Source organism: Photorhabdus tasmaniensis, assembly GCF_011189505.1.
In the GTDB taxonomy this organism is placed as follows: Bacteria; Pseudomonadota; Gammaproteobacteria; order Enterobacterales; family Enterobacteriaceae; genus Photorhabdus; species Photorhabdus tasmaniensis.
Genome location: NZ_PUJU01000014.1, coordinates 1 through 115,343, shown reverse-complemented (window position 1 = coordinate 115,343; position 115,343 = coordinate 1). Strand labels below are relative to the sequence as shown.

Annotated in this window: 103 protein-coding genes, 5 tRNA genes, 2 pseudogenes and 1 CRISPR repeat array; of the genes and pseudogenes, 51 read left to right on the top strand and 59 right to left on the bottom strand. The window is 42.8% G+C overall.

Annotated elements, in window-relative coordinates; all coding sequences use genetic code 11:
- The first annotated feature begins 56 nt into the window (after positions 1–56).
- From C5471_RS08965 to C5471_RS08960, 3 genes are all read left to right on the top strand, one after another.
- Positions 57–302, top strand: a complete 246-nt coding sequence (locus C5471_RS08965; RefSeq protein ID WP_133815849.1) for a hypothetical protein — start codon at positions 57–59, stop codon at positions 300–302.
- 219 nt (positions 303–521) lie between these two features.
- Positions 522–869: a helix-turn-helix domain-containing protein gene (locus C5471_RS25060; protein ID WP_133815850.1), complete on the top strand. Its 348-nt coding sequence runs from the start codon at positions 522–524 to the stop codon at positions 867–869.
- Positions 752–1,909 (top strand): tyrosine-type recombinase/integrase, encoded by a 1,158-nt coding sequence (locus C5471_RS08960; protein WP_339959275.1) that lies wholly within the window; start codon positions 752–754, stop codon positions 1,907–1,909. Before C5471_RS25060 ends, C5471_RS08960 begins: the two co-directional genes overlap by 118 nt.
- A gap of 14 nt (positions 1,910–1,923) precedes the next feature.
- Here C5471_RS08960 and C5471_RS08955 read toward each other — a convergent pair.
- Positions 1,924–1,999, bottom strand: a tRNA-Lys gene (locus tag C5471_RS08955).
- A 250-nt stretch (positions 2,000–2,249) separates the two neighbouring features.
- Here C5471_RS08955 and cycA point away from each other — a divergent pair.
- A complete protein-coding gene (gene cycA / locus C5471_RS08950; RefSeq protein ID WP_133815852.1) occupies positions 2,250–3,656 on the top strand; it encodes a D-serine/D-alanine/glycine transporter in 1,407 nt (468 codons plus the stop codon).
- Positions 3,657–3,895: 239 nt separating this feature from the next.
- On the opposite strand, the gene putP is transcribed toward cycA, so the two are convergent.
- Complete coding sequence (gene putP, locus C5471_RS08945; RefSeq protein ID WP_133815853.1) at positions 3,896–5,380, bottom strand: sodium/proline symporter PutP; 1,485 nt, start codon at positions 5,378–5,380, stop codon at positions 3,896–3,898.
- A gap of 486 nt (positions 5,381–5,866) precedes the next feature.
- Here putP and putA point away from each other — a divergent pair, with 486 nt between their 5' ends.
- Complete coding sequence (gene putA / locus C5471_RS08940) at positions 5,867–9,847, top strand: trifunctional transcriptional regulator/proline dehydrogenase/L-glutamate gamma-semialdehyde dehydrogenase (RefSeq protein WP_133815854.1); 3,981 nt, start codon at positions 5,867–5,869, stop codon at positions 9,845–9,847.
- 80 nt (positions 9,848–9,927) lie between these two features.
- Here the strand turns inward: putA and fliZ are convergent, their stop codons facing one another.
- The 3 genes from fliZ to C5471_RS08925 all read right to left on the bottom strand — a co-directional run bounded on the left by fliZ (position 9,928) and on the right by C5471_RS08925 (position 12,530).
- Positions 9,928–10,440 (bottom strand): flagella biosynthesis regulatory protein FliZ, encoded by a 513-nt coding sequence (gene fliZ, locus C5471_RS08935; protein WP_133815855.1) that lies wholly within the window; start codon positions 10,438–10,440, stop codon positions 9,928–9,930.
- Between the two features lie 53 nt (positions 10,441–10,493).
- Positions 10,494–11,216 (bottom strand): RNA polymerase sigma factor FliA, encoded by a 723-nt coding sequence (locus tag C5471_RS08930; protein WP_133815856.1) that lies wholly within the window; start codon positions 11,214–11,216, stop codon positions 10,494–10,496.
- A 246-nt stretch (positions 11,217–11,462) separates the two neighbouring features.
- Complete coding sequence (locus C5471_RS08925) at positions 11,463–12,530, bottom strand: FliC/FljB family flagellin (RefSeq protein ID WP_133815857.1); 1,068 nt, start codon at positions 12,528–12,530, stop codon at positions 11,463–11,465.
- 271 nt (positions 12,531–12,801) lie between these two features.
- Between C5471_RS08925 and fliD the strand changes: the two genes are divergently transcribed.
- The 3 genes from fliD to fliT are packed head-to-tail and all read left to right on the top strand — an operon-like array spanning position 12,802 to position 15,044.
- Positions 12,802–14,247, top strand: coding sequence for a flagellar filament capping protein FliD (gene fliD, locus C5471_RS08920; RefSeq protein ID WP_133815858.1), 1,446 nt, complete (start codon positions 12,802–12,804; stop codon positions 14,245–14,247).
- Positions 14,248–14,259: 12 nt separating this feature from the next.
- Positions 14,260–14,670, top strand: a complete 411-nt coding sequence (gene fliS, locus C5471_RS08915; protein WP_133815859.1) for a flagellar export chaperone FliS — start codon at positions 14,260–14,262, stop codon at positions 14,668–14,670.
- Positions 14,670–15,044 carry a flagella biosynthesis regulatory protein FliT gene (fliT, locus tag C5471_RS08910; RefSeq protein WP_133815860.1) on the top strand — a complete coding sequence of 125 codons (375 nt, stop codon included), beginning with the start codon at positions 14,670–14,672 and terminating at the stop codon, positions 15,042–15,044. Before fliS ends, fliT begins: the two co-directional genes overlap by 1 nt.
- Positions 15,045–15,434: 390 nt before the next feature.
- On the opposite strand, the gene C5471_RS08905 is transcribed toward fliT, so the two are convergent.
- Positions 15,435–16,253 carry a DUF2829 domain-containing protein gene (locus tag C5471_RS08905; protein ID WP_133815861.1) on the bottom strand — a complete coding sequence of 273 codons (819 nt, stop codon included), beginning with the start codon at positions 16,251–16,253 and terminating at the stop codon, positions 15,435–15,437.
- Between the two features lie 647 nt (positions 16,254–16,900).
- On the opposite strand from C5471_RS08905, the gene C5471_RS08895 reads away from it, so the two are divergent.
- Entirely contained in the window at positions 16,901–17,182 is a 282-nt protein-coding gene (locus C5471_RS08895) for a HigA family addiction module antitoxin (protein WP_133815862.1), read from the top strand.
- A gap of 89 nt (positions 17,183–17,271) precedes the next feature.
- Here C5471_RS08895 and fliE read toward each other — a convergent pair whose 3' ends face one another.
- Positions 17,272–17,583, bottom strand: coding sequence for a flagellar hook-basal body complex protein FliE (gene fliE, locus C5471_RS08890; protein ID WP_133815863.1), 312 nt, complete (start codon positions 17,581–17,583; stop codon positions 17,272–17,274).
- Positions 17,584–17,867: 284 nt separating this feature from the next.
- On the opposite strand from fliE, the gene fliF reads away from it, so the two are divergent.
- The 15 genes from fliF to C5471_RS08815 all read left to right on the top strand — a co-directional run bounded on the left by fliF (position 17,868) and on the right by C5471_RS08815 (position 31,197).
- Positions 17,868–19,571, top strand: coding sequence for a flagellar basal-body MS-ring/collar protein FliF (gene fliF, locus C5471_RS08885; RefSeq protein WP_133815864.1), 1,704 nt, complete (start codon positions 17,868–17,870; stop codon positions 19,569–19,571).
- On the top strand, positions 19,568–20,560 hold the full coding sequence (gene fliG, locus C5471_RS08880) for a flagellar motor switch protein FliG (protein ID WP_133815865.1): 993 nt from the start codon (positions 19,568–19,570) through the stop codon (positions 20,558–20,560). The genes fliF and fliG overlap by 4 nt, the downstream gene beginning before the upstream one ends.
- A complete protein-coding gene (fliH, locus tag C5471_RS08875) occupies positions 20,553–21,257 on the top strand; it encodes a flagellar assembly protein FliH (RefSeq protein WP_133815866.1) in 705 nt (234 codons plus the stop codon). Before fliG ends, fliH begins: the two co-directional genes overlap by 8 nt.
- Positions 21,257–22,621: a flagellar protein export ATPase FliI gene (gene fliI / locus C5471_RS08870; protein ID WP_133815867.1), complete on the top strand. Its 1,365-nt coding sequence runs from the start codon at positions 21,257–21,259 to the stop codon at positions 22,619–22,621. Before fliH ends, fliI begins: the two co-directional genes overlap by 1 nt.
- 44 nt (positions 22,622–22,665) lie before the next feature.
- Complete coding sequence (gene fliJ, locus C5471_RS08865; protein ID WP_133815868.1) at positions 22,666–23,109, top strand: flagellar export protein FliJ; 444 nt, start codon at positions 22,666–22,668, stop codon at positions 23,107–23,109.
- Positions 23,109–24,392 (top strand): flagellar hook-length control protein FliK, encoded by a 1,284-nt coding sequence (locus C5471_RS08860; RefSeq protein WP_133815869.1) that lies wholly within the window; start codon positions 23,109–23,111, stop codon positions 24,390–24,392. Before fliJ ends, C5471_RS08860 begins: the two co-directional genes overlap by 1 nt.
- Before the next feature lie 191 nt (positions 24,393–24,583).
- Positions 24,584–25,060: a flagellar basal body-associated protein FliL gene (gene fliL, locus C5471_RS08855; protein ID WP_133815993.1), complete on the top strand. Its 477-nt coding sequence runs from the start codon at positions 24,584–24,586 to the stop codon at positions 25,058–25,060.
- A 5-nt stretch (positions 25,061–25,065) separates the two neighbouring features.
- A complete protein-coding gene (fliM, locus tag C5471_RS08850; protein WP_133815870.1) occupies positions 25,066–26,070 on the top strand; it encodes a flagellar motor switch protein FliM in 1,005 nt (334 codons plus the stop codon).
- The gene (fliN, locus tag C5471_RS08845; protein WP_133815871.1) at positions 26,063–26,482 is read left to right on the top strand and encodes a flagellar motor switch protein FliN; all 420 of its coding nucleotides are present in this window, start codon (positions 26,063–26,065) and stop codon (positions 26,480–26,482) included. The genes fliM and fliN overlap by 8 nt, the downstream gene beginning before the upstream one ends.
- A 1-nt stretch (position 26,483) precedes the next feature.
- Entirely contained in the window at positions 26,484–26,936 is a 453-nt protein-coding gene (fliO, locus tag C5471_RS08840) for a flagellar biosynthetic protein FliO (protein ID WP_133815872.1), read from the top strand.
- Positions 26,937–26,985: 49 nt separating this feature from the next.
- Positions 26,986–27,702, top strand: coding sequence for a flagellar type III secretion system pore protein FliP (gene fliP / locus C5471_RS08835; protein WP_133815994.1), 717 nt, complete (start codon positions 26,986–26,988; stop codon positions 27,700–27,702).
- Positions 27,703–27,722: 20 nt separating this feature from the next.
- The gene (gene fliQ / locus C5471_RS08830; RefSeq protein ID WP_133815873.1) at positions 27,723–27,992 is read left to right on the top strand and encodes a flagellar biosynthesis protein FliQ; all 270 of its coding nucleotides are present in this window, start codon (positions 27,723–27,725) and stop codon (positions 27,990–27,992) included.
- Between the two features lie 2 nt (positions 27,993–27,994).
- Entirely contained in the window at positions 27,995–28,777 is a 783-nt protein-coding gene (gene fliR, locus C5471_RS08825) for a flagellar biosynthetic protein FliR (RefSeq protein WP_133815874.1), read from the top strand.
- Between the two features lie 318 nt (positions 28,778–29,095).
- On the top strand, positions 29,096–29,503 hold the full coding sequence (locus C5471_RS08820) for a cytidine deaminase (RefSeq protein WP_133815875.1): 408 nt from the start codon (positions 29,096–29,098) through the stop codon (positions 29,501–29,503).
- A 389-nt stretch (positions 29,504–29,892) separates the two neighbouring features.
- Complete coding sequence (locus tag C5471_RS08815; RefSeq protein ID WP_166295798.1) at positions 29,893–31,197, top strand: phage tail protein; 1,305 nt, start codon at positions 29,893–29,895, stop codon at positions 31,195–31,197.
- Between the two features lie 27 nt (positions 31,198–31,224).
- Here the strand turns inward: C5471_RS08815 and C5471_RS08810 are convergent, their stop codons facing one another.
- From C5471_RS08810 to C5471_RS08800, 3 genes are all read right to left on the bottom strand, one after another.
- Complete coding sequence (locus tag C5471_RS08810) at positions 31,225–31,950, bottom strand: phage tail fiber protein (RefSeq protein ID WP_166295795.1); 726 nt, start codon at positions 31,948–31,950, stop codon at positions 31,225–31,227.
- A 378-nt stretch (positions 31,951–32,328) separates the two neighbouring features.
- On the bottom strand, positions 32,329–32,736 hold the full coding sequence (locus C5471_RS08805; protein WP_133815879.1) for a type II toxin-antitoxin system HicB family antitoxin: 408 nt from the start codon (positions 32,734–32,736) through the stop codon (positions 32,329–32,331).
- A gap of 84 nt (positions 32,737–32,820) precedes the next feature.
- Positions 32,821–33,108: a hypothetical protein gene (locus C5471_RS08800; RefSeq protein ID WP_133815880.1), complete on the bottom strand. Its 288-nt coding sequence runs from the start codon at positions 33,106–33,108 to the stop codon at positions 32,821–32,823.
- A 128-nt stretch (positions 33,109–33,236) separates the two neighbouring features.
- Here C5471_RS08800 and C5471_RS08795 point away from each other — a divergent pair, with 128 nt between their 5' ends.
- A complete protein-coding gene (locus C5471_RS08795; protein ID WP_207627265.1) occupies positions 33,237–33,446 on the top strand; it encodes a hypothetical protein in 210 nt (69 codons plus the stop codon).
- A gap of 151 nt (positions 33,447–33,597) precedes the next feature.
- Here the strand turns inward: C5471_RS08795 and C5471_RS08790 are convergent, their stop codons facing one another.
- The 15 genes from C5471_RS08790 to flgB form a co-directional block, all read right to left on the bottom strand.
- Entirely contained in the window at positions 33,598–34,008 is a 411-nt protein-coding gene (locus C5471_RS08790) for a hypothetical protein (protein WP_133815881.1), read from the bottom strand.
- Between the two features lie 5 nt (positions 34,009–34,013).
- Positions 34,014–34,550 (bottom strand): LemA family protein, encoded by a 537-nt coding sequence (locus tag C5471_RS08785; RefSeq protein ID WP_133815882.1) that lies wholly within the window; start codon positions 34,548–34,550, stop codon positions 34,014–34,016.
- Between the two features lie 11 nt (positions 34,551–34,561).
- Positions 34,562–35,665 carry a hypothetical protein gene (locus C5471_RS08780; RefSeq protein WP_133815883.1) on the bottom strand — a complete coding sequence of 368 codons (1,104 nt, stop codon included), beginning with the start codon at positions 35,663–35,665 and terminating at the stop codon, positions 34,562–34,564.
- Entirely contained in the window at positions 35,643–36,200 is a 558-nt protein-coding gene (locus C5471_RS08775) for a LemA family protein (protein ID WP_133815884.1), read from the bottom strand. Before C5471_RS08775 ends, C5471_RS08780 begins: the two co-directional genes overlap by 23 nt.
- Before the next feature lie 275 nt (positions 36,201–36,475).
- Positions 36,476–37,441, bottom strand: a complete 966-nt coding sequence (gene flgL / locus C5471_RS08770) for a flagellar hook-associated protein FlgL (protein ID WP_133815885.1) — start codon at positions 37,439–37,441, stop codon at positions 36,476–36,478.
- Positions 37,442–37,518: 77 nt separating this feature from the next.
- On the bottom strand, positions 37,519–39,162 hold the full coding sequence (gene flgK, locus C5471_RS08765; RefSeq protein WP_133815886.1) for a flagellar hook-associated protein FlgK: 1,644 nt from the start codon (positions 39,160–39,162) through the stop codon (positions 37,519–37,521).
- A gap of 130 nt (positions 39,163–39,292) precedes the next feature.
- Positions 39,293–40,234 (bottom strand): flagellar assembly peptidoglycan hydrolase FlgJ, encoded by a 942-nt coding sequence (flgJ, locus tag C5471_RS08760; protein ID WP_133815887.1) that lies wholly within the window; start codon positions 40,232–40,234, stop codon positions 39,293–39,295.
- Positions 40,234–41,343, bottom strand: coding sequence for a flagellar basal body P-ring protein FlgI (locus C5471_RS08755; RefSeq protein WP_133815888.1), 1,110 nt, complete (start codon positions 41,341–41,343; stop codon positions 40,234–40,236). The genes flgJ and C5471_RS08755 overlap by 1 nt, the downstream gene beginning before the upstream one ends.
- 12 nt (positions 41,344–41,355) lie before the next feature.
- Positions 41,356–42,108, bottom strand: coding sequence for a flagellar basal body L-ring protein FlgH (locus C5471_RS08750; protein ID WP_133815889.1), 753 nt, complete (start codon positions 42,106–42,108; stop codon positions 41,356–41,358).
- A gap of 72 nt (positions 42,109–42,180) precedes the next feature.
- A complete protein-coding gene (gene flgG, locus C5471_RS08745) occupies positions 42,181–42,963 on the bottom strand; it encodes a flagellar basal-body rod protein FlgG (RefSeq protein ID WP_133815890.1) in 783 nt (260 codons plus the stop codon).
- 23 nt (positions 42,964–42,986) lie between these two features.
- Positions 42,987–43,742 (bottom strand): flagellar basal body rod protein FlgF, encoded by a 756-nt coding sequence (locus C5471_RS08740; protein ID WP_133815891.1) that lies wholly within the window; start codon positions 43,740–43,742, stop codon positions 42,987–42,989.
- Positions 43,743–43,760: 18 nt separating this feature from the next.
- Entirely contained in the window at positions 43,761–44,975 is a 1,215-nt protein-coding gene (gene flgE, locus C5471_RS08735) for a flagellar hook protein FlgE (RefSeq protein ID WP_133815892.1), read from the bottom strand.
- A 28-nt stretch (positions 44,976–45,003) separates the two neighbouring features.
- The gene (flgD, locus tag C5471_RS08730; RefSeq protein WP_422630917.1) at positions 45,004–45,681 is read right to left on the bottom strand and encodes a flagellar hook assembly protein FlgD; all 678 of its coding nucleotides are present in this window, start codon (positions 45,679–45,681) and stop codon (positions 45,004–45,006) included.
- Between the two features lie 30 nt (positions 45,682–45,711).
- On the bottom strand, positions 45,712–46,116 hold the full coding sequence (gene flgC, locus C5471_RS08725; RefSeq protein ID WP_133815894.1) for a flagellar basal body rod protein FlgC: 405 nt from the start codon (positions 46,114–46,116) through the stop codon (positions 45,712–45,714).
- 5 nt (positions 46,117–46,121) lie between these two features.
- A complete protein-coding gene (gene flgB, locus C5471_RS08720) occupies positions 46,122–46,535 on the bottom strand; it encodes a flagellar basal body rod protein FlgB (RefSeq protein WP_133815895.1) in 414 nt (137 codons plus the stop codon).
- 236 nt (positions 46,536–46,771) lie between these two features.
- On the opposite strand from flgB, the gene flgA reads away from it, so the two are divergent.
- From flgA to C5471_RS08700, 4 genes are all read left to right on the top strand, one after another.
- Positions 46,772–47,434: a flagellar basal body P-ring formation chaperone FlgA gene (gene flgA, locus C5471_RS08715; protein WP_242688626.1), complete on the top strand. Its 663-nt coding sequence runs from the start codon at positions 46,772–46,774 to the stop codon at positions 47,432–47,434.
- A 125-nt stretch (positions 47,435–47,559) separates the two neighbouring features.
- Complete coding sequence (flgM, locus tag C5471_RS08710; RefSeq protein ID WP_133815896.1) at positions 47,560–47,862, top strand: flagellar biosynthesis anti-sigma factor FlgM; 303 nt, start codon at positions 47,560–47,562, stop codon at positions 47,860–47,862.
- Between the two features lie 11 nt (positions 47,863–47,873).
- Complete coding sequence (locus C5471_RS08705; protein ID WP_133815897.1) at positions 47,874–48,314, top strand: flagella synthesis protein FlgN; 441 nt, start codon at positions 47,874–47,876, stop codon at positions 48,312–48,314.
- Between the two features lie 206 nt (positions 48,315–48,520).
- Complete coding sequence (locus C5471_RS08700; RefSeq protein ID WP_133815898.1) at positions 48,521–49,651, top strand: hypothetical protein; 1,131 nt, start codon at positions 48,521–48,523, stop codon at positions 49,649–49,651.
- Positions 49,652–50,069: 418 nt separating this feature from the next.
- Here the strand turns inward: C5471_RS08700 and C5471_RS08695 are convergent, their stop codons facing one another.
- The 5 genes from C5471_RS08695 to C5471_RS08675 all read right to left on the bottom strand — a co-directional run bounded on the left by C5471_RS08695 (position 50,070) and on the right by C5471_RS08675 (position 55,777).
- Complete coding sequence (locus tag C5471_RS08695) at positions 50,070–51,551, bottom strand: hypothetical protein (RefSeq protein ID WP_133815899.1); 1,482 nt, start codon at positions 51,549–51,551, stop codon at positions 50,070–50,072.
- Between the two features lie 48 nt (positions 51,552–51,599).
- Positions 51,600–53,081: a hypothetical protein gene (locus C5471_RS08690; protein WP_133815900.1), complete on the bottom strand. Its 1,482-nt coding sequence runs from the start codon at positions 53,079–53,081 to the stop codon at positions 51,600–51,602.
- 73 nt (positions 53,082–53,154) lie between these two features.
- The gene (locus C5471_RS08685) at positions 53,155–53,559 is read right to left on the bottom strand and encodes a hypothetical protein (protein ID WP_133815901.1); all 405 of its coding nucleotides are present in this window, start codon (positions 53,557–53,559) and stop codon (positions 53,155–53,157) included.
- A gap of 18 nt (positions 53,560–53,577) precedes the next feature.
- On the bottom strand, positions 53,578–55,149 hold the full coding sequence (locus C5471_RS08680) for a WD40 repeat domain-containing protein (protein WP_133815902.1): 1,572 nt from the start codon (positions 55,147–55,149) through the stop codon (positions 53,578–53,580).
- 118 nt (positions 55,150–55,267) lie between these two features.
- A complete protein-coding gene (locus tag C5471_RS08675) occupies positions 55,268–55,777 on the bottom strand; it encodes a hypothetical protein (RefSeq protein ID WP_133815903.1) in 510 nt (169 codons plus the stop codon).
- 1,041 nt (positions 55,778–56,818) lie between these two features.
- Here C5471_RS08675 and C5471_RS08670 point away from each other — a divergent pair.
- A complete protein-coding gene (locus C5471_RS08670) occupies positions 56,819–57,913 on the top strand; it encodes a Fic family protein (RefSeq protein WP_133815904.1) in 1,095 nt (364 codons plus the stop codon).
- Positions 57,914–58,072: 159 nt separating this feature from the next.
- On the opposite strand, the gene C5471_RS08665 is transcribed toward C5471_RS08670, so the two are convergent.
- The 9 genes from C5471_RS08665 to C5471_RS08625 form a co-directional block, all read right to left on the bottom strand.
- Positions 58,073–58,492 carry a hypothetical protein gene (locus tag C5471_RS08665; RefSeq protein WP_133815905.1) on the bottom strand — a complete coding sequence of 140 codons (420 nt, stop codon included), beginning with the start codon at positions 58,490–58,492 and terminating at the stop codon, positions 58,073–58,075.
- A gap of 946 nt (positions 58,493–59,438) precedes the next feature.
- Positions 59,439–61,520: a flagellar biosynthesis protein FlhA gene (gene flhA / locus C5471_RS08660; RefSeq protein ID WP_133815906.1), complete on the bottom strand. Its 2,082-nt coding sequence runs from the start codon at positions 61,518–61,520 to the stop codon at positions 59,439–59,441.
- Positions 61,513–62,664, bottom strand: a complete 1,152-nt coding sequence (gene flhB, locus C5471_RS08655; RefSeq protein WP_133815907.1) for a flagellar biosynthesis protein FlhB — start codon at positions 62,662–62,664, stop codon at positions 61,513–61,515. The genes flhA and flhB overlap by 8 nt, the downstream gene beginning before the upstream one ends.
- 252 nt (positions 62,665–62,916) lie before the next feature.
- A complete protein-coding gene (locus C5471_RS08650; protein ID WP_207627263.1) occupies positions 62,917–63,141 on the bottom strand; it encodes a hypothetical protein in 225 nt (74 codons plus the stop codon).
- Positions 63,142–63,183: 42 nt separating this feature from the next.
- A complete protein-coding gene (locus tag C5471_RS08645) occupies positions 63,184–63,336 on the bottom strand; it encodes an ATP-binding cassette domain-containing protein (protein WP_133815908.1) in 153 nt (50 codons plus the stop codon).
- 81 nt (positions 63,337–63,417) lie between these two features.
- On the bottom strand, positions 63,418–63,819 hold the full coding sequence (locus C5471_RS08640) for a DUF2599 domain-containing protein (protein WP_133815909.1): 402 nt from the start codon (positions 63,817–63,819) through the stop codon (positions 63,418–63,420).
- Between the two features lie 704 nt (positions 63,820–64,523).
- A complete protein-coding gene (locus tag C5471_RS08635; RefSeq protein ID WP_133815910.1) occupies positions 64,524–66,374 on the bottom strand; it encodes a type I polyketide synthase in 1,851 nt (616 codons plus the stop codon).
- Positions 66,367–67,881: a biotin/lipoyl-containing protein gene (locus C5471_RS08630; RefSeq protein ID WP_133815911.1), complete on the bottom strand. Its 1,515-nt coding sequence runs from the start codon at positions 67,879–67,881 to the stop codon at positions 66,367–66,369. The genes C5471_RS08635 and C5471_RS08630 overlap by 8 nt, the downstream gene beginning before the upstream one ends.
- A gap of 9 nt (positions 67,882–67,890) precedes the next feature.
- Entirely contained in the window at positions 67,891–69,888 is a 1,998-nt protein-coding gene (locus C5471_RS08625) for a thiamine pyrophosphate-dependent enzyme (protein ID WP_133815912.1), read from the bottom strand.
- A gap of 1,220 nt (positions 69,889–71,108) precedes the next feature.
- Here C5471_RS08625 and C5471_RS08620 point away from each other — a divergent pair.
- Positions 71,109–72,518 carry a carbohydrate porin gene (locus C5471_RS08620; protein ID WP_133815913.1) on the top strand — a complete coding sequence of 470 codons (1,410 nt, stop codon included), beginning with the start codon at positions 71,109–71,111 and terminating at the stop codon, positions 72,516–72,518.
- A 112-nt stretch (positions 72,519–72,630) separates the two neighbouring features.
- On the opposite strand, the gene cheZ is transcribed toward C5471_RS08620, so the two are convergent.
- From cheZ to C5471_RS08555, 13 genes are all read right to left on the bottom strand, one after another.
- Positions 72,631–73,281 (bottom strand): protein phosphatase CheZ, encoded by a 651-nt coding sequence (cheZ, locus tag C5471_RS08615; protein WP_133815914.1) that lies wholly within the window; start codon positions 73,279–73,281, stop codon positions 72,631–72,633.
- 9 nt (positions 73,282–73,290) lie between these two features.
- Entirely contained in the window at positions 73,291–73,680 is a 390-nt protein-coding gene (gene cheY / locus C5471_RS08610) for a chemotaxis response regulator CheY (protein ID WP_133815915.1), read from the bottom strand.
- A gap of 70 nt (positions 73,681–73,750) precedes the next feature.
- The gene (locus tag C5471_RS08605) at positions 73,751–74,803 is read right to left on the bottom strand and encodes a protein-glutamate methylesterase/protein-glutamine glutaminase (RefSeq protein WP_133815916.1); all 1,053 of its coding nucleotides are present in this window, start codon (positions 74,801–74,803) and stop codon (positions 73,751–73,753) included.
- Positions 74,796–75,683 carry a protein-glutamate O-methyltransferase CheR gene (cheR, locus tag C5471_RS08600; RefSeq protein WP_133815917.1) on the bottom strand — a complete coding sequence of 296 codons (888 nt, stop codon included), beginning with the start codon at positions 75,681–75,683 and terminating at the stop codon, positions 74,796–74,798. Before cheR ends, C5471_RS08605 begins: the two co-directional genes overlap by 8 nt.
- Positions 75,684–75,689: 6 nt before the next feature.
- Positions 75,690–77,324 carry a methyl-accepting chemotaxis protein gene (locus C5471_RS08595; RefSeq protein WP_133815918.1) on the bottom strand — a complete coding sequence of 545 codons (1,635 nt, stop codon included), beginning with the start codon at positions 77,322–77,324 and terminating at the stop codon, positions 75,690–75,692.
- A gap of 53 nt (positions 77,325–77,377) precedes the next feature.
- On the bottom strand, positions 77,378–79,069 hold the full coding sequence (locus C5471_RS08590) for a methyl-accepting chemotaxis protein (protein WP_133815919.1): 1,692 nt from the start codon (positions 79,067–79,069) through the stop codon (positions 77,378–77,380).
- A 195-nt stretch (positions 79,070–79,264) separates the two neighbouring features.
- Positions 79,265–79,762 (bottom strand): chemotaxis protein CheW, encoded by a 498-nt coding sequence (cheW, locus tag C5471_RS08585; RefSeq protein WP_133815920.1) that lies wholly within the window; start codon positions 79,760–79,762, stop codon positions 79,265–79,267.
- A 53-nt stretch (positions 79,763–79,815) separates the two neighbouring features.
- Positions 79,816–81,861, bottom strand: a complete 2,046-nt coding sequence (gene cheA / locus C5471_RS08580; RefSeq protein WP_133815921.1) for a chemotaxis protein CheA — start codon at positions 81,859–81,861, stop codon at positions 79,816–79,818.
- A gap of 15 nt (positions 81,862–81,876) precedes the next feature.
- Positions 81,877–82,860, bottom strand: a complete 984-nt coding sequence (gene motB / locus C5471_RS08575) for a flagellar motor protein MotB (protein WP_133815922.1) — start codon at positions 82,858–82,860, stop codon at positions 81,877–81,879.
- On the bottom strand, positions 82,857–83,744 hold the full coding sequence (gene motA, locus C5471_RS08570; protein WP_133815923.1) for a flagellar motor stator protein MotA: 888 nt from the start codon (positions 83,742–83,744) through the stop codon (positions 82,857–82,859). The genes motB and motA overlap by 4 nt, the downstream gene beginning before the upstream one ends.
- A 136-nt stretch (positions 83,745–83,880) precedes the next feature.
- Positions 83,881–84,462, bottom strand: a complete 582-nt coding sequence (gene flhC, locus C5471_RS08565) for a flagellar transcriptional regulator FlhC (RefSeq protein ID WP_133815924.1) — start codon at positions 84,460–84,462, stop codon at positions 83,881–83,883.
- A gap of 3 nt (positions 84,463–84,465) precedes the next feature.
- On the bottom strand, positions 84,466–84,816 hold the full coding sequence (flhD, locus tag C5471_RS08560) for a flagellar transcriptional regulator FlhD (RefSeq protein ID WP_133815925.1): 351 nt from the start codon (positions 84,814–84,816) through the stop codon (positions 84,466–84,468).
- A 3,381-nt stretch (positions 84,817–88,197) separates the two neighbouring features.
- The gene (locus tag C5471_RS08555) at positions 88,198–88,890 is read right to left on the bottom strand and encodes an MgtC family protein (RefSeq protein ID WP_166295792.1); all 693 of its coding nucleotides are present in this window, start codon (positions 88,888–88,890) and stop codon (positions 88,198–88,200) included.
- Positions 88,891–89,085: 195 nt separating this feature from the next.
- Here C5471_RS08555 and C5471_RS23940 point away from each other — a divergent pair, with 195 nt between their 5' ends.
- On the top strand, positions 89,086–89,355 hold the full coding sequence (locus tag C5471_RS23940) for a hypothetical protein (protein WP_207627262.1): 270 nt from the start codon (positions 89,086–89,088) through the stop codon (positions 89,353–89,355).
- Here the strand turns inward: C5471_RS23940 and cspE are convergent.
- Positions 89,348–89,560 carry a transcription antiterminator/RNA stability regulator CspE gene (gene cspE / locus C5471_RS08550; RefSeq protein ID WP_010847246.1) on the bottom strand — a complete coding sequence of 71 codons (213 nt, stop codon included), beginning with the start codon at positions 89,558–89,560 and terminating at the stop codon, positions 89,348–89,350. The two genes, C5471_RS23940 and cspE, sit on opposite strands and share 8 nt — an antisense overlap.
- Before the next feature lie 479 nt (positions 89,561–90,039).
- Here cspE and C5471_RS08545 point away from each other — a divergent pair, with 479 nt between their 5' ends.
- Together C5471_RS08545 and C5471_RS08540 are read left to right on the top strand one after the other, a co-directional pair.
- A complete protein-coding gene (locus tag C5471_RS08545) occupies positions 90,040–90,558 on the top strand; it encodes a YlaC family protein (RefSeq protein ID WP_133815926.1) in 519 nt (172 codons plus the stop codon).
- A gap of 118 nt (positions 90,559–90,676) precedes the next feature.
- Positions 90,677–90,752: transfer RNA gene (locus tag C5471_RS08540), tRNA-Asn, on the top strand.
- A 125-nt stretch (positions 90,753–90,877) separates the two neighbouring features.
- Here C5471_RS08540 and C5471_RS08535 read toward each other — a convergent pair.
- Entirely contained in the window at positions 90,878–91,951 is a 1,074-nt protein-coding gene (locus C5471_RS08535; protein ID WP_133815927.1) for a hypothetical protein, read from the bottom strand.
- A 742-nt stretch (positions 91,952–92,693) separates the two neighbouring features.
- Here C5471_RS08535 and C5471_RS08530 point away from each other — a divergent pair.
- The 6 genes from C5471_RS08530 (at position 92,694) to C5471_RS08505 (ending at position 95,940) form a co-directional block, all read left to right on the top strand.
- Positions 92,694–92,769: transfer RNA gene (locus C5471_RS08530), tRNA-Asn, on the top strand.
- A gap of 241 nt (positions 92,770–93,010) precedes the next feature.
- Positions 93,011–93,086: transfer RNA gene (locus C5471_RS08525), tRNA-Asn, on the top strand.
- Between the two features lie 246 nt (positions 93,087–93,332).
- Positions 93,333–93,408: transfer RNA gene (locus C5471_RS08520), tRNA-Asn, on the top strand.
- Positions 93,409–93,625: 217 nt separating this feature from the next.
- Positions 93,626–94,678: a dihydroorotase gene (gene pyrC, locus C5471_RS08515; RefSeq protein WP_133815928.1), complete on the top strand. Its 1,053-nt coding sequence runs from the start codon at positions 93,626–93,628 to the stop codon at positions 94,676–94,678.
- Between the two features lie 201 nt (positions 94,679–94,879).
- The gene (gene bssS / locus C5471_RS08510) at positions 94,880–95,134 is read left to right on the top strand and encodes a biofilm formation regulator BssS (protein ID WP_133815929.1); all 255 of its coding nucleotides are present in this window, start codon (positions 94,880–94,882) and stop codon (positions 95,132–95,134) included.
- 203 nt (positions 95,135–95,337) lie between these two features.
- Positions 95,338–95,940: a LuxR C-terminal-related transcriptional regulator gene (locus tag C5471_RS08505; protein WP_133815996.1), complete on the top strand. Its 603-nt coding sequence runs from the start codon at positions 95,338–95,340 to the stop codon at positions 95,938–95,940.
- A 59-nt stretch (positions 95,941–95,999) separates the two neighbouring features.
- Here C5471_RS08505 and trhO read toward each other — a convergent pair whose 3' ends face one another.
- Positions 96,000–97,058: an oxygen-dependent tRNA uridine(34) hydroxylase TrhO gene (trhO, locus tag C5471_RS08500; RefSeq protein ID WP_133815930.1), complete on the bottom strand. Its 1,059-nt coding sequence runs from the start codon at positions 97,056–97,058 to the stop codon at positions 96,000–96,002.
- A 260-nt stretch (positions 97,059–97,318) separates the two neighbouring features.
- Positions 97,319–97,555 (bottom strand): DinI-like family protein, encoded by a 237-nt coding sequence (locus C5471_RS08495; RefSeq protein ID WP_133815931.1) that lies wholly within the window; start codon positions 97,553–97,555, stop codon positions 97,319–97,321.
- A 333-nt stretch (positions 97,556–97,888) separates the two neighbouring features.
- Between C5471_RS08495 and C5471_RS08490 the strand changes: the two genes are divergently transcribed.
- Positions 97,889–98,830, top strand: a complete 942-nt coding sequence (locus C5471_RS08490; RefSeq protein WP_133815932.1) for a Kdo(2)-lipid IV(A) acyltransferase — start codon at positions 97,889–97,891, stop codon at positions 98,828–98,830.
- A gap of 564 nt (positions 98,831–99,394) precedes the next feature.
- On the top strand, positions 99,395–100,933 hold the full coding sequence (locus C5471_RS08485) for a peptide MFS transporter (RefSeq protein ID WP_133815933.1): 1,539 nt from the start codon (positions 99,395–99,397) through the stop codon (positions 100,931–100,933).
- Positions 100,934–101,050: 117 nt separating this feature from the next.
- Here the strand turns inward: C5471_RS08485 and C5471_RS08480 are convergent.
- From C5471_RS08480 to C5471_RS08470, 3 genes and pseudogenes are all read right to left on the bottom strand, one after another.
- Positions 101,051–101,173 (bottom strand): annotated as a pseudogene (locus C5471_RS08480) (type II toxin-antitoxin system RelE/ParE family toxin); the annotation flags it as partial.
- Positions 101,174–101,290: 117 nt separating this feature from the next.
- The gene (locus C5471_RS08475; RefSeq protein ID WP_133815935.1) at positions 101,291–101,683 is read right to left on the bottom strand and encodes a hypothetical protein; all 393 of its coding nucleotides are present in this window, start codon (positions 101,681–101,683) and stop codon (positions 101,291–101,293) included.
- A 224-nt stretch (positions 101,684–101,907) separates the two neighbouring features.
- Positions 101,908–102,741: a MurR/RpiR family transcriptional regulator gene (locus C5471_RS08470; protein ID WP_133815936.1), complete on the bottom strand. Its 834-nt coding sequence runs from the start codon at positions 102,739–102,741 to the stop codon at positions 101,908–101,910.
- A 304-nt stretch (positions 102,742–103,045) separates the two neighbouring features.
- Between C5471_RS08470 and C5471_RS08465 the strand changes: the two genes are divergently transcribed.
- From C5471_RS08465 to iolB, 9 genes and pseudogenes are all read left to right on the top strand, one after another.
- Entirely contained in the window at positions 103,046–104,557 is a 1,512-nt protein-coding gene (locus C5471_RS08465) for a CoA-acylating methylmalonate-semialdehyde dehydrogenase (protein ID WP_133815937.1), read from the top strand.
- A 16-nt stretch (positions 104,558–104,573) separates the two neighbouring features.
- Positions 104,574–106,508 (top strand): 3D-(3,5/4)-trihydroxycyclohexane-1,2-dione acylhydrolase (decyclizing), encoded by a 1,935-nt coding sequence (gene iolD / locus C5471_RS08460; protein WP_207627261.1) that lies wholly within the window; start codon positions 104,574–104,576, stop codon positions 106,506–106,508.
- A 356-nt stretch (positions 106,509–106,864) separates the two neighbouring features.
- Positions 106,865–107,851: an inositol 2-dehydrogenase gene (iolG, locus tag C5471_RS08455; protein WP_133815938.1), complete on the top strand. Its 987-nt coding sequence runs from the start codon at positions 106,865–106,867 to the stop codon at positions 107,849–107,851.
- 117 nt (positions 107,852–107,968) lie between these two features.
- Positions 107,969–109,639: a solute:sodium symporter family transporter gene (locus tag C5471_RS08450; RefSeq protein ID WP_133815939.1), complete on the top strand. Its 1,671-nt coding sequence runs from the start codon at positions 107,969–107,971 to the stop codon at positions 109,637–109,639.
- A 193-nt stretch (positions 109,640–109,832) separates the two neighbouring features.
- Positions 109,833–110,036 (top strand): hypothetical protein, encoded by a 204-nt coding sequence (locus C5471_RS08445; RefSeq protein WP_133815940.1) that lies wholly within the window; start codon positions 109,833–109,835, stop codon positions 110,034–110,036.
- Positions 109,952–110,167 (top strand): annotated as a pseudogene (locus C5471_RS08440) (Gfo/Idh/MocA family protein); the annotation flags it as partial. The gene C5471_RS08445 and the pseudogene C5471_RS08440, both read left to right, overlap by 85 nt.
- Positions 110,168–110,242: 75 nt before the next feature.
- Positions 110,243–112,147: a bifunctional 5-dehydro-2-deoxygluconokinase/5-dehydro-2-deoxyphosphogluconate aldolase gene (locus C5471_RS08435; RefSeq protein ID WP_133815941.1), complete on the top strand. Its 1,905-nt coding sequence runs from the start codon at positions 110,243–110,245 to the stop codon at positions 112,145–112,147.
- A gap of 39 nt (positions 112,148–112,186) precedes the next feature.
- Positions 112,187–113,077: a myo-inosose-2 dehydratase gene (gene iolE / locus C5471_RS08430; protein ID WP_133815942.1), complete on the top strand. Its 891-nt coding sequence runs from the start codon at positions 112,187–112,189 to the stop codon at positions 113,075–113,077.
- A gap of 47 nt (positions 113,078–113,124) precedes the next feature.
- The gene (iolB, locus tag C5471_RS08425) at positions 113,125–113,952 is read left to right on the top strand and encodes a 5-deoxy-glucuronate isomerase (RefSeq protein ID WP_133815943.1); all 828 of its coding nucleotides are present in this window, start codon (positions 113,125–113,127) and stop codon (positions 113,950–113,952) included.
- Between the two features lie 51 nt (positions 113,953–114,003).
- Positions 114,004–114,392: a CRISPR direct-repeat array (repeat unit 28 nt; unit sequence TTTCTAAGCTGCCTGTACGGCAGTGAAC).
- Positions 114,393–115,343 lie beyond the last annotated feature (951 nt).

Below are 115,343 nucleotides of genomic sequence, written 5' to 3'. Positions count from 1 at the left end.
GCTTTTGCTTGGAATATATTAAACATGTACAGAATTAGAAAAGGAAATAAAATTACATGAAACTTATTAAATCACTTACGACTGAAACAAAGAATGTCGATTATTTTGGCATTCAATTAACAGTTCTGCGTCTTGTAGAATATCTAGCAACAGATGAAGACGGACTTATATATGCATATCGCGAAGAGCCGAAATTAGACGACTGGGCGTGGCTTGCATCTAAATTTGATTCTTTTTGTATGCCAGTCGCTATTGTTGATTTAGAAAATGTTGACTGGAAAGATACATTAATTCAAATCTGATGTCAGAGCAAATATATGAGAACGGACGCAGACAAATAGCAAAGGAATGCTTAAGCGAACTTACTCAACTATCGAAATACGATGACAAAGCAGTTACAGCTATTCTTGATAAATATACACAGAAATTCAAATTAATTATGTCTGATCATCAGAAGAAAAAAGCCAGCCCAAAAATCTGGCTTGCTCAGTATGTGAGGAATTTGCAAAAGGAGATAAAGAATGGATAGGTATCCACTAACATTCGAAGAGGCCTGTGATTTTGTTGGTGTATCACCGCCAACATTAAGAAGCTGGATCAGAACAGGTAGGTTGATAGCAGCAAGAAAAGACCCATCAAAACAACAATCACCATATCTCATCACGAGGCAAAATTGCATTGCCGCGCTAAACAATCCGATCAACACTATAAAAGTGAGCGCGGTTGACGCTAAGGAAGGTAACAAATGTCAATATTCCGCAGAGGCAAAACTTGGTACGCCGACATCACGATCCCGGGCGGCAAGAGAATTAAGCAATCTCTTGGCACAGAGGACAAGCGGCAAGCGCAGGAATTGCATGACAAGCTAAGGGCCGACTTGTGGAGAGTCGATAAACTTGGCGATTATCCTGATGTCACATTCGAGGAAGCGTGTGTCAGATGGCTTGAAGATAAATCTGATAAAAAGTCTCTTGATACTGATAAGAGCCTGATTGGTTTCTGGCTGGAGCATTTTTCCGGATATCCCATAAAGAACATTACATCAGCAAAAATTTACGCGGCTGTGGGTAATATGCAGAATCGAAAACACATGGAAAATTGGCAATCAAAGAGCGAAGCAAATAAAAGAAAGGGTAAAGATATGCCCGCTTATGTACCAAAGCCAGCATCGAAATCCACAAAATCATCTCACTTAGCTCTGATTAAATCTATTCTCAGGGCTGCTGAAAGAGAGTGGAAGTGGCTCGATAAAGCCCCAATAATCAAAGTTAACCAACCGAAGAACAAACGCATTCGATGGCTGGAGCCACATGAGGCAATGAGATTGATATCTGAATGCCCTGAACCATTGAAATCTGTAGTTAGATTTGCACTGGCTACAGGATTACGTAGATCAAACATTATTAATCTTGAGTGGCAACAAATTGACATGCAGAGAAAGGTTGCATGGATCAATCCCGAAGACAGTAAATCGGGAAAAGCAATTGGGGTTGCTTTAAACGATACCGCTTGCAACGTACTTCGTGATCAGATTGGAAACCATCATAAATATGTGTTCGTTCATAATAAAGCGGCAATTAGAAATGATGGAACAATGACCCAGAAAATAAGAAAGATGCGTGTCGATAATAATAAAGCGTGGAATTCCGCCTTAAAAAGATCAGGAATAGAAAATTTCCGCTTTCATGATTTAAGGCATACATGGGCAAGCTGGCTAGTTCAATCCGGAGTTCCATTATCTATATTACAAGAAATGGGAGGATGGGAATCAATTGAAATGGTGAGGCGCTATGCTCATTTAGCACCCAATCATTTAACTGAGCACGCGAAACAAATAGATACTATATTTATTAATCACGTCCCATCTACGTCCCAAGCAAGACTTGATAATAAGGCAAGCAACGGATAACTAATTGATTTAACTGGTGGGTTGTCGGGGACTCGAACCCCGGACCAATTGATTAAGAGTCAACTGCTCTGCCGACTGAGCTAACAACCCAATGTCAACGATTATTCTCCGATACAAAGCTGCCGTCAATATCTTCTTACTCTTTTTTACTAAACGAATAATTCATATTCAATCTCAAGAGTACTAATAAGTTAAATTGTAACCAATTTGTTTTTAACGTGAAATCAAGCTGTTATTATTATAGTAATCTGTGTCACAATATTTTTCGCAAACATCATCACATATAAGGCCACTTAAAGAGCCCTAACAATTTACCTGAGAAAATATTGGACACTATTCTATGGCAGAAAAAATACAAACGACACTTTCCGCTAAAACTGGGGAAACGCAACTACAACGCAATCTAACCAACCGACATATACAACTTATTGCTATCGGTGGTGCCATTGGCACAGGCCTGTTTATGGGATCAGGGAAAACCATCTCTCTGGCCGGGCCATCGATCATATTTGTTTATATGATTATCGGTTTCATGCTGTTTTTCGTTATGCGCGCAATGGGTGAACTCCTGCTCTCGAACCTGCAATATAAATCATTCAGTGATTTTTCCGCAGATTTATTAGGGCCTTGGGCTGGTTTTTTTGTCGGCTGGACTTACTGGTTCTGTTGGGTCATTACCGGTATCGCCGATGTCGTCGCCATCACCTCATATATCAGCTATTGGCAACCCGATTTTCCACAATGGATCACTTCCCTGCTCTGCGTTTCACTATTGCTGGCCCTTAATCTGGCAACAGTAAAATTATTCGGTGAAATGGAATTCTGGTTCGCCATGATAAAAATAGTTGCCATTGTCGCACTCATTGTGACAGGCGCTGTTTTGATTAGTATGCATTTTCAATCTCCTGCGGGTCATACCGCCTCATTGGCCAATATATGGAATGATGGTGGATTATTTCCAACAGGGTTAAGTGGATTTTTTGCTGGGTTCCAGATAGCAATATTCGCCTTTGTAGGAATTGAATTAGTGGGTACTGCTGCCGCGGAAACTAAAGATCCCATGAAATCACTTCCCAGAGCAATTAATGCTATCCCGGTTCGTATTATCACCTTCTACGTGCTGGCACTGATAATTATCATGTCAGTCACACCATGGCGTTCAATCATTGCAGACAAAAGCCCTTTTGTTGAGCTGTTCGTTCTGATTGGTTTACCCGCTGCCGCCAGTATCGTGAACTTCGTAGTATTAACTTCTGCCGCATCCTCAGCAAACAGTGGTGTCTTCTCCACCAGCCGTATGCTGTTTGGACTGGCAAAAGAAGGTGATGCACCACAGCAATTTAGCCGCCTTTCACGCCGTTCCGTGCCCGCGTCAGGATTAATTTTTACCTGTTTATGTTTATCCTGTGGTGTGGTGCTGATTTATTTAATTCCTGATGTGATGCATGTATTTACATTGGTGACAACCGTTTCAGCCATTCTGTTTATGTTTGTCTGGAGTATGATCCTGTGTTCATATCTGGTTTACCGGAAACGTCGCCCTGCATTACATAAGGCTTCAATATATAAAATGCCGCTGGGGATTATTATGTCGTGGGTCTGTCTGGCATTTTTTGCATTTGTTCTGATATTGCTCACATTACGAGATGATACTCGCCAAGCATTAATCATCACACCTGTTTGGTTTCTAGTATTAATTATTGGTTTTCAAATTGTAAAAAAACGTAGAACTCGCTTATACGGCTAACTTATTTAAATTTCTACTATTATCTATATGACCTGTTGGAATAATACACCACAGGTCATTTTTATTACTGCAATGTGACAAATCACCACTACACTTAATTCCATTCGCATTCCCCCAATGAACATGAATGAAGAATCGCTTGCTATCAGGGCGAACATGGAGCAACGATTGCTAAAATACTTAAAGCTTAAATTTATGTGAAGGCATTTTGCCTTCACAATTTCCGGTTTGACTTTAAATCACTTAGTGTTGTATTGCGCTTCAGCATCAATAAAACGCTGTTGTGCTTCTCTGCTTGGCGCTTTACCCAACAGGCTGACAACAATTATCGCAATAGAAGCAAAGATAAAACCAGGGATAATTTCATACAACGCAAACCACTGGTACTTCATCCACACCAATACGGTTATTGCACCCACCAACATACCCGCCAGTGCGCCATTGCGTGTCATACGCTGCCAGACAACAGAGATCAGCACCACCGGACCGAACGCCGCGCCGAATCCAGCCCAGGCATTACTTACCAGTGCCAGTACTTTATTGTCAGGATTAGTTGCTATTACCATAGCGACGGCGGCCACCAATAGCACCATGAAACGCCCCACCCATACCAGCTCTTTCTGGCTGGCAGATTTGCGAATAAAGGGCTTATAAAGATCCTCAGTCAATGCACTGGCACATACTAACAACTGGCAGCTAAGAGTACTCATCACCGCAGCCAGAATCGCCGACAATAAAATGCCCGCTATCCACGGATTAAACAAAACAACAGCCAGTTCCATAAAGATACGCTCACGATTGGCAGCGACCGGACCAGCCAGGTCAGGATGCATTTCAAAATAAGCAATACCAAAGAAACCGACAGAAATCGTTCCTATCATGCATAACACCATCCAAGTCATACTGATGCGACGAGCTTTACGAACAGTGTGATGGGAATCTGCCGCCATAAAACGCGCCAAAATATGTGGCTGACCAAAATAACCTAATCCCCAACCCAATAGCGAGATAATAGCGATAAAGTTCAACCCCTTAAACATATCCAGATAAGCGGGGTTTTTCGCTGCTATCAAAGCAATAGAGGTATCAATGCCGCCGATAGAGAAAATAACGATAAGCGGAGTCAGGATAAGAGCGAAGATCATTAACGAAGCCTGGACAGTATCCGTCCAGCTGACAGCCAGGAAGCCACCGAGGAATGTATAGGCAATCGTTGCCGCAGCACCAAGCCACATAGCTTTCTGATAACTGATACCGAAAGTGCTTTCAAATAACAATCCTCCGGCAACAGCGCCAGAAGCACAATAAATAGTAAAGAAAATCAGGATAACCAGTGCGGAAATAATGCGCAGGATCTTACTGCTATCTTCAAAACGACTGGTGAAATAATCGGGTAGTGTCAGCGCATTGTTATTGACTTCCGTCTGGATCCGTAACCTGCCCGCAACTAATTTCCAGTTCAGGTAAGCGCCTAAAGAAAGGCCAATCGCTATCCAACTTTCTGAAACCCCGGCGAAATAAACTACGCCAGGCAAACCCATTAATAGCCAACCACTCATATCCGAAGCACCGGCAGACAAAGCCGTTACCACGCTACCTAATCGCCTTCCTCCCAAGATATAGTCATCAAAATTTTTGGTTGAGCGATAAGCCAAAAAGCCTATCAACAACATTCCACTAATGTAGACAATAAAGGTGATTAGCATTGGTGTATTTACTGTCATGCAGGTTCTCCATAGTGTTATCTGTGTTTTGCAAAGCCGCAGTTCTCCTGGGGACACAGAGTTTTCCCTGTCAGGTTCAGGAACGTTGCACCTGATTGCACCTAAAAATAGTTTATAATTTTAAATTGAAATAATTATTTTTGTAACAAATTAGAAAGTCACAATGAATCCTAGATTAGCACCAGGTAATTTAACAACTAATTAACGCCATTTTTTACAAGAAACGTTTGCTGAATCACATTTATTTGATTTAAAGGTTATACTTTTTAACCATTTCATGGTTACCCCACTGGTATTAGCCATAAAATGCCGAACCAATATATATCAATTAGATAAAGTTACAAAAATAAATACCCTTTCCTAATTATAATAACTGGATTAATTTCACAAAAATCAAACAAGCAATACGCATAAGGTTGCACAAAGTTGCAACATGTCAGATATTATCATGTATCTTAGACAAACCTTACCTATTGAGGAGCGAGGATGGGTAGTACAACAATGGGCGTGAAGCTTGATGAGGCAACTCGTGATCGCATTAAAGCCGCTGCACTGCGGATTGACCGCACTCCACACTGGCTGATTAAACAAGCTATTTTCAATTACCTTGAACGTCTTGAAAATGATGAGCAGATCACTGAGCTATCTGCCAGTCAGGATCTTAAAGAAGAGAAGATAACCACAGAGGAAACTATCACAGACTCTTCTCATCAACCTTTCCTCGACTTCGCAGAACATATCTTGCCTCAATCAGTAAAACGCTCCGCAATCACCGCAGGTTATCGCCTGCCGGAAACACAGGCAGTGCCAATGCTGCTGCAACAGGCGCAATTACCCGAAGATCAGGCACAAGCAACGCATAAGCTGGCCTACAGCATTGCAGAAAAATTGCGTAACCAGAAAAACAGCGTTGGACGTTCTGGTTTGGTTCAAGGGTTGTTGCAGGAGTTTTCACTGTCATCTCAGGAAGGCGTTGCCCTAATGTGCCTCGCGGAAGCCCTGCTCCGTATTCCAGATAAAGCCACCCGTGACGCGCTGATCCGCGATAAAATCAGCAATGGCAACTGGCATTCCCATCTGGGCCAAAGTTCATCCATGTTTGTCAACGCAGCAACATGGGGCCTGCTGTTTACCGGTAAACTGGTTTCTACCCACAACGAAGCCAAGCTCTCCAATTCACTGAATCGCATTATCAGTAAAAGCGGAGAACCATTAGTCCGTAAAGGCGTAGATATGGCAATGCGCCTGATGGGTGAGCAGTTTGTCACAGGTGAAACTATCGCTCAGGCATTGGCAAGCGCACGTAAGCTGGAAGAAAAAGGGTTCCGCTACTCCTATGACATGCTGGGTGAAGCCGCATTAACTGAGGAAGATGCTCAGAATTATATGGTTTCCTACCAACAAGCAATTCATGCTATCGGTAAGGCATCCAACGGCCGCGGTATCTATGAAGGGCCTGGAATTTCCATCAAGCTTTCTGCCCTGCACCCACGTTATAGCCGTGCTCAATATGAACGCGTCATGAGCGAGCTGTACCCGCGCCTGCTTTCCCTGACATTACAAGCCCGCCAATATGATATTGGCATCAATATTGATGCGGAAGAGGCGGATCGTCTGGAAATCTCCCTCGACTTGCTGGAAAAACTCTGTTTCGAACCACAATTGGCAGGCTGGAATGGTATTGGTTTCGTTATTCAGGCTTATCAAAAACGCTGTCCATTTGTTATCGATGCGATAGTTGATTTAGCACAGCGCAGCCGTCGTCGTCTAATGGTGCGACTGGTAAAAGGCGCTTATTGGGATAGTGAAATTAAACGTGCGCAAATAGATGGGCTGGAAGGCTATCCGGTTTACACCCGCAAAGTTTATACCGACGTTTCCTATCTGGCTTGTGCCCGCAAACTGTTGTCAGTACCAAACCTGATCTATCCGCAGTTCGCCACCCATAACGCGCATACTTTATCTGCTGTTTATCATATGGCCGGTCAAAACTATTATCCTGGTCAATATGAATTCCAATGCCTGCACGGCATGGGAGAGCCCCTGTATGAGCAAGTGGTCGGGAAAATTGCTGATGGAAAATTAAACCGCCCATGTCGTATTTACGCACCGGTAGGCACTCACGAAACACTATTGGCCTATCTGGTCCGTCGTCTGCTGGAGAATGGCGCTAATACATCCTTCGTCAACCGTATTGCCGATACCACGTTGCCACTGGATGAACTTGTTGCTGATCCGGTGAAAAAAGTTCAAAAGATGGCCGAAGCCGAAGGACAAATCGGTCTTTCACATCCGAAAATCCCTCTTCCTCATGACCTGTATGGCAAAGATCGCGCAAACTCAGCCGGTCTGGATCTTTCCAACGAACATCGGCTGGCTTCTCTTTCCAGTGCGCTACTGAGCTCTTCTACGGAAGAACGGTACAGTGAACCATTGCTGGGTGGCAATTATTGCCATCAAGGCGAGCAACCTGCTGCCAAGCCTGTCATTAACCCTGCCGCACCACTGGATATCGTCGGCTATGTGCGTGAAACAACTGAACAAGAAGTCGCTCATGCTCTGGATGCCGCAACAGAAGCTGGATCAATCTGGTTTGCAACTCCACCATCAGAACGCGCAGCAATTCTGGTTCGCGCCGCTGAATTGATGGAAAGCCAGATGCAGCCACTGTTGGGCATTCTGGCCCGGGAAGCTGGCAAAACCTTTAATAATGCGATTGCTGAGGTACGCGAAGCGGTAGACTTCCTCCATTACTATGCCGGACAGGTCCGCCATGATTTCGCTAATGATACCCACCGCCCACTGGGACCCGTTGTGTGTATCAGCCCATGGAACTTCCCATTAGCCATTTTTACCGGACAGATAGCGGCTGCGTTGGCTGCCGGTAACAGTGTGTTGGCAAAACCGGCGGAGCAGACTCCATTAATTGCAGCGACTGCGGTCAAAATATTGCATCAGGCAGGAATTCCCCATGATGTACTGCAATTATTACCTGGCCGGGGTGAAACCATTGGTTCGCTTCTGGTTGGTGATGAGAGAGTACGTGGCGTGATGTTTACTGGTTCCACAGAAGTGGCCGGCCTGTTACAACGTAACATTGCCGGACGGCTTGACGCACAAGGGCGCCCAACCCCGCTCATTGCAGAAACCGGTGGCCTGAACGCAATGATTGTCGACTCTTCCGCTCTCACAGAACAAGTTGTTACTGATGTGGTCGCCTCTGCTTTTGACAGTGCAGGTCAACGCTGTTCAGCCTTACGCATCCTCTGTATTCAGGATGATGTGGCAGAACGTACTATCACCATGTTGAAAGGCGCAATGTCTGAATGCCGGATGGGCAATCCTGAACGCCTTTCTACCGATATCGGCCCGGTCATTGACGCTGAAGCCAAAGCCGGTATTGATCGTCATATTCAGGCAATGCGCACCAAAGGACGCGCGATTTATCAAGCAGCACAAGACAATGTGACTGACAGTAAAGAGTGGGAGCAAGGTACTTTTGTTAAACCGACACTGATTGAACTGGAAAGTTTTGATGACTTGAAACAAGAGATCTTCGGCCCGGTTCTGCATGTTGTCCGTTTTAAACGCAATGAGTTGGATAAGTTACTTGATCAGATTAACAACTCCAACTACGGCCTGACACTGGGCGTACATACCCGTATCGATGAAACTATTGTACAAGTCACCTCTAAGGCGAAAGTAGGTAACCTGTATGTTAACCGTAATATGGTCGGCGCGGTTGTTGGTGTGCAACCGTTCGGTGGTGAAGGCTTATCCGGTACAGGTCCGAAAGCGGGCGGCCCGCTCTATCTGTATCGCCTGCTCTCTTGCCGCCCTCAGAATGCCATTAATCAGACGTTGGAACGTCAGGATATTGAGTATCCACTGGATACCAATGCCCGTTCAGTGCTTATGGCACCATTTGATGCCCTGGCAGAATGGGTTACCACTCAGCACAGCGAAGAGCTAAATCAGTTGGTGCAACAGTACAAATTGCTGGCACAAAGTGGTACCACCCGCTTGTTACCCGGGCCGACAGGTGAACGCAATACCTACACCCTGTTACCTCGTGGTCAGGTACTGTGTTTAGCGGATAATCAGCAAGATACATTGATCCAACTGGTAGCAACATTATCTGTTGGCTGTCAGTTACTGTGGCAAAATGATGAAATACATCAACAATTGTTCCGTCAATTACCGGATAGTGTCCGTAAAGCAATCACACTGATCCGGGACTGGCAAAATGAAGATACGGAATTTGAAGCTGTTATTTACCATGGCGATTCTGATCAACTCCGCCAGGTTTGTGAACACGTCGCCCAACGTAAAGGAGCCATCATCTCCGTGCAAGGTTTTGCCCGTGGAGAAACTAACCTGCTGCTAGAACGTCTGCTGCATGAACGTTCACTGAGCATTAACACTGCCGCAGCGGGAGGCAATGCCAGTCTGATGACTATTGGTTAATTCCAGATAAAACGAAGGGGAACACACTGAAAATGTGTTCCCCTGAAATTGAACATCTCTTTGCTGTTTATATTTCCAGCTTAGTGGCCGCCCTGCTGCCAGCTCAAATACTGCTCATACTTCCGCAAGGCAATGTTGTAGTTACTGAATGCGGACTGTGACAGTTTCTCACTCAGTTGTTCCTGAATTTTCTCTGTTGTGAACTCTTTTGCAGGGTAATTGCTTGAAGTGAGCAATTCATCCAAACGTCGTAAACGAACCACATACTCACGAATAGTGCTATGACTCATTTCAGTTTGTTCAAACAGATACTGTTTGAAAGACATGATGTCAAAATAATCTGTCTCGCTATTGCAATAAATCTCACTGCAAAAACGGCATAACGCGACAAATTTATCTTGCAGTTCATCCCAAGTCTTGTCATCAATCAACTCCGTCATTTCGGAGATAGACTCTTTGTTGATCACCTGGCCATTAAAAACCAAAGAGATGCGGTCAAGAGCTTTGTGACAATGCAAGCAATGAGTTTGACTATGTTTGTAGTCTTTAATGTAACGGCTGAGCGGCCGTTTCTTTTGTGTTGTAACAGACATAAGAGATAAAGCCCTGTGTGTAGTCTTAAACAAAAAAACAAATAAGCAAAAAGTTACTTTTCCGGATTTAGGCGTGCCCGCAAGCGTTTAATCGCCTGGCTGTGTAACTGACTTATACGGGACTCCCCGACTTCAAGTACTGCGCCAATCTCTTTCAGATTAAGTTCTTCCTGATAATACAGCGTCAGAACCATTTTTTCTCGCTCAGGTAACGAATCAATAGCATCAATTACCCGTTGACGAATGTCACTTTCCAGCAATTGTTGTAAGGGATTGGTTTCATACCCTTCTTCAACAACAGGTTCACAGCTTTCACCGTGCATTTCATGCCATTCGTCATACGAAAACAACTGACTGTTATTCGTATCTAACAGTATCTGCCGATATTCTACCAGATCAATCTTTAATTCTTTAGCAACTTCCTGCTCACTGGCTGGACGGCCTAAGTCTTGCTCAAGTTTACGGATGGTTTGCGTCACTTCGCGCGCATTACGTCGCACGCTACGCGGAGCCCAATCACGGCTCCTTAACTCATCCAACATTGCACCTCTGATGCGCTGTACCGCATAAGTGGTAAACGCGGTTCCTTGTAAGGAATCAAAACGTTCCACCGCATTTAGTAAGCCGATTCCCCCGGCCTGAAGCAGATCATCTAGCTCCACACACGCGGGTAACCTAACTTGTAGCCTTAACGCTTCATGGCGAACTAATGGTACATAGCGCTTCCAGAGGCTGTTTTTGTCCATCACGCCTTCGGCGGTATACAAATCGCTCACAACAACAGACACCTTTGGAATAAGAGACTAACTACCATTATCCAATCCCCTAACAAGGGCAATCGTTTGAACAATGTAGTAAAAGCACTTCTTTTTCACCTATGCGAAATTTATTGCCCGCCTAATAGTAACACAAATTTTAGGCTGTTCACGATAAACGACTAAAAAAGAAGGACCGGCGAGCCGATCCTTGATTTATTTGAATTTTTATGTGAATCAAGTTCACATATTGTCTTAGCTGAGAAATTAACGCAGCAGAGACAATACAGTCTGAGGCACTTGGTTAGCCTGAACCAGAACCGCAGTACCTGCTTGTTGCAGAATTTGACCACGGCTCATGTTAGACACTTCAGTTGCGTAGTCAGCATCTTGGATACGGCTACGAGCAGCGCTCAGGTTGTTAACGGTGTTATTCAGGTTGTTAACAGTAGATTCAAAACGGTTTTGGATAGCGCCCAAAGAGCTACGCAGTTTGTCAACTTTTGACAGAGCATTGTCTAAATCGCCTAACGGCTTAGCGTTATCGTCAATCTTGGTTGTTTCACCGATTACCTGAACGTTACCTTCGTTGTCAATAGTGGCTTTATAATATACGTCTTTACCGTCTTTTTGACCGGATACAACGTATTCGTCCTTAATTGCCTTACCATCTTTATCATTGGATGCAGAGACCTTGGGATTAGCAACACCATCAAGACCAGTTACTGGTTTTACATCAACCTTGTCGGGTTTACCTGGAACGTCAATCTTACTAACTGGATCGCCTACACGCACTCCAAATAATGAATTAACATTAAATTTGTCCAGCCCCATTGTGCCTTTGTCGATTTGTTCCAGACTAATAGTGATAGTTTCACCATCGTTAGCACCAACCTGGATGGTCAATTTGCTATCTTTACTTAGGACATTAACACCATTAAATTGAGTTTGTTCAGAGATACGATTAATCTCGTCTAAACGCTGATTCACTTCGTCCTTAATAGAGTTAATATCGCTTTCAGAGTTGCTGCCGTTTTGCGCCTGTACCGTTAATTCACGGATACGCTGCAAGTTGGTATTGATTTCGTTCAGAGCACCTTCGGTAGTCTGTGCAATAGAGATACCGTCGTTAGCGTTACGTGCTGCCTGAGACAAACCTTTAACGTTTGCAGTGAAACGGTTAGCGATCGCTTGACCAGCAGCGTCATCCTTCGCGCTGTTGATACGCAGACCAGAAGACAAACGCTCGATAGCGTTACCCAAAGCACCCTGGGATTTATTCAGGTTATTCTGAGTCAGCAGGGACAGGCTATTGGTGTTGATGACTTGTGCCATAGTAAGAGTTCCTTTTTTAAATCAAGCAGATATAAGTTTGGGCCTTTGCCCACGGTGTTCATCACCGCCAACAGTTTTATCGGCGTTCCTCAAAGAACCTTTAATTTTTCTTGAAAAAACTTTTCTTTTTTTAACATATTTCTCTTATAAGCCAAACAGCGTCCGTTCTTCACGACTATTCTTACCATCAAAAAATTATTTTTATTAGTAAACTTTTTTCGAAACTTACCGATAACCGGTTCAACAAAGATTTACTAATAAAGGAGTCAATATGGCTAGCATTTCTTCATTAGGGGCCGGGTCGGGGATGGATCTGGGTTCTATACTGGATAAACTTCAGGCAGCAGAACAAAAACGTTTAGAACCACTGACACAACAACAAACCAGTTATAAAGGTAAGCTAACAGCTTTTGGTACGTTAAAAGGCAGCCTGGAAAAGCTGGAAACTGCGTCTGAATCACTGAAAAAATTCGATAAACTCAATACAACCACCGCCAGTGAAAAACATGAGGCATTCACTGCCACGACGGACTCTAAAGCCAGCCCAGGCAACTACAGTATTGAAGTTGAACAATTGGCGCAGGCGCAGGCATTACAGACAGGAAAAGTCGATGATCTGAAAACGTATCAAGGAGAATCTCTGGGCGAAGGCAAAACCCGAACAATTACCATCACTCAGCCTGGCGAAAAAAAGCCAATGCAAATCAAGTTGACAGACGCACAAACCTCTATCCTTGAACTGCGTGACGCAATTAATAAACAGGAAGGTAATGTCAACGCCAGTATTATTAAGGCAAAAGATGGCGAAAACTATTTAGTTTTGACGGCTAAAAAAGCCGGCACTAAATCAATCATGACAATCAAGGTTGACGGTGACGACAAACTGGGCCAGTTTCTGAACTACACTCCGGGTACCGATGGCGGTAAAGGCACAGGTGGGTTAACTCAAACCGTTGAAGCTAAGAACGCACTCTTGAAAGTTAACAACATCGAAATTGAGCGTCAAACAAACCATATTACTGACGCACCAGAAGGCGTTAAACTGGATCTGAAAAAAACGACCCACGATAAGACCCACGATAAAGATAAACCGGGGGGACATAAGCCTGAAATGCTGGTGGTCTCCCGTGATATTGAGCCGACGAAAGAGGCGATTAAAAACTGGGTTGATGCTTATAATGAACTGCAAACGACGTTTGATTCTCTGACCAAATTTAAACCGGTAAAACAGGGTGAAGAACCGTCGAAAGATAATGGCGCTTTACTCGGTGACAGCACTCTGCGTGGAATACAAAACCAGTTGAGAAGCCAAGTTTTCAGCTTTCAGGCCGCTAATGATATTTCGACCCTGAATAAACTGGGTATTAAGCAAAAGCTTGATGGCAAACTGGAAATTGACAAAGAAAAACTGGAAAAAAATCTAACAGAAAAACCCGCTAATGTGAAAGCATTCTTTATGGGTGACGGTAAAGAAACCGGTTTTGCCACCCAGACACATAAACTATTAAAAGACGCTCTGGATAGCCATGAAGGTACATTAGTCACCGCAACTAACGGCATTAATAAGCGTCTGAAAACACTTGAAAAACAAGTGGACAGAACACAAATCAACATTAACGAAACGATTGAACGCTATAAACACCAATTTTCACAACTGGATAAGATGGTCTCTTCCTTAAAACAGACCAGTAACTTCCTATTACAACAGATGAGATAATTAAAGGAAATTATGTATCAACGTTCGGCAAGTCAATTATATGCCCAGATAGATGTGGAAAGCGAAATTATGAATGCTTCCCCCTATCAGTTGATTCAGATTTTGTTCAACGGGGCGCTAAGCGCCCTGCGTCGGGCAATTATTCTGATGGAGCAAGGTAATATCGCGGAAAAAGGCGCAGCTATTTCCAAAGCGATCAATATCATTGATAATGGCCTCAAACAGGGGTTAGATAACGAGAAAGGCGGAGAGCTGGCACACAATCTTGCTTCCCTTTACGACTATATGACCCAACGTTTACTCCACGCTAATTTACACAATGATGAGCCAGCCATTACCGAAGTTATAAAGTTACTCACCGAGATTTCAGAAACTTGGCGGCAAATTGGCCCTCATTACAACGCCAGTCAGGATATTGTTTAATGGATAATGAAATGGATCTTTTGTCAGCTTACCAACGGATCCTAAGTTTAAGTGAGCAGATGCTTAATTTAGCCAAAAACGAAAAATGGGATGATCTTGTTGATATGGAAATCACCTACCTCAAAGCAGTAGAAGTGATCAGCCACTCTTCAATATCATCTGCCACCTCTCTTTCGTTACAGCAGAAAATGACCAACATTTTGCAGACAATTTTAGATAATGAAAATGAGATAAAAGAACTGTTACAGGGAAGACTTGATGAACTCAGCAAACTCATCAAACAAGCGGGCCGACAGCAATTATTAAATGATAGCTACGGTCAATTCCCTGCTGAACCCTATCATACCCTTATGAGCTCTACGGAACAGAAGTAATTGAGAAATAAAGGTGATGTATTTTCATCACCATTATTTACTCATTTTGTGAGCTTGGTTTAGAACACGTCGATCTCAATTCAAATTAGAGAAAATAGATAATAAAATCTTGGTAATGAAATAATGTTCTGCTTTTCATTAATGAAAAGTATTTTACATTTCTGACTCAAATGAGGCCAAGCGTCTTTAAAACCTTGTAGTATCCCGGTCTACAAATCAGGATTGTTCTTCATATTCCCTCCCATCGTGAACAATAGGTATGAAGGAGCTGTTTGATGTAGCCCTGTGATTTAAGTTGATTGTGAAAAATAAAAAGGCCACACCGGAGTGTAGCCTTGATGTTTTAATACAATATGATAATTGAAGGATATGTTAATCTACCCATTTCAATTATTCATCAAAAAAATTCAATTCAATTTCTAGTGTCTTACCGACTGATTCAACAAATAACGCTTCTAATTCTGATGAGTCATCAGTTTTAGTATACAAAAGAGTCAATATATATTCTGTTTCAGCTACCCCTAAATCATATTCTTTACCTAAGCATTTAACAATTAATCTTTTTGAACCAAGTTGCTCCTTGATTTTACTGGAATTATCTTCTACATCAATAACAAAACAATTTGGAGGATTACTCTTTGTATGAGCTACATCGAATTCTATAATATTTTTTGGAAGCAATGTATTATTACTGATTTCTTCCCATTTCCCCATGCTATATCCAGGTGAATAATTACTCTTATTAGCGTAACCAAAATATTCAGAGTTAAGATCAGCAGGAGAGGCTTTACCAACAGTTAACCTTGCTTTCAGTTGGTACACAGGTTCAACATGCGGCTTAGGTTTAACTGGTTTTTCTCCCACAAATCCCCAATCACAAGCCATCATATCTTCTTGCGTTGGCTGCCATGGTACAAAATTGCCATGCTCGTTGCGTAGATCGATATGCGTCAAGTAATCATATTTAGTGCCAACGGCTACACCATCAACAGCATAAGCACTATCTTTCTCAACGGTTAAATCATTTACACGTGGAGTAATAGCCAAATACATACCTTTGTCACCCCAAACAGAACGAGCAACACGCTTGCGTAGTTTTAATTGAATCAAAGCCCAAGAAAAAGAACCGACCGGAGCGATAACACCGTGACATTCATATTGCTTAGGATCAAACGGGCATTCATTTTCAGGCTTGATAACTTCAGACATATTATTTCCTTATATCTATAAATAATTAAAAATTAAACTGTATGATTTAATTTTCGAACTGCTATTAAACATCCAGTAAATTTCGGTGAATTAATGGAACCGGAATAAAAACTTAGGATTCAATGATAACAGGATATACTGTTCACTCTTGTTATCATTTTTTTGTATTTGCCAATAATTTCACGTCACACGCAAAAATTAGCGCTAAAGATTATTAGGTAGCTCCATGTGGAAATTTCAATCTGTATCATTCTGTAAATATCTAACCCGGCGAAACAAGAATAACCTTACTACCCAATTTCGCATATAAAAAGCTTAATTCAACCTATATTGAACTTCAACGCGCAACATCCAAAATTCATTGTTTGCTATAACAAAAAAACCACTAATGTGAAGCCAATCTCATTTATTGGATATTTTATACCCAGCTGCTCTTCATCAGATACGGCAGGACCTTATTCGAAAAGCAGATATCAAACATAGAAAATAATGATATTTATGGCGCGTGGATGCCAGAGACTAAAAGGGGCTGATTTAAAAGGCCACTAGTCTATATCGGTCAATAGCAATTGACAATTAACATTTAAATTTGAAGGTGAAGATGTCATTCTCGTCGACTACCAAGATTATCACTGAGGAATAACAAAATGGGCAGAATGTATAACCCGGCACATCCCGGATTGGTTTTACGCGAATATCTCGGAGATATATCTGTAACCGACACAGCTAAATCATTGGGTATAACTCGCGCCGCGTTATCCCGTATATTAAACGGCAATGCCGGTATATCCGCTGATATGGCATTACGTCTAGAGGCAGCATTGGGAACCAGCGCTGAAATGTGGACTGGAATGCAGTCCCAATATGAGCTATGGATTGCATCTCAACACAAAAGACCCGAAATAAAACCGATAGTCACACATCCATAAAATTAAAAGCCACCTACAAATTCAGGTGGCTATCCCAAAACAGGAAATACAAAAGGTTTATCACAATATATATCAATAAGTTAATATACCTACACCTGCATACTCATAATTTCCTGATAAGAAGCCACCAGCTTATTTCTTACCTGAACACCCATTTGCAAAGCGATACTGGATTTTTGCATATCCACCATCACATCATTCAACTCAATACCCGGGACACCCAAGGTAAAATCCTGAGTTTGTTTTGTAGCAGCCGAGCGCGTCTGATTAATTTTACCAACAGCCGCCGTCAGTTGACTGGCAAATCCCCCCTGCAACGGCATGGGTTTTGCGATACTTGCTGCCTGTAGTGCCTGGGCCTGCATCTGTTGCAGTACCCCTTCAATTGCCTGAATTGACATAAAAACCTCGTGTTAAACCACCCTATACCCTACGCAATTCAATGCCATATTAACCCAAGGTTTATACGGCATATTTTCCGATTGCCACCCTAACATAGCCCCCTCAATCTAAAGCGGATAATTAACGTAAAAAGTCAGGGCTTATCGTGCCATTAAAAGATGAGTGAACAGCGAATAATGACAAGACTGAAAATAGGAAGAATTTTTTCGCTTGCGTATGGGGAGTCTGTTTTGTTACGCCACGCTTTTAGTATTCATGTTGAACAGCAAGGCAAGGATCGTCTATGAGTGCCGCAACAACTGACGTTGAAAATCAAGCCAAGGGTCTCAGTGCTATCATTAACCAGATAAAAGCTGATCCTAAAGTGCCATTATTAGTTGCTGGCAGCGCAGCCGTCGCTATTGTCATTGCCCTTTTCCTGTGGTTACGCAGCCCAGATTATCGGGTGCTCTACAGTAATTTGAGCGATAAAGACGGTGGCGAGATTGTCACACAACTCGCTCAATTAAACATTCCTTACCGCTTTGCCGAAAATGGCTCTGCTATCATGATCCCTGCTGAACAGGTACATGAAACCCGACTAAGACTGGCACAACAAGGGTTGCCTAAAGGCGGAGCGGCGGGATTTGAACTGCTTGATAAAGAGAAATTCGGTATCAGCCAGTTCAGTGAGCAGGTTAACTATCAAAGGGCATTGGAAGGTGAGTTATCCCGGACGATCGAATCACTGGGACCAGTGCAAAATGCGCGTGTTCACCTTGCATTACCCAAACCTTCCCTGTTTGTCCGTGAACAAAAGTCCCCTTCTGCATCGGTTACGGTTGGATTACTGCAAGGCCGCACCCTGGATGAAGGCCAGATAAATGCCATTGTCCATATGGTTTCCAGTAGTGTCGCCGGATTACCACCGGGCAATGTTACGATTGTTGATCAAACGGGACGCCTGTTGACACAAGCGGATGCCACCGGGCGCGATTTGAACACCAGTCAACTGAAATACATTCAGGAAGTGGAAAACCGTTTCCAACATCGTATTGAAGCTATCCTGACTCCGGTCGTCGGTCGCGGTAACGTTCATGCACAAGTGACGGCTCAGGTGGATTTTTCCCGCCGAGAAGAAACCGCTGAGGAATATAAACCTAATCAGCCACCGAATCAGGCGGCAGTTCGCTCAAAACAGTTAAGTGAAAGCGAACAAAGTGGTGGCTCTTCGGTTGGTGGCATTCCGGGCGCGCTGTCCAATCAACCCAGCTCACCACCAAGTGCACCGATTGATAAGCCAAATACCAAAGAGAGTAATAAAAACGACAAAAGCGATAAGAAAACATCATCCGCCGGCAACAGTAACGAGCGCATGGTAAACAATAATCTTAATAACCGCCGTGACGAAACTACAAACTATGAAGTGGACCGCACTATCCGTCATGTGCAGCAACAAGCCGGCGGTGTTGAGCGCTTGTCTGTCGCTGTGGTAGTTAATTATGTCACGGTCGAAGGTAAAAATGGCCCGGAAACTCAGGCATTAACACCAGAACAACTGGCGAAAATAGAAGCGCTGACCAGAGAAGCGATGGGCTTTTCCAAAGAGCGTGGTGACAGTTTAAATGTGGTTAATACGCCATTTACTGAAAGCAAAGAAAATATCGAAGTGATCCCGGTGTGGCAAAACCCCGCTCTGCTGGAAAAAGCCTTTGATTTTGGTCGCTACCTTCTGTTGATACTGGTGGCCTGGCTGCTGTGGCGCAAAATGGTTGTTCCTCAACTCGCCAAAAAACGGACCGCAGAAAAAGCTGCGCTTAATGCACAGAAATCTCAGAAAAGACAATCGACTGAATCCATTGCCGAAATGGATGAAAAAACTCGCCAGAAACTGACACGTCAACGGGTCAGTACTGAAATTCAAAGCCAACGTATCCGCGAACTGGCAGAAAAAGATCCTCGCGTAGTGGCACTGGTGATCCGTCAATGGATGAGTAACGAACAATGAGCCTAAACGGAACAGAAAAAAGCGCCGTCATGTTAATGACCCTGGGAGAAGATCAGGCGGCGGAGGTGTTTAGACACCTGAATTCCCGGGAAGTCCAGCAACTCAGTATCACAATGGCGGGTATGCGCCAGGTTTCCAACCAGCAATTGGTCGATGTACTGGCAGAGTTTGAAGAAGATGCCGGCCAGTACGCAACGCTCAGTATCAATGCCAGTGACTATTTGCGTTCAGTGTTGATTAAAGCGCTGGGTGAAGAGCGTGCTTCCAGCCTGCTTGAGGATATTCTCGAATCCCGTGATACCACCACCGGTATGGAGACCCTTAACTTCATGGAGCCACAAATGGCTGCCGATATGATCCGTGACGAACATCCACAGATTATCGCCACCATTCTGGTTCACTTAAGTCGTGGGCAAGCTGCCGATATTCTCGCGCTGTTTGATGATAAGTCACGCAACGACATCATGCTGCGTATCGCCACTTTCGGTGGGGTACAACCCACCGCGCTAGCTGAACTGACAGAAGTGCTCAATAACCTGTTAGATGGTCAGAACCTCAAGCGCAGCAAAATGGGCGGTATTCGTACCGCAGCTGAGATTATCAACCTGATGAAGAGTCAGCAGGAAGAGAATGTTATCGAAGCAATGCGCGCCTACGATAACGAGCTGGCACAAAAAATCATTGATGAAATGTTCCTGTTCGAAAACCTTATCGATGTGGATGATCGCAGTATCCAGCGCCTGTTGAAGGAAATCTCCACCGACTCCTTGCTTGTTGCACTGAAAGGCTGCGACCAACAGCTACGCGATCACTTCCTCAACAATATGTCTCAGCGTGCCGCAGAGATTATGCGTGATGACCTGGCAAACCGGGGCCCAGTGCGTATGTCTCAAGTGGAAAGCGAACAGAAAGCTATTCTGCTTATTGTTCGTCGTTTGGCAGAAAGCGGCGAGATTATCCTGAACGGTGGTGATGATAGCTATGTCTGATAAGTTGAACAATGCTGACTGGCAACCCTGGAAACCCAATGAACTCACACAGTGGGAAAAACTGCGTGTTAAACCAGAGCCTGCTGATGACTCACTGGAAACTTCCGAGCATGATGAAATCCTTGAACAAGCGGCAATGCTGGATAACCTGAAAGAACAGGCCCGGCAGGCAGGCCATGAACAAGGATTTACCGAAGGCCAGGCACAAGGTTATGACAACGGATACCAATCCGGCTTAGAAGCCGGATTGGAACAGGGATTAAAAGATGCAAGTCAGCAGCAGCAACTTATCACAGAGCAGTGGCAAAATATGCTGGCTGATTTCCGCCATTCACTTGAAGCGCTTGATACCATTATTGCATCTCGCTTGATGCAGTTATCGCTGACAGCCACGAAACAGATCCTCGGACAACCCGCGATCTGTGATGGAACCGCCCTGCTCAATCAGATCCGTGAATTTATCCAGCAGGAACCGATGTTCAGCGGTAAACCGCAACTTCGGGTTCACCCACAGGATATTCCATTGGTTGAACAGCAATTAGGAACCACACTCTCACTACACGGCTGGCGTTTACTGGCAGATAACAAACTGCATCCTGGTGGTTGCAAAATCAGTGCAGACGAAGGCGATTTGGATGCCAGCCTGGCAACACGTTGGCATGAATTATGCCGGCTGGCCGCACCGGGAGAATTGTAATGACGGCAAGACTCGGACGCTGGCTGGCAACACTGGATGCTTTTGAGCAAAAATTGGCGAAGGCTTCGCCGGTTCGTCGTTATGGCCGTCTGACCAGAGCGACAGGTCTGGTCATGGAGGCAACGGGCTTACATCTGCCTCTGGGAGCAACTTGCCTGATTGAACGGCAAAATGGCAGCAATATTGAAGAAGTTGAAAGTGAAGTTGTTGGTTTTAATGGCGAAAAACTTTTACTGATGCCACTTGAAGATCTGGAAGGTATTGTACCCGGTGCCCGTGTTTATGCTCGCCCGTACAGTGAAGATTGCGGCAGTGGACGCCAGCTACCTCTTGGCCCGGAACTATTAGGACGGGTTTTAGATGGTGCCGGCCGCCCTCTGGATGGCTTTCCATCACCCGACACCGGCTATCGCGCCTCACTCACCACGCCACCAATCAACCCTCTGCAACGTTCCCCGATCAGTGATGTACTGGATGTGGGCGTTCGGGCAATTAACGCCCTATTGACAGTAGGACGCGGCCAGCGTATGGGGTTATTTGCCGGTTCCGGGGTGGGTAAGAGTGTTCTTCTTGGCATGATGGCACGTTATACACAGGCGGATGTGATCGTCGTCGGTTTGATCGGTGAACGTGGCCGTGAAGTTAAAGACTTTATTGAAAATATCCTTGGTACAACCGGTTTATCCCGCTCAGTGGTTGTCGCCGCGCCTGCCGATATCTCACCTTTATTGCGTATGCAGGGTGCATCCTACGCTACCCGTATCGCCGAAGATTTTCGTGATCGGGGTAAGCATGTATTACTGATTATGGATTCATTGACCCGCTATAGTATGGCTCAACGTGAAATTGCCTTGGCTATTGGTGAACCCCCGGCGACCAAAGGTTATCCGCCTTCGGTTTTCGCCAAACTTCCTGCACTGGTGGAACGCGCAGGAAACGGAGTCAATGGCGGCGGTTCAATTACCGCGTTCTACACCGTACTGACCGAAGGTGATGATCAGCAGGACCCAATAGCTGATGCCGCCAGGGCTATTCTGGATGGTCATATCGTGCTCTCCCGTTCTCTCGCGGAATCAGGGCACTACCCGGCAATTGATATTGAAGCCTCTATTAGCCGCGCTATGACATCATTAATTGATAAACAGCACTATCGGCGGGTACAACAGTTTAAACAACTGCTCGCAAGCTATCAGCGCAATCGTGATCTGATTAATGTCGGTGCCTATGCTGCGGGTAGTAATCCGCTATTGGACAAAGCGATTGAACTTTATCCCTACATGGTACAATTTTTATTACAAGATATTGAAGAATGTAGTGAATATGAGGCTGCCTGTACTCAACTACAACAATTGTTACCTATATAACGTAACAATTTTCTGTATGTTGCCATTAAAAAGCGAGGAATAAGATGCAGCAACAATCACCGCTCATGACCTTGCGTGAACTTGCACAAAATGCAGTGGAAAAAGCGGCCATTCACCTTGCACAAGTTCGTCAGAACCATCAGCAAATGGAGCAACAACTTGCAACGCTGATGGGCTATCAGGATGAGTACCGGGTACGCTTGAACGACACGCTCAGTAGTGGTATGCCGTGTACGACCTGGCAAAACTACCAGCAATTCATGAAAACGCTGGAAAAGGCGATTGAACAGCACAAATTGCAGCTCAATCAATGGCAACAGCGGCTTGAGACCGCTTTATCACAGTGGCAGGAAAAACAACAACGTCTCAATGCCTTTGATACTTTGCAACAGCGGGCAGATAACAACCGAAGATTACAGCAGAACAGAACGGAGCAAAAACAGATGGATGAGTATGCCCAACGTAGTGCACAACGGAGAAATAGATAATGAATGTCACTCTTTTGCCTGCTGACCTAAAACCGGCAGAAAATCAGCAAACGCGCAGTGATTTATTCACTGACGCCGATCAACCCTCTGACTTTGCTCAGTTTCTTAACCTGGAAACCGAGCCGGTACAAAAAGGCATGGTCAAACCGGGAAAAGTTTCATCCAAAGAAGGAAAAGAGACCACGGATGAAATAGACAACGGGTTATTACCTTTATTATCTGTCTCAAATGAAATTCCAGCGAAATCTGTCACCTCCTCACGGATCCCGCTGAATGTAAAAGCAGAGACAAACAAACAGCCAGCACCTGTTGATGAAAAGCTCATGTCAGCAGAAGAATTGGCGACAAGCTTACCCGTACAATTGTCCCAATTAACCATCAGATCAGAAAACCAGAAAGATAATCCACAACCAGCCGAACCAATAAAACATAGTGATAAAAGCCGTCAGGTTATCGCTAAAGAATGGGTGATGACAGGATTGCCGACGAAGGAAAATCTTCTGACAAATATGCCAGAACAGCCAAAACATGAAGAAAAAACGGCAAGTTTTGACAATCTTTTCAAAACAAAACCTGAAAATGGATTAGTACAGAATTCTCAGGTAAAACCAAAGATCCCCTCTGCCGCTATTTCGCATGAAAGTGCCCCACAAAGCCACTCACGTGAACCGGCAGTGATCCAAACCACCGTTCAGGCTGAAATTCAGCCCACTTCTGTGGTAGCCGAAAATCAGCAAGCCGGACAAGTGTCCTCAGTAGCAGCATCCCCTCTGCTTTCCGCAGGACATAACCAGACAGCCCAGTTTCAATTATCCAGCGCCGCCACTCCTTTGCTAAATGCACAGTTGGGTAGTGAAGAGTGGCAACAGCAATTAAACCAGCAAATCATCTTGTTTAATCGCAATGGTTTGCAACAAGCAGAACTGCGCCTGCATCCACAAGAGCTGGGTGCATTACAAATTCGTATGTCTGTTGAAGATAATCAGGCTCAATTACATCTGGCATCGGCTCACAGTCACGTTCGGGCGGCGCTGGAAGCTGCGTTACCTGGGCTTCGTCATGCATTGGCAGAAAGTGGCATTCAACTTACCCAAAGCAATGTCAGCAGTGACAACGCCAGCTCGTGGCAACAAGAACAACGCTCTGGTTCACAAAATTCAGACAGAACTGGAAATCACAGCACCGATGCCACGCCAGAGAGCAATTCGGCTACCGAATCCACAATACGCTTAACCCCTCACCAACTGGCGTCAGTCCGGGGAGGTGTGGATATTTTCGCCTAATGATGGAAGGTATTTATCCGTAGTCCACAAGACTCACAACAAACGAATGAGTTAGTGGTTTTTTCCCCGTTTGTTCCGGCTATTGCCAGCGGAAATACGCGGGATAATTATTATCGATATTGATGGATAAGCAGGTCCGCCACGGAATGAGTGGACACTTGTCCGCAACGAAAACAGGAATTTGTCTGTCCATGTCTGACTATAGCTACGAGCATAAACGCAAAAATTCATTTTGGATGATACTGTTAGTACTGATTACCGTTATCGGTGCCGCCATCGGAGGATACAGTTGGTGGACACTTAAGCAAGCAAAAGAGAATAATGCTGCGGCATCCCGAACTATAAAAGTCCCTGTATTTATGACGCTGGAGCCTTTTACCGTCAATCTGATCGACAATGATGACCACTTTGACCGTGTACTCTACATCGGCGTGACTCTACGTTTAGCCGATGAAAAAACACGCAAGCGCTTTCATGAGTATCTGCCGGAAGTTCGTAGCCGTATGTTGTTGTTACTATCACGCCAGAAATCAGCCGATCTGGCTCATGACAGCGGCAAACTGCGTCTGATGACCGATATCAAGCAAACGCTGCGTCCAACCTTGGTACCAGGTGAGCCGGATCAGGTCATCACCGATGTGCTGTTTACCACGTTTATTCTGCGATAATCACCATGAGTGACAATATTCTTTCACAAGCAGAGATTGATGCTCTGCTCAATGGCGACAGTGCCAGTGACGACGCAGAAAACACCGCGTCCGGGGAAAACGAGGTTCGCCCTTATGATCCCAATACCCAACGCCGTGTTGTTCGGGAACGTCTGCAAGCACTGGAAATTATTAACGAACGCTTTGCCCGTCATTTCAGGATGGGGTTGTTTAACATGCTCCGCCGTAGTCCTGACATTACTGTCGGTGCAATAAAAATTCAGCCCTATCATGAATTCGCCCGTAACCTGGCAGTGCCAACCAACCTTAACCTGGTTCATCTGAAACCATTGAGAGGAACAGCACTCTTTGCATTTGCACCCAGCCTGGTTTACATCGCGGTAGATAACCTGTTTGGTGGTGATGGACGTTTCCCTACCAAAGTGGAAGGCCGTGAATTCACCCATACTGAACAACGCGTGATTAACCGGATGTTACGTATGGCGCTGGATTCCTACCGTGATGCCTGGGATCCCATTTTCAAAATCGAAGTGGAATATATACGTTCTGAAATGCAGGTGAAATTCACCAACATCACAACATCACCGAACGATATTGTGGTTACAACACCGTTTCAGGTAGAAATTGGCGCGTTGAGTGGTGAATTTAATATCTGTATTCCGTTTGCCATGATCGAACCCCTGCGGGAACGCCTGACTAATCCACCATTGGAAAACGTCCGTCAGGAGGACAGCCTGTGGCGGGAAAGCCTGGTAAAACAGGTTCAACATTCAGAGCTGGAATTGGTCGCCAACTTTGTTGATATCCCGCTGAGGCTGTCAAAAATTCTGCAACTTCAGCCGGGCGATATATTACCGATTGATAAACCCGAGCGCTTGATCGTTCATGTCGATGGTGTGCCGGTGCTCACCAGTCAATACGGAACATTAAACGGGCAATACGCCCTGCGTGTCGAACACCTTATTAACCCTGTTTTAAATGCTCTGGATGAGGAACAGCCCAATGAGTGACGTTAAACAACCCACAGATACCGCTTCAACCGGATCTGCCGAAGATATGTGGGCAGAAGCGCTGGAACAACAGGCCGCGCAACAACAAACCTCTGACAGTAGCGCGGCCATATTTGAATCTCTGGAGCCTCAGGATGCACTGGCTCATTTATCGGATATCGACCTGATTCTGGACATTCCGGTCAAATTATCCGTAGAGCTGGGACGGACAAAAATGACAATCAAACAACTGCTGAGATTATCTCAAGGCTCCGTCGTCTCGCTTGATGGCCTTGCCGGGGAACCGTTGGATATTTTAATCAACGGATACCTGATTGCGCAGGGTGAAGTGGTGGTTGTATCGGATAAATACGGCATCCGTATCACCGATATCATCACGCCTTCCGAACGTATGCGTCGCCTGAGTCGCTAATATGGCTTTCCAGCCTTCTCTTCATCATGGCGCGGCAGAACCTGTCGCGCAAACCCAGGCGGTTGCTCAGGTAGCCACCTCTGCGCCACTTCCCGCAGGTCAGACACTGATGCAGATCAGCAGTGCATTGGCGGGTGTTCTGCTATTGATTTTCGCTCTCACCTGGCTAATACGTCGTATGGGGCTGGTTTCCGGCAAAGGAAAAACCCAGCAACACCTGAGTATCAAAGCCAGTTGCTCACTTGGACAACGTGAACGTGTCGTCATCGTGGAGGTTGAAAATAACTGGTTAGTATTAGGTGTTACCGCCCAGCAAATTAATTTGTTACACCAGATGCCAACACCTGAATCCAGCGGTGATAACCTCGAAGGACAACCCATAAAACCGGCACTGTTTGGTCAGATTTTAAAAAATACCCTGATGCGACAAGGCAAGGCCGATGAAAAAAAGTAGTGCTTTCTTTATGACGAGCAGTAAATTCCCATTATCATGCCGCCTGGCAATGGCACTCACCGCGCTGATATTACCCGTGGATGTCGCGGCACAACTGCCAGGGATTATCAGCCAACCGCTGGCCAATGGTGGACAAAGCTGGTCCCTGCCGGTTCAGACTTTAGTTTTTATTACCGCGCTGGGTTTTATTCCTGCAGCTTTACTCATGATGACCAGTTTTACTCGCATTATTATTGTGTTGGGTTTACTGCGTAATGCATTAGGCACCCCATCTGCTCCGCCCAATCAGGTTTTACTGGGGCTGACGCTATTTATGACATTTTTTATTATGTCACCGGTTTTCGATAAAGTTTATCAAGATGCTTATCTGCCTTTTAGTGAAGATAAAATCAGCCTGGAAGCCGCTTTAGAAAATGGAGCCAAACCATTACGGCAATTTATGTTACGTCAGACAAGGGAAAACGATTTAGCGTTGTTTGCCCGTCTTGCTGACCAGCCCCCTTTTGAAACAGCAGACTCAGTTCCTATGCGGGTACTGATGCCAGCATTTATTACCAGTGAGCTCAAAACCGCATTCCAGATTGGTTTTACCCTGTTCATCCCATTTCTGATTATCGACCTGGTTGTCGCCAGCGTTTTGATGGCGCTGGGGATGATGATGGTGCCACCCGCGACAATCTCATTGCCCTTTAAACTTATGTTGTTTGTATTGGTTGATGGTTGGCAATTACTCCTAGGCTCTCTGGCACAGAGTTTCTATGGTTGACCTGAAAAGAGACAAGAATTATGACACCTGAATCGGTAATGGCATTGGGCACAGAAGCAATGAAAGTCGCACTGGCGCTGGCTGCACCGCTGCTTTTATCTGCTTTATTATGCGGTTTAATTGTCAGCTTATTACAAGCCGCGACACAGGTTAACGAAATGACGCTGTCATTTATCCCCAAAATTCTGGCGGTATTTGTCACTACAGTTATCGCCGGTCCCTGGATGCTCAATCTATTTCTGGACTACATGCGTCAACTCTACAGCAGCATACCCGTGATAATCGGCTGACTATGATCTCTTTTGACAGTGAAATGCTGATTCAGTTTATCAGTGAATTTTTCTGGCCACTGGTCCGGGTGCTTGCGCTGTTCAGTACAGCGCCATTATTCAGTGAAAAACAGGCCCCAAAAAAAGTTCGGATCGGGTTGGCGGTGATGGTAACGCTGCTCTTAATGCCAAACCTACAACCCGCGCAAGTGCCTATTTTCTCTGTTGCCGGATTTTGGGTGATGATCCAGCAAATCCTGATTGGCACATCACTCGGCCTTACCATGCAAATTGCCTTTGCTGCGGTACGTCATGCTGGTGAAATCATTGGTTTACAGATGGGGCTTTCATTCGCGACCTTTTTTGATCCCTCCGGCGGCCCCAATATGCCCATTCTGGCGCGGATCTTTAACCTTCTGACTTTACTGCTATTTCTGGCTTTTGACGGTCATCTGTGGCTATTATCCGTTCTGGCAGATACATTCCAGGTTATACCAATACAACCATTGCAGCTTAGTGCTCAAGGGTTTTGGCTCCTAGCACAAAGCGCCAGCATGATATTTATCAACGGTCTGATGTTGGCTCTGCCATTAATCACCCTGCTATTAACGCTGAATTTCTCATTGGGGATCTTAAACCGCATGACACCACAACTCTCCATCTTTGTGGTCGGTTTTCCACTAACGCTTACTACCGGTATCTTGGTACTAACGCTTTTAATCCCGATGCTGGCACCATTTTCTGAACGTATGTTCAGTGAATTGTTTAATCGACTGGCGGTAATTATTAGTGGGATGGTTATTTAAAGTTATTTTCAAACTAAAATCGAACTGAAAAACCCATAAGTATTATATACTATATAAATCATACTGTTTAATGTTATAAAATTTTATCTCTAAATAAGAGAAAAGCGCATTTTAGCATTTTAGCATTTTAGCATTTTAGCATTTTAGCATTTTAGCATTTTAGCATTTTAGCATTTTAGCATTTTAGCATTTTAGCATTTTAGCATTTTAGCATTTTAGCAATATAAAATATTTTTAATAACAGCTAAAATCTTATTTCCAAAGATATTATTAACATAGAAAAATAAAATAGGCTAATAGTGCAGGAGCAGTAAGTTAATGAATATAGAACAAGAGTTATATAACGCCGCAGTTAACTTAATTGAAAAACGATACCCCAAAGGATGGGGTGGTGCAGCCGCAGTACGGACAGAATCAGGCAAGATTTTAACCAGCATTGCACCTGATACCAAAAATGACGCATTATCTCTTTGTATGGAAGTGGGTGCCTATTTGGAAGCACATAAGCTGAATGAAGCGGTAACACACTCTTTATGTCTCTGCCGTGAAGATACAGGTTGTGAATATACCATTTTGACACCGTGCGGAATATGCCAAGAATATCTGGTTCATTGGGGTGGTTCAGTAAAGGCAGCGGTAACTAATGAGAAAAATGAGTTGTTATTTAAAACAATTCGTGAATTGCAACCTTATCATTGGTCAACAGTTAATGGAGAAACGCTCTAATCTTTGTGATTTATGTTAGTTCAGTTATTTTCTTTTATTTCTAAATATTCCTGATAGTTAATACTCAGTACCACAGCTGTATTTTCTTTTTTCAACAAAATAGACACTCATCTAAAAGCTTAATTAATTCGGACTCTAAGCGTTTTAACTATCAAAAAAAGTGTAGATTTCGCTATAGCACTAAATATCTTGGGTATATTTTGATTGCAAAATATCAGGTTATTTATTACCACTAATTACACAAAAATAGTTAACCATCTGAGTTATAAGAATATTTCATTATTCCTTTTGTGAACTAAACTATGATTTAAGCGAATTATGATAAATCATCTGTACAATAATTCAATATGTTGCTTATGAAATAATATTATCTAATTTAAGGAAAAAACATGAGTCTCAAGCCCCAGAATGATTTTAAAGCCTTTTCTATCAGTAATAATGCAAATGTAGTGAGTCAAGAAAGATATGAAGAAAGTCGGAATTTAAAAACTGGGTTTCCACCAGATAATGTCACTACTCATGAATTAAATAAGGTGTTACGTCAGTCGTCCACGATATCCTCTGTTGTAGCTAATTTTATCGCAACACACTCCGGAGGAGATGACGTTCTGGATGATGGCGATATAGCTAAACTCACCGCCCAATTAAATAGAGCGTTAGAGAAAAAAATCACAACAGAAATTCCCAGTACCTCATTAACACAAAAAGGAATTGTTCAACTCACTGACCAGACAGGCAATAGTGACACACTCGCGGTAACGCAGAAGTTGGCTTCCGATATAAATGATAATGCTAATAATAAACTGGCAAAAGACCGAAACGGCGCAGATATTCCTGATAAAAATGAGTTTGTGAAAAACCTCGGTTTAGTGGAAACGGTGACTAAGGCTAAGAATGCCGTGTCAACTAATGACTTTAATTCATTGAAAACAGTGGTTGATGGGAAAGCAAACGGGGTAGACTTAACAAGAAAAATGGATGTCGGGGCCTTTGGGCTGGGAGGAGCACCGATTGAGTTAGCTCCAGCCCAAGCATTAGCAAGTTTGGCGGGAACAAATGGGTTTTATGCAAGAGGTTCAGTTCCGTTACCGCCCGACAACCCAGAGAGCAGAGCAATGAAATATATGAATATAGGAAGCAAAGCTTGGTCTACTCAGCTAGCTTTTAGTGCATATGAAAATATCATCTATATACGATCAGCAAAAACTGATGGCGTCTCATGGAATAACTGGGAATATGTTTGGACAGGATCTACTGCAATACCCGATGCTAATGGATTCCTAAAAAAATCCTCCCCTATCGTTGAAATCTACCCCGATGGCACATTCACAACGAACGACGAATCTGAGGGGGCAGAAGTTACAAAAGAGGCAACAGGCACCTACCGCATATCAAATATTTCCGGTTACAACGTAGATAAGGGATGGGGCGTACAGGGTGGTATCTCAGCACCGAAGGATAATAACGGGTTAGAGCTGATTTTTGTCGATGACAGAGTTCAATGTGACGGCTCTATCATTATTGAAACCTTCCACCGTCAACACTCGCATTTACCAGAAAGATTCCAGAACTGGAGACTTAAATCTATTGATGACAACGGGGGAAGAGTATTTTACAAAGACGGAGAACCTTGCGATATTCCCGAGCATTGTCGCTTAGATGTTCGTGTCCAGATGCCAGCTGACTCAATTTAGAATCAGCGGCAACCGGCAGCAGAGGAGTTAAGTCGATAACTTCTCATCATCAGCGCCAGGCATTTGCACACGGACTGATACGAACCTTCCGAGAGGAATATCAATCAAATCACCGTTAGCGTAGCCCTCTCTCATATTTTTAGCAAATACTGGCGCGTCTGGATGCTCACGATGGTATGTCATCAATTTGATGGCACCATCTTGCATAACTTCGTAATCAACCCAAATCAGCGGCAATTTATTCTTACACAACGGTATTTCAATTCCGCCATCTATGCCACCCCATGCCGCATCTGCATTAAATCCGAGGGTACCGCTGACGAGATAGACACCCTCTGAAAGTCTCTCGACTGTTGCACCTTTTGACTCGTCGTTCGTTGTGAATGTGCCATCTGAGTGAATTTCTACTATGGGTGAGGATTTCTTAAGGAATCCATTAGCATCAGCAATGCAGTTTCTACCAAAAACCAACACTTGATTACCGTTTGCTTCAATTTGCCCACTACCAGAAACTGTTAACACTCGTTTCCTATTGATATCTACTGCATATCCGAGTGTATCCCTGCCGATGCCGCGAATTATCCCGGTTCTGACGTCATTGTCATACCAATTGTAATGAGAATAAGAAACAAGGTTTCCTGAGGGTAATCCGCCGCCCGACGACACAAGCATCACAGCATTACGTTCTACGGGAATTGTTTCAACATGTTTAAAGCTAAAAAATCCCGGATAATTTCCCCCCGTTGCTGACACGGCATTCTTAGCCTTAGTCACCGTTTCCACTAAACCGAGGTTTTATATAACCATCAACTGACGCCAATCTTTAGTTACGAAGCATTTAAACAGTATGGAATAGTGTCAAAATCAGATTCATCTGTATGTCAATTAATGACCAAAATGACGATTTACTGTGAAAAGCAGTAATGTGATGAAATTATAAGCGAAAAAATAAAGCCGACTAGTTCCGGCTTCATCCTCAACCCTACCCCCAAGGCGGGATTCTACTTTTGTATGGAAGCAGGCACCTATTTGAAAGCACATAAGCTGAATGAAGCGGTAACACACTCTGACTTGAAGATGCAAAGCCAGAATCCCGCCTGTATAAAGAAAGGCCACCGCAGTGGCCTAATATCACCTGTGAGCAATTTCTTTTCTTGCCAACTCAGCGAGAAACGCAGAGCGGTTTTTATATCGTCCGCTTTTCTCAATGTAGCGATCAATCGCGGTAATGAGATTACCCGGCATTGTTAAATTGAATTTGACCGCCTTGGTTTCGTACTTACTTGGGTCGATTTCTACAAATGCAAGATAGCCAGAATCCTGGATTAATCGTTCATCACCTAAATAAGAAGTGGGGTCCGTAGGTGCTGGCACATGTTCACCGCGCTCGGTTAATACCTCCATGTGAGCACCAAAGGCGAACTCAGCATCTCGAACAGCCTCTTCAAGGGTATCCCCTGCGAAAAAACACCCAGTTACATCAGGAAAGTAACCATCAATACCGCTGTCATTCTTAAAAACGAATATGGGATAAATCATTTGCACCTCATTAGCTAACATATGATGAGTAGCGCTGTAAGGGAGCAGCTAACGCGGCACTTTCGCTTTCTTCTTAAGCAAAGCTCAGATTAAATTACGAAAGATTAATATTATAGTAATACCTAAAACAATATAAATAATTATAGGTATGCCCATAGCAAAAGCACCGACAAGGACAAAATCATAGTAGAAACTTGCATATTCTCTTACTATCCAAAGATTTATAGAACATTCCGTTACTTCCATACTCCCTTCGTTCCATCCGTGACAATTCATCATAGATATAACGGGCAGAATAAATATTATAAAAAAAATGATAAATGTAATAATATTTTTCTTATTTAAAATTTTATTAAGTATTTTTAATCGCATGGTACACCTTAATAGCTTTTTGAAATAATAATCTGGACTTCTCGTAAGAATCTATGAAAGGAAAGCTTGAGGTGTGATTAGATCTTTTACAACACATTTAATACTCAAATGCAAGATCACTTTTCGAATTGGCTGGAAGAAATGGATATTTTGAAGGCTATCGTGCCATTGGAACAAATTATTTAAATGGAATTGGTGTAAATCAAAGCCTTAAGGTAAAGAAATATTATAGCAAAGGGAGTAAATTTGGATGTCATGAATGTGCATTTCTTATTAAGAACTGGAATGATGTTATTAAATTAAAAAAATCAGATCAGAATAGTAAATTTATAGTTTGAGTTAACTTGTTAGTATTTATAGTGTTAAAAATGGAATAAACCATATCACCAATACAGTTTATTCCATAAAGCATTGTCAAACTCTGCTTCAGAGCAACATCCTATTTTTTACGAGGATATTTCGTATATACTCTTTGAGCACCTCATATGTTTATTTCTTCCGCTTTCTTTTCTTTTTCTTGGTATTATTTTTTCCTTCTATTTCCAAATGTCTCTGACGTATGGTGCCATACTGTCCAGCCAGTTTAAATACGGCTTCTTTATTAATAAACCAAAAAGATAAACAGGCCGTCTGGACAATAATCAAAATCCAGAACAATCGGATAATATCTATTGCAAAGGTTAAATAAAAGACAATGACACAGAGTAAATTAACAAAAACAGAGGTTAATAGATTGATAACCAGTGTCTGAATAACCCGGCTAATTCCCGGCATTCTAGCAAAGGGAATTAGGCATAACATTACACCCACAGGGCCGAAAATTGCAGTGATGATTAAAATACCCGGATTACTACGGATGGCATCAATAAATCCGAATAAATCAAATGGAATGGTAAACATGAGTTTTATCCTTGCATGGGATTCAGCATTGGACTAGGTTTATATCTTAATATCCGGGCGAAAATTATATTAGGAAACTGCCGGATCCCGGTATTGTACAGGGTAACGCTTTCATTAAAGAACTCACGTCTGTCTGCAATTTGATTTTCCAGTAAAGTGATCCGCGCTTGCAAATGTTGAAAAGGTGGCTGACTGATTAGGGCCGGATAATTTTTTACAAGCATCAGAAATGACAACAACTGATGTGCTAATGTATTACCCATTCTCACCTTTTCATCGGTTATTTTTGCACCTGAGTAGTTTTTCCTGACTTCTGATAGTTGCAGAAAGAACGATTTTTCATGGGCCATTGCTTGTTCTGTTATTGTGATAAGCTGTGGAATTAAATCAACCTGTTTTTTTAGTAAAACATCAATATTGGCAAACGCTTTATCCCGGTATCTTTTTAACATAACGATTTTATTAAAAACTCCTACGAGGTAACGAACCGCAATAATCAGAATGACGGCCAGAATAAGAAAAGTGAGAAAATATTCACCCATTGCTGTTATCTCTAAAATAACCATTTCAATAACGGAGATTCACGATAAAAAACCGTTAAATGATGAGACTGATATTCATAAGGAACGGTCAGCATAAAGGTAATCAGGATCGCTACACTAATGACAGTAATTACAAGATTACGGCGCATTGGTGCAACTTCATTCCAGGTACCCAAATATCCCTTGGAGGCAATCCCCAGTAATCTGTGAGGAGCAACCTGAGTAATAACAACTTGATCGTCTTTTTCAATAGCTGTGCCAATAATTAAATACTTTTCATCTGGAAATAACAAGTACTCTTGGTAAGAAACGGAATCGGTTTCATAATTCTGATAAGAAGAGAATTTCACAAATGTCAGCGTTTCTGGTGTTGCATCAATACAGACTGATCCTGAATCATCGGTTAAAGTGAACTGACAGATTTTTTCTTCCGAATGACGCAAAGAATAACGTTTATCTCCTTTTGAATCTTTTCTGACATCATATTCATAATAACGATAACCATAGCATAGCTTTTTACTCAGAGGACTTTTAAAGTGAGTTCCCTCTGTTATTTTTCCTTCTATTTCTACCAAGCCCATAGCAATTGAACGGATTTTCGATGTGGGCAAAATCTGCTGAAATTTAAGGAATTTTTTTTCCGGTGTTGTTTTCAAACCGCTATAGATAAATAGTAGTAAAAATAAGCCAAATAAAGCATTGGGTGAAACAAAAAAAGCAATCAGAATAATGACAATAGCCGCCGAGCCTAAAATCACGTCCCAAGTTGCCTTGCTGGCAGATTTACCAGACTGCCGGGCTTGTCTATAATGCTCTACCAAGTTTTTCCCAAACGAAATGACGTTTATTAGAGTCATCATGGCAAAGATAAGAAGAAAGGCACCCAAAAATATATAGAAAAAATGTTTGAGGGGCTCATCAAAATAAAAAAACGTGCTGGTAATGATCAATCCGATTAAAGGAACGGAAAGCCAGTGAAGGTGTTTAAATCCCACGACTTTTTTTAAAAGGAAGTAGATGATAAAGATTAATGCGCAGGAAAAAACAAAAATAAAAGTAAAAAATACCATAGTCGTCATAGGGTTTATCATCTTATTTAAACTTGATACCGTCATAGGCTTTTTCTTCCTGACAGATTTCTAATAAAGGTAGCCTCTGATAATGAAACATACGGGCAAAAATCAGATCAGGAAATAGATAAATCGCCGTATTATACTCCGTGACTGCATCATTAAACATTTCGCGGCGATGAGAAATTTTATTTTCTAGATCCGTCACCGCTGTCTGCAATTGTGAAAATTGGGAACCTGAGATCAGTGTCGGATAGTTTTCAGCTACGGCCAGTACAGACCGGAATGCATTGTTCATTTCATTGGAGGCTTTGATTTTATCTGTGAGGGTATCGGCATTAAGATATACCTGCCGTGCATCACTCAACCGAGTAAAAATATCACGTTCATGTTCCATAGACTTTTCCAGCACGGTCACAAGCTGCGGGATCTGTTCTGCACGCTGTTTTAAAATAACATCGATATTGGCAAATGTATTGCTTGTCTGCTCTTTTAGGGCAACCAGACGGTTATAAATTGTGATCCCCCAGCCGATAAGCCCTACAGTAATGAGAGAGATAATAATAGTAGTTATTGTCATCTTTTTCTCCACGAAAATCGGTTATATTTATTATTAAGTCATGCCCTCCCTGCTGACTGGCGTAGCACCAAGGAGAGATTCCACTTTGTTTAATCTGCCATAATCATTTAAAAATGAGAATGCAGAAATGTTAAGAATTTTATATCAAGGACAGATTTAATTCAATAAATGTAACTTTTTAAAAGGAGAGTTGATATCTGTGATACGCATAATGGAAAAGAATCGCTGGCCTAACCCAGCGATTAATTAGCAAAAAAATGAGCAGAAAAATAGAATTAACGAAATATCTCAAACAACGACATGCCTTTCATATCTGTAAATGTCTTATATGATGCCTGAAGTGTAGCTTGTTGCTGATAATAATTAGAAATCGTCGAGTTCCATTCCACATCGAGCAGCTCACTCAAACGGCTTTTATTTGCCAGACTACGTTCTGCGCCCAAGCTGTCTAGTTCTCCAATTTCTCTCAGTTGTAAACCCAATACTGATTCCACAGAAGAGATATTATTCAGCGCATTACGGGCACCACGGCTTGCCTTATTCAGCAATTCTAATGCATCATCACGGGTTTCTTGATCTGTCCCCTGAAGTGGCGTTCTCAATGACTGAATCGCCAGGTTTATGGCTTTGAATATATCAGATTCACTGGGGCTACCATCCGGCTCTTTTACCGGGTTACTGGTAGTAGAAAGAAATACTTGTTCCCCAGTATGCCCGATAATCATAGAACGGTTGCTATCCACTTTTTGAGTCACTTCCTCATAGCCACCGTTGTAACTGACGACACCACTTTTACTCTCATCAAAAGGTTTCACATCCGTTTTATAGCCGGAAAAAATATAGCGGCCATTACCATCAGTCGAATTACCCAGATTAACCAGCTGTTCTTTAAAACCTTCCAATTGAATAGCCAGTGAGTTGCGGTCTTCATCACTCAAGATACCGTTTACTGTGGCGACAAGGCTTTCATGCACATTTTGTACGACACCAACAGCTTTGGATACGACGCTTAATTGCATAGAAATCGCGTTCTTGGCAAATGAACGGGCAGTCATATATTGCTGATTCTGAGATTCGGCCTGAGCAACCATGATCCCTTGAGATGCCGCCATCGGATCGTCAGATGGATTTATCACTCTTTGACCACTGGATAATTGTGCTCCCTGCTGCATCCATTTTGACTGGGCCAAAGTGATACCAATCATTTTCTGTTCATACAATATATTGGTACTTACACGCATGATATCTTTCCTTTCAAGTATTCAGCTAAACGCCCAGGAGGATATCCGGGTATCCTCAGACTATTTTTAATCCACGTTTATCCGCGACGGAGATCTAAAATGGCATTAAACAGTGTTGTAGCTGTCTGGATCACTTGTGCGTTAGCCAGATAATATTGCTGCAAACTCTGCAACGCACCGTACTCTTCATCTATGTTGACACCAGAAACAGATTGCTGTTCTGCATAAAGCTGCTTAGTAATATTGTTCTGAGTTTCTAAATCAACATTGGCAGTGCTGGTCTGGTTACCAATAGTACTGACCATAGAAGCATAAGCACCGGAAAATGAGGCTTTACCATCGACCAATTTTTTGCTTTGCAATTCAGCGAGTTTTTTTACATTGACGTTATCACTTGGCCCGGAGTCTTTAGTGCCGGCGGCAGCAAATTGAGACGCATCAACATTAACTTCCATGCCGCCAATAGCACCGCTGACCGCTCTTAAGGTATATTGGTCATTCTCTATTGCGTTCGTTGAATTAATCTCAACTTTTAGTCCATCAAATTCCAGTGTATTACCCGTCACTTTGGCAGAAATATCCACCTTATCAGAGGCTCGTTGGATTTTCCAATTAGCGCCATCATAGCTAATGTGATAATCACTGGCTTTTACCTCTGAAGTATTTGAATATTCCACTTTGAAATCGGCAGAACCTTTATTTTTGCTGTTGGAAATAACATCCGGGTTATTAAAGGTGAAGAAATCTTTACCCGGTTCACCTTTCAAATCAAAACCAGAACGATGAACCTGATTAAATTGATCGCCTAATACCAATGCTAATTGGTTTAGCTGATTACGGGAATTATCCAGGACTTCACTACGTGCCCGGAATATGCCACCCAATTTACCTTGATTAATGAATTTCTCATTAATTTCAACAACGTCACCAAAACCACGCTCATAACCCAACGTGATACGGCTACTATTTGTATTAGATGAAACAGCATCTACCTTATATGCCGTTGTTCCCTGAACCAGTGTCAACCCACCCGCAAAAGTCACATTATAAGAATCACCATCTTGCTGAGTAACACTCACGCCGACCAGCTTATTCAGATCATTGACCAATTCATCCCGCTGATCCAGTAATGCATTTGGTTCAGCACTACTACCGCCCTTCATTCGGGTAATTTCACCATTCAGTTTGGCAATTTGCTGGGCAACGTCATTGATAGACTCAACAGTGCTAGTGATCCCCTTATTGATATTATTTTCCGTATTACGCAGGAAGGTATCTGCACTTTTCAATTGGTTTACCAGCCCCTTCGCCGTACCAATGGTTGTCGTTCTAGCTGCATCGTCTTCTGCATTACTGATAACATTGCGTAAACTGGTAAAGAAGTCATCAATGGTGTTTGAAAGATTATTCGCCTTATCTGCCAGCAAATTATCAATCTTGGAAATTTGCTGCGAATAAGCGATCAATCCACTTTGTTTTTCCTGAGCAGCAGAAAGCTGATTATTAATGAATTCATTATATTGACGGTTAATACTGGTAACAGTAACACCATTTCCCATAAAGCCAATGGATGTCATCGTACCACCATTTTGATTTATCACTGTTGATTGCCGGTTATAACCGGAAACACGGGATTTTGTGAGGTTATTACTCACTGTTCCCAGAGCAATCTGAGCCGCCTGAAGGCCACTCATCGCGGTGTTAATAAGACTGTTGGACATGAATAGATCCTTTTGCGTTTTCGTTATATCTCCGCTGGTGGCGGCAAACAACCCTTCAGATAGGTAAAAACAGCGTCTGAACTGTTATAATTTATCGGCTAACCTCAATAAAACTTGAGCAAAATGTGGATCAGAACAGTTCACTCAAATCGTGGGTATACGCTTTTACCGCCTGCTCTCCAGCGCCTTTCAACTGTTGAATAACAGAGACCAGTTTTTTCGCATAGCCGGGATCGGTTGCATAACCCGCCTGTTGCAGAGAATAAGCCCCCTGCTCCGGCGTAACCGAACTGGCAACGCTGGCGTAACGGGGGCTTTCTGTCAGTAACTTGACGTAATCTGTAATTGCTTCCACGTAAGAACCATAAACACGGAAGTTATCCTTCATTTTTTGTGGTTCGCCGTTAATATATTCGGTGGTCAGGATATTGGTTACCGGCCCTTTCCAGCTTTTACCCGCTTTAATACCAAACAGATTATGGCTTGGCTTACCATCGGCAGTCATGATTTCTCTTTGCCCCCAACCAGACTCCAACGCGGCCTGAGCGATAATCAGCAAATGAGGAATACCACTGCGTTGGCTAGCGATTTGCGCGGGAACAGAGAGCGTAGAAACAAAGTTGGTACTGTTCAGGGGGAGTGGCTTAGGTGCAGCCGCAGGTTTCGGCACCGTCCGGCGGATAAATTGCTCAAGCGCCTGTCTTGGCAATGTTTGCAAAATTTCGTTATCCAGTGTCATGGGCACTTTCCCAGCCATTTCACTCGGCGCGGTATTGGCGTTAGAAAGCTGCTTTAGCATCATATCGGCAAAACCCAGCCCCTTCTGCGACATATTCTGGGCAATTTGCTGATCGTACATCGAAGTATAAAGGCGTGTCTGTTCACTGTTTAGCATGCCATCTTTAGGCAGAGCCGAACGCATACTTTTCAGCATCATCTCAACAAAGATACCTTCAACTTGTTGGGCTACTTGTCGTAGCCCTTGTTGTGGATCTTTTGCCAGACTGGATTTCAGCGCATTAACCGACTGTACGTCATAAGCAGCACCGGACAGGATTGAAAAATCACTCATCAGATGATCTCCAGTTTCGCCCGCAGACAACCCGCACTTTCCATAGCCTGTAAGATTGACATCAAATCATTAGGTGTAGCCCCCAATGCATTCAGCGCTTGAACAACACTATTCAAACTCGCGCTGGCATTAACCTTCTGCAACGCACCACCCTGTTCACGGACAGCCACACTGGGATTACGGGTGACCACGGTCGCGCCACCTGCAAATGGGGTATTTGGCTGATTAACAACAACCTGATTATCAACAGTAACAGAAAGATTTCCCTGAGCAACGGCACAACTATCCAGCATAACGTTACGATTCATCACCACCGAACCGGTGCGGGAGTTAATAATCACTTTGGCGTCACCCACATCAACACGGATAGTCAGATTCTGCACATGAGAAAGGAATTTTACCTGCTCGCTCTTATCCTTCGGCATACTTAATTGCACGGTGCGGGCATCCAATGGCGTTGCTGTCCCCGCTCCGCGCATACGATTGATCACTTCGCTGATTTGCTGTGCCAGGGAAAAATCTTCGTTATTTAACTGAAGATTAAGTATGCCACTCTCACCAAACTGTGTCGGCAATTCACGCTCAATAACTGCACCGTTACTAATCCGGCCCCCCGCCAGCTGATTCACTTTCACACTGCTGCCACCAGAACTGGCACCCGCGCCACCAACCAGAATATTGCCCTGAGCCAGAGCGTATATCTGATTATCAATGCCTTTTAGTGGTGTCATCAGCAAAGTACCGCCACGTAAGCTTTTGGCATTGCCCAGAGAAGAAACCACCACATCAATATTCTGTCCGGTACGGCCAAATGGTGGCAATTTTGCCGTTACCATCACAGCCGCCACGTTTTTCAACTGCATGTTGGTTCCCGGAGGAACCGTAATCCCCAACTGGGATAACATATTGCTTAAACTCTGGGTGGTAAATGGCGTCTGGGTGGTCTGGTCACCGGTCCCATCCAATCCAACAACCAATCCATAACCAATCAACGCATTTTCACGTACCCCTTGAACCGTCGTCAGATCACGGATACGTTCCGCCGATGCTGGAGTTGTCATCAGCGTCAGCAATACAAGAAGAAGGCTGACAGCAAATTGTTTTATCATAACCATCCCCTTTTAAAACGGTGAGACATTCAAGAAGAAACGCTGTAACCAGCCCATGTTCTGCGCTTCATTGATATAACCATTCCCCACATATTCGATGCGGGCATCAGCGACCTGATTAGAGCTGACGGTATTATTGGCATTGATAGTTCGGGGGTTAATCACCCCGGAGAAACGGATAAACTCCGTTCCCTGATTGATGGCAATCTGCTTTTCACCAACAACATGTAAGTTGCCGTTTGCCAGTAACTGATCAACCGTCACGGTAATCGTCCCTTTGAATGTGTTATTGGCATTAGCGCCCCCTTTTCCGCCGAAAGTATTATCACCTTCCATATCCAAATCGGTTTTATCTCCACCCATTAACCCTTTCAGGAAACGGGGAGTCAATGCGGCGGAAAAAGTCGTTTTCCCGTTACGGCTGGCATTGGCAGAAGAGCTTTTACTGGCGCTGACATTTTCTTGCAAGGTAATCGTCAGGGTATCGCCAATATTTCGTGGGCGGCGATCTTCAAATAACGGCTGATAACCATAATAAACAGGCTGCACTACCTGAAAAATGGCACCATTCGGTACTGGCGCGGTTGCCGCGGAAGGTGCCGCGGTTGTGGCTCCCGCAATCAGAGGTTTTTGCGGGATATAGGCACAGCCCGTGAGTGACAATACCGCCAGTGCTATACTGCAACGCCATTTATTTGCCGCATTTTTCCGTAAATTGCGGGACTGACAAACAGTGCTGGTCTCGGCAACAGCCATTGTATCCATCTTCGATACTCTTAATTTATCTCTGAATAACGGGGAAACAGCGTTCCCCCGTAATTTTGATTGATGATTAGGTTATAACTGAGCCAGTTTTTGCAGCATCTGATCAGAAGTCGATACAGCCTTACTGTTTATGTCATAAGCCCGCTGCGTCTGGATCATGTTGACCAATTCTTCAGCTACATTGACGTTAGATGTTTCCACATATCCCTGATAGAGCAACCCAGCACCATTGATTCCCGGCGTGTTTTCAGCTGGCACCCCAGAGCTATTTGTCTCCAGATAAAGGTTTTCACCAATACTTTCCAACCCGCTGTCATTGATAAAGGTTGTCAGGGTAAGTTGCCCAACCTGCTGAGGAGCAGATTGGCCCTGCACTTTTACACTGACCAAACCATCACGGCTAATGCCCATTTCTGTGGCGTTATCAGGGATTACGATTGCCGGAGAAATCTGAAAACCACCAGCAGTTGTCAGTTGTCCATTCTGATCTATCTGAAATGAGCCATCACGGGTGTAAGCCGTGGTGCCATCGGGTAACTGAACCTGAAAGAATCCCTGCCCTTTAATCGCAACATGTCTGCTGTTATTGGTTTGGGATAAATTCCCCTGACTGTGCAAACGTTCTGTCGATACTGGACGAACCCCAGTACCTATCTGTAAACCAGAAGGTAAACGGGTTTGTTCCGATGACATAGCCCCCGGCTGGCGAATGTTCTGATAAAGCAGATCTTCAAAAACAGCGCGCTGACGTTTAAAACCATTAGTGCTGACGTTCGCCAGGTTATTGGCAATCACATCCATATTAGTTTGCTGGGCATCCAGCCCAGTTTTAGCAATCCACAATGATCGGATCATCAGTTTTATCCTCTGTATCTAAATCAACTCATTGATAAGAGCTGATTGGCACGTTGTGCATTTTCATCTGAGCTATGGATAACTTTCATCTGCATTTCAAAGCGACGAGCATTGGCAATCATACTTACCATGCTTTCCACTGGGTTGACGTTACTTCCTTCAAGCACACCAGGCATTAATTTCACCTCATCGCTAGCAGGCAAGACATCACCCTGTAACTCTTGTGCCTGTTCAGTCATGTGGAAAAGGCCATCGTCGCCACGGATCAGCTGACGCTCTTCAGGTTTCACCATTTTCACTCTGCCAAGCAGCCCTAGCTGAGTGGGAGGATCACCGGCAATCAACCCAGAGATAGAACCATCAGCCGCCAGTGTTAATTCAGTCTGTGGTGGAACCTCTATCGGGCCGTTATCACCCACCAGCAAGTTACCCAGGATGGTTAACTGACCTTCCGATGAAATTTGAATATTGCCGTTACGGGTATAAGCCTCAGAGCCATCTTCAAGCTGAACAGCCAGATAACCCCCCTGCCCAATAGCCACATCAAGCGGACGGGCAGTATAGTTCATCGGCCCCTGACGATGGTCATAGCCCGGAGTTGAAGCCACAACCAAAGTACGGGTGTTATAGGCAGCCCCTTCAACAGGAACCGCTCGCAATGCAGCCAGTTGTGCCTTAAAACCCGGCGTTGATGCATTTGCCAGATTATTTGCCGTCACCGCCTGATGTTCCAGGGTCTGACGAGCTCCGCCCATTGCGGTATAGATGACATGATCCATAATGCTATCCTGAAACTATCAGCGCAGGCTGACCAGCGTTTGCAGGATCTGATCCTGAGTTTTAATGGTCTGAGCATTGGATTGATAGTTGCGCTGAGTCACAATCATATTGACCAATTCCTGACTCATATCAACGTTGGATGATTCCAATGTACCGCTGTACAATTTACCAAAATTACCTGAGTCAGCAGTCCCCACCACCGGGCTGCCTGAAGTACCGGTTTCTGACCACACATTATTACCCTGCGCAGCCAGCCCTTCAGGGTTAGCAAAGTTAGTCAGTACAATCTGACCAAGCAACTGAGATTGCAGATTGGAATAGGTACCGATAACACGACCATCGTTCTCAATACGGTAGCCAGTAAACTGACCGGCTGTATAACCGTCCTGGGTTGGTTTGATTACGCTGTCAGCATTAATTTTTTGTTGCCGGCTATTGTTAAAATTAATCGTAATATCCGAAGCCAAAGAACCATTCAGTGAAGGAACGTTAAACGTGAACTGGTTATTATCACCAATGATTTTACCGTTACCATCAAATTTCAAGGTTCCGAGTAAAGCTTCTTTAGCACCAGCAACATCCCCATCCCGTGCATGGACTTGCCATTCGTTATCATTGGTTTTTACAAAGAAAACGCTGACACCATGCGGGTTGCCCAGACTGTCGAAAACAGTGATCGTGTTAGGGTAGTTATAAGAGTCTGGCTTGTCTGGGGAGAAAGCTTCCGTTGGTACTTTATGCATCGAATTGAGGTTCACTTGCATCGTCACCGCAGTAGTCGCTTTAGCCACCAACATATCCTGAGATACAGTAATCGCTACCGGGTTAGCGCCCTTTTGAACCTGTGGCGTCCCCCCATTGATACTCACTGCCGGATAGCCAGTCAGTTTCATACCTTGCATATTAACAATGTTACGGTTCTCGTCCATTTTGAATTGGCCGTTACGAGAATAGTAGATCCCGCCATTACTGTCTTGCATACGGAAGAAACCACTTTCCGTGATCGCGAGGTCAAGGGGCCGATTGGTGGTAGTCGTCGTACCATCTTTAAAGTTCTGATTAATACCCGACATTTTTACCCCCAGCCCCACCTGAGAACCGGCAAAGATGTCAGCAAAGGCAGCAGTGCTGGATTTAAAACCATATGTCGCTGCATTAGCGATATTGTTACCTATAACATCCAGATTAGCTGACGCTGCATTCAAACCACTCACTGCTTGTGAAAAAGACATATTACTTCTCCGTTAAAACTCTCGTTTGTTAAAGAATCTGACGCACTTTATCCATCGTGACGGTACCGGCCAGTCCTAAATCTAATTTAGCGCCGTCCCCTCCATGGGTAACGCCATTCACAACAGCGAACGCCAGTGGCTGAAACACTCTCTGCTCGCCTTTATAGCTGGCTGTAATAGTGATTTTATAAGCGCCATCCGCAGCCGTAGTGCTATCTTCTTTTGTGCCATTCCAAGTGAAGTTATGGACCCCCGCTTCCAGCGCACCAATATCAATTTGGCGTACAACAACCCCTTGTTTATCCGTAATGGTCACTTTCACATCATCCGCAGGCCTCTGCAACTCAATACCAAATGGTGTGGTACTGACGCCCTCTTCCTCACTGGAACCCACCAGAATGGTATCCCCAGGGATCATAACGCCCCGTCCAATCAGAGCCGATGCCTGCAAAGACTGGCTGCTATTAATCTGACCAACAATAGAGCCCAGTGTGGTATTGAGCTTTTCAATCCCTTGAACCGTGTTTATCTGCGCCAAATGGGCGGTCAGCTCATTGTTTTTCATCGGGTTGGTTGGGTCCTGATTTTTCATTTGCGTGATCAGCAAGTTCATGAAGTTATCACTCAGCTCTTCGCTGTTCTTCTTCTTTGTCTTGCTGTTCGGTGCCATTTCCCCAACGATGGTGTTATCCATTGGTTCATTCATTGCACTGGCAATTCCCATGAGCCGCTCCTGTTACTGACCTAACGTTAATGTTTTTAGCATCATCGACTTAGTTGTATTCAGTACCTCAACGTTGGCCTGATAGCTGCGGGAAGCCGAAATGGTGTTGATCATTTCTCCGACTACATCAACGTTTGGCATACGCACATAGCCTTTTTCATCTGCCAATGGGTGACCTGGCTGATACTCAAGGCGGAAAGGGGTGGGATCATCAACAATTTCACTGACCCGGACACCGCCTGTTTCCTGCCCTACCGGAGCCGCGACACGAAACACCACCTGTTTCGCCCGATATGGCTGACCATCAGGCCCCGAAACGCTATCGGCATTCGCCATATTGCTGGCACTGACATTTAACCGTTGGGATTGCGCTGATAATGCCGAACCGGCAATATCAAAAACACTGAGTAAAGACATGGCCTTTATCCTTGCTGTAAAACTGACATCATGCTTTTGACCTGAGCACTGGTCGCCGTCAGTTCAGTCTGATATTTCAGGCTGTTATCCATAAAATTGCCGCGCTCCATATCCATATCCACCGTGTTGCCATCCAGCGCCGCCTGATAAGGCACCCGATACAGCAAATCCATCTCCATTCTCTTTTGAGGCTGAATAGGAATATGCCGATCCGATGTTAGCGTCAGCCCAATCCCGTTTCCGGTGACCCGGCCGTGCGCAATGGTTTTTTTCAGTTGTGTGGCGAAATCAATATCCCGCGCCTGATATCCTGGAGTATCCGCATTGGCGATATTCGCGGACAATATTCCCTGCCGCCGTGATCGCAATGACAAAGCTTCCTGCTGAAAATGAAAGGCTGCATCTAATTTATCGAGCATATTCCTCCCTCTGATGTGACTTAGCTGTGTTGTGAACTTTAAATAGCACCGTTCGCTTCGCGATCGCGAAGTTCGCAGTAAATAGAATAAACGCAGAAAGAAAAGCCTATCGAATGAATAGACGCTAATTGAATTGCTATTTATCCCATTAACCGACATTCAATGCAGGTACACTGTGCGCCACCCAACAGCCGCAGATTTATCTACCTTTTATTGACAGAATAATGAGAGCGAGAATGATGCAAGCTATAAAGATTATCGGGCTATTCACGTTTTTCTTTATGAATTCGATGGCATGGGGAAATAATCTACCTCAGGCTATAACACATTATTTTCAGCAGATACACCGGGATAATCATCAAAAAGTTTCGGTTGAAATCAGAACGCCAGAACAACAATGGCCTCAGTGTAAATCACCGGAAATTCATCCTTCTGTTGGTGGTCAAAATTGGGGAAATATCTCTTTACCTATCGTGTGTCATCAACAACGTAAATTTATTCAGGTCGCTGTCAGCGTTACAGGACATTATTGGGTTACCCGCCGCGCCCTTTCCCGTAATGATGTTTTATCCGAGAAAGATTTTCAGGTTAGAAGCGGATTACTGGAAAAACTACCGAACGATCTGATTGTTAACAAAAATGAAATAAAAAACAGTGTTGCTGTACGCAACATTCCGGCTGGGCAGGCCATCACCCGCAACATGTTGCGTCGCCCATGGGCTGTACGGGCAGGTCAGAATGTGGGGGTCATTGTACAAGGAAAGGGTTTTCAGATACGCAATGAAGGGAAAGCTATTAATAACGCTGCAACTTCTGATAAAGTCAGGGTTCGAATGAATTCAGGGCACGTTATAACCGGCCAGGCATTAGAAAACGGCAGTGTAAAAATCATGTTATAAGTTGCTAAAGTTTTCTTTTACTGTGCCGATATAACCAGCAGAGCATGATTTGCAGGTATGCAAATGGCATATAACCTGCTCCGATCCATAGGTGAACCTATGCCTGGCCATAAAGGATAATGATTATGAGTATCGAACGCACTCAACCCTTATTAGCTATCGCGGCTGTTCAACAGCGACCTACTAATGAAAGCGCCCAAGGCACCCGAAAAACCGCCGGCGTTACGTTAAAAAGCAGTGATGCACAAGTAAAACTAAGCGAAGCACAAACAAAACTGGTTCAGCCGAGTAGCCAGGATATCAACATCCAAAAGGTACAAAAGCTGAAAGAAGCGGTCGCTCAGGGAACCTTAAAAATGAACAGCGGTAAAATCGCAGATGCTCTGCTCAGAGAAGCTGCCGAAAACTTTCCGTATTATAAAAAGTAATTACACCCATTATGGAAGAACTTCAGAAATTACTCGAACAGCAAGTTACCTATTTAACCTCGCTGACCCAAACAATGACAGAAGAACAGCGTATTCTGTGCGAGGGTTTTATTGAAGCACGAGATTTGCACCGGGTAACAGAACGAAAAAACTTTCTGTTATCCGCGCTTGGTCATTCAGAACAACAGCGTCTTAATTTAAGCAAAGAATTAAAGACCATCGCGCCTTACGATAAGCAGCCTATGCTCACCACATTGTGGCAACAGATCGGCAAAGCAGTTATCCAGGTTCGTGATTTAAATGCCCATAATGGTCTATTGTTAGCCCAGCATCTTGAGTTAAATAGTAAAGCTATCGCTTTTCTAAAAAGCCACCACAGCCCCTCTCTTTATGGTTCAGACGGCCAAGCTACCCGTCACTCCATGTTTTCCGGCCATAAAGTCCAGGTTTGATTCAACGCATTACCGCCCATCGCGGTAGTGCCGTTTTTTATTAATTAGCAAAAATCACCATTTTTAAGCCCATGTAACAATTGCAAAACGATAATGTTTTGCGTGTTACGAAAATATATTGCAGAATAGGAATAAACAACAACGGGTATTGACAATACAATTTTTAATTACGCAACGTACGAGTTTCAACCTCAGGAACAATATTGATGCACAAGCAACTAAAAAAAAGAAAATCGAGCGGACAACAGATACCAAAAACACCCCAGCAACAATTCAAAGCTTACTGGAAGTCCATCGAAAAATACCAATTGAAGATAGCCAAGCTACAACAGCAACAAGATGCGTTGTTCATGCGCTTTCAACAGGAGGTCTTACCGGTAGAGCATCAATATATACAGTCTAGATATGATAAAGCGGCACGGTTGCTTTCATTTGCCGATAAAAAATCGCTGGGGAAAAACCAACGGAGAGAATTATTTTACTGGATAGAAGAAGAGCTTGCCGAGTTATGTACTTACCCCTTTAACGAAAACCTTGATATCAATAAGTTGACCGATCACTTTTCCAATCTTCATGAGTTGAAAGAAGAGGAAACTCCAACACCAGAACAGATGGCTGATATCCGGCAGACTCTGGATGAGTATTTTGATTTTAATGAAGAAATGTCTGATGAAGAATTACTTGATATGATGAAAAGTCCTGAAAAAATGCGTGCTACCATAGAACAGCATTTTCAACGGGAATCAGAACATTTCTACGATGAATATGATGCAGAAGATACCACTAACTTCGACCCTGCGGAAGAAGACCAGAAAAAACTGGATGATTTGTTTAAATCGCAGGAAGTAAGCCAAATGTATAGAAAAATAGCCAAGGTATTACATCCGGATCGTGAACAGGATTTAGATGAGAAAAAGAAAAAAAACCAGTTGATGGTACAGTTATCAAAAGCCAAGAAAGATAATGATATCTGGACGATAATAAACATGTACCACAAGTACATTGATCCAACTTTCAGTTTTAACAGTCGGGATATATCCGACATCAATAAGTTGCTAAAAGCACGTATAGATATACTGGCCGATAAGCTTAATCAGCTAAAAAAACCTGATTCGTTACCGGGCATGATTTGGCACACACTAGGAGGTAATACACCGAAGATAATAGAGGATAACCTCCGTGAACACTGCAAAAAATTGCGACAAAATATAGCAAACGAAACCCAACTACGCGAAAGCCTACGTTCACTCACTGTACTAAAAAGCCACCTTACGGAACGACGTGATACCTTTGAACTTCAACAGGATATTATCGACTATCTTTTCAAGCAATATTGAATCCACTGAATCTAACGGAAATTTCAGCGGCTTACTCTTCTACCCCTATAAAGTTAATTTTGGGAGTCGTCCATAGAGTACAGGCCGCTGTCCCCATGGTGGCTCAGTAATTTTATAGATATTTTTACATGTCATTTCATAGGTGTTTTTATGAATTATCGCCTACGCTTTGAGAACAGATACTATTATAGTAGTTCAGTGATAATGATTCGTTAGAAACTATATAGTGTCAGGTGGATTCACATAAAAAGTGGATATCATGAATGACCTATTAAATCAGAGCACGCTATTAACATCATGAATTTTCCTGACAGGCATAAATATCCATTTGATAAAATGCTAGTTTCACAGCTGCAACAGCCCATGTCCGGGCGTAGGTGAAGTGCCGAGGATAATATTCAGTTTAGTCACTATGGTATTATTTAACATTTTCAAAAACATAAACTGCACCGGCTTTGGACGTAGAGTCGACGCTCTCTACCCATGCACCAACGGCCAAACTCGTCCCCGCCTTATTCAGGCCGACACCCCCCCCAAAACCATTTGGATTGCCTGAAGGATTCAAAATCTCAAGAGGTGTTTCCATATTCCACTCATCATTCAGACAGGTATACACATACATCCTGGAAGACGCCCCCACTACCAGACGATCTCCCGCATCATTCAGTTCCAGAGAGCGGCCAAAATATGTTACGCCACTTGCAGGAGCCGAAAACTTAATAGGATTTTCGCTATCCCAAATCCCATTTGTGCGCGTATACAGATAAACCTTCCAATCAGCGGGTTTATCATACTTCGCCTCCATCTCCACCGCCAAGCGATCTCCCTCTGCATTCAGGCTAAAAGCATTGCCCACGGATAGATTATCTTCATGGGCATCGAACTTAATGGGGTTTTCTCCATCCCAGATCCCATTTGTGCGTGTATACACATAAAGCGAGGAACCGTTATCACGCGCCGCCAGGCAGTTTCCCGCAGCACTCAGGCGGATAATCCTGCCAAACTGATAAGAATCCGAAGGGAGCGGAATCTGAATGGGGTTTTCTCTATCCCAGATCCCATTCTTGCGCATAAATATACGGAACGAAGAGAAGTATTGGCCCCCCGCCACCAGACAGTCTCCTGCTGCGCTCAAGCTGACATTCATACCAAAGTATTCACTTGCGCTCGGAAACACAATGGGATTCTTTGTATCCCAGACGCCATTCGTGCGCATATACACACAAACCCTCCCTCGGCTAGCAGTCATCCACGGCACCGGGCTTCCCAACGCCAGGCAATCTCCCGCCGCATCCAGGCTGACACTCCATGAAGCTCTATGATCTTCATCTTCATTAACCTCAAGCACAATAGGCTTACTTGTATTCCACTCACCACTCTTCCGGCGCGCATATACATAGACTCTATTAATCATCCCAACCGCTAAACAGTCTCCCGCTGCGTTCAGGCTAACAGAAATGCCAAAGCTCTCATTCTTTTTGGGGAAGGGAGAAATAATTCGCGTTATCATGGTGCGTTTCAAACCCAACACCTGAGTGATCTCCATCCGCTCCCACCGCGATAAACTGAAAAAATCTGCAAACTGAACCTGCCGATCGACATCAAATTTCAGATGCCCTCCCCCATCAAAAGAGAGTCCGCCTTCTGGCTTAAGTGACAGGGCCAAAGCCCCCTGTTCATGATTTAACCCGCCAGAATGGTGAGTGTTGAGAGCCAGTTTTCCTTTGTCATCCCGTTTCAGCCCTGCAATTGGGCCATCACCTTGAGCGCCATCAATGATTTCATATGCCTTATATGCCTCATCAATTAAGTGGGAAAATGCTTCCGGCATGAGCCGCACACCAGACTTAAAACTCGCTTTCAATGAGTCAACAGTATTGATTTCTTTATCAGTCATCATAATTTCCTCAAAAGCCGTATTAGACAGTCACTGTCCTCTGTATGAGCATCATTTGACATTTTCAAAGATGTAAACTGCACCGGCTTCGGACGCAGAACCAACCTTGGCTGAAACTGCACCAACTGCCAAACTCGTCTCCCACCTATTCAAACTGACAGCTTTACCAAAACCATTTAAATTGTCTGAATTGCCTGAGGGGTCCAAAATCTCAATAGGTGTATCCATATTCCACTTATTATTTAGACAGGTATACACATACACCCGGGAAGCCGCCCCCACTACCAGACGGTTTCCCACATCATTCAGTTTGATAGCGCTGCCAAAATATGTTACATCACTTGCGGGAGCCAAAAACTTAATGGGACTTTCTGTATCCCAGATCCCATTCGTGCGCGTATACAGATAAACCTTCCCCGCAGTGGGGACATCATAATCTACCCCCACCGCCAGACAATCTCCCTCTGCATTTAGGCTAAAAATCCGATTAAGACTGGGTGAGCGGTTTTTAGCGGCAATGAACTTAACGGGATTTGTTGTATCCCAAATTCCATTCGTGCGGGTATATACATAAATCACGTTTATTGGATCATGAGCATAATCAACACCATATCCCGCCAGACAATTTCCCGAGGCACTCAGACAAACCTTGATAAACGAGTTAATCAACTTAACGGGGTTTTCTGTATCCCAAATCCCATTCGTGCGTGTATATATGTAGGACCAAGCGTCGCCCGCCACCGCCAGACAGTCTCCTGTGGCGCTCAAGCTGACATTGTGACCACCAGCGTATCCACGTTGATCTTCCAGCGGAAACACAATGGGATTTTTGGTATCCCAGACGCCATTCGTGCGCGTATACACACAAGCCTTCACTTTTGGAATAAAATCAATTAAATATCCCACCGCCAGGCAATCTCCTGCCGCATTCAAACTAACGTCCCATAAAGATTGACGAGATTGATCTTGATCATCCTCAAACACAGTGGGAGCGTTTATATTCCACTCACCCTTCCGGCCCGTATACACACAGACTTTATTATCCATCCCAACCGCTAAGCAGTCTCCCGCCGCGTTCAGGCTTACAGAAGTGCCAAAATGTTCATTCGCTTTAGGGGAAGGAGAAACCATACGCGCCATCATGGCACGTTTAAAACCCAACAACTGCGTGATCTCCATCCGCTCCCGCCGCGATAAACTGAAAAAATCAGCAAACTGAACCTGCCGATTGGCAGCCAATTTCAGACGCTTTCCTCCATCAAAAGAGAACCCACCTTCTGGATTCAGTGATAGTGCCAAAGCTCCCTGATCAAGGTTCAACCCGCCAGAATGGTGAGCGTTGAGGGCCAGTTTTCCTTTGTCATCTCGTTCCAGCCCTGCGGTCGGACCATCCCCCTTACCGCCATCAATGATTTCATATGCCTTATATGCCTCATCAATCAAATGGGAAAATGCTTCAGGCGCGGGCGGAACACCGGACTTAAAACTCGCTTTTAATGAGCCAGCAGTACTAATTTCTTTATCAGTCATAATATGTCCTCAAAAGCCGTATTAGACAGTCACTGTCATCGGTTTCTGTTCAGGGAAATTTAACCCCTCCACCCAATTATTGAGAATGCGTACTGCCAGCATTCAATAACAACCCGGCAATTTGTTTCCTCGTCTCCTCAGGAAGCAATTTAAAAGCTTGTGCCGAAACCGCTACAGTACCATCTACCGACAGCACCCCGGATTTATCCAACATCAATCCCCCGCCGAGCTGTAGCTTTAACGCAAGCCCCTCCGGTGCCAACGCAATGCCATCACCAGTCTTAACCACCAAACGGTTGTCGATAACCTGCAACCCAACTCCCGGATGATAAGCCTGATCACCCTCCTGCCAACCAAAAAGCTGTCGCCACAACGTGGCCCAATCAATTAGTGAATAAAATGCCGCCTCAGTCGGGATCTTGCCAGGGGCGAAGTGAGCACTAAGCTGGCTGACCGTTTCATCTGTTATCTCTTTCGCCATCGTTTTTTCCTCATTTAGCTAGTCGTAAAGGTAAACTTTCCCTTCTCCACTCTTCCAGCCACTGGCACCAATCGCCAACGTATTGCCATCACCACTAAAGCAAACACCGGCACCAAATTTATGGTTTGATTCTCCATCCACTGCCAGTAATTTGCCCTGTATAATCCATTGTTCATCCTGATAACTAAACCACCATCCTGCACCGGTTTGCACACCTGTGTTATCTTTACCAACAGGTGTTGACACCACCAGCACCTGACCGTCGCCACTCAAAGACAGCTCGCTGCCAAACCGTTCCCCGACAGTCACCGCTTCTCTCAGTATCCCCATTTCTTGCCATGCATTACTGTAACGCTGGTACAAATAGACCGCACCAACATTGCTTTTCTCTCCCGGGCACCCCACCGCCAAAATATCTCCGCTATCGTTCAGGCTGAGACTGGCGCCAAAGCTATCACTGCTGTTGAGTGAAGGAGAAGTCAGCGAACTGAGTGGCGGTCGCGGCTGCCAATATTCCCCGTGACGATGAAATAGCGTCACTTCACCGTTATTACCATTACGCCCGGTTGCCGCTACTGCCAAGGTTGAACCATCGGCACTTAAACTAAGTTTGCCGCCAAACATATCGCCCTGTGACGGAGAAGATAAGGTCAGACGCTCACCAAGCTGTGACCATTTCTTCCCGTCATACTGATAAAGATACACTGCGCCGCAGTTAGTCAATGAACCCGATCTCCAGCCATAAGAACCTACCGCTAATAGTGTGCCATCAGCGCTCAGGCCTACAGCGCAACCGAAATGCTGCTGAACGTTCGCCTCACTAAGCCAAAGTTTGGCAGATTTCTCCCACTCGCCATTGGCCAATCTGCGATAAACGAACACTGAACCATGCCCACCATCACTGTTTCGGTTATCAATACCCACCGCGAGAACATTTCCATTTCGATTCAGACTTAACGCTCTGCCGCCATAACCACTAACGTAATCAGCGAATTGCTGCCGCCAACCGTTATCGGTATAAGAAAATAGATATACAGGTTCCTTTCCTTCCGCCCCACTAAGCGCGATAGTTTTTCCATCACCGCTAACACTGACAACAGCGCCAAGGTTTTTATTGTTACCGTTGGTCGGCAAGTCAAACGCGGGCAACTGCACCTTACTAGCTGCCATCTCCCCAGCATGAATCAGCCAACGGTAAAGTTCTCTTTGTTGTTCCTGCGTAAAATTCTCAAACAATTCCAGAGACAATTTAAACTCGGGGCGTAATCCCAATTCGCCATTAATAAACTGTAAGCCGCTGCTCTTATCAATATTGACAGCAATTTCACGGTTTTCCCCGATATGTACCCCTTCACCGGGATTCACTAAAAGTAAATTCACTTCATCCAGATCTCGGTTCAATCCTGCCCCTGGATTATTGTCGGGCTGATCAGCGTCCAGCCCGGCTAAACGCCGACCTTCCGCCGCTATTTGCACCAATTGAGTATAATTTTCACTTTTCGGCAGGGAATATAATTTAAACCAGGATTTAACCTCCTCTTTATTCAACAGATTATTCTTGCTGGATGTCGATGTCTTGTTGTGAGCCATTTAATACCTCCAATGCAGAATGACAGATAAGTTAACGTTGTCACACGCCGTTCTATTCTTTTACTTTCGGGATAAACAATATTCTGGCTTTATCCCTCTCTTGATATTTCTCTTCATTCTAATTGGCCGCTTTATCGTTAAATTTTGCCGAATCGTCCGGCATGGCGATATGTTTAACCCCCAAACCGGGCATTCCTTCTCTGGGTACAAACAGCACCTCTGCGGCTTTTAGCTGCTCGTAGTCTTTCTTACTCCAGAAGAGTTCTCCATCGGCAAACTTCGCCAAATCATCGGGTGTGGCAACATGTTTAATTCCCACACCACGTATTTTTTCTGCGGGTATAAACAACACCCTCACAGCGTCCATCTGTTCGTAGGTCTTCTCATTCCAGTAGTATTCTTCATCGACAAACTTCGCCAAATTATCGGGAGTAGCGATATGTTTAATACTCAGACCAGGTAGCGCTTCTCCTGCTGGCGTAAACAATACCTCTGCAATTTTCATCTGCTCATAGGTTTCTTTATTCCAGAAGAGGGCTTGATCGGCAAACTTCACCAAATCATCGGGTGTGGCAACATGTATCACGACAATATCTTCTTCCTGATGTAGCGGCGATTCAATGGACATAATGTTTTCCTCATCAGAAACCCATTCTTAGTTACCCTGCGATTTGAAACGATTTAACTTCGCTTATTACCTCAGGTACGCTACCGCCCTCGAAAAATATGTTCCCGATAACACTTATTTAATATTTAACTTGACTCTGTCACTGGTTTTTCGTAAGGCACAACCTGATATAATTAAGCATTGTGGAAAAGTGAATTTTTGCCAGTTATTTGATAAAAAATTAATTACTTTTTTTTCAAAAAATTTCACATGAAAAAATATCGCTTAAATAATATTTTTCTCATCATTATTATCGCAACAACCATAAATTTAATTAGTTTTAAATCAACTAATTAAAAATTTATTAAAAAGACACCAAAGAATTGAAAACACACTAAAATAGCACTTATTTAACATAATCATTTGATTTTTATAAAATAAAAACATTTCACTTTAATCATTAAAGAAAATCTAGAATATATTTAAATAATATCAAAATAATAATTACCCACATTAAATAATTCAGAATTTGAAAATGATAAAACAACAGTTAATAAAAACTGTTTTTTGTCTGTCAGCACGGTTTTAAAATCTGGGAAAAAGGACATACGCATCAGGTAAAAACTTTAATCAATAAAAATAACGCAATAAAAAAGGGATAAAACGGTTAAATGTAGTAGGATTTAAGCTTTGAAAAGAGAGTCAATTATCTGGAAAAACATAAAGAGGTATCTTTACATCATCGGGTTATTTACTGGCTGATTTATGAAGATAAAAAACAGGTATGATTAACGTTGGTTAAACGTGAAACACGATATCCCATGATGATTAAATCTAATAAAAAACAAATGTTAAAAACGATAAAAACAATCGTTAAAACTTTATACCGATTAAATCCAGAAGTCAGGGCAGGTCTAAAAATGTGAGATCTCGCCCTGCCCTCCATCAAGGTCAATAACGCCTTAATTACCTTAAAAAAAGCGTAAATGAGTCAAATAAAATTAACATTCGACTCATTTAGTGAGTAGAATAGAAGTCTTATTTGACTCACAGGTGAAATCAATGTGGATATGGGAACAACATAATTGGCCTAAATTCCATTGGAATGCCGACGTTACTGCACCATTACTACGAAACGTGCATTTCAACCAAGGATTGTTGTTAGGCAAATCTGAGTATGAAGACACCAGGCAAGCAACGCTTGATAGCCTGCTATCCAGCATAATCTATTCCAGCGAAATTGAAGGTGAGAGATTAAACGCGGCTTCTGTACGCTCATCATTGGCGAACAGGTTGGGCATCACAGAAGAAAAACCTTATCCAACAACAGAAAGAACTGACGGCATTACCGAGGTCGCCCTTGATGTGATAGAAAACAGTGAATCCGATCTGACCCTTGAGCGTATCCTCAGGTGGCATCAGTTGATGTTCCCCGCAGGATATACCCTGTTCAATCCGATACAGGGAGGTCAGTTACGCGAAGGGGAGATAGAAGTGGTATCCGGTCGTCTGGATAAACCGACTGTTCACCTTGAAGCGCCACCACCGGAAAGAGTTGTCGCCGAAGTACTGCAATTTATAAAATGGTTCAATCAATCCCGAACAGATGCCAGTCTCGATCCCATCATTAGGGCGGCAATTGCTCATTTATGGTTTGTGACAATCCACCCCTTAGAAGACGGAAACGGCCGCATTACCCGATTTTTGACAGACCTTGCACTTGCTCAAGCCGAAAACCGCTCAATCCGTTTCTACGCAATGTCAGTCAGTATTTGTGAGTATCGTAAGATGTATTACGAAATCCTTGAAAGCACTCAGAGAGGCAGTTTGGATATTACCGCCTGGATAGTTTGGTTTTTGAAAATACTGAATGAAACCTTAGCAAACAAACTGAAAGAAATTAATCGGGTTGTATTAAAAGCTAAGTTTTGGCAGCAGATAGATCAGCCCCAATTGACTAAAGAACAGGCAAAAGTATTAAACCGTATGCTGGACGGTGATTTTGAGCAGGGTATTAACAGCAGCCAATATCAAAAAGTGGCGAAGGTAAGTCGCCCCACGGCAACAAGACATTTAGCACATTTGGTTGAGCTAGGCTGTTTAAAAAGCACCGGCGCTGGCGGTCGTAGCACCCGTTACATTCTCAATTACATTTGAATTTATCCGGGATGATGGGATTAATAATATGGAGCATGAGAGTTACCGCACGTTTTATTTAAGATTTCGACATCTATATCAAAACCGGTAACTCTCAATCTTTCAAATTCCTGTATCAGATCAAGTCGCGTCTAATACACATTAAACTAACTTAATTGATTATTTTCCAAATATCTTGGTCTTGGCCGGTATTGCATTTGAGAATTTTGTACCACTCCAGTCTATCTGATTAGGGGGTATACCGAACTTTTTCCATGTCAAATTAACGGGTACTCCAAGTATGCATGCAGCAATAAATCGATGCTGACCATCCAATATGTGGGTAAGCCCTGTCTGGTTATTACGCCAAACAACGATTGAGATTGGATTTCCCTTGGTTTTGAAGCTTTCTATTTTTTCATCGACAACTTTTTGAAAAACTTCTGCCTGAGCGGGTAGTGGTGCTGAATTTCCAATATCCCTTCGCCCTACCGGGCTGCCTTTTAATATTGATGTGTCATATGTACCCTCATTTCCTTTTAGTTGAGGTCCGTTTTCTGTTTTTCCTGATGTTACGGATTTTAACATATTTTTATACATATTTAACTCTCATCCTTTTGAATTGTTTAGAGCGGCAAATATTACTGAATTTTATTTTTTCGTCACCAAATTTGGTGTGTTATTTTTTATCTTTCCTTTATCATTCCTTTTATTCAATATTCGACTGTTTAGCCCGTTATTTATTATTCTTACTCAGTATAATTTGATCTATTTTTGAACTATTTCGAAAATTTCTTAATAGCAGCTACGGATATAATATTATCATTCACGAATTTCAAATAAAAATCATATCGTAAATAAATAACATATAGATCAATCTATTTATGTTTAAATTTATATCAAGATGAAAAAATCAATATAAATATAAATATAAATATATGATTAAATAAACAATTATCTTAAACTCAAATTAATTTATTAGAATTTTATTCCGCTATAATAACACCTATACCATTTATCTCAACAACTGCACTATGGATTGATTTGCTAATATTTTACAAAGAGCATCTAATGTCTTGGATTCTTCTGTTACCCAACTCATACAGCACCAATAAATATTTATATAATCAATATGTTAGATCAGACCCTTGGACTTTTGTGTAATCTTAAAGAGATTAATATCAACGATGACTTCATATATACTATATGGCACACTTAAATATGATATTCATTGAGGTCGATATTTTACTGAGGACTGTAAGGCGTTATTAATTGACGATAAACATCGCGAGTTTCAGTAATATTTTGCATATAATCCTATTGATATAGATGTTATTTTATAAAAAATACACAAAGGACGATCTGGGTGAATCAGAGAGGAAAATCCTGAGAGACTTAAATGAGGTTTACTTCATAAACTACGGTTTTTATTTTTAACCAATCTGCTCCGGCAGGTTTTTGATGACTAAAAACGACCATTACTGTCGAGAGATGACTATAGCAAGCCATTTTGGGAATAAAATGGCCTGCTATTTTATTGATATATCTATCCGTTACCACCAATAGTTGCCGTCATTCGAATTTGACGGTTATCGCTGATTTCAAGATTAGATAAAACCACTAATTGCGGCAAAGTTCTACGCAAGAAACGCGATAATAACGGGCGTAATGCGTGATTAACCAACAATACCGGAGGAGCACCCAACATTTCCTGACGTTGCAGTGCTTCCGTTGCCTGCCCTTGCAGATTATCCGCCAATCCCGGCTCCAAACCACCACCGTTTTGCAACGCCTGAATTAATACGCGCTCAAGACCGGCATCTAAGCCAATAACCTGAATCTCCTTCGCTCCCGGGAACCACTGTTGAGCAATCGCCCGGCCAAGCGCGATTCTGACCACAGATGTCAGTTCATAAGGATCAGTTTGTCCTGGAGCATGTTCAGCCAGTGTCTCAATAATTGTCCGCATATCCCGGATCGGCACTTGTTCGGACAGCAGGTTTTGCAGAACCTTATGCAAGGTTGTCAAACTGACGATATCGGGGATAAAGTCTTCGGTCAGTTTAGGCATCTCCTGACTGACGCGTTCAAACAGTTGTTGAGCTTCCTGGCGGCCAAATAACTCATTAGCATATTGCGTCAACAGATGATTCATATGGGTAGCCACAACCGTACTGGCAGCAACCACGGTATAACCCTGAACCTGCGCCTGTTCTCTGAGGCTATCATCAATCCAAACCGCAGACAGTCCAAAAGCCGGATCTTTGGTGATATCACCTTGCAATTCCCCTACGGCACCGCCAGGGTTTATTGCCAGCCAGCGGCCCGGATGCGCTTCACCGCGACCAATTTCTACGCCTTTCATTAGAATACGATAACCAGCCGGAGCCAGTTCAAGGTTGTCACGAATATGAACCACCGGGGGTAAATATCCCATCTCCTGAGCAAATTTCTTCCGAATACCACTGATTCGCCCCAGTAATTCGCCATTTTGACGGAAATCAACCATCGGGATCAGGCGATATCCCACTTCCATTCCCAGCGGATCTTCAAGCTGAACATCAGACCATGAAGCTTCTGATGCCTGCTGTTGCTCTTCCACTTTTGGTTTTTCCGCATTCATCACCGGGCCATCAGCACGGCGATAGAGATACCAGCCAAGACCTGCTAACGCCGCAGTGAACAGCAGGAAAACAAAATTGGGCATTCCCGGAACCATGCCCAATAATCCGAGAACCCCCGCACTCAACATCAACACACGGGGATTATCGAATAGTTGAGTCACCATCTGCTGACCAACATCCTGATCCGTCGCCACGCGGGTAACAATCACACCAGCCGCAGTCGAAATAATCAGGGCAGGTAACTGCGCCACCAGGCCATCACCAATGGTTAACAGGGTATAAACCTCCGCCGCATCCCCCAGACTCATGCCATGCTGGGCCACACCAACGATTAAGCCGCCGACGACGTTGATAACCAAGATCATTAATCCGGCAATCGCATCGCCGCGCACAAACTTACTGGCGCCATCCATCGAACCATAGAAATCCGATTCCTGCGTCACTTCCGCACGGCGTTTCTTCGCTTCCTCCTCACCGATCAATCCGGCATTCAGGTCAGCGTCAATCGCCATCTGTTTACCTGGCATACCATCCAGCACAAAACGGGCACCAACTTCGGCAATACGCCCTGCACCTTTGGTAATCACCATAAAGTTAATCAATACTAGGATAATAAAAACCACAATACCAATGGCGAAATTACCGCCAACCAGAAAGTGACCAAATGCTTCTACAACGTGGCCCGCCGCCGCAGAGCCGGTATGCCCTTCCAATAAAATGATACGGGTTGAAGCCACGTTAAGAGACAAACGCAGTAAAGTTGAGAACAACAGTATTGTCGGGAATGCAGCAAAATCCAGAGTACGTCGGGTAAACATCGCCACCAGCAATACCATAATTGATAGCGCGATATTAAACGTAAACAGCAAATCCAGCATGAATGGCGGCAACGGCAGTACCATCATCGATAAAATCATGAGGATCAATACCGGCCCGGCAAGAATTTGCCATTGCGAACCTTTCATATTGCCCGGTAAACGAAGTATAGAGGCCAGATTAGCCATGACGATTATTTTCTCCAGCGAAATCCAGTGCTGGCGGCACTGGCAGATTTTCAGGTTTCTTCGGCTTCAAGCCGCCTTCCCGTTTCCAACGTTTCAATTGGTAGACCCAGGCAAGCACTTCCGCTACCGCCGCATAAAGTGTCGCGGGGATATGTCCCCCAACTTCACTATGGCGATAAAGCGCCCTGGCAAGTGGCGGCGCCTCAAGTAATGGAATGCGGTTTTCTGTACCTATTTCTTTAATCCGCAATGCAATGATCCCCGCCCCTTTCGCCAATACCCTTGGCGCACTCATCGCTTTGTCGTCATATTTCAGGGCGACAGCATAGTGAGTTGGGTTAGTGACAATCACATCCGCTTTCGGTACATCCGCCATCATACGCTGACGGGCAGCTGCCCGTTGTTGTTGACGGATACGCGCTTTAACATGTGGATCCCCCTCTTGTTCTTTAAATTCATCCTTTATTTCCTGTCGAGTCATTCTCAGTTTTTTCAGATGGCTGTATATCTGGTACACGACATCGAAAGCTACCATCGGTATCAACATGAAAACCACCACATAACCGGCGAATACCAGCATTTGCATTGCATCATCCAGCGCCAGCAGAGGTGGTTGCGCGATCAGCCGTAACATGGCAGGCCAGTTCATCCAAAGAAATAAAGCAGCGCCAATTCCGACAAATCCTGCTTTAAGTAACGCTTTGAATAATTCAGCTAACGCATTCATTGAAAAAATACGTTTCAGACCAGAAATAGGATTCAATTTTTTCGTATCAAATTTGATGGATTTTGTACTGAATACTAATCCACCCAATAGCGCCGGAGCACTTAACGCAACAAACACTAATCCGGCAAAAACCGGCAACAAAGCCCAAACAGCTTGCCGGAGCAACCTGCCAATCTGCTGAACCATCTGCTTATCATTGCTGACCATGCGGTGATCGAAGTTAAAACCTTCAAACACCATCAGCGACAATTCATGAGTGATTGATTGACCGCTCATCCAGAGCAAACTCAGGCCACTGGTCAGCATCAATATGGAACTCAGCTCTCTGGAGCGAGCTATCTGCCCCTCTTTCCGGGCTTTTTCCCGTTTATGGGGCGTGGGTTCTTCTGTTTTCTCAAGATCGCTATCTTCAGCCACGGCTTTCCTTGTCAGCGTCTAAAACGTTGTCGGTCAGAAAATATGGAATTAAATAACTGCTAGCATGACAAAAGAGAAAAAATTCGATGGCTGGAACAATGAGAAATTTGGCGGGGTATTTGTGGGATCAAGACAAATGACAAGACTAGTTCAAAGCAATGACGATCTCATTTGGATAAAATATTTCGTATTATCGCTCCGGTAATAAGATCCTGTTTGCGGTGATGCTCTTAATGAAGCCGTTTCTATTTATCAACTATGAGTAACGATTTTCGGGAGTTTTATCTCATGTAATATCCCTGCTTTCTCAATAAAAGTATCATCATGAGATACCAACACGATAGCTCCGGTATAATGACATAGCGCCTGCTGTAGCAACTCTCTGGATTCAATATCCAAATGGTTATCAGGTTCATCCAACAATAAAAGGGCGGGTGCAACAGCGCAAGACGTGTCCGGTATTGATCTTCCCGCCACCCTGGAGACTGTATTTGAAAGTTATACAGCGCCGACTGCGATTTATCGAGAAAAGAAAAGTGTTGATCCATCAGGCGTTGTGATGGTGTGTTCTCCCTGAACCGGAGCGATTTTACCCGCCATTAATTTTAACAACGTTGATTTTCCACAGCCGTTTTCACCCGCGATAGCAATTCTATCAACATTTTTCATCATGAAAAAAAACAAACCCCGTTCTTTTCAACGAGGTTTGTCAGCGGTCTGAGAAGCTGATTCAGCTCCTTTTTTACTACGATATTATTGTGGATTGCAACCAGCTTTTTTCGTTGCCGCATACCCCACATATTTACGGTAAGGATCGAGATTCCATTTATCTTTTTTACTGGCAATATCCACGTGGCAGTCGAACTGATTACGCATACCTTTCGTATTGTACCAGTATTTGCTCTTCCCGAACTTATGCTTCAGTTCCTCAAATGCCTTTTCCTTTGCCTTTGCCTTACCGGTTTTACTTAAGCGAATATTGCGACCACATTTGGTTGGCACAACCGCCAGGGTCATTTTGTCAAAGCGCTTTATCCACGTACCCGATTTAATATACGGCCCTTGGTGGCAGTTAGAGTGCCCATAGTCCGCGCTCGCAGGGAAAACAGCCATGCCGAAGAATAACACCAACAATAAAAACCCTATTCTTTTCATATCACCTCCTTAAACGGCCCATAAATAGTGGCCAATGTGCTTGCCCAGTTATGATACTGCAAAATATTTTTTTTACCATGTATACGTTAAATTCAGTACAAATATAGATTTATGATGGGTAGGTTTTTAACCTTTGATTAAAACTTGCATAATAAAGTTTTAACCGTTGTTTTTACTGTTTTTAACACTTGGTTTTTATTAAGTTTAATCATCATGATACATTGTGTTTTACGTTTAACCAATTCGCTTTTTATCTTTATTGGCGTTGTTTTACTGGCAAGTATGAAAAGTTTTTATCCGTCTTTTATCTTCATAAATCAATCCGTAAATAGCTTGGTGTATAAAGATATCCTGTTATGGTTTTTCGGATAACATCGTTGATAAATACATTAAACATGAAAGGGAATAAACCGTTTTTAGTTACTCTGTACCTTTTCAAAATCTGGCATTAATGGATACCCGCTTTTTATCCTCAGTTAACGGATCACCGAAAAAAAACAGTTTACCGTTCGATATCTATTTAAATGGTGTTTAAATAAATCGGTAAACTCATTTAATAACCGTCGCCGAAAAGCACGGAATACGCTATTTAAAATTTCCGATGAAGAGAAAACATTTCTCACTCTTTAAATGGGTTGGTTAATAGACCTGATAAATTCCCTGTTTTACAACAGGGAATTTAATGCGGAAAAGAGAGGCCCCAACTACGGTTTTTCAACCACAGACTCGTTGTTAGGTAACCAGTAACGCCGATGTTCAAAAGCATATTTGGGCAGTCGAATGCGTAACGGTTTCTGCCCGGAAGGCCAGCAAGTACGCCAATCTATATCCTGACCTTGTAACCATAAGAATCGAGAATCGTCCTCCGCCATATGAAGCCATTGATCTTCTTTAGTTGCAGCAGACGAAGCAAAATCACGGAGTTGGTTCAGGAGATCCTGCCGTGATGTTGCAACAAACAATGCCCGCTGGGGGAGCGCCGCCCTGCCAAACTGCAATGTCCAACTAACCGCTTGCAGATCGATGTTTTCATCGCTCTCAATAAAATCTCCCAGCATAACCACCATTTTTTGCAACGAGGCCTGGCTATTGGCCGCGATAGGATAATAATATCTCTCCGAACTGGCTTTAATCTGTTGCTGAACTTTGGTCGGCGCCTCCTCCAAAATAACATGAGCGTTACTTCCACCCAATCCGAAAGAGCTGAGTCCAGCAAAACGTTTTTGCCCTGCATCCACCTGCCAGGCGTTTTCCTCTGTAGCCAGTTGTAAACGCGTGTCAACGCTATCAATTTCAGGGTTCAGACGCTGAAATGCTGCGCAAGGTACAATGGATTTATGCTGCAACATCAATAAAACTTTAACAATACCCGCTAACCCCGCAGCACCCTCTAAATGCCCAATATTGGCTTTTACTGAGCCAATATAGCAAGGCTGCAACATTTTTCCTGACTGACCATGGTTAAAGACTTCATTAAGTGCATTAAATTCAATTGGATCGCCCAGTGACGTTCCCGTACCGTGTGCTTCTAAATAACTGATTTGCTCCGCAGAGACTCCAGCCTGTTGCAAGCAATCATTGACTAATGCAATCTGCTGCTCAGGGTTAGGTGAAGTCAGTGAGTTAGCACGCCCGCCATGATTTACCGCCGATGCCCGAACGTATCCATAAATAGGATCCTGATCCGCCAATGCCTGTTTTTGCGTTTTCAAAAACAGGCACACCGCGCCTTCACCACGGACAAAGCCATTGGCGTCCGCGTCAAAAACTCGGCAACAACCATCCTTAGATAACATTCCCGCCCGGTAATAAGCAGCCATGTTAAATGTGTTGCTTAACAAATTAATACTGCCAACTATCGCCTGCTGGCATTCCCCAGAACGCAATGAATTTACCGCCTGAGTCAGCGCCGTTAATCCACTTGAACACGCAGTGTCAATTTGCAAGCTAGGACCAACAAAGTTGTAATAAAATGACAACCTGTTTGCCAGCAGGCAATTCAGTGTTCCCGTCGTTGCATAAGCATTTGCCATTGCCATATCAGCTGCGACAAGTTCACGATAATCATTGCTGCACGAGCCAATAAAAACACCGGTTTTTGATCCCGAATAATTCAGCGGATTAGTACCGCTATCTTCTATCGCTTGCCAAGTCAGCTCCAATAGCATTCTCTGCTGCGGATCCATCATGGCGGCCACTCGCGGAGAAATACCAAAGAATGGCGCATCAAAACCATCAATATTATTCAGCAACCCAGCTTTTAATGCTTTTTTAGGCAGCGGAATAATGTAAGGTTTTCCAGACGCAAGCCGCTGCTCCGGGATCTCTTCTATCACACTGCGTCCAGATCTGATGATCTCCCACATTTGCTCCGGGGAATCTTCCGCGCCAGGTAGTCGGAAGGCCATGCCCACAATAGCAATAGGCATCTGTTTCGTATCACCTGAACTGTTTACTGATGGAGTCATGGAGCTTAAATGCTCCAGCAAGGCGGATTTAGCTATCCGCTGTTCCTCCGGGCTTAGTGAATGATATATGTGATACAGATTATCCATGCTTACCTCCCTCTATGAGGCGCTGCAATCCTAATGCTGCTTCACCATCAAGACAACGCACCGCATTAATAAAGTCATCTAAAGAATGTTTCTTCTCGGCCACTTCAGTTCTGGAAATGTCAAGATACTCAATCAACCGATGCGGTGAGCTATAACGCCAGAACAGCGTGGGCGATAATTTTCGGCGAAAACGTACTGACATCAGCTCCGCAAGTTTTACCGCTTTCAGCGAATCAATACCCAAATCAGCCCAGGTGCGTTGCATCATTGATTCAGTAAAATCCTCGTCCCAATTCAGGAAGTCAGCCAGGAGTGTGCGTAACTGCCCAGCAACCGGTTTAGCGGATTGACCTTCCATCTGATGTGCGACAGATTGCGGCCCAGACAGAACGCGAACTTCAGCAGCAATCTCTGTAAGAAATTCAGCCGCTTCTACCCCATTTAGCAAATAGTGGTTGAATGCCAGAACGAGGTTCATTTCTTTGTTGTGCGGAGCACCGATGAATAATGTTGACTGAGATGGGGGCACGATAAGCGGTACAGCCGAGGTAGCTCCATCGCTGCCGGTATACGAGATCATCATGGGAACATCTATATCAACGGGCACTTTTTGAGCATCAGGATCAAGTACGCTATTTAGATGTTGCCTGAACTCGAAAAAGCCCATGACCTGTGTTCCCGCCACTTTTAATGAACTCAAGTCACCTTTTTCATCCAGAAAAGCAATACCCAGATTGATATCGGTATAAGTATGATAACGTTCCTGATCCAGCGGCCTTGAGCGCAGCATCGGGAATTTTTTCAGCGCCTGAGAAACTGCGTAAGTGATTACCTGAAACGGCGTTATCCACTCTTGCTGCCCGGAGTTCTCAGTTAGATGACGAATGGCGTTATCAACCAGCTCAATCGACAGTGGTTTAGCTGCCCAACAAGGTTGTACCGTACCGCTATTCAGCCGTAACGCACGATTAAGGCGCTGCTGATCTTTTGACAGAAAACCAATATTGTCATCTTCGAAATGGTCATTTCCCGGCGATTTGGTTTCGCTGTGCTTCAGGTAGTCATCAATGTGGCTGGGCAATAATGTCCCGTATTTTTCCACCAGTTGACTCAGAATGTGAGGCTCAATTTGGTGTTCTTGTGCATACAGACGGGTTTTAGGCGGAATACGCGCAGGAGCAGCAGATACCTCTGGAGCAGCCTCCACTTTTTCCACGCTAACGGGCGGAGGCGTCAACTCTTCACTGACAGGGGAAGGCTCTGCCAACTCACCGACAGCTCTGATGACCGCAATAGGCGATCCAACAGGGATAATATCATTTTCCGCAGCCAGCCATTTTTCCAAGATCCCCTCAACATCAGATTCAATGGTAAAAGCGGCCTTATCCGTCTCCATTTCATAAACAGGTTCATCACGCTTGACATGATCTCCCACCTGCTTAAGTAATTGGGTAATGACGACTTCAGTGGTTCCTTCTCCCATCGGGGGAATAAGCAACTGTGCCATAAGTTCTCCTTAGCTCATTACCGCATATACGGAGGCCAAAATGTCATCCGTGCCGGGCAAAACAGCTTTCTCTAAACAAGGATTAAAAGGAATATGAATATCTTCACGCGTCACCAGGCGCGGAGGTGCCAGTAAGGAGAAGAAATTGTCATTCTCATCCAAAAGGTCAGCAATAATGGATGCACCAACACTGGCTGTCCGGGTATCCTCTTGTACAACGATAAGCCGCCCGGTTTTGCGCAAAGATTCCGCAATCCGTTGTTTATCCCAAGGTACCAGACTACGTAATTCAATCACTTCAATGTCAATATTGTTTTTTTCCGCCTGAAGCGCAGCCATAGTCGCCAGTTGAACAGTATTTCCCCAAGCAACCAGCGTAATATCCTTTCCTGCCCTGACGATATTTGCCTGACCAAGAGGCACTGGATTCACCTGCCGGCGCTCATGACGCTCTCTCATCAGGTGTTTAGGGATCAGGATCAGACTCGGCATATCCAGACTTAACGCTGTACGGAACAACCCAATAGTGTCGGCGGGTGTCGTTGGAACAAGCACATTAATACCGGGAATATGCGCTAAGATACCGTCTGAGCTCTGGCTGTGCCATATACCGCCTCCTGGGAGATAAGCGCCATAAGGCGCATATATCACCACCGGACAGCGCCATTTCCCCACCGTTCTCCAACTTAAAGTGCCAAGTTGTGACTGTAACTGGTTGAGGCCCAACCCAACAAAATCGATAAATTGCAGTTCAACAATCGGACGCCAACCACAAGCGGACAACCCAACAGATGAGCCAATAATCGTGGCTTCAGAAAGGGGGGCATTAATAACACGATCAGGATAACGGGTGGATAAACCGCGGGTGAAACCAAAAACACCACCTTTAGGATCCTGAATGTCCTCACCAAATAACAGCACATTCGGATGCTGACTCAACGCCTCATCCAAAACCTGATTGACGGCTTTAACCTGTGTCTCTTCGGCTTCCATCTCAACATGTACGACAGGAGCCCCCTGACGATTGCACAAATAGGTACTTACACTTTCAGGATCAGGCTCTTCCTCGTGATAAACACGCTCAAATATTTCTGCGACATCAGCTTTAATGCTCTCTTTTTGTTCAGCCAACGCCTGCTCACTAAGCGCCCCCTTTTCCTTTAAATAGGCGACATAATTTTCAATAGGATCCTGTAGTGCCTCCAGTTCATCCTGGGTACGGTACAGTTTGTGAGAATCTGAATTGGAATGAGAATCTAACCGATCCATACGACAAACCAATATGCAAGGAGTTCGCTCAAATCGCGCCTTATTGAATACCTCCTGTGCAACAGGAAACAGGATTTCCGGCCTACGGGCATCAACCCGACGAATCAAGCACTCGTTAAAAATTCCCAATCGATACGGTGCCATTGCCTCTGTTGATGTACTAATGCCTAATTTATTATCGGAAACCACAAAAACTACGGGCAAACGCCTTTCAACCGCAAAGCTGACCGCTTCATAAAATTCTCCCTGCCGAGTTGCTGCATCGCCGACACCACACACGACAAGCCCATTTTTATTGTCCAACGCACTTGCCCAGGCGGCTCCAGCGGCGGGAATACATTGGGTTCCGGTCAAGCTGACTACTGAAAAGATATTGTTCTCTTTGTCACAAAAATGGTTGGACATGGTCCGGCCAGCTGAGTGAGAAGTGGCTTTTCCCATCAATTCTCTTGCCATTTCAACAGTAGACATACCACGCGCTAAGACTAATGCCCGATCACGATAGTAAGGAACCAGCATATCATCCTTTCGCATCAGCTGCGGCAACACTGCCAGCCCTTCATGTCCAGCAGCCGACACATGGAACCAAGCACGGCCCTGTCGCGTCACTAACGCACTACGATTATCAATTTCCCGTGACAGCAGCATGTCATAAAGTAACTTTTGCTCATCCAGACAATTATCCATTGAAGGGCTGTGTTCCTTAAGAGGTACTTCATTGATCTGTACATCTATCACTCTCTTTTTCCTCACAAATAGTTAACGTGGTAGTTGTCGTTATTGCGTTTAGTGCCTAATTAAAGAAGCAAACTCGGGGTAGTCCCCTATCATAACTGCCTGAGAGACTATAAGATCCCGATAAAGAAGTGAACACGGGTAATCCCACCACACGGATTGCGAAAGATGGCGATATGTGGTCACAATTTTTAATAAAATTTATGCGCCTGACGTGGTGAGTAAGATTATCTCCATGACGATGAATAGCTTTGACTGTCGCAGTGTTTCCCGAATTCTGAGCATTGTCCTGAACACAATGTAATACCATTTAAAAAACTCCAACCGATGAACAATAGCCATTCGCTAAGAGCGGAGCCAATAAACACCAGCATTTCCATGATTACGTTACGATTAAAAAAACAGGTTTTTACCTATATCTTTGAATCCTGCAATGATTAAGATACTGGAACCATTACTTTGCTAAATCATTTTAATCATCAAATCATTCCGACAAGCTCTTCGTTAAGGTATTCTTATATTTAACCAAAACATAGATCCAATAATAGCACCCATTATATCAATCGAACTTAAGACTTTATGCTCACATCAAAATTCATTATATTTTGTGATGAATGTCAATAATGACCTCACTGTATCGAATAATACATCACGTTGAAATTATAAAATCACACCGCATTAATCGTGATATTTTACAAAAAGTTAGTTTATTATCTCTTATGTTTTATCATAAAAGAATCTGTCGTAATAGAGGGAGTGATCACAAAAAGGCACTGATGTCATTTAACAATTTGATTTAGTTAAATTTATGATATCTGATGTCGTGGGTGCCATCATGCAATGAATGGCATATCAACATATAAAAATGTATTTCGCAACCATTTGAATATACTATCAATCATTTAAATGGTAAATAATAAAACAAAATATAATTTCAAATGGTTTTATTTAAATAAATTTATATTTTCAACAGGTATAGATTACTTCTATAATAATGGAATCAAATACATCCTACTTTATCCCTATGTTAACAAGTTATATTGCCGCGCCAAATACACTTGATTAATATCTTAAAGCCCTTTAGGATTTTCGACTTATGGCGATTTTTACTAATAAGTAATTGATTACCATCAGCTAACTTAACTCAATTATCTTTTAGCCTAAAAACCAGTTTAACGATGTTATAGAGAATAATGACTAAATATCCCAAAGGATAGAGTATCATGAAGAACCTTCATTATCTGATTGTCACACCAGGATTAATCTTTTCAACCTCTGCCTTTACTTCACCCGCTACCAGCATCGAAGCACGTCTTGACGCACTAGAGCAACGGCTGCAACAGGCAGAACAACGCGCCACCCAAGCCGAAGCACGAGCCACAGCCGCCGAGCAACGCGCACAACTTCTGGAGAAACACACCAGCGAAACCGCTCAAGGCATTGTACAGGTAGCACAACAACCCACTCGCTCACTAGAAAATAACGCTTCATCAACCCGTAATTTACAACTGAACAACTTCGGTGATCTCAAACTGTATGGCGATGTAGAATTCAATCTCGACAGCACCAGCCGAAGCGGTCAGCTTACTTCATTGAAAACCAATGAAAACAAAAACTGGAAACCCGGCGACAAAGAACGTTGGAATATTAATGGCCGCATATTAATTGGACTGGACGGTTACCGTCGCAACCAGAACGGCGACTTCGCCGGTTTCAGTGTGCAACCATTAGCAGACATGACCGGCAAAATGAATCTTGACGACGCTGCTTTCTTCTTCGGCAATGAGAAAAACTGGCAGGCCAAAATTGGGCGTTTCGAAGCCTACGATATGTTTCCACTCAACCAGGACACCTTTATTCAGTACTCCGGCAATACGGCCAACGATTTGTATGCCGATGGTTTCGGTTATATCTATATGTTGAAAGAAGGACGTGGCCGCAGTAACAATGGCGGCAACCTGATGTTAAGCAAACACATCGGCAACTGGTATTTCGAACTCAACACACTGCTCGAAGATGGTACTTCGCTATTCCAGGATAATACCTACCATGGTAATACACTGGATAATAAGAAAAATGTTGCTTATCTACGGCCCGTAGCAGCCTGGAAAAAAGATCAGTTCAGTGCAGCAATAGCGATGGAAAGTAATGTGGTCAACAACGCTTACGGCTATCAGAATGCCCAAGGGCAATGGATTGATCAATCCAGACGCAATGGCTACGGCATGACGCTGAGTTGGAACGGTCTGGTGGCCAATCCCGATGATGGCATTGTCGCTAACCTGAACACCGCCTATCTGGATGCTTCAGGTGAACAAAACTTCACCGCCGGAATCAATGTCACATGGCACCGCTTCGAACTGGGCTATATCTATGCCCACAACAATATCAAAGAATTCAACACTGACGATATAACGGCACATATCAACCATCCTTTCAGTGAGCCGGGCAAATACGACATCCGCACCATCCATATGTCATATCTGATCCCTGACATCATGAATATGCAGAATTTTAATCTCTATCTTGGCGCTTATGTCTCTATGCTGGAGGCCGATGCTGACAACAAAATCGCCAACAGTAACAACGATCAGCGCTACGGTGCACGCGCCAGATTCAAATATCTTTTCTGATGCGGGTTAATTGATTCTCGCCGTTATTCACCCACAGCGATATTTTTGCTTATTAAAGGACTTTACAGGAAGCCTTTAATCCTGAGTGGCAGGCTCACCCTGCCACTTTTATTCAGAAACCTAAGCTATCCAGTAGATCATCAACCTGGGCCTGATTAGCGATAACACCCACGCCATTTTGATTCACCTGCGGACCATTTAACAAGCTATCAGCCTCTTTTTTCGATTTCGCTACTTGATCTGCGGGTATGTTTTCCATCAATACCATTACTAACTGTTTTTCTATTTCCTGAATAACATCCATCATCCGCTTGATAACCTGACCGGTAAGATCCTGAAAGTCCTGTGCCATCATGATCTCCAGCAATTTAGCGTTAGTGAAAGCAGTGTGCTCAGGTACAGTATTAAGGTAATTCCGGGTATCCGTAACCAATGAGCGAGCCACAGGTAATTCAACTGGATTTTCAAACCACTCATCCCAACGTTTGGTCAGTGAAATTGCCGACGATTCCAACTCATTCTGACGAGGTTGCGCCGCCTCAACACAGTTAAGCGCCCTCTCGGCTGCCTGCGCGGTCATCTGCACAACATAGTCCAGACGTTCTCTTGCATCAGGTATTGCCTCAGCCGCCTGAGCGATCGTTTGATCCAATCCCAGTTCACGTAAACTATCACGCAGCATACGCGTAAGCTGACCAATCCGGCTGATAATTTCACTGGTGCTAATGGTCTCACCTCTGGGCATGACTGGATTTACACTCATTATGTCTCCTTAGAGGCCCAATTTTTCAAATATTTTATTGAGCTTCTCTTCCAGAATAGCTGCGGTAAAAGGTTTAACAACATAACCACTCGCCCCAGCCTGCGCGGCGGCAATGATATTTTCCTTCTTCGCTTCCGCTGTCACCATCAAAACGGGTATCTTAGCCAATTGCGCATCTTCACGAATCACTTTTAACAACTCCAGACCATCCATATTAGGCATATTCCAGTCAGAGATAATAAAGTCAAATTGAGATGAGCGAATCTTAGTCAGGGCTTCCGTCCCATCCTGAGCTTCTTCTACATTATTAAAACCCAATTCTTTTAAAAGGTTACGAACAATGCGACGCATGGTTGAAAAATCATCAACCACCAGAAATTTAAGATCCTTATTCGCCATAAAAACTCCTTGAAATTATTTACCAGTCAGCACAGAGCCGCTTAAAAAAATTAAATTTATCCGCCAGCCGTTAAATACGGACAGACTGCCCCGAGCTTATTTTTGCCAGCATTCTCTTGCTCATTTTGAGGATATCCATGACTTCATCCACCGCCCCCATTTGTATTGCAGCTCTTGGCATACCAAACACCACGCAACTCGCCTCATCCTGTGCCAATGTGTACGCTCCGGCTTGCTTCATCTCCAGCAAACCCGCCGCCCCGTCGCTGCCCATTCCTGTCAGTAATACACCAACAGCATTTCTTCCAGCAAATTTAGCTACTGACCGGAACAACACATCCACAGACGGACGATGGCGATTAACAGCCGGTACATCGGTTATCAGAACCTGATAATCAGCACCATTACGGCACAATTCCATATGGCGATCACCTGGAGCAATGTATGCGTGCCCTGGCAAAATCCGTTCACCGTTTTCGGCCTCTTTTACTGTAATTTGGCTAAGTTTATTCAGTCGTTCAGCAAAAGAACGGGTAAAACCCGGAGGCATATGTTGCGTAATCAGTAGTGCCGGGCTGGTTACCGGCAACGGTTGCAACAAATTCTTTATCGCTTCCGTTCCGCCAGTAGATGCACCTACTGCAATCAGTTTTTCGCTGGATAACAGAGGTTTAAAACTTAAAGGAGCAGAGTTTACCAATGTGGTTGTTTGCACCGATAATTTAGCCTGTGCCGCCGTCCGCACTTTCTCCGCAATAAGCTCACTGTAAGCCAGCATTCCTTCACGAATACCTAATTGAGGTTTGGTGACAAAATCAACGGCCCCAAGCTCCAATGCCCTTAATGTGATTTCAGAGCCTTTGGCAGTCAGAGAAGAAACCATAACCACAGGCATTGGCCGTAAACGCATTAATTTTTCCAAAAAATCAATGCCATCCATACGTGGCATTTCAACATCCAGTGTGAGTACTTGTGGATTATGTTTTTTAATCAGATCGCGTGCCACCAGTGGATCGGGGGCGCAAGCCACGACCTCCATATCCGAGTGGCTATTGATAATCTCTCGCATAATTTGGCGCATAAGCGCTGAATCATCGACACAAAGGACAGTTATCTTATTCATAACCTCTCCTTGCCCGACCTACACCGTAAACGGTCTGTCCTTGCAAGTAGAATTCCTGGCTTATTTGAGTGACATTTTCGGAATGCCCGGCAAAGAGCAACCCATCGGGTTTTAACAAAGTAATAAAATGGCGCAGTATCCGTTCCTGCGTATTTTTATCAAAATAAATCATTACGTTACGGCAAAAGATAGCATCAAATTTACCCTCAAGCGGCCAATTGGGGTCTAACAGGTTTAAATGCTGGAATGTCACCATGTCAGCAAGTTGTGGCCGGACACGGGCGTAACCTTCATAAGATCCCACACCTTTAAAAAAGTAACGTTTTCTCTGCTGGTCTGTCAGTTGGCGCAACTCATCCAGCCGATAAACACCTTTACGTGCCTTTTCCAGTACATTGGTATCAATATCACTGGCAATAATTTTTACCCGCTGAAAACGATGCCCCAATACATCACTCAGCGTCATTGCAATTGAATACGGCTCTTCCCCTGTAGATGCTGCCGCACTCCACACCCGGTACGAACTATCATTCTTACTTGCATGTTTAGCTAACAAAGGGAAATGATGCGCTTCCCTGAAAAAAGCCGTCAGGTTAGTCGTCAACGCATTGATAAATTCCTGCCACTCCTCACTATCAGTATTGTTCTCAAGAATGAACAGGTATTGCCCAAAATCACGTATTCCAAGCACTCGTAAACGCCGAATTAAACGGTTGTAGACCATCTCCCGTTTATGAGCAGCAAGCACAATGCCAGCACGTTGATATATAAACTGGCAGATGCGCTCAAAATGCGCATCTGACAGGGTATAACGCTGAATCATGTAATTCAGTGGCGAAGACGGCAAACTGGCCGCTGAAACAATTAAATTTGATTTCATCTGGCCTCAGCGAGTCTGACTGACCGCGCCTCCGCTATCCGCAGATCTCAGCGTAAGTAAAAGTTCATTCTCAAGTTTATTTCCTGAATTATCCGGTAATTCAAACTGTGCTACTGTCTTAACCAGAATATCGGCCTGATCTTCAAGTGCCGCCGCTGCCGCAGCTGACTGCTCAACCAATGCCGCGTTCTGCTGAGTAACTTGATCCATCTGTGTAACTGCTTGTGCCACCTGATGAATACCTCGACTTTGTTCATCGGATGCCGCAGCAATTTCGGCCATCAAATCTGTGACCCGGTTTACTGAGGCGACCAATTCATTCATGGTCTTCCCTGCATCACTGACCAATGCAGAACCTTGACTTACCCGCTGAACGGATTCACTAATTAATGTTTTAATCTCTTTTGCCGCTTCGGCGCTTCGTTGAGCGAGATCCCTGACTTCACCCGCAACAACAGAGAAACCACGGCCTTGCTCACCTGCCCGTGCAGCTTCTACTGCCGCATTGAGTGCCAGGATGTTAGTCTGAAATGCAATGCCATCAATAACGCTGATAATTGCACTGATCTTCTGTGAACTATTGGCAATTGCATCCATCGTTTCCACAACGTTCGTTGTCAGTTCACCACCTTTAGAGGCTGTTTTTGATGCAGATACGGCTAATTCACTGGCCTGACGGGCATTTTCAGCATTCTGTTTTACCGTTGCCGTCAGTTGTTCCATACTTGCGGCGGTTTCTTCCAGTGATGCCGCCTGCTCTTCCGTGCGGGAAGAGAGATCGGTATTACCCTGAGTAATTTCCTGAATACCGCTATACATCAGGTTAGTATTCTCTTTCACCGAAGTAATGGAACTCACCAGTGAACGTTGCATCTCACGTAATTTGAAGAATACTTCACCAATTTCATCATGGGTGAAAACAGAAACCTCTTTATTCAGTTTTCCTTCTGCAACATTCTGGAAGTGACTTCTCATATTAGCGAATGGTTTGAGCAGATTTCTTTTTAACCACCAATGGGCTGCCCAAGCAACTACCAGTACCATTAGGATCGCTCCTGCAAACATGGCAGTTGCAATTTGATAATAAAAGCGACCATCCTGAACGGCAGTCTTAATTTCTTCTCCGATATACTGCATATATTGGTTGAAATCAGATTCCAATTGCTGCTGATACTTTTCTGTTGGCTGGTTTAAAAATGCATCATAATTACCCTGCTCCAAGAAAGCAGAGAGTTCCCTGAGTGCATTGATATATTCCTTGTAGCTGGTTTCCACGGATGCCAGCAATACACTGCTGCTATCCTCTTCATTTAATTTAGGCAGCGCGATAAATTCCGCAAAATGCATCTCTGCCTTATCCAGCGTCTCCTTAACATTAGCAACCATACTGTCAATATGGGCTTCAGATTGTTGCAGCGTTTTTCCTACAGCGATTCTATTCAGTGTATTACGCGATTGCAGCAAAGCCGCCCAGCTCAATCCTAAAGTGTCTCTCTTCTGTGTTCCCAGATCAATCCGCTCAATATAAGTCTGGTCTGTGTGAATGATCCCAAGTGATAAACCACTTGAGATTATCTGCATCAGACAAAACATCATCAGTAACAGATATAAACTGGTTGATATACGAAGCCTGCCTAACATGTAATCACCTCGGTTAACGGCTGCATATGCAGCCGTGGTTATCACTTAGTGTTTTAAAATGTTTCCCAATTAGATTGTTCTTCCATATTGCTGACTTTCTTCAACTCGTGGGGATTCGATTTAGCAGGAAGAGTCTTAACCGCAGGTAAATGCTCAGTTTTCGCTTCTGGTTGAGACTTATCGTCAAGATTTGGTAACTGAAACAGAGAAACAAGTTTTTTCAATCCAGCCGCTTGATCTTCCAGTGCAGCCGCAGCCGCAGCTGATTGTTCAACTAAAGAAGCATTTTGCTGTGTTACACGATCCATTTCGGAGATAGCCAGGCCAACCTGAGTTATCCCTTTGCTTTGTTCATCAGATGCAGATGCAATTTCACCCATAATGTCAGTTACCCGGGTGACTGAACTGACAATATCGTTCATTGTTTCACCGGCACTTTCAACCAGGACAGAACCGGTATCCGCGCGGCTAACTGAATCTTCTATTAATGCTTTGATCTCTTTTGCTGCCTCAGCACTACGCTGTGCAAGATTACGGACTTCTCCTGCCACAACAGCGAAACCACGCCCATGTTCACCGGCACGTGCAGCTTCTACCGCAGCATTAAGCGCCAGAATGTTAGTCTGAAACGCTATAGCATCAATAACACTGGTAATATCGGAAATCTTTTGAGAACTGCCGGCAATTTCATGCATCGTCTGTACAACATTCGCCACGACTTTCCCACCCTGGCGGGCAATTTCAGAGGCGCTGTCAGCCAGGTTACTTGCTTGACGGGCATTTTCAGCATTCTGTTTTACCGTTGCCGTCAATTGCTCCATACTCGCTGCGGTTTCTTCCAAAGAAGCCACCTGTTCTTCAGTACGCGAAGAGAGATCATTATTCCCGGCAGCAATTTCACTGGTTCCGTTATAAATATTTTCACTGCTGTGACGAACACTACTAACCGTATTGATAAACTCTTTCTGCATATATTTCAGGCCAGTCGCTAACATGCTCATCTCGTTCTTGCCTGAAACAGTGATATTTTGTGTCAAATCACCGGTAGAAAGTGACTTAATATTCTCCAATAATTTGTTTAATGGGTTCAGCAAACTGTGCTTGATGCTAACCCAACTAAAAATCATCGCTGAAACTAGGATCAGTATGATAATACCCAGCATAATCACTGCATTTCTGTAGGATACACTCGCATCAAATACAACATCAGAATAGAGATGATCGTTTTGAGTCAGATAGAAGTTATATTCTTCCTCAAAAGCACTCTGATATTTGCCCGTTGGCTGATTAAAGAATTCCACCGCTCGATCATGTTCAATCAGGACAATGAGTTCATGAAGTGCTGAAATATAAACATCATAGGCTTTTTTTAGACGATTAAGGCTTTCTGATTCATGAATAGGCAATTTAGCCGTCTGTTCATATTGTTCAAAACGCTGCTCTGCTATAGACAAGTTACTTCTTGCATCAGTCAGCAACTGTTCCATCGTGTAATAATTGTCAACGCCCTCATCCTTCATCATGTACCGAATGCCAGCACGGTTTAGATTGTTACGAGCCTGTAGCAAATTAACCCAGGTGTCATTCAAAAATGTCTGCTGCTCACGCATCTTATCCAATATTTCTAGGTTTTCTTTATTACCTTTCAACTCATGGAAGAAAAGTCCCCCAGATATAAATTGCAGAGCACCAAATAATATGATGACCGCCATCAACCCGGTCACTATTTTCATTCGGTTAAACATGTTTTCCCTTTTTTACAATAGATAGATCAGCATGGCTCAGTTATCGGCACAATGAAAAGAAACTTTACTGGTCAACTCAAAGAAATTTGAATATTTTTTCTGATTGGGATCAACAAGGAATAGACAAAAAATAGCTGCCATCTAGTCGTCATGGCAGCTATTCTTGATGACTATTTTTATGGCGAGTTTTTATAGCTAGTTTTTAGCCACTGAATCTACCAGCTCCATCTCTTCACTATTTAGCAGCTTCTCAATATCCACCAGAATCAACATGCGATCATCAAGTGAACCCAAGCCCGTCAGATACTCAGTAGACAATGTCACTGCAAATTCCGGAGCCGGGCAGATTTGTTCAGCTTTAAGCGATAAAACATCTGAAACACCATCAACAACGATACCAACCACTCGGTTCAACAGATTCAGCACAATAACCACTGTATTATCATTGTAGGTAACAGTTTCCTGAGCGAACTTAATTCTCAAGTCAATAATAGGAACAATAACACCACGTAGATTGGTTATCCCTTTTATGAATGCGGGCGTATTTGCAATACGGGTGACCTGATCATAACCACGTATCTCCTGTACTTTAAGTATTTCGATACCATATTCTTCATCACCCAGGGTAAAAACCAGATATCCTTCCCCGGCAGTTTCTCCCGACAATTTATTAAAAGCTTCTATGGCCGACATAACCTTACCTTTTGCTGTGAGCTTGACGATTTTCTATGAGGATAAAGCCCCATTCAATACTTATTTCTTTCTAATAACTCAGATTTGCTCAGTGCCAGTTGGTCATGATTGAGCTGCTGCAATGCAGAAATATCAACAATCAGTGCCACACTGCCATCGCCCATAATTGTGGCAGCGGATATTCCCGGTACTTTACGGTAGTTACTTTCGATATTTTTCACAACCACCTGGTGCTGCCCAACTAACTGATCAACCAGCAAAGCATAACGACGACCAGCACTCTGTACAATCACAATAATCCCTTTCGTCGGATCTGTTTTCGCCTCAGAAATATCAAAAACCCGATATAACTTAATCAGTGGTAAATATTCTCCTCTGACATGCAGTAATTTTTCATCACCAGCCAATGGATAAATATCCTCTTCCTGCGGCTGAAGGGAGCTGACTACCGCGCTCAGTGGTAAAATAAACACTTCGTCATTCACTTTCACTGACATACCATCGAGGATTGCCAACGTCAGAGGTAACAAAATTCGTGTCACTGTCCCTTTACCTGCCTGGAAGTTAATCTGGATTTGTCCTCCCATCTCCTGAATATTTCGCTTGACCACATCCATGCCTACACCACGGCCAGACACATCTGTCACCACTTCAGCAGTGGAAAAACCAGGGGCGAAAATCAACATAGCAACCTCTTCGTTACTCATGTTTTCACTGACTGATAACCCTTGTGATATCGCTTTGGCCAGAATTTTTTCACGATTCAGCCCAGCGCCATCATCGACAACTTCAATGCAGATATTCCCGCCCTGATGTTCAGCAGAAAGTGTCAGGTTACCCGTTTCAGGCTTACCCGCAGCCAGTCGAACTTCCGGTTCTTCAATACCATGATCAAGGCTGTTACGGACCAGATGGGTCAGCGGATCAATAATGCGCTCAATTAAACTCTTATCCAGTTCAGTGGAACTGCCAATCAAAGTCAGATCCACTTTTTTATTCAGTTTGCCAGCAAGATCCCTGACTAAACGTGGATAACGGCTGAACACATATTCCATTGGCATCATACGAATAGACATCACAGACTCTTGCAAATCTCTGGAATTCCGTTGTAACTGAACCATGCAATTCAGTAAATCGCCATGTGAATTAGGTTCAAGATCGTTACAATGCTGTGCCAGCATAGACTGTGTAATAACCAATTCACCCACCAGGTTGATCAGCTGATCAACCTTTTCAACTGCAACCCGAATGCTGGAAGATTCTGCACGCTGACGTGGCGATCCAGCCGGTGGCATAGGTGCAGGACGCCCAGCCGGCGGTATGGCTCTTTTTTCCGGCACCGCCACTTTGACGGCTTTATCTGCATCCCGGTTTTTAACTTCATCTTTTGGTTCGATTACCGGCAAAAAAGTGATCTGTTCTGGCTCAATCACAAAACAGAGCACAGCGGTAATGTCATCTTCTGTGGCTGATGTTACCAATGAGGCTTCCACACTATCCCGGGTCTGTTCAGCATCATAAACCTCCCCCAGATTAGCCAGTTCATCCAGCATCAAAGAAACTTCGCGCTCTTTCAGACCAGACAGATGAACCCGAACTCTGCCTTGCTGGTTTTTAGTCACAACAGGTTCCGGTTTTAATTCTGGTTCGGATTCAGACAATCCTGATGCTACCTCAGCGATGACAAGCTCAACCTCACCTTCATTTTCTTTCTGTACTTCCAATGCAAGCTGGCGCAAAGTCTCACCGATGTAGATAAACGCACTTTCATCCGGCTCCTGAGAACTTTTATAGGCATCCAACTGTTGTTGCATAATATCTTTCGCTTCTAAAAACAGGTTGATAATGTCAGTCGTCAGACTCATTTCATCTCGTCTGGCGCTGTCGAGCAAATTTTCCAGAACATGCGTAGTTTGCTGTAGCTTGATAAAACCAAAAGTCGCAGCTCCCCCTTTTATTGAGTGGGCACTGCGAAAAATAGCATTCAACTGTTCCTGATCTGGTGCATCGGGATCAAGCTGCAATAGATGCTGCTCCATATCCTCCAGCAATTCATCTGCTTCATCAAAAAAAGTCTGATAAAACGCGGTAATATCCATCGTTACTTTGTCACCTTAGTCGGTACCACGATTAGGCTCAGTACTCAGTGATTCTGATTGAGCCGATATTGTGATTTCATTGGATTGTTGTGTTGGCTCACTTTCAGCCGAATCCTTTCTAATCACCTCGTGAATTTCCTGACTATCGTTAATAATCAAGGAATTGCTACCGGTGTTTTGCTGTTCAATCCGCTCTTCCGCTTGCTTATTGAGCACTAAAATACTGATACGACGGTTAACCGGTGAACTGGCATCTTCCTGCTTCAGGCGGACCGTTGAAGCCATACCGACAACCCGCAATATCTTGCCTTCATCCAACCCGCCTATCAGCAGCTCTCTCCTTGACGCATTAGCCCGATCTGCGGATAGCTCCCAGTTACTGTAACCACGATCACCATTGGCATATTTCAAGTCATCAGTATGACCGGACAGGCTGATTTTATTTGGAATACCGTTCAGGATTGGTGCAATAGCCCGCAAGATATCACTCATGTAGCTTTCGACTTTTGCACTGCCAATCATAAACATTGGCCGATTTTCCCGGTCAATAATCTGGATACGTAACCCTTCATCCATCATGTCAATCAACAGATGTGGACGTAATGCTTTAAGGCGGGGATCAGTAATAATCAACTGATCGAGTTGCTCACGCAACCTGTTTAACCTGCGGGATTCATCATTATCTTCAACGACTTCAACCTGACGCAAAATATCGCCTTCCTGATAAAGTATATCCTGCCCTCCCCCAGGAATAGGATTAGTGCTATCACTGCTGTGTTCCCCTTTATTTATTGCAACTTGTAACGGGGTGCGGAAGTATTCTGCAATTCTGGTCAACTCCTGAGGGCTGGAAATTGCCAGCAGCCACATAACCAGAAAAAATGCCATCATGGCAGTCATAAAGTCAGCATAGGCAATCTTCCATGAACCTCCATGATGTCCGATGTCATTTTTTTTACGTCTTTTTACCCTAATGACCGAGACGTTACACTCCTTCATACTTGTTCTTCAGTTTCTTGCTGAACAGGCGCTTTCACCCGACGAACATGTTCTTCCAGCTCAGTGAAAGAAGGACGATCCGTGAGGTACAATGTCTTACGGCCAAATTCAACAGCAATTTGCGGGGCATAGCCGTTCAGGCTGGATAGCAATGTCACTTTAATGCATTGCATCATTTTAATATGTTCACCACTGCGCTGACGTAGCAAAGTTGCCAATGGCGAGACAAAACCATAGGCCAATAAAATACCGAGGAATGTCCCAACCATAGCATGAGCAATCAGCACGCCAAGCTCTCCTGCCGGACGATCTGCCGAACCCAAAGCATTAACAACCCCCATAACAGCAGCAACAATACCAAAAGCAGGAAGTGAATCGCCAATCATCGTCAGACTGGTCGCCGGGATCTCGCTTTCCTGCTCATAAGTTTCAATTTCTTCATCCATCAAAGCCTCAATTTCGTGAGGATTCATATTGCCACTCACAATCAACCGCATGTAATCGGTGACAAAATCCATCAAATGCTGATCCTTAAGCAAACGTGGATATTGGGTGAAAATATCACTCTGTTGCGGATTTTCAATATCCCGCTCTAATGCCAAAACACCATGCATACGGGATTTTGCTAATAATCGGAAAAGCAGAGCCATCAGATCCATATACATCGTTTTGTTATAGTTAGATCTGCGCATTAGCTTTGGCAAAACACGCAATGTTGCCTTAATCGCTTTTCCGTTGTTACCAACAATAAAAGCGCCGATGCCAGCACCAGTGATAATTAAAAATTCAGCAGGTTGATAAAGTGCGCCCAAATGACCACCTACAATCAGGTAACCACCGATTACCGCACCAAAAACTACGATATATCCTAAAAGTACTAACACGCGATATCCTTTAGCTAAGTTGGTGAGCGGATGGGAAGTTGAACAGTCTGAATCCAGAATGGTTGTAGTTTCAACACAGGCTACAAGAAAAAAAGTGCAAATCCGTAACCTGTAGGAATGGTTTTCCCATTTAAATTCACATTGCGCGCTGAGCAAGTCCATCCAGCAGTTGTGAATTACTATCGGCAGACTGAGAGGAAAGTTTACGTTTTTTTACTGCGCGTGATGGCGGTTGGCAAAGACTACAAACAAAGCTATTCACAGGTTGATGAGCATGAGTAATAAAAGTTCCTCCACAAGTACGGCACTGTGAAGGTTGCAACATGCCACTGTCTACGAAACGTACCAGAGTCCAAGCGCGAGTCAACGCCAGAATAGGAGCATCCCCTTCAACAGGAGGGCATTGTTCAAGATAGAGCCGATAAGCTTTAACAACCGCCTCCACACCATAGCAATAACCGCTTTTAAGTAAGAAACGATAGGCATTATAAAACATTGATGAATGAATATTTTGTTCCCAAGTCATAAACCAATCTGTTGAAAAAGGCAGCATCCCCTTAGGCGGAGGGCTTCCCCTCAATTCTTTATAAAGCTTAATTAGTCGCCCTCTGCTTAATTGTGTTTCACTTTCAAGCATTTGTAATCGTGCGCCCAAAGTGATGAGTTCCATCGCAAGATGTATATCCTTAGCTTCTTGAACTATACTTTTCTCGGCCATCTCTTATGCTCTTTTTTTCACTGATGTATCGTCTTTCGATGATAACTGCTGAAACAAATGAGTAGATAACAAAATGCCTGTGTGTATTTGTTGTAAATCATCTACTCGAGATTCCTTGGTAAGCTGCTGAATAGTTTCACTGTCTTCGAACCGGAAATTACAGACTAATTGATTAGTTTCGGCAAGCTTTATCAACTGAGGTAATGTCAATTCAGACAACGTATCAGCCATAGAATCGCTAATACCTAAACGGAACATCGCTGATGCTTTTTCATGGTTAATTAACCGCTGAGCTAAAAGCAGATACGATAAATTTATGTCATAAATATGTTTGAGCAATTCAACCGTACTCATTTGTCTATCCCGTCCGATTACATTAAAAAATCAGTTAAGTGTTCGAAAAACCACTCGTGACAAAATTCCTAAAATAGCTTAGGGATTAATAATCTCTTACATAACTAAAATATACAAGCTTAGTCATAGCAGTAACCATCCTTTGTATTACTTTTGATTCGTCCAACCTCAAAAATATTACGGTAGTGAGCTGCAAAGGTATTATCGCGTTACCTGATATAACATTTTTACTGTCGATTAAGAATATTCCTAATCCAGAACAACTTTACTCCTGAATCATCAACTTATACAACGGAAAGAGAATGCAATTTTAAATACTATGTGACATAACTCACAAAAACAAAGGCTTTTAATATGCATTTAATCGATAAATTGATCATTAATCACACAAACAATTAAATAAAATCCAAATTTCCAATCCTAATAAGTTAAATTATCTAAATAAAAATATTAGGTATATTTTTTGATTTTATACGATCTATTAAACTTATAAACTCAAAATAACGACAAAAAAAGCCACCCTTAGTCAAATAATTATAACAAAATAAGTTTTATCACTGAGTAATAGGTATAAACAATCATCTTATTCTAAGATCTGACTTTTCCATTTGTACGATAAAATAGATTGATTTTATGTAAAATCTGGTTGCAAAAAAGATACGGGTATGATCACTTTTAGTTTAGATTTGTATTTTTTTTAACCGCAAGACTTAACTAAAAACACATACCACCACGCTCAAATAACACTAACCATACAAAAATAGTATAAAATACAGTAAGATAATGAATAAAAAAACAACTACAATAGCACTTTACTGCTTAAATAACAGGCAATATACAGTATAAAGATAATCGAAAATGCAAACAATTTTGACTCCAAGCAATCAAATCAACGACACAAATCATTAAAAAAACTTATCAAAAAATCATATTTCATAATATAATAAAACACAAAAGCCTCTTGTTGATTACTTTATCTTTTTCGCCTTTAGTTTTCATATTTTAAATTATAAATTAATTAAATTTACACATAATCAATATATATTCTTTAAAAACATTAGGCATTTTAAATAAACATTAGGTTATTTATTAATCTAATATTCCACTTTAAAGATTTATAATAGATATAATTACAGATATAAAATCCTCAATCAAAATAAATATATAAAAAATACCAATCACGAATATAATCACCACTTATTATATAATTCATAAATCAATATTTAGACAAATAACATATACTATTTCAGAGTTCATGCTCTTATAATACAAATTAAATAAAATTATTAAAACAACTTTTCATCATCATACATTATTTCATGCAAAATTTACAACCCTTCTCCCAAAAACATTATTTTCATATGTAAAAAACACCAATAGGGCTGAAATTAATAGACATTCTAAACACCATTTATTTCAATGATAATCATAGATAAAAAAATAAAATCCATAAGGACAAAATAATTAATTAAGAATTGTTGTAAAAACAATCAATGATGATAAGGCAGTAAAATAAAAGCAATATCCTACCAAGATAATATAATTAATAATCATTGATAATAAAAATATCATAATATTTTCATATCAAATATATAGAAGATATTACTTTGATAAGTAATTTATTTCCCTATATAAATAGTAGTTATACTTTTTCAAGTGACTAATAACCATTCTCCGAGCATGGAAAATAATGCAACAACTGATTACAGTCCCATCTAACCACAGAAAACATTCTTAGGACAAAAACTCTAAACCCATTAGCGGATTAAATGAGAAAAGAATAAAATAGATATCGAGAATCATTATCAGTTATGCAATCAATAATACTGAATAGACCGTTGTATCTTGGATAAAAGATATCCTTCATGAGAGCAAAATACAAACAAACCGCACCTGCCATTGAATACACTGATCTGAATGGAATAAAACCACTAATACAACATTTTTTACTGAAAAAATGCCTAATATCAACATATATTCCTATATAATAAAACAATTCTGCCAATACAATAAAATAAAATAAAATATCCAATATTTTTAGCCCCTCATTGATAAAGTTTTCTCAGAAACTCCCTATCCATTTTATCTCAATGTAAAGAAAGCTACGAAATATCACATATCAAATTTTGTACTAGTAAATGAATATTTTTCATCAGAAAAAATGAAATAAAAATGCTGACAATTAACATTGAAAAAACATTACTAAAGTCTGAACTTACCGTTATATTCAAGCACTTGATGATATTCCCTAACGTCTATCTCCCTTAACTATCCTTTGTCTAATCCTCGCTGATTTTTCCCAAGTCGGGTAATATCTATCACTTTTTTTGTCTATCTGTACCTGTTGTAACATCAACATATCTCAATACCATGGCCTTATTAATGTCATTACCAGGTAAACCCTCCGTATACCGGTTCTTTTATAACATGGGATCTTTACAACACCTCAGTTCACTAAATACCACTCTTATTCCATTTCCCAGGATTCCAGCACCTACTTGCTCAGTTTGTTGGGTTATTAAAATAACATCGGAATCTAATCCTACATCATGACAAGCCATGACAGTAATAACAGAATTATCTTCGGTAAGAACTTTTACTGTCCCTCCATACTCTTTTAATACAGAAATAGCAAAGGTAACTCTCTCCTCTGCGGGAACAAAAAAAGTTAGTCATTCTTGTAATATTACGGCTCCTTCACCATCAAAAAGTAGTAAGTGTTTTTACTTTATCATTGAACAAATATCGAACTGCCAAATTAATACGCTGAAATTTTGTCTGATGGTAACCATTAGCTACTACTATTATTTTTTCACGGCATACTTCATCAAGCAGAATTATTATCTATTTTACTCTTATATCAGAACAAACTTAGATCATTTCCTCTACTTCACTTTTGCAAGTAAAATGATATTTCCACTGAAAGTTCTGAGCAGTAATAGGCAGCCAATGCCAAACAAAATAAAATGGTGACTCATCAATTTTTCTGTATCTGCGTATGATACCGGTATCAGCTTTACCCAACCAAACTTGATGTAAGAGTGACAATCATCAGCAACATCTCAATAATTAATTAGCTTACAATTACATCAGTAAAAAATACTAAAATTGAACCATCTACATTCTAATAAAACCATTTACAAATAATAACATTAAAAAATCATTATCCACATAAAGCAAATTTGTAACCAACCCATATAATAAGCAAAAGCGCAATTGGTTAAATAAAAACCACATTATTCGGAAAATAATTTCTTAATTACGCGTTGCCTAGCTGAAAAAACATGCTATAGGCAACGCTCTATTGGTTTTACATGATGGAAAAACCGTGACTCTTTATCGAACAAAATTATTATTGTTTTATACAAATAATTTTCAGATTTATAGCTCAGAAGCAATTTTCCAGTTTATTGAGCTAACGCTTCTTTCCAAACTCATACGACAAACAATCGCTTCTATCTCTTTTTGATCAGTGAGTGTTGCTAACACTTCAGCACACACTTCAAGTTTTCCAGGTTGGAGCATATCAGTGAAACTCAGTGATTGTAGCCTCACGGCTACTCCATTAAGAGCCTGTAACACTAAAGTTCTTACCAGAACTCCATCATTACTATCACACACTACGTGAATTTTATAACGCTGTGCCTGATCAGCGGCCAGCTGTCTGGGTTGTAAATTAATGCGTTGAGCAGCTTCACGTAATAATATATTTGCGCAAAGAATAATCGCTGTCGCTATCGCAGCCAGCCAATACTGCCCAAGGCCACATAACACACCAATTCCTGCGGAACACCACAAAGTTGCTGCGGTATTTAATCCACGAATATTCATGCCCTCTCGCATAATGACACCGGCACCAAGGAAACCAATCCCTGAAACAACCTGCGCAGCAATACGACCAGCACTATCTGGTGAAGTTGTTATTGAACTGAGTATAAAAACAGCGGCACCAGTCGCAACTAATGCATTCGTTCTCAAACCCGCCATACGTTGACGCCATTGACGTTCAGCACCAATTAACGCACCAAAGCACATAGCTGACAACAGATGAAAGACAAAAGGAGTTATTAACATGACATTCTCCATACAACTAAATGGATAAATAATCATGTGCATTTATTTTGCACACAGAAATTTGTGCTGAATGTTTAATTCAGCATTATTTTCTGTACATACCTGGAGGTAACAAAATGTAAATATATAACAGCATAATAGAAAACCCAATATACTATCCCCAGCGACTCCACTGAGTACCGGATAATACCGTCTTTGAGTAAGTACAGCTCAGATATTTTGAGTGGTACCGCCCGCCTTGTTCAGCAAGCAGCAAATCGAAAGGAAATGAACAGCTTGCCGTTTTATTTTTTATTCAACCAAAAACTTCGACTGTCCAATGAATCTAATCTCCTCAATAAAGTTTGCCCGAAGTATAATCAGGAGTACTTAATAAGTAAAGAAAGATATTACTCTAACAAAGAAAAAGCCCGCCACTATATTGAGACAATGACGGACTTAAAAATCATTCAGGCAATCAGATAGCAGTTACGTTTGCTGCTGCTGGGCCTTTAGCACCATTTTCAATGGTGAATTCTACGTTCTGGCCTTCTGCCAAAGTTTTGAAACCGTTACCCTGAATGGCAGAGAAGTGAACGAATACGTCTTTGCTACCGTCAGCTGGGGTGATGAAACCGAAGCCTTTAGACTCGTTGAACCACTTCACTTGACCTTTCATTTTGTCAGACATTGTGACTTTCCTATATATCAAAAAAATTTTGCCAACATGGGCATGTACTGGCCAGTTATCAGCTATTACTTATGGAGGCACTAAGAAGGAAACGGTCAACAAAGGCTATCTGAGGATAACACTTACACATAACTCATTAACTCAAGATGTCGTACATAAAGTAGGTCTGTTTATCAGGCCGGCTGCATTAACTCATGATAGAAAAAGAATAGCAACCTTTTTATGCATTCATGTTTTAAAAAAAACGCCTTCGCTCATTATTAGAGCAATAATATAAAAAATGAAGTCATTAATTATAAATTTTTTTGATTTATTCAACCTTTATCTTAATGAAAGCACTAGGATTAATCTCAATCAATAACAGTTGGTAGATTAAAATATAACAACTGATCTACGTCAGATAGTCTCTCTCATGCTAGCCTTAAGGACCGATAATTATGAAAATATTTCACTTTCTCTTCATTTAATCAGGTCAACATATGAATATCATTAAGCAGATACTGATTCAGGATCTTGAACGAATCAACATTGAAGAACAGCGTGATGGCAAACTCCGTTTTAACAGCCAGTTTATCAGCAACCATCCTTACCTTTGCCTGGCTATGCTCGTTTCCTACCTGATTCTCTCTGCACTTATCTGGTACGCCCCATATTTTGGTTTACTTTCACTGCTAGCCTTCACCGTACTTTTCATTGTTATGGCGGCTGTTTTATTATTCGAAATTAAGCCCGTATATCGGTTTGATGATATCGGTGTGCTTGATCTACGAGTATGTTACAACGGCGAATGGTTCGTCAGCGAAAAAATCTCAGACCAAGCCATTAACGAACTCCATCTCCACCCTCATGTTCCGTTGGCAATAAAGGATGAAATCAAGCGCATTATAAAAATGAAAGGTGAAATACATTTTTATGATGTTTATATCATGGCATTCCCTGAGCAATCGCATACAGAGACATCATTGCCGATGATAAATAAAAGTACTCAGTTTCAGTAAAGTAGCATAGTTATAACACAATGTGTTTATATAGCGAACAAACAATAAAACAATAAGATTTTTTGCGTTGACAGCGTTTCAGTTCATCGCTAACATTCGCCGCGTTCTCAGGAACGATTCCTCCATAGTTCAGTCGGTAGAACGGCGGACTGTTAATCCGTATGTCACTGGTTCAAGTCCAGTTGGAGGAGCCAAATTTAAGTTCGGAGATGCTACAAAAAATTTCCGACACTGTCAGATGCAAAGTCTGAGAAAAAAGCCCAATGTAAATTGGGCTTTTTTTATGTATGCAACAACACATTTAGAAATACCAACCTGATTAATCAAGAACGACTTTATAAACTCTCTCTTTAGATTTATGCAGTATGTTTACTTCACCAACAAATGATATTTCGTAATGAACTCTTACCCAACCATTACCTATATAATTGAAGAACTCAACACCACCGGGCTGACCATCAGCATTTGCTTCAGGATTAATTACAGCTAAACGGAAAATATTACTTTCATCACCATTTAAAGACTCTATATTTAATACTATTTCCCCAACATCCTGATTATCATCAGAATATCCTTTTACGTGAACGGTACCTTTTTTCAATTCCTTATCTTTAAGCTTAACATCATTGACCATAATATTGATATCATAATCAATAATACTCTCACCAATTGGCCGCCCTCTACTCTCATCATATTCATCAATATACGGCACTTCCAAATCACGACGAATCTGAATTGCCACAGGATTTTCATCAAGCTCTACAAATATACGTTGAACCTTAGAGAATTTAGCACTACCGCTTTCACTAATAGTATAATAAACACTATCGTGTTTACCGGCAGTAAGAAGAGAGTTCTTTATAGTTAAGCTACGGATATCATTACTATCTTGTACACTTGGAACAACTTCAATACTATCATCAAAAATAAATTTCAGTTCATGCTTATTTAAGATATTAGAATCAGCAAAAAGTACTTTAACGCCTGCTCTTATATCACCGCTGTCAATAACATTATCATAATTTGCCGGATATATAGGCGCAGCCAATCCTGTTGATTTAAGCTTGAATCGATCCAGAACGGCTTCTGCAACTACATTGTCACTCGCATCTGTGACTTCAGCAACAAATTTAACTGTAGCATTAACTTTTTGATCTGTTTTGACTTTTACCCATATTTCAGATGTTCTACTGATAGGATCAAATACGTTATTGTTATTTACAATTTCATATTCGCCATCATTCAAGCCATGCACCACAATTTTACTTTTATAATTTTCTAATAATACCGAGCCATCATCATCCTTTGGCACTACAAACAATCGTAATGGAACGTTAAACCAATCTTTATGTGAAACCCAGTTAGTTACATCAGTATTAATTAAAAACTTCATGACTTTTCCTCATTTGTTTTATATAAATCACCAGAAAATCAATCATTATTTTCAGGAGAAACATTATCTACTGACTTTATATTTATAATTATTTTCACCTCCTTAATAATAGTTTAACCTTATAACATTAAATTTTTATTTATTAAATTTTGTAAAATTTTTCATGAAATGGCTTTTATTTTTTCATTGCACTTTGGATATTAATGTTAATCCATTACTAAATTAAAAATATCTTAGCATGTTAGCGGTGAATAAAACTTCATTATCAATGGTGAGCTCTTTTACATCTGTTTCGGCCTCGATTAATGCCATGCTTTACAAATTGGAGGTTAGAGAACAAATTACTTTTTCAATTAAGAATTATAGACAAGTAAATTCACAAATAAATATCAAAAGACAATAAGTGACCTGTTAAAATAAATAAAAAAGAAAATTATCATTAAATATAAAAATCCTATAAATAACATTGAAATAAAGTTACTAGATATATATTTACTTATATTTTTAATACTCACAATCAATTATTTTATAAATAAAAAACAGATAATATTTCCACTATCTAACTATCATAGATAGATATTAGTTAATTCTTATATTTCCTGAACTGGAAAGTTTGATTGATTAAAAAATAGTAAAAAACACAATTTTGAACATCAGTTAATCAATCAAACTCAATTTTCACTTTTCCCCTTTGACAAGCCCTAAATACCTAGCTATTATTCGCCCCGTTCTCAGGAACAATTCCTCCATAGTTCAGTCGGTAGAACGGCGGACTGTTAATCCGTATGTCACTGGTTCGAGTCCAGTTGGAGGAGCCAAATTAGAGAAGCCCGCTTAGTGCGGGCTTTTTGCATTTCTGACCCCACTCTTCAGTTACAACGTAACATTTATAATCCTAATCAACCGACTTCCATAACATACAGTTTCCAACAAACAACCTTCATTCCGCATAAATACAGAGCAACAAGTTCAGTTTTCCAGCAAACAAACCTTATTTGTTATTTTCTGCTTTGACAAAGCAAAAGTGTACCGCTAATATGCACCCCGTTGTAACGCAATTCCTCCATAGTTCAGTCGGTAGAACGGCGGACTGTTAATCCGTATGTCACTGGTTCAAGTCCAGTTGGAGGAGCCAAATTAAGAAAAGCCCGCTTGATGCGGGCTTTTTGCTTTCCTAATCTCGCCAGTCACTGACAATGTGACAAAGACACAATAATTCTATCAAACCCACCTTTGTAGCATACCATTCCAGCAAACAACCATTATTCAGCATAAAAACAAACCAACAAGTTCAGTTTTCCAGCAAACAAACATTATTTGTCGTTTTCTACTTTGACAAAGCAAAAATGTGCCGCTAATATGCGCCCCGTTGTGAAGGAGTTCCTCCATAGTTCAGTCGGTAGAACGGCGGACTGTTAATCCGTATGTCACTGGTTCGAGTCCAGTTGGAGGAGCCAACTTCATTTCTTGTTTTACCCTCATATTTCATTTTTTTCTTGTTGATAAGAAAATCCACCTCTGATTACCCTAAGTTTATTGATTTAACTAAATTTTTTACTAAAAATTACATTCATTAATAGCTATTTAACTGTTTTGGCTTTATTATCCATTCCCGGCTTGAATATGCTGAACTCAGCATATTTCCTTCCTATCATATATACTGGAGCCGGTTTCATGACCACTAAATCATATACAATAAAAATCCGCCGCCCTGATGACTGGCACATTCATTTCCGTGATGGTGAAATGCTAAAAACCGTCGTTCCTTATACCAGTCACTATTTCGGACGGGCTATCATCATGCCTAATCTGCTTTCGCCGATTACAGACGTAGCTAGTGCTAAAGCCTATCGAGACAGAATACTGGCAGCCATCCCCGAAGGAGATAATTTCCAGCCTCTTATGACTTGCTATCTTACTGATTCTACTGATAGTTCTCAGATAGAAAGGGGTTATAAAGAAGGCATTTTTACCGCTTGTAAACTCTACCCTGCCAATGCCACAACCAATTCAAGTCACGGTGTCTCTGATATAAAGAATATTTATCCATTATTAGGCATAATGGAAAAACTGGGGATGCCTCTGCTCGTACACGGTGAAGTTACTGCTTCCCATATCGATATTTTTGATCGAGAAGCCCGTTTTATTGAACAGGTAATGGAACCATTGCGTAATCAGTTCCCGGCACTGAAAGTTGTGTTTGAACACATAACAACCAAAGAAGCTGCACAATATGTACTGGAAGGCGGTAATAATCTGGGAGCAACATTAACTCCACAGCACTTAATGTTCAACCGTAACCACATGCTGGTTGGTGGGATACGTCCACACCTGTACTGTCTGCCTATTCTGAAACGCAATATTCACCAGGATGCTTTGCGTGCCGCCATCGCCAGTGGCTGTGATCGCTTCTTCTTAGGTACAGACTCTGCACCTCACTCGCTGCACAAAAAAGAGTCATCCTGTGGTTGTGCCGGCGTATTTAACGCGCCATCTGCATTACCGGCTTACGCAACAGTGTTTGAAGAGATGAATGCATTACACCATTTTGAAGCTTTCTGTTCACTTAATGGCCCTAAATTTTATGGACTGCCCGTCAACGAAGGCTTTGTCGAATTGACTCGCCAATCTTCCATGGTCATTGAACACATTGATTGCAACAATGAAAAACTTATTCCATTTCTGGCTGGCGAAGATGCCCGCTGGGAAGTAAAAGTAGCAGACTGACATACACATGGGGATAGTCATCGTCCCCATTAATTTACATGGCCTGTCAACCCACCAGCGAATGGGCCAATAATTCCTAACAAAAAACCTTCTTACTTTCATTAAAAAGCATATACTAATAATGACTCATTCAAGAATGAGGTAGTTTGCTCTTAGTCAATGATATTAATAAATAATGTAGTGATCTGATTAGGAGGTTTTATGGGCAGTAAAGATGAAGTTATTCAAACGCATCCTGTTGTAGGTTGGGATATCAGTACCGTTGATACGTATGATGCCGTGATGCTACGCCTTCACTATTTATCCTCCCAAGATCAAACACCAGAACATGTCATGGTAGATAGAACCTTATGGTTGACAACTGACATTGCAAAGCAGTTGATATATATCCTCCAGGCAGGGATTGAAAAGATCGAATCCTCAGAATACAGCGATCTGAACCATACTAAGCACTAATAATCTCAAGCCCGGACACCCAAGTAACCGGGTGTCCGGCCTGGAGGCACATTGATTCACCCCAACGATTTTGTCTATAATACCATATCATTAGATAATAATTTCGGATTAAGCTGACTTAACTATCGCAATTGCCGAGTTGACTATCGATAGATAAGGCGTTTATTGTGAGTTCGGCCAAACAGGAACAGGGGCGTACAATAATGAAAATCTTAGTCGTTGAAGAGTGCTATTACACCCGTTCAGGTATCAGTGAGTTTTTAAAGAAAAACGACAATGTTGAAAATATTGAAATTGTTAATTCACCTTCAATTAACGAAGCTATAGATATTGTAGCACGTTTTTCTCCTGATATTATTTTAGTTAATTTAACTCATTATTGTCACCATTCCAGTTATTGTTCTCATTTACAGGAATTTATTACTCTTGTAGGTAACACACGTATCTATATATACCTTAATAGTGACTATCCTTACTGTGAAAATCATATTGCACTGAAAAGCAATACTTTTATTCTGGCAAAGAAAAGCCTGCCCTATTTACTTAATAAATTGAGTCAAATAACATTACAAGAAATTCAGAGACATCGGGCGACAATTGATGGATGTTGTTCTATTTTCAGTCCGAAAGAGCATAAAATCATCGATTACTGGATGAAAGAAGCTCCGAATTACCGGATATCCCAAAAACTAAACATCAGTAATAGCACAGTCTATTCTCATAAAAGGCATATTGCTGAAAAAATAAAAGTGCATAATAGAATTGAACTCTGTTTTATTTACAATATATTCAAATATCTCTACTGAAAAAGCTATTATCTTAAAATAAACTGGCACAGCAATCTCTGTGCCAGCTATTAACAATACTATTTAGTCAACTGTAATGAAGTAATATTTAATCCATCCTGTAGACGATGCCGGGATTTATTAAATATTTTTGCTCCATTTTCTCTACCAGCCCGACGAACACGCTGTTCCATTTCAGGTAGCCTGACTTCTTCCCCACATGCTTCGCTGCAACAACCTTCAAATTTAGCAGCACATTCCGGGCACTGAATAAACAGCAGATGACAACCATCATTCTTACAATTAATATGGCTATCACAAGACGCTCCACATTGATGGCAATGAGCAATAACATCATCTGAAATACGTTCTCCCATCCGCTCATCAAATACAAAGTTTTTACCCATAAAACGCACTGGTAATCCCTGCTCCCTGGCTTTACGGGCATATTCGATAACACCGCCTTCTACGTGATATACGTTTCTAAAACCATTGTGCAACATATAAGCACTGGCCTTTTCACACCGAATACCACCGGTGCAATACATCACAATGTTTTTATCCTTATTATCCTGCAACATTTCCACTGCCATTGGCAATTGTTCGCGGAAGGTATCAGAAGGAATTTCAATTGCATTTTCAAAATGCCCGACTTCATATTCATAGTGATTACGCATATCGACAAATAGCGTCTCAGGATCATCCAACATCTGGTTGACCTGCTCTGCTTTAAGATATTCACCGGTTTTTGATGAATCAAAAGTTTCATCTTCAATACCATCAGCCACTACTCGGTCACGCACTTTCATACGCAAAACCCAGAAAGATTTTCCATCATCATCAAGGGCGATATTCAACCTCAAATTATCCAATGCAGGATCGACGCGATACAGTAACGCTTTAAATGCTTCCAGATGATGAGTTGGTACACTTATCTGTGCATTGATCCCTTCTTTGGCAATATAAACCCGGCCAAATACTGAAAACTCAGTAAACTGTTGATACAGGCTATCGCGGAAAGCCTGAGGATCTAATATATTAAAATATTTATAAAAAGAGAGGGTAGTACGAGGCTGGCTCTCCGCCAGCATACGTGCTTTCAACTCTTTATTAGAAATGCGGTTATGTAACACTGGCATGGTGTACTTTCCTGAATTTCAAGTCATAAGATTAAATGTAATAAGTGATGACCTCCGCCATCAAGCAGGTATGATAACGAAAATGATTTTCAACGAGTAGTAATTTGTAACGCGGTAACCGGAAATCAATAATAAAATGGGAGGTCTTCCCCTCCCATCGATTGATCATGAAATCCTTCACATCACAGATTATAGGATAAACACCTCAGGTTACTCGCAACCGACAGGTTTAACTGGCTGTAATTTAGCTTAACCCTCATTCAGGGCTGGAACCAATCATCAGCACTTTCCCATGTTTCTTGCAGAATTTCTTCAACAACTTTCCTGTCATCGGGAGTACCACCCCAGACAGATAGCCCATCATTACCCGCTAACTTCACATGGGTTTTAATATCAGGCCAACGGCGTTTAAGACGGTTATCCAGTTCTACAGCAAGAGCAGGGACAGCACCTTTTGGCAGCTTCTTAGATTTATCAATAGTCACTTCTACATGCATAGTTTTTCCCTCCACGAACATTACTGTTTATACAAACAGTAATATTATCCACTCACATTGTAAATAGCTTCTGAATAACTATTTTAGTGATTATTTATCAATAAGTTATAAGATATCATTCTTTGCGGATAGCAAAACTGGATGACAGACCAACACGCTACTCTACTAGAGAAAGAAAACAGCAGGCAGTTGAGTAGAACCGGCCAGAACATGACTCACAATCGATATCCTCAACATTTCATGTCTGAAAACTTCGATATCCCGTCAAAAAGTGTCACAATAGGTGAATTGTTTTGTCCATCTTATTTGGAACCATAAATAACCTGAGAATCCATGATACACGCACCTTCTTTTCAACGCTCATTGCTTCATCCCCGTTATTGGCTTACCTGGTTTGGTATCAGCCTGCTTTACTTGCTGGTCCTGCTCCCCTACCCCATTATTTATTGGATAGGCACCCGTCTGGGCAGATTCTCCATGCGCTTTTTGAAAAAACGCACCAGAATTGCCGAAAGAAATCTTGAGCTATGTTTTCCGGAGATGTCGCAAGAGAAACGCAGTGAGCTGCTAATAAAAAACTTCGAATCCGTCGGAATGGGGATATTTGAAACAGGTATAGCCTGGTTTTGGCCGGACTGGCGGGTAGAACGCTGGTTTAAAGTTACCGGGCGGGAAAACATCCAGAAAATCCAAGCTCGTGGACAAGGAATTGTCGTTATCGGTGTTCATTTCCTGACGCTGGAACTGGGCGCCAGAATTCTCGGTTTACTCAATCCGGGAATTGGTGTTTACCGCCCAAATGATAATCCGGTCATGGATTGGTTACAAATATGGGGACGACTGCGCTCCAACAAATATATGCTGGATAGGAAAGATGTCAAAGGCATGATCCGCTGCCTGAAAAATGGTGAAATCGTCTGGTACGCACCCGATCATGATTACGGCCCACGAAATAGCGTATTCGCGCCACTATTTGCGGTAGAACATGCAGCAACAACCACAGGAACCTCTATCCTTGCGCGTCTCGCTGATCCGGCAATGATCCCATTTACCCCCCGCCGTCTGCCTGACGGAAAAGGTTATGAATTAATTATTCAACCTGCGGTAGATGGGTTCCCTAAAGATGATGAAGTGAAAGCAGCAGCTTTTATGAACAAAGTCGTGGAACAGGAAATCTTACAGGCTCCTGATCAATATATGTGGCTACATCGTCGCTTTAAAACCCGGCCTAATGGTCAGCCTTCTCTGTACGGGCAGGCTGACAAAGTTCATTAAATATCATTATGGCTGTTTCTTCATCCAAGAAACGGCCATAATGAGTTTAAATACAGCCTGATAGTCTATTACCCTATTCCAATATTGGTGTTGTACCTTTTAATCCTATTCATGACCGATTTTTATACAAAAAATAGAAACTAAAATGGCTAAATAAAAACAAAGCTAACAATCAAATGACTGTACTTTTTTACCTTTCATTATCACTCTCAATATCTGGACTCTGAAAAAATTATTTATATCTCATAACTATTATTAAATGACTTTAAAATCTTTTTATTTACGAAAATATGAATAAGTCAATAGTTCTCATCATTACGTGATAAAAAATGAGATTTCTGTCGAACTTTACCATGAAAAATGGAATATAAAGCACGAGATATCCTGTTTATTAATAAAATTAGCCGGAAAGTATGTTAAAAATATATTAATAAGACAGGATGTCATTTACTAAAAAAGCGTGGCTTTTTTGTTTGCTCTAAACCAACGCTGAGAGAGCTTTTCAAGAGCTTGATTTGTTGCACACACTACACTCCCAGAGTGCAGTATTACAGGAAAACTTAGATGCAATCCTCTATTAACAACACAAAAAACCGAACCTTTTTTGGGCACCCTTATCCATTAAGTTCGCTGTTCTTCACAGAAATGTGGGAACGTTTCTCTTACTACGGCATTCGCCCACTACTGATCTTGTTTATGGCGGCATCCATCTACGATGGTGGTATGGGTATTCCTCGTGAACAAGCAGCTGCTATTGTCGGTATTTTTGCCGGTAGTGTTTATTTGACTGCCCTGCCTGGCGGATGGCTGGCAGATAACTGGTTAGGTCAACGTCAAGCCGTCTGGTATGGTTCGATCATTATTGCGTTAGGGCATCTGTCTATCGCACTTTCCGCTTTTTTAAGTCATCACTTGTTCTTCATCGGTTTATTACTGATCGTATTAGGTACAGGACTGTTTAAAACCTGTGTCACTGTTATGGTCGGAACTCTGTATAAAAAAGATGACCCACGTCGTGACGGTGGTTTTTCCCTATTCTATATGGGAATTAACATTGGTTCCTTCATTGCTCCGCTGGCTACAGGCTTGCTGGTTCGTGACTATGGCTGGCACTGGGGTTTTGGTATCGGTGGATTGGGAATGCTGGCTGCCCTATTGATATTCCGTTTCTACACGATCCCTTTGATGCGCCAATATGATAAAGAGGGAGGTTTGGATTCAAATTGGGATCGCCCTACAGTAAAGCGTAAAAACGTCGGCAAATGGGTCTTTGCTACTGTTATCGCTATAATTGCCATTATTGCTCTGCTAATCCTTGGTATAATTCCATTCAATCCGGTCACCGTAGCCAGCACAATGGTCTATGTGATCTCATCTTGTGTAATACTTTACTTTGCCTATCTGTTCCTGTTTGCCGGCTTAAGCAGTAGTGACCGTTCGCGCCTGCTGGTCTGTTTTATCCTGCTGGTATCTGCTGCATTCTTCTGGTCTGCATACGAGCAAACACCAACTTCATTCAACCTGTTTGCCAATGATTATACTGACCGTATGGTAATGGGGTTTGAGATCCCGACAGTATGGTTCCAGTCAATTAATGCACTGTTTATTATCCTGCTGGCCCCCGTATTCAGTTGGTTCTGGCCCAGATTGGCAAAAAACAACATCAACCTAAGCAGTATCAGTAAATTCATTATTGGTCTTTTGTTAGCCGCTGGTGGTTTTGGCGTGATGATTCTGGCTGCGCAAAATGTGCTGGCAACAGGTGAAACCGTTTCTCCTTTCTGGCTGGTATCCAGTTCTCTGTTTCTGACACTCGGTGAACTGTGCCTTAGCCCGATTGGCCTTGCTACTGTGACGCTGCTGGCACCATCCCGAATGCGTGGTCAGGTAATGGGCTTGTGGTTCTGTGCAAATGCACTGGGTAATCTGGCCGCAGGCCTGATTGGTGGACATGTTCGTGCAGATCAACTGGACAGCCTGCCTGATCTGTTCTCCCGCGTATCTCTGGCTCTGATTATTTGCGCGGCCGTGTTGATGGTGTTAATTGTCCCCATCCGCCGTCTCCTCAATTATGCTGATAAGTCAGAAGCAAAAGCTCAATAATATTTATCGCCAGCATAAAGCCATCTGAATCATAAGATGGCTTTATGCCCCTAAAAACAAACTCATCAGTGTACTGCCGTTATGATTGATGGCTTAACTATATTTATTTCCCTCAGTTTAATAGTTATGAGGATCCAGATATGTATCAACTGCAATACCATCAATCCATTGAAAAATAAGCCTGTATTGCCTGTTCACCCTTATTGAGCACCATCCCCTTAAATAACCATTCAAATGTTCAACTGGGAAGCATAGCCGGACAAAAAAGCAATATCAGCCAAAGGGTTACGACTGTTAACCAATAAATTATAGAGGTGAACTCATTTAATTTACTATTCAAATAACTTTGAATAGTGATCATTTCTTATCAAAAAAGTTACTTCTGGTCATTCCCCCGTTCTGTTCAATTCGATGAGCTCGCTCAATATCCCGCTGGATTGAATCATTAAGTCTATGATTCAATCCTCCATTGATCCCATAATTAAATCGTTCATCATCCTGCCAGCGTTCGGCATATCTTTTTGTTTCTTCAACCTGTTTTTTCTGTTCCCATTTTTTCACAAGTTCATTATCCGCAGTGAGTTTATCCACATTCAAATGGTTGGATTCAAGATTTTCTCTCTGCTTCATATATTCTGCCGATGGCTTATTGTCTGCCGGAATATCACTTTTGTAATGGAAATTTAAAGCAAATGACTGGAAAGAAATTGCAGATAAAATGACGAAAATGTAACGCGATCCTTTAATCATCGTGTGATCCCTCTTTAAAACCATAACTCCAAACGATTATTAAATAATTATTGTCAATAGGAATCAACAACATTTACGTATAAAAAACCGGTTATCAATATCAGGTTTACATTTTGTTTAAACAGAGATTTTTCCACTAACCCGGTAGAAATTAACCCGCCGGCACCAACGGGTTAATAATTGATTAAAGTGTTCATCAGGAATACAAGAACGTCACTTAAAAATTAAATAGTGTTTCCTTGCCGATAAGCCAGAGCAACTGCCAAAGATTGCACTAAACACAACGTTGCAGACTGGGAACGAAATGCATCCACCTGTGCTTCTTTAACCACAAAACAGACATCACTGAAACTGGCAAGGGGGCTAATCTGGCTATCAGTAATCACTATCTGTTTCGCCCCGGCCTTCGCTGCCCTCTCACTGATCATCACTGTCTCTTCTGCATAAGGGGTAAAGCTGATTGAAACGACAACATCTTCTTGCCCAATTAAGTTAATTTGCTCCCTGAACATCCCCCCCAAACCATCCACTAATAATGGACGGCATTCCAGATGACTCAATGCATAAGAGAGATAAACAGCCACACTGAAAGAACGGCGCAGCCCAATAATGTAGATATTCTTAGCTTGAGCCAATAAGTCTACCGCGTTTTTTAAATCTCCAGGGGCTGTTCGGGTAGCTAACTGTTGCATAGCCTGCACATTTGAACGAGCAAATTCCTGCAAAATATGCTGTGGATCTTCCAGCGGCTCCTGCTCACCATCCAGTTCCCTGAATAATCTGGCTCTGTCTGCATAACTGGCGGTCTCTTCTACCATATGCACACGAAATAGCTGTTTCATTTCATTAAAGCCGCTGAAATTAAACGCATTAGCGAAACGAATTAATGTTGATGGAGGAACATCAGCTTCTTTGGCTATCACAGCAACCGTATCAAAAGCCATACTATTAGTATTATCCAGCGCATATCGGGCTACTTGTTGCAAGCGTTTACTCAATTCACCATAGCGTGAACGGACTTGTTCTTGAAATTCATTCAGATTCGATGCTACAGACATAAATCCCCCATAAAATTTATCGCCAGCAATTGTAATAGTTTTGCAGCATAAGATGAATCATATTTCATTTTTATAGTTGAAAATGAAATATACAATCCATTAATTTTCATGATTTACTATTATCATCATATTGATTAACAACTAATTAGTTACCTAATTACCAACTATTCATAAAAACATTACGCCGATCACACCAATTGCTTTTTGCGCCAAATATCATTGAAAATGAAATAAATATTCCATATACCTGTTACCAACGTTTCTGATTCAGTACAAACATTAACATCTGCAAGAGAGGCTTAGAATGGAACAAATAAAGAATTATGTCAGCGGGCAACTCATTCCTAGTCACAGCACCCGTTTTTCTCCTGTTTTCAATCCAGCGACGGGAAAACAGATACGTCAGGTCGCACTAAGCACAGCCGATGAAGTTGAACAGGCAATTGCAACTGCTCATCAGGCTTACCGCGAATGGTCTAAAATTTCACCGCTTAAACGTGCCCGTGTGATGTTCCAGTTCAAAACATTACTGGAAGCCAATATAGACAAATTAGCGCAACTGATTTCAGAAGAGCATGGAAAAATCTACTCAGATGCTATCGGTGAATTAACTCGTGGTCTGGAAGTCGTTGAATTTGCCTGTGGCATTCCTCATTTGCAAAAAGGTGAACATTCCGCTAATACCGGAACAGGCGTCGATAGCCACTCATTGATGCAACCTTTAGGTGTTTGTGCCGGTATCACCCCTTTTAACTTCCCGGCAATGGTTCCTATGTGGATGTTTCCTATCGCTCTGGCGACAGGAAACACTTTCGTATTGAAGCCTTCAGAAAAAGATCCTTCTCTTGCTGTTGAATTGGCACTACTGCTTAAACAAGCCGGTTTACCTGATGGCGTATTTAATGTTGTCAACGGCGATAAAGAGGCAGTTGATGTACTATTGACTGATCCGAGAGTCCAAGCCGTTAGCTTTGTTGGTTCTACCCCTATCGCCGAATATATCTACACGACGGCCTCTGCTCATGGGAAGCGCTGTCAGGCACTCGGGGGGGCAAAAAACCACTGTATTCTCATGCCGGATGCGGACCTTGATATGGCTTGTAACGCCATTATGGGTGCGGCTTTTGGCGCGGCAGGTGAACGTTGTATGGCATTGTCTGTGGTATTAGCGGTTGGCGATGAAACCGCTGATGCCTTGATTGCAAAACTACATCAACAGATCAGTAAAATGTCTGTCGGCCCCGGTATGACTGCAAGTAAAGAGAATGATATGGGCCCGGTTATCTCAGCCCAGCACAAAGCCAAAATCTGTGACTATATCGCCAACGGCGAAGAACAAGGGGCCAGCCTACTGATCGATGGCCGTCAACTCAATGTTCCCGGTTATGAAAATGGCTATTTTATTGGCCCAACGCTGTTTGATAACGTCACCCCAGAGATGAAAATCTATCAGGAAGAGATTTTCGGCCCGGTCCTGGCCATTGTTCGTGTACCTGATTATGCCACCGCACTAACGTTAGTTAATCACCATCAGTATGGTAACGGTACCGCCATATTCACCTGCGATGGAGAAACCGCCCGCCAATTCAGCGAAGAGGTACAGGCCGGTATGGTCGGCATTAATGTCCCAATTCCGGTACCAATGGCATTCCACAGCTTTGGTGGCTGGAAACGTTCAATTTTTGGTCCACTTAACGTTCATGGCAATGATGGGGTCCGTTTCTACACCCGCATGAAAACAGTCACCAGCCGTTGGCCGGAAAGTATCAGGTTAGAACATCATGCCAGCAGTTTTATCATGCCAACGATGGAATAAAATGGAGTTCTGTAGCATGAACAAATCAACAATGACAACCGCTCAAGCATTGGTGAAATTCCTGAATCAACAATATGTGGAAGTAGACGGTGAACAATCCCCCTTCATCAGAGGAATTTTTACCCTTTTCGGCCATGGTAATGTTGCCGGATTAGGCCAAGCACTGGAGCAAGATCCCGGTCACTTGACCGTTTACCAGGGATGCAATGAGCAAGGCATGGCCCATATCGCAACCGGTTTTGCCAAGCAGAAAAAGCGCAAACAGATTTTCGCTGTGACCTCCTCTGTCGGCCCTGGCTCTGCCAATATGGTAACCGCCGCTGCAACCGCTACAGCTAACCGGATCCCGCTGTTGCTATTACCCGGTGATCTCTTCGCCTGTCGCCAACCTGATCCGGTTTTACAGCAAGTTGAGCAATTCCATGACGCTACTATTAGCACAAACGACTGTTTCCGCCCTGTTTCCCGTTACTGGGATCGTATCTCCAGACCGGAACAACTCATGAGTACAATGATTAATGCCATGCGGGTTCTGACCGATCCCGCTGATACCGGCGCTGTCACAATTTGTCTGCCGCAAGATGTTCAAGGCGAGATTTGGGATTTTCCTGACTATTTCTTCCAAAAACGGATCCATCGTATTGAACGCCGCCCAGCATCTGTCGCCATGATCAACGATGCAGTGACACTCATCAGCCGCAAGAAAAAGCCCTTGTTAATCTGCGGTGGCGGTGTGCGCTATTCAGAAGCCCATGAAGCTTTCCGTCAGTTCGCAGAAAACTTCAATATCCCTTTTGCTGAAACACAGGCAGGTAAAAGCGCGGTGGTTGCCGGCCATCCACTTAATTGTGGTGGTTTAGGCACAACAGGCTGTCTTACAGCCAACCTGATAGCCAAAGAAGCGGATTTGATTATTGGCGTCGGCACCCGGTTTACTGATTTCACAACCGCATCCAAGTCGCTATTTCAAAATCCAGAGGTTGAATTTCTCACTCTCAACGTAGCGGAATTCGACGCCGGTAAACTGGATGCGGTCCCTGTTGTGGCAGATGCCCGGGCAGGATTAACTGCTATTGCAGAGCAGCTTATTCAATCGAATTATCGCAGTAGTTATCAAGATGAAATTTCTCAGGCGCAGGCAGTGTGGCGAAAAGAGTTAAATCGTCTATTCGAAATTCAGTATCAGGAAGGTTTTACGCCAGAAATCCCCGGTCATCTTGATGATAAATTGGAAGAATACCGCCAGACATTACAAACCCGCCTGACACAAACCAGGGTATTGGGATTACTGGATAAATACCTTGAACCCGAAGCGATTATTGTTGGTGCCGCAGGTTCCCTACCCGGCGACTTACAGCGGGTATGGCAACCTAAACAACCGGATACCTATCATCTTGAGTATGGCTATTCCTGTATGGGCTATGAGATAGCCGCTGCTATTGGTGCCAAACTCGCTTGTCCCGACCAACCCGTTTATGCCATAGCGGGTGATGGCTCTTATATGATGCTTCATTCAGAGCTGCAAACCGCAGTACAGGAAAATATCAAAATCACCGTGCTACTGTTTGATAACGCCGGATTCGGCTGTATCAACAACTTGCAAATGAGCCAGGGAATGGGCAGTTTTGGTACAGAAAACCGTTACCGGAACCCAGAAAGTGGTGACATGGATGGAAAACTGATTAAAGTCGATTTTGCCAAAAATGCCGAAAGCTACGGCTGCAAAAGTTACAGCGTTCACGATGAACAACAGCTGTTTTACGCATTACAGGAAGCCAGAAAACAGGCCTTACCCGTATTGATAGATATCAAAGTACTGCCGAAGACCATGACACATGATTATGAATCATGGTGGCGAATAGGAACGGCACAGGTAGCGAAGGATCCCGCGATAGAATCCGCATCAAAGAAAATAAAGGAGATGATTGCAACCAAGATACGTCAGTATTAACGGTTGACGGCTTGCCATCTGGCAAGCCACCTTCCCTGATGAATTTCAACACTGTTTTTGAAATTTTTATTTCGAAAATAAACTGTTTTACCCTTTTATTCAATCTTTATGCTAAACGCAGCAATAACTTAATCGAATCGATATTTTCATTGGTTTTTAAAGGAAAAATAGTTTATTCCGGCCAGTACGAATTTTACTTTACGTGATCTGATTAACATAAATCCAATATTATAATTACAAAATGCTATCCGGCACGCAAAAATATAATTTCAAAATACAGTTAAATTGAAATAAATGTTTTATTTGATATATTCCTGAATATCCCAAAAGCAGTCCTCAGGTATCAAGGAGCATCCATGTTCAACATTGCATTATTTGGCGCCGGGCGTATTGGGCAGGTACATGCAGCGAATATCGCTAATCATACAGAAACCTGTCTTTATTCCGTTGTCGATCCGAACCAAGAAAGTGCTGAATCTTTAGCACGGAAATACCAGACAAAAGTACAAGCCGTTGAACAGGCAATATCGGATCCGGAAGTTCATGGTGTTCTTATTGCCTCAGCGACGGACACTCATGCAGATCTGATCGAACTCGCAGCAAAATATCACAAAAAAATCTTCTGCGAAAAACCGGTTCACCTTGATATTGAACGTGTTCATCACTGCCTTGAAACCGTTAAACAGTATCAAGTCCCCTTATTTATTGGTTTTAACCGTCGCTACGATCCGCAATTCCGACGGTTAAAAACACTGTTTGATACCGGCACAATAGGCAAAGCCGAATCTCTGCTCATTACTTCCCGTGATCCCTCGCCTCCCTCTGCTGAATACGTCAGAGCCTCTGGGGGGATGTTCCGGGATATGACAATACATGACTTCGATATGGCACGTTTTATTCTCGGTGAAGAACCATGTTCAATATATGCCCAAGGCAGTAATCTGGTTGATCCGGCAATTGGGCAAGCAGGTGATATTGACACCGCCTTTATCGTTATGAAATTCCCATCAGGCGCAATGGCAACTATTACTAACAGCCGCCGCTCCGGTTATGGCTATGACCAGCGGATTGAACTACATGGTGAAAAAGGGTTGCTTAGTGCCGGTAACCTCAAAGAAAACAGCGTTGAACTCTGGGAAAACACCGGCTGTTTAGCCGCCAAACCAGAGCACTTCTTCCTGCAACGTTACCGAGATGCCTACATTGCTGAATGGGATCATTTCGTCAATGTCATGGCTGACCGTACCACATCAGAATGCAGTGGTTTTGATGGCAAACAGGCACTCTATCTGGCCGATAAAGCGCTTGAATCCCTGCACTCTGGTAAAGAAATCAAATTATAAAACAGGCCACACCGGAATAACTGACTCACAATTTATTTTCACAATAAAAACGGGAAAAACCCCTTTCCCGTCAGCTCATTTCTGCCTGAAAACCGGCAATCAGGCGTGGAGGATAATATGTCAGCTTTTCTCTCATTTATCGGATTTACCCTATTAGTCGCTGGCTTTGCTTATTACAAAACACATAATGCCCGGCTGACAGAATCCACTGAAGGCTATTTTCTTGGCGGGCGTTCTCTCACCGGTATTTATATCGGTAGTTCTATGCTATTAATGAACCTTTCTACAGAACATTTAGTCGGTCTAAATGGGTTAGCATTCCGAGCCGGATTTATCGTCATGGCCTGGGAAGTAATAGCCGCGATTACCATTGTTTTATTTGCTATTTATTTCCTGCCTAAATATCTGAAATTCGGCATTTCAACCATTCCTGAATATCTTGAACGCCGGTTTGACAAAAATACCCTGCTTATTACCTCAATACTATTCCTGGCTATGTATGTCATTTCACTGCTGCCAATTGTGTTGTATACCGGTGCGATTGCATTAGAAAGTCTCTTCCAGGTTTCAAATGTATTCAGCGTCGATAAAACCACAGCGTTATGGGTTATGGTTTGGGGTGTCGGTGGATTAGGTGCCATTTACGCTATCTTTGGGGGTATTAAAGCGATTGCAGTGGCGGATACGATTAACGGCGTCGGCTTAATCGTCGGTGGATTAATGGTAACAATTTTTGCCTTGCTGTATGTCGGCAATGGCGATGCCTGGCAAGGGTTAATTGCAGTTTATCAGGCTAACCCTGATAAATTTAACTCTATCGGCAGTGAGGATTCGCTGGTTCCTTTCTCCACTTTATTTACCGGTTTAATTGTTTCCAATATGTTTTTCTGGTGTACCAATCAATCAATCGTTCAGAAAGCGCTTGGTGCAAAAAATTTGGCCGAAGGGCAAAAAGGCGTCATGTTGTGTGCCTTCTTTAAGCTCATCATTCCATCCATTATTATTCTGCCAGGCATTATTGCGTTCCATATTTTCAAAGGACAAATAGATAACCCGGATAATGCCTATCCACAATTGGTACATCTGGTTTTGCCTGAAATATTGGTTGGCTTTTTTGCGGCTGTCGTTGTCGGTGCCGTATTCTCCACATTTAGTGGAGGACTTAATTCATCTGTGACACTTTTTATCGTTAATATCTACAGACAACGCATCAACAACAAAGCAACCGAAGCTCAAACCGTCGCTGTTAGTAAATATCTGGGGCTTGGGTTGGCTTTAATAACCATGATCGTTGCCCCATTAGTTGCTAATGCGCCGGATGGCCTGTTCTATCTCATTCAACAATTACAGGGAATTTTTAACGCCCCCATTCTTAGTGTGGTACTGGTCGGCTTAATGACTAAACGTGTGCCCCCTATTGCCGCTAAACTCGGCCTGCTATTCGGTATGTCCGCTTATATTATCTGTAACTTCATTTTAAAAATTGACCTGCATTTCTTTCATTTGGTCGGTATTTTATTTGCCCTCAATATTATTTTCATGCTGACTATTGGTTATTTCTTTCCAGCCAAACCATTTGCAGATGTTTATACCGAGCAAGTAGATATTACGCCGTGGTCTATGGTGAAACCTGTTGCATGGTTAATTGTTTTGGGCGCGATTTCTATGTACGTATTTCTCGCACATCATGTTCCCACAATAATAATGATTATTTATTACCTGATTGCGGCACTAATCCTGCTTTATCTGTTCTCTAAAGTGGGTAAGGTTCTGTTTAAGAAACAATAGAAAAATCTCTTTATAACGCTATGTTATCTGAAAAATCCTGATCAGATCACAACTCGAAATTAATATTTCTAAAAAAGTTTAACATGAAACAAACATTCCGTATAACAGGTGTGCGACAACAACCAGGGTTAACAAACACTCAAAAACCTACTGCACGCAATAAACGGTTTGTCAGCTTTAATTCGGAGAAACCATGATGAAAAAAATTCGTATCGGATTAATTGGTGCTGGTTACATCGGGCGGGCACATGCAATTGCTTATACACAAGCTCCGACTGTTTTCCCTCTGGCCGGCAGACTCGTGTGTGAAATCACCCTGATTACGCACCATTCTGCAACGGCGCGGGTCATGGCATCGGCTTCAATGATCAAAAAACAGTGGAAATCAGGGATTTGATTAATGGTATCGCCAACAATCAAGAAATGTGGCCGGATTTCACCGAAGGCTGGAAAGTCTCGCGTATTCTGGATGCTATTGCCCATTCTTATAAAGAACAACGCTGGGTGAATGTCACTGAAATTAATTAATTTTTTTAATTAACGCTCCATTATCGGAGCACACCATAGCAACACTTGATGTTGTACTCAATAAGGAGTTGTTCAATGGATCAGCAAAAAAAGTTTGATGTTATCTGTATGGGAAGGATCGCCGTTGACCTTTATGGTCAGCAAATCGGGGCTCGCCTGGAAGACATGGGAAGTTTTGCAAAATATCTTGGTGGTTCTTCCGGTAACGTTGCCTATGGTACTGCCCGTCAGGGACTTAAATCTTCCATGCTGGCCAGAGTTGGTGATGAACACATGGGCCGTTTTCTCCGGGAAGAGTTACAACGTGCCGGGTGTGATACCAGCCACCTGATTACTGATAAAGAACGTCTTACTGCACTGGTGCTACTGGGGATCAAAGATAAAACAACTTTTCCGCTGATTTTCTATCGTGACAACTGCGCCGATATGGCGATTACCCGTGATGATTTCAGCGAAGAATACATTGCATCAGCCCGTTGTTTGGCCATTACCGGAACACACCTCTCTCATCCGAATACCCGCGAGGCAGTATTAACTGCCCTTAACTATGCCCGCCGTAATGGTGTGAAAACGGTTCTTGATATTGATTATCGCCCTGTACTTTGGGGGCTGACTTCTCTGGGAGATGGTGAAACCCGTTATATCGAATCAGAACAGGTAACCATCCAGTTACAGGAAGTGTTATCACTGTTTGACCTGATTGTTGGAACAGAAGAAGAGTTTCACATTGCGGGCGGTGCCACAGATACCATCGAAGCACTACGCAATATCCGTGAACAGACTTCTGCGGAACTGGTCTGCAAACGTGGGCCACTGGGATGTTCTGTTTTCACCGCTGCAATTCCTGATGATCTGGACGATAGCATTACCGTACAGGGAATTCAGATTGATGTCCTCAACGTACTGGGTGCGGGGGATGCTTTTATGTCCGGCCTGTTGCGGGGCTACCTTAATGGCGAAGGCTGGGAGAAAGCTTGTGCCTACGCCAATGCCTGTGGTGCATTAGTTGTTTCCCGTCATGGGTGTGCTCCGGCAATGCCAAATAAAAAAGAGCTTGATAACTATCTGTCACGAACCCATCAGGTACCACGCCCCGATTTGGATGAAACACTAAATCACCTTCACCGTATTGGTGCCCGTAAAAATCAGTGGGATGAACTGTACGTGATGGCATTTGACCACCGTATCCAATTTATCGACATGGCTCGTCAAGCCGATACCCGCCTCAAGCGGATCCCATTATTAAAACAACTTTTACTGCGTGCCAGCCGGGAAGTGGCCGCAGAAGCTGGATTACAAGGAAAAGCGGGCCTGTTATGTGACAGCACTTTTGGTCAGGATGTTTTAAATGAAATGACCGGCCAGGGTTGGTGGATAGGCCGGCCAATTGAACTCCCTGGCTCCCGCCCGCTCTGTCTGGAACATGGCAATATCGGTTCCCAACTGATCGACTGGCCGCTGGAACAGATCGTTAAATGTCTGGTGTTTTTTCATCCAGAAGATGCTCACTCGCTTCGTTTGGAACAAGAGAAAAAAATTCAGGAAATTTATGCCGCCTGCGGTAAGTCCGGCCATGAACTTTTGCTGGAAGTGATCTTACCTGCGGAAATGAAACATGCAGATGAATACTATATCCGGGCGCTCAAACGCTTTTATAACCTTGGCATTAAACCGGATTGGTGGAAACTTCCACCTCTCAGCGCCGATAGCTGGGACAAGATTAACCATTTAATCCAGCAACGGGACCCAGATTGCCACGGCGTAGTGATTCTTGGTCTTGATGCACCACAGGAAGAACTCAAAGCCGGTTTCAATGCCGCAGCCGGAAAATCTATCGTTAAAGGTTTTGCTGTCGGAAGAACCCTGTTCGGTCGGCCTTCTCTAGAGTGGCTAAAAAATGAAATTGATGATAACGAACTGATTCAACAAATAAAAACCAACTATCACAACCTGATTAGTCTGTGGCGTCAGCGCGGATAGGAATATAACAAAATTATTTCATCTTACTGGAGACTCATAATGACGGTTCAACTTGGTATTAACCCTCTAACCTGGACCAATGATGACTTGCCCACTCTTGGCGCAGAAACCTCGCTGGAAACCTGTTTAACTGAAGGCCGTCAGGCAGGCTTTACCGGTTTTGAACTGGGCAATAAATTCCCTCGTCAAGCCAGCGTACTCGGCCCCATTCTTGCCGCACACGATCTAAAACTGGTCTCCGGCTGGTACTCTGGTGAATTACTCACCCGTTCGGTAGCAGAAGAGATTAAAGCGGTACAGGCTCACCTGACATTGTTACGCGAACTGGGGGCTAATGTGATGGTATTTGCTGAAGTGACAAATTGCATTCACGGCTATCAGCGCAAGCCGGTCCATCTTCGCCCTCAATTTCCCGCTGATCGCTGGCAAGAATACGGTGAAAAACTGACTGCATTCGCTCATTACACTCAAGAACAAGGCGTTCAGATTGCTTATCACCACCATATGGGAACCGTCATTGAAACTGCGGAAAATATTGATTATTTGATGAAAAATACCGGAAATGAAGTTGGATTGTTGCTAGATACCGGCCATCTGACATTTGCTGGTGCTGATCCATTGGCGGTTGCAGAATGCTGGGCAGAACGAATCAACCATGTTCACTGCAAAGATATCCGCCCTGATGTCCTCAAGGATGTGAAAAATTGTAAAACCAGTTTCCTTAATGCAGTGCTGAATGGCGTATTTACCGTACCGGGAGAGGGTTGTGTAGATTATCCGTCAATTTTTCAGGTACTAAAAAAGCACCATTATAACGGTTGGCTGGTGGTTGAAGCAGAACAAGATCCTGCCGTTGCGCACCCGCTCACCTACGCAACGATGGGTTATAACAACTTACACAAATTTGCCAAGGATGCCGGATTGTTTTAATTAATCACGACTTGACTTACGCAAAAGCAATACTGAGGGTAGATAATATGTCCAAATTATTATCAAAATATCGTGCACCGGATCAAAACAAACGCACTCAACATATCACGCCGGAATTTGCAAACTGGAAATATGTCCACTTCGATGTTTATGAATTGGCTCCAAATGAAAAAATCTCAATACCGGCATCAGAAAACGAAACCTGTCTGGTGCTGGTGGCTGGGAAAGCCACGGTCACCACGCCACATCAGAAATTTGCACATATTGGTGATCGCATGGGGCCATTTGAACGCAAAAAACCCTATGCAGTTTATATCACCGCCGGAGAAGCGGTTGACGTCATTGCCGACACGGCTCTCGAACTGGCGGTATGCCAGGCACCGGGTAAAGGAAATTACCCGACGCGCCTGATTGCACCACAAGATATTGACGCAGAAAAACGCGGGCGCGGCTACAACCAGCGCTATGTTCACAATATCCTGCCGGATAACAAACCGGCTGATAGCTTATTAGTGGTCGAAGTCTTTACCGATGAAGGTTGCACCAGCTCCTATCCCAGCCATAAACACGATATGGACAACGAACCACAGGAAACCTATCTGGAGGAAACCTACTACCACCGCCAGAATCCATCTCAAGGATTCTGTATGCAACGCGTCTATACCGATGACCGTTCACTGGATGAATCAATGGCTGTTTACAACAAGGATGTCGTGATGGTTCCTAAAGGTTATCACCCAGTAGCAACCATTGCCGGTTACGACAATTATTATCTCAACGTCATGGCCGGACCAACCCGCAAATGGCTATTTACCTGGGAAAAAGACCATCAATGGGTTAATAGTGAAGAATATGCTCAGAAACATAAGAATTGATGCATATCGCCAGGAAGCAAGATTTTTTCCCCTTTTAGCGCACTCAATTGAGTGCGCCGCTGCCTGTACGGCAGTGAACTAGTTAAAATTATCCCCTTGATTTGTGGATAATTTCTAAGCTGCCTGTACGGCAGTGAACAAGGGAAGCTGGAGTCGCGTAGAGTTCGAACTTTTCTAAGCTGCCTGTACGGCAGTGAACGTTTCTATTTTCTCAACATTCAAATTAATCGCTTTCTAAGCTGCCTGTACGGCAGTGAACGGTCAAACCAGTCGTTTATCTTAGCTGGTATCTTTTCTAAGCTGCCTGTACGGCAGTGAACTTTCAGGCTTTGCAGGAATAAATCTGTGTCATTTTCTAAGCTGCCTGTACGGCAGTGAACATAGAAAGTGATAATGGCGGGTTAACCCAGTTTTTCTAAGCTGCCTGTACGGCAGTGAACTGTTGCATATTAACTTTAATCTATTGATTATTAAAGAGCAAAACGACTATAAAGGAGAAAAACCCTTTTTCCAAGCACAAGATAATCTCTTAATTAAATCAATGAGTTATAATTAACCACTAAAAAAGGGTCAAAAATAGCATCCTATTTCTGGTCCCTTTCTATAATAAACTCGTAGAAAAGCCATGTTATTGCGGGTTAAAATAGTGTAAATATTGCCACATAAATTAACAACAGTAGTTCCGTGTCACGTCGTTCATTTCGGAGTATTGATGCTATGATAGGCATAACGCAGTCCGTTTGGTGATTTTTGACGATTGATCAGATCGTCAAAATCGGACTGAGTTCCCTCCAGTGATCTACTCTTTTGAAATCTTATTTAATCAATAAATAAACCCAGTACCGTGGCGGTAAAACGATACATTGGATCCTCACGCCAGTTTCAAATTGCCTGATTACTTACTGGATGAACAAGGAAAAACTCAAACAGATACATGGCAACACTAATGCAACATTGGGGCTTGTCGGGGAAAAATCTGTTCCGCTATGCTCCACGATATCAAACATTGGGCAATACCATCCCCTCGCATCCCACTCTCGCCTGTTAGGCTTGAAACGCTAACTGCGTTACAACCGCACCACAAAAAAATTAGTGACTTACGTCACACTTTTAAAATTAATCGGATATTAACCAATCAAACAAACGCGACACCATACATTTTTTGTTATATTTTTTCGATCAGATATTAAACAGATAAAACTATTCATTCTTTGTCTTTACTCTCTCTGAGGTAACCCATGGCATAGCAGCCCAGGTTACCTGTTTGATTGCTCAATGAAGGTTATCAACAAGACTATCAGCAACAGACTGCTAGCAACCTCATTGTCTTAATGCTTTTCCTCAAGGCGGTCCCTTTGACCCCTTGATTATTGATGACTACACGCAAAAAC

Coding starts and splice junctions, on each gene's coding strand:
- C5471_RS08965 (WP_133815849.1), top strand. CDS start 57: ATGAAACTTATTAAATCACTTACGACTGAAACAAAGAATGTCGATTAT.
- C5471_RS25060 (WP_133815850.1), top strand. CDS start 522: ATGGATAGGTATCCACTAACATTCGAAGAGGCCTGTGATTTTGTTGGT.
- cycA (WP_133815852.1), top strand. CDS start 2,250: ATGGCAGAAAAAATACAAACGACACTTTCCGCTAAAACTGGGGAAACG.
- putP (WP_133815853.1), bottom strand. CDS start 5,380: ATGACAGTAAATACACCAATGCTAATCACCTTTATTGTCTACATTAGT.
- putA (WP_133815854.1), top strand. CDS start 5,867: ATGGGTAGTACAACAATGGGCGTGAAGCTTGATGAGGCAACTCGTGAT.
- fliZ (WP_133815855.1), bottom strand. CDS start 10,440: ATGTCTGTTACAACACAAAAGAAACGGCCGCTCAGCCGTTACATTAAA.
- C5471_RS08925 (WP_133815857.1), bottom strand. CDS start 12,530: ATGGCACAAGTCATCAACACCAATAGCCTGTCCCTGCTGACTCAGAAT.
- fliD (WP_133815858.1), top strand. CDS start 12,802: ATGGCTAGCATTTCTTCATTAGGGGCCGGGTCGGGGATGGATCTGGGT.
- fliS (WP_133815859.1), top strand. CDS start 14,260: ATGTATCAACGTTCGGCAAGTCAATTATATGCCCAGATAGATGTGGAA.
- fliT (WP_133815860.1), top strand. CDS start 14,670: ATGGATAATGAAATGGATCTTTTGTCAGCTTACCAACGGATCCTAAGT.
- C5471_RS08905 (WP_133815861.1), bottom strand. CDS start 16,253: ATGTCTGAAGTTATCAAGCCTGAAAATGAATGCCCGTTTGATCCTAAG.
- C5471_RS08895 (WP_133815862.1), top strand. CDS start 16,901: ATGGGCAGAATGTATAACCCGGCACATCCCGGATTGGTTTTACGCGAA.
- fliE (WP_133815863.1), bottom strand. CDS start 17,583: ATGTCAATTCAGGCAATTGAAGGGGTACTGCAACAGATGCAGGCCCAG.
- fliF (WP_133815864.1), top strand. CDS start 17,868: ATGAGTGCCGCAACAACTGACGTTGAAAATCAAGCCAAGGGTCTCAGT.
- fliG (WP_133815865.1), top strand. CDS start 19,568: ATGAGCCTAAACGGAACAGAAAAAAGCGCCGTCATGTTAATGACCCTG.
- fliH (WP_133815866.1), top strand. CDS start 20,553: ATGTCTGATAAGTTGAACAATGCTGACTGGCAACCCTGGAAACCCAAT.
- fliI (WP_133815867.1), top strand. CDS start 21,257: ATGACGGCAAGACTCGGACGCTGGCTGGCAACACTGGATGCTTTTGAG.
- fliJ (WP_133815868.1), top strand. CDS start 22,666: ATGCAGCAACAATCACCGCTCATGACCTTGCGTGAACTTGCACAAAAT.
- C5471_RS08860 (WP_133815869.1), top strand. CDS start 23,109: ATGAATGTCACTCTTTTGCCTGCTGACCTAAAACCGGCAGAAAATCAG.
- fliL (WP_133815993.1), top strand. CDS start 24,584: ATGTCTGACTATAGCTACGAGCATAAACGCAAAAATTCATTTTGGATG.
- fliM (WP_133815870.1), top strand. CDS start 25,066: ATGAGTGACAATATTCTTTCACAAGCAGAGATTGATGCTCTGCTCAAT.
- fliN (WP_133815871.1), top strand. CDS start 26,063: ATGAGTGACGTTAAACAACCCACAGATACCGCTTCAACCGGATCTGCC.
- fliO (WP_133815872.1), top strand. CDS start 26,484: ATGGCTTTCCAGCCTTCTCTTCATCATGGCGCGGCAGAACCTGTCGCG.
- fliP (WP_133815994.1), top strand. CDS start 26,986: ATGGCACTCACCGCGCTGATATTACCCGTGGATGTCGCGGCACAACTG.
- fliQ (WP_133815873.1), top strand. CDS start 27,723: ATGACACCTGAATCGGTAATGGCATTGGGCACAGAAGCAATGAAAGTC.
- fliR (WP_133815874.1), top strand. CDS start 27,995: ATGATCTCTTTTGACAGTGAAATGCTGATTCAGTTTATCAGTGAATTT.
- C5471_RS08820 (WP_133815875.1), top strand. CDS start 29,096: ATGAATATAGAACAAGAGTTATATAACGCCGCAGTTAACTTAATTGAA.
- C5471_RS08815 (WP_166295798.1), top strand. CDS start 29,893: ATGAGTCTCAAGCCCCAGAATGATTTTAAAGCCTTTTCTATCAGTAAT.
- C5471_RS08805 (WP_133815879.1), bottom strand. CDS start 32,736: ATGATTTATCCCATATTCGTTTTTAAGAATGACAGCGGTATTGATGGT.
- C5471_RS08800 (WP_133815880.1), bottom strand. CDS start 33,108: ATGCGATTAAAAATACTTAATAAAATTTTAAATAAGAAAAATATTATT.
- C5471_RS08790 (WP_133815881.1), bottom strand. CDS start 34,008: ATGTTTACCATTCCATTTGATTTATTCGGATTTATTGATGCCATCCGT.
- C5471_RS08785 (WP_133815882.1), bottom strand. CDS start 34,550: ATGGGTGAATATTTTCTCACTTTTCTTATTCTGGCCGTCATTCTGATT.
- C5471_RS08780 (WP_133815883.1), bottom strand. CDS start 35,665: ATGACGGTATCAAGTTTAAATAAGATGATAAACCCTATGACGACTATG.
- C5471_RS08775 (WP_133815884.1), bottom strand. CDS start 36,200: ATGACAATAACTACTATTATTATCTCTCTCATTACTGTAGGGCTTATC.
- flgL (WP_133815885.1), bottom strand. CDS start 37,441: ATGCGTGTAAGTACCAATATATTGTATGAACAGAAAATGATTGGTATC.
- flgK (WP_133815886.1), bottom strand. CDS start 39,162: ATGTCCAACAGTCTTATTAACACCGCGATGAGTGGCCTTCAGGCGGCT.
- flgJ (WP_133815887.1), bottom strand. CDS start 40,234: ATGAGTGATTTTTCAATCCTGTCCGGTGCTGCTTATGACGTACAGTCG.
- C5471_RS08755 (WP_133815888.1), bottom strand. CDS start 41,343: ATGATAAAACAATTTGCTGTCAGCCTTCTTCTTGTATTGCTGACGCTG.
- C5471_RS08750 (WP_133815889.1), bottom strand. CDS start 42,108: ATGGATACAATGGCTGTTGCCGAGACCAGCACTGTTTGTCAGTCCCGC.
- flgG (WP_133815890.1), bottom strand. CDS start 42,963: ATGATCCGATCATTGTGGATTGCTAAAACTGGGCTGGATGCCCAGCAA.
- C5471_RS08740 (WP_133815891.1), bottom strand. CDS start 43,742: ATGGATCATGTCATCTATACCGCAATGGGCGGAGCTCGTCAGACCCTG.
- flgE (WP_133815892.1), bottom strand. CDS start 44,975: ATGTCTTTTTCACAAGCAGTGAGTGGTTTGAATGCAGCGTCAGCTAAT.
- flgD (WP_422630917.1), bottom strand. CDS start 45,681: ATGAATGAACCAATGGATAACACCATCGTTGGGGAAATGGCACCGAAC.
- flgC (WP_133815894.1), bottom strand. CDS start 46,116: ATGTCTTTACTCAGTGTTTTTGATATTGCCGGTTCGGCATTATCAGCG.
- flgB (WP_133815895.1), bottom strand. CDS start 46,535: ATGCTCGATAAATTAGATGCAGCCTTTCATTTTCAGCAGGAAGCTTTG.
- flgA (WP_242688626.1), top strand. CDS start 46,772: ATGATGCAAGCTATAAAGATTATCGGGCTATTCACGTTTTTCTTTATG.
- flgM (WP_133815896.1), top strand. CDS start 47,560: ATGAGTATCGAACGCACTCAACCCTTATTAGCTATCGCGGCTGTTCAA.
- C5471_RS08705 (WP_133815897.1), top strand. CDS start 47,874: ATGGAAGAACTTCAGAAATTACTCGAACAGCAAGTTACCTATTTAACC.
- C5471_RS08700 (WP_133815898.1), top strand. CDS start 48,521: ATGCACAAGCAACTAAAAAAAAGAAAATCGAGCGGACAACAGATACCA.
- C5471_RS08695 (WP_133815899.1), bottom strand. CDS start 51,551: ATGATGACTGATAAAGAAATCAATACTGTTGACTCATTGAAAGCGAGT.
- C5471_RS08685 (WP_133815901.1), bottom strand. CDS start 53,559: ATGGCGAAAGAGATAACAGATGAAACGGTCAGCCAGCTTAGTGCTCAC.
- C5471_RS08680 (WP_133815902.1), bottom strand. CDS start 55,149: ATGGCTCACAACAAGACATCGACATCCAGCAAGAATAATCTGTTGAAT.
- C5471_RS08675 (WP_133815903.1), bottom strand. CDS start 55,777: ATGTCCATTGAATCGCCGCTACATCAGGAAGAAGATATTGTCGTGATA.
- C5471_RS08670 (WP_133815904.1), top strand. CDS start 56,819: ATGTGGATATGGGAACAACATAATTGGCCTAAATTCCATTGGAATGCC.
- C5471_RS08665 (WP_133815905.1), bottom strand. CDS start 58,492: ATGTATAAAAATATGTTAAAATCCGTAACATCAGGAAAAACAGAAAAC.
- flhA (WP_133815906.1), bottom strand. CDS start 61,520: ATGGCTAATCTGGCCTCTATACTTCGTTTACCGGGCAATATGAAAGGT.
- C5471_RS08645 (WP_133815908.1), bottom strand. CDS start 63,336: ATGATGAAAAATGTTGATAGAATTGCTATCGCGGGTGAAAACGGCTGT.
- C5471_RS08640 (WP_133815909.1), bottom strand. CDS start 63,819: ATGAAAAGAATAGGGTTTTTATTGTTGGTGTTATTCTTCGGCATGGCT.
- C5471_RS08635 (WP_133815910.1), bottom strand. CDS start 66,374: ATGGATAATCTGTATCACATATATCATTCACTAAGCCCGGAGGAACAG.
- C5471_RS08630 (WP_133815911.1), bottom strand. CDS start 67,881: ATGGCACAGTTGCTTATTCCCCCGATGGGAGAAGGAACCACTGAAGTC.
- C5471_RS08620 (WP_133815913.1), top strand. CDS start 71,109: ATGAAGAACCTTCATTATCTGATTGTCACACCAGGATTAATCTTTTCA.
- cheZ (WP_133815914.1), bottom strand. CDS start 73,281: ATGAGTGTAAATCCAGTCATGCCCAGAGGTGAGACCATTAGCACCAGT.
- cheY (WP_133815915.1), bottom strand. CDS start 73,680: ATGGCGAATAAGGATCTTAAATTTCTGGTGGTTGATGATTTTTCAACC.
- C5471_RS08605 (WP_133815916.1), bottom strand. CDS start 74,803: ATGAATAAGATAACTGTCCTTTGTGTCGATGATTCAGCGCTTATGCGC.
- cheR (WP_133815917.1), bottom strand. CDS start 75,683: ATGAAATCAAATTTAATTGTTTCAGCGGCCAGTTTGCCGTCTTCGCCA.
- C5471_RS08595 (WP_133815918.1), bottom strand. CDS start 77,324: ATGTTAGGCAGGCTTCGTATATCAACCAGTTTATATCTGTTACTGATG.
- C5471_RS08590 (WP_133815919.1), bottom strand. CDS start 79,069: ATGTTTAACCGAATGAAAATAGTGACCGGGTTGATGGCGGTCATCATA.
- cheW (WP_133815920.1), bottom strand. CDS start 79,762: ATGTCGGCCATAGAAGCTTTTAATAAATTGTCGGGAGAAACTGCCGGG.
- cheA (WP_133815921.1), bottom strand. CDS start 81,861: ATGGATATTACCGCGTTTTATCAGACTTTTTTTGATGAAGCAGATGAA.
- motB (WP_133815922.1), bottom strand. CDS start 82,860: ATGAAGGAGTGTAACGTCTCGGTCATTAGGGTAAAAAGACGTAAAAAA.
- flhC (WP_133815924.1), bottom strand. CDS start 84,462: ATGGCCGAGAAAAGTATAGTTCAAGAAGCTAAGGATATACATCTTGCG.
- flhD (WP_133815925.1), bottom strand. CDS start 84,816: ATGAGTACGGTTGAATTGCTCAAACATATTTATGACATAAATTTATCG.
- C5471_RS08555 (WP_166295792.1), bottom strand. CDS start 88,890: ATGTTAATAACTCCTTTTGTCTTTCATCTGTTGTCAGCTATGTGCTTT.
- cspE (WP_010847246.1), bottom strand. CDS start 89,560: ATGTCTGACAAAATGAAAGGTCAAGTGAAGTGGTTCAACGAGTCTAAA.
- C5471_RS08545 (WP_133815926.1), top strand. CDS start 90,040: ATGAATATCATTAAGCAGATACTGATTCAGGATCTTGAACGAATCAAC.
- C5471_RS08535 (WP_133815927.1), bottom strand. CDS start 91,951: ATGAAGTTTTTAATTAATACTGATGTAACTAACTGGGTTTCACATAAA.
- pyrC (WP_133815928.1), top strand. CDS start 93,626: ATGACCACTAAATCATATACAATAAAAATCCGCCGCCCTGATGACTGG.
- bssS (WP_133815929.1), top strand. CDS start 94,880: ATGGGCAGTAAAGATGAAGTTATTCAAACGCATCCTGTTGTAGGTTGG.
- C5471_RS08505 (WP_133815996.1), top strand. CDS start 95,338: ATGAAAATCTTAGTCGTTGAAGAGTGCTATTACACCCGTTCAGGTATC.
- trhO (WP_133815930.1), bottom strand. CDS start 97,058: ATGCCAGTGTTACATAACCGCATTTCTAATAAAGAGTTGAAAGCACGT.
- C5471_RS08495 (WP_133815931.1), bottom strand. CDS start 97,555: ATGCATGTAGAAGTGACTATTGATAAATCTAAGAAGCTGCCAAAAGGT.
- C5471_RS08490 (WP_133815932.1), top strand. CDS start 97,889: ATGATACACGCACCTTCTTTTCAACGCTCATTGCTTCATCCCCGTTAT.
- C5471_RS08485 (WP_133815933.1), top strand. CDS start 99,395: ATGCAATCCTCTATTAACAACACAAAAAACCGAACCTTTTTTGGGCAC.
- C5471_RS08475 (WP_133815935.1), bottom strand. CDS start 101,683: ATGATTAAAGGATCGCGTTACATTTTCGTCATTTTATCTGCAATTTCT.
- C5471_RS08470 (WP_133815936.1), bottom strand. CDS start 102,741: ATGTCTGTAGCATCGAATCTGAATGAATTTCAAGAACAAGTCCGTTCA.
- C5471_RS08465 (WP_133815937.1), top strand. CDS start 103,046: ATGGAACAAATAAAGAATTATGTCAGCGGGCAACTCATTCCTAGTCAC.
- iolD (WP_207627261.1), top strand. CDS start 104,574: ATGAACAAATCAACAATGACAACCGCTCAAGCATTGGTGAAATTCCTG.
- iolG (WP_133815938.1), top strand. CDS start 106,865: ATGTTCAACATTGCATTATTTGGCGCCGGGCGTATTGGGCAGGTACAT.
- C5471_RS08450 (WP_133815939.1), top strand. CDS start 107,969: ATGTCAGCTTTTCTCTCATTTATCGGATTTACCCTATTAGTCGCTGGC.
- C5471_RS08445 (WP_133815940.1), top strand. CDS start 109,833: ATGATGAAAAAAATTCGTATCGGATTAATTGGTGCTGGTTACATCGGG.
- C5471_RS08435 (WP_133815941.1), top strand. CDS start 110,243: ATGGATCAGCAAAAAAAGTTTGATGTTATCTGTATGGGAAGGATCGCC.
- iolE (WP_133815942.1), top strand. CDS start 112,187: ATGACGGTTCAACTTGGTATTAACCCTCTAACCTGGACCAATGATGAC.
- iolB (WP_133815943.1), top strand. CDS start 113,125: ATGTCCAAATTATTATCAAAATATCGTGCACCGGATCAAAACAAACGC.